Raw genomic sequence first — 115343 nt, 5'->3', positions numbered from 1 at the left:
AGGCGGCCTGGAAGGATGTTGCAGTGCCCAAGCCGTATCCGAAGGAGTTCCGCGAGGACGTCGTGCGAGTCGCGCGCAACCGCGAGCCCGGCGTCACGCTGGAACAGATCGCCGCCGACTTCGGCGTCCATCCGATCACGCTCTCGAAGTGGCTGCGCAGCGCCGGCACCGACGAGGGCGCCAGGCCCGCATCGGCGTCGGGTGAGTCGGCCGAGCTGCGCGAGGCCCACAAACGGATCCGGCTGCTGGAGCAGGAGAACGAAGTGCTGCGCAGGGCTGCGGCGTATCTGTCGCAGGCGAACCTGCCGGCAAAATGATGTACCCGCTCGTCCGCGAGCTGGCCGCCGCCGATGCCCCACGCAGGGTGCCGGTGGCGGTGACGTGCCGGGTGCTCGGGCTGGCCCGTCAGCCCTACTACCGGTGGCTGGCCTCTCCGGTGACGGACGCGGAGCTGACCGAGGCCCACCGGGCCAACGCCCTGCGCGACGCGCACCGCGACGATCCCGAGTTCGGTCACCGCTTCCTCCTCGACGAAGCCCGCGCGGCCGGTGAGACGATGGCCGAGCGGACCGCCTGGCGGATCTGCCGGGACAACGGCTGGTGGAGCGCCTTCGGCAAGCGAAGGGGCCGCGGCAAGAACGCCAAGGCCGGACCGCCGGTCCACGACGACCGGGTGCGCCGCAACTTCACTGCCGACGGGCCGAACCGGCTGTGGCTCACGGACATTACCGAGCACGCGACCGGCGAGGGCAAGCTGTATCTGTGCGCGGTCAAGGACGTGTACTCCGGCCGCATCGTGGGCTATTCCATCGACGCGCGGATGAAGTCCCGCCTCGCGGTGGCCGCGCTGGAGTCGGCCGTTGCCCGACGCTGCCCCGCTGCGGGGTGCATTGTGCACTCCGACCGAGGATCGCAATTCCGGTCCCGGAAGGTCGCTGCCGTACTCACTCGGCACGGCCTGGTCGGCTCGATGGGCCGGGTCGGGGCCGCCGGCGACAACGCTGCGATGGAGAGCTTCTTCGCCCTGCTGCAGAACAACGTTCTCGACCGCCGTACCTGGGCCACCCGGCAGGAGCTGCGGATCGCGATCGTCACCTGGATCGAGCGGACCTACCACCGACGCCGGCGCCAGAAGCGCCTGGGCCGATTGACCCCCGTCGAGTACGAGACCATCATGACCCCACCCGCAGCCCTAGCTGCATAAACCCCGCTGTCACCCGATCATGCAGCAGTCCCAACATCAGTTCACGCCAGTAGTCGAACCGGTCCGCAGCAGGTACGTCCTCGCTTCGGAACACCGCCTCGCGCACCATGGCCCCCGCTGTCCTCGTTGAGTTCTTGCCCCCACCTTCCCTGTATTGAAGCGACACGGCAGCAGTAATGCGCCATGGATGCGTGCGAGTTTGGTCAGCTGACTCCTGCCACGGAGACGCAACCGCCCGGCCCACACACCAAGGGACGGATCCTACTCTCCCCAGGTCCGTCACCCACGGTGAGGTTGCGTAACAGCTCCTCAACCTCCGAAGCATGCGGCACAGCAGCAACCTCCCGGCGTACGGGCCGCACTTCCTGCGCCAGGTCCAAACCTGCGGGTGCCGATGAATCATCCACGCAGGTTGGGAGCCTGATCACGGATCTTCGGTTCTCCTCGGACATTCGCCCAAGTGTCTTCACCTGCGCAGGGACCCGGCGGCATCATGGTCTGTCGTGCTGCTGCGCCCGGCCTACCTCGCCGCGACCAACGCCCTAGCATTCCTACGCCTCCTGCCGATAAGCGACAGACAGAAGGACGTCCAGATCCTCGTACTCCGGCACCAACTGCTGATCCTGCAGCGTCAGGTCGGCAAGCCGACCCTCACCGACAGCGACCGTGCCATCCTCGCCAGCCTGCTCCACCACCTCCCCAATGACAGACTCCGGCACCTTCTGCTGCTGGTCCGCCCCGATACAGTCTTGCGCTGACATCGCGACCTGCTCAAGCGGCGCCATGCCGCGACCGGCGTACCCAGGCGACGCGGACGCCCACGCACCATCCGATCGATACGCGCCCTGGTCCTGCGCCTGGCCAGGGAGAACACCTCATGGGGATACCGACGGATCCACGGCGAACTCACAGCGCTGGGAATCAAAGTCACCGCCTCCACGGTCTGGGAAATCCTCCGCGAGCCAGGCATCCCACCCTCACCCGAACGGCAGAGCACCACCTGGTCCGACTTTCCCCGCAGCCAGGCCAAGGCCCTTCTCGCCTGCGATCTATTCGAAGTCCACACTCTGACCGGAGCGCGCCTGTACGTCTTCGCCGTCATCGAGCACACCACCAGGCGCATGCGGATCCTCGGCGCCACCCCACACCCCACCGCAGAGTGGATGGTGCAGCTCGGACGCAACCTCCTCATGGACCTCGAAGACGCACGCAGCAAGGCGAAGTTCCTCATCCGCGACCGCGACTCGAAATTCACAGCCGCCTTCGACACCCTGATGACCGATGCCGGTCTCAAAGTCGTCACCACCGGCATTCGGATACCACGGATGAACTCACTCATAGAGCGCTGGATACAGACCTGCCGACGCGAGCTCCTGGACCGCACCCTGATCTGGAACCAGAGCCACCTCCTCCACGCGCTCCGCGAGTTCGAAACCCACTACAACGGGCATCGATCACACCGAGCCCTGGGCCAAGCCGCACCGCTCCGCCCACTCCCCCACCCGATCGACGCACCAGGGGAGAGCAGACACCTGGACGTCCGCCGACGAGACCGACTCGGCGGAACCCTCCATGAGTACCAACATGCCGCCTGACCAGCCTGGACGATTTATCGGCACTCGCACCCGCACGGCTGTCTCGTTACGGCGCTCCAGAACCGGATACAGCACTCACACCCTGGGAGTGCCCCATCTGCCGGCGGACGACAAGGGGCTTTACCGCCCCTTGACGCAGGCCGTCCACCGCGGCCGAAAGCCCCAGGAACGGACTGCCCGCGGAAACCTGCCCGGAGAGATCAGTAGCGGTTCGCCCTACCCCTGTCGCATGGGGAGCACGACACCGTGCTCCCACCACGAAAGGTGCTCGAGCGCCGACAAGGGGTCCTTATGCCTCTCGATGCAGAGGGCATCCGAATCGGTGGGGTGACGTCGGGGGCCTGTGGTTGACGACAGCGCGTGGGGGCGCAGTAACGCCGTAGGTCTACCTGATCGGATGACGGACGAATCGGGCACCGTTGACACGTCTGCGAGTTGGGAGCACGAGGGCTCCCAGAGGGCTCCCACTCGCTCCCTGCCCGGACATGGTTAAGGCCGCCTCCGCTACCCGCGGAAACGGCCTCCGACCTGCGATGATGCTGGTCGGGACGACAGAATTTGAACCTGCGACCCCTTGACCCCCAGTCAAGTGCCAACTCGACGCGCATCACCGTTCGGACCGCGCCTGGCGCTCGCCCCCTGGCCCCGCGGCCGCATCCACTTCGCGGCTGGTGTCCGGGCCAGGACCCCGGGGCCTTGCCGGGGTGGTGGCAGGAGCGAGCGTGGCCAGGAAATCGTCGAATGCTTGATTGGCTCGTGACATATCACCCGTGGCCTCGATGTCCATGATGAGACCGCGGATGACCGCGAGCACGAGGGTGCCGAGTTCGGGGCGGCCGATGCTTCGCATGCCGTCCTCGAGTGGTCGCAGCCAGTCTGTGGTGGCCTCGCGTCGAAAGCCCGGCCACAGCTGTTGCTCAGCGTTCTCGCGGAGCTTGCCGAACATGCTGAGGTACGGGCGGCCGACGGGGCCGGTCATGACTCGCCAAGCCCCTCGCAGAGTACTCAGATAGGGCTCGTCCGGTTGTGGGGAGACCAGTTCACCGAAAAGGTCGCGCTGGCGTCGCCGCGCCCGTCTCAGAGTTTCCCGCAGCAGCGCGTCCCGGGTCCCGAAGTGGTAGATCAGCATCCGGGTCGAGGTGCGTGACGCCGCCGCGAACGGCTCAAGGCGGTCGGGCAGCCCGTGCGTGAGCGCGTGGTCGACGCAGGCGTCGAGAATCCGGTCGCGAATCTCGGGCTGTTTGTGCCGTCCCATCGTCTTATTTTTTCACGTAACTGACGGTACGTCTACCATCGATTCAAGGTATCGGGAACCCGAATCAAGGAGGAAGAGATGCGTATTGTCTTTGTGCACGGGGCGTGCGTCCGCGACGGATCGTGGTGGTGGCACCTGGCCGCCGCGGCCCTGCAGGAGCGCGGCATCAGCAGCGTCGCCCCAGCGCTGCCGAGTTGCGGCGAGGGCGAGCGGCCGGCCGGACCGCGGGGCCCCGGGCTGTCCGAGGACGTCGCCGCGGTGCGCGCTGTCCTGACCGAGGGGGACGAGCCGACCGTGATCGTGGCGCACAGCTACGGCGGCATCGTCGCCGCCGAGGCGGCGGTGGGCGTCGAGACGGTGCGTCACCTGGCGTTGGTGTCGAGCTACCTGCCCGAGCCCGGCGAGTCGCTGTCGACGTTCGGCACCGATGCGCCGCCACCGTTCCTGGACTTCGACCCCGACGGCGGTACCTTCGGCGCCCGGCCCGAGCTGTTCGCCGAGACCTTCACCCAGGACTGCCCGCCGGACATCGCCCGCGAGGCAGCGGCACTTCTGGTCCGGCAGACGCTGGCCGTGACCCAGCAGCCCGTGCGGGCAGTGGCGTGGCACGACCTGCCCACGACGTATGTGGTGTGCACGGAGGACCGGGGCACGCCGGCGGCGGCGCAACGCGAATTCTCCCGCCGCGCGGACAAGGTCATCGAGGTGAAGGCGGGCCACCACCCGTTCCTGTCGCGGCCGGAGACCGTCGCCGACATCATCGCGAGCCTGTCGTAGCCGCGACAGCGGACCGGATTGCGGCCACCGCCATGCGCGAGCAGCCCGGTGGCCCGCTCCGAGCGGGAATCACGCGTGAGCACGGCGACAGTGGCGTCAGGTGATGCGGAAGGCGGCGGACGACTCCGCGCCCCATCGTGCCCGTGTCGCCAATGAACGGGTGTCTCACGGGCAGATCGCGCTATGGCACTCCGGTGCGAAGCCGATACAAGATCCCGTTGCCGGGGATCAGCGGTCTCGACTGGCCCAGACAAGGCCCTGACGCATAAGGCGCTCGACCGGTTCGGGGGTGAGATCCTCGAGGTAGTGGCCGAGTGCGCTGTAGAAGACGCGGCCACTGCCCCACTCTTTGGTCCACGCTTGCGGCATGCGCTGTCCGGCGAGCCATGGCATGTGTTCGCCATCGAAAACGGTCTCCAGGAGCACGTGGTTCCGCGGATCGACGTTCATGTAGTACTGCTCGCTCGCCGCGTCGAAGTCCTCGATGCCGTGGGTGACTGGGTGATCGTGGTCGACGACGTAGAGCGGATACGGGTGACGTACGCCCTCTCCGGCCGGGTGGTAGAAGACATCTGCGCCGAGCATCAAGTGGTACATGACGCTTCCCCGGAATGCGGCGCCGCCGCCGTGCCAGGAGACGAAGCCGGTGCCGGCTTCGACGGCGCCGAGGAGGGCGGCCTCCTGCGAGGGGGTCAGCGTCTCGCTGAGCAGCGCGTTGTTCCAGTTGTTGATGATGAGGTCGTACCCGGTCAGGTCTTGGTCGAGGACGAAGATGTCGTTTGACTCCGCCACGTCGAAGCCGAGCCCGTCGAGCATGGTCCGTGTCCACCGCGCGACCCCGTAGGGGTTGTGTCCGGGCCACCCTCCGTACAGGTAGAGAGCGCGCGTCATGTTTTCTCCTCCATGCGTTCGGCGGCGTTACCGCTCACGGCTGACCGTGGTTCGGTTCGAGACAGTGCTTGGTTCTCCTTTCGGATATCGTGGTGCTCTCCGGCTCCACCGCCGATTCGCCGGTAGACGGCGGGACGAGTCTTGCGCCACCGCAGGCCGACGAGGATGCCGATGACAATGACGGCGACGAGAAGTAGTTGCTGTCCGGTGGCAAGCCACTGTGACGCGTCGATCGACATTGAGTAGTAGGTCGATGTCAGCGTGATCAGAAGCATGAGTCCGGCGAGGGCGAGGATCGGAGCGATCACGGTGTTCCAGAGCCGCTCGGAGTGGCTGATGATCCGGAAGTAGCGGATGACGGAGATCGTGGTCAGCGTGAACAGGATCAGCAAGGCGAATGTGCCCAGTGCGAACATGGATGAGTACATCGCGACGGCGTCGAGTCCGCTGAGCAGGAATGGAAGCGTACACATCACGGTGGCGGTCGTGGCGAACGCGGACGCGTTCGCGGGAGAGCCGTGCCGCCCGTGCCCCTTGCCGAGGAAGGACGGCAGGATCCCATCACGTCCGAGCGAGTAGAGGTACCGCGACAGTGAGTTGTGGGTTGACAACGCGCCGGCGAAGACACTGGTGACGACCAGCGCGGTCATGACCTGTGTGAAGGTATTGCCCATGTAGTGGCGGAAGCCGCCGTTGAACAGGATCGTCGGGTTCGCCGCGCCGGCCGCGGCGACATGACTCGGTCCCCAAAAGGTCACGAGCGCCCAGGAAGTGAGGATGTAGAACCCGCCGAGGCTGCCGATCGCGAGATAGGTTGCCCGCGGAATGGTGCGTTCGGGCCGCTTGACCTCGTCGCGGTAGATCGCGGAGGACTCGAAGCCGAGGAAGCAGGTGATCGCGAACAGGGTGGCGACGCCGAGGTCGCCGGAGAGTACATGCGTCGGCTCGAAGGAGTCGATCTGGTATCCGTGTGGGCCGCCGGTGAAGAGGACGGGCGCGTTGAACAGCATGACCAGGACGACCTCCATGACCATGAAGATCGCCAGGACCTTGCCAGACAGTTCGACGTTGAAATGTCCGAGTGTGGTGACGATAACGCAGCAGATCGCACCCCAGAGCCACCACGGCGCGGTGGGTGCCCCGAAGGCACTGAGGACGTTTTTCACCGAGACGCCGAAGAACGCGTAGCTGCCCACCATGTAAACCAAGTAGGTAAACGCGGCGAGGAATCCGGTGCCGAGGCCGAGCGTTCGGGACAGCCCTGCGGTGATGTAGGTGTAGAAGGCACCTGGCTTTGGCAGATTTCGCGTCATCGTGGTGAATCCGACAGCGAACAGCAGGAAGATCATGCCGACGAAGGCATAGATCACCGGAGTGCCGATCCCATTGCCGCGTGTGATGCCCAGCGGCAGCACGCCGGTGACGTTACCGATGGGCGCCGACATGGCGAGCACGGTGAGCGCGAGCTGAAGCGTATTCATGGTGCCGCGCAGGCTGCCACCGGTGTCGTGGGCTGAATTGGGAAGGCCGACCGTGCCGGTGCCGGTCCCGGAGTCCGTGGTCGCGCTACGGGAGCGGAATTCGGTGCTCTTGGCGCTCATCATTTCCTTTCGAAGCCACGTTTGGAGAAGCTCCAAGCTAGAAGCCGCGGTGGTTGACGTACTCGTCGCGGGTGTCACCGTGGTAGGCGGGGACGGTGATGTCCCACCAGCCGGTCGGGTGCATCTCGGTCCACGGCAGCTCATGGGCGCTCATGGCCTCGATGACCACCGGACCGGAGGTCTCGAAGGCACGGCGCACGGCATCCTCCAGCTTCGCCGGGTCCTCGACCCGCTCGGCCGTGCAGCCGAGAGAGCGGGCGAACTCGGTGATGTTGGCGAAGTACGGCTTGCCGTCCTTGGTGGTCCAACCGCTGACGATCTGGCGCTCGCGCCCGAAGAGGCTGATCTGCAGGTCCTTGATCGCCTCCCAGCCTCCGTTGTTCAGCACGACCACCACCAGCGGCAGATCGAGCATGACCGCGGACGCCAACTCCGTGCCGGTCTGCAGGAAGCTGCCGTCACCGACCATCGCCAGGACGGGCTTGTCGGCTGCGCCGACCTGCGCTCCAATGGCGGCCGGGAGGCCGAAGCCGATGCCCGACATGCCGCCGGCCACGATGTTGGTGCGCGGCCCGTAGACGGGGAACTCGTTGAACGCCTGGTTGGCGGGGTTGCTGGAGTCGGTGACCAGGATGCCTTCGCGGGGGAAGGCCTTGCGGATCTCCACCATGGCACGGGAGTTGGTCATCGGCAGATAGTCGGTGGTCCGCATCGGGCGCAGGTGCTCCTCCCACTGCGCCTTCAGATGCCGCAGCTCGGCGAAATAAGCGGAGGACCGCCAGTCCGGGATCTCGCCCAGCTTCGCCAGTTCGCCCAGCAGAGAGCTCAGGCAGGACTTGGCGTCACCGACGATGCCCACCTCGGCCGGATAGTTGCGGCCGATCTCAAAGCCGTCGATGTCAATCTGCACCAGCTTGGTGTCCGGGATGTTGAAGGTGACACCCGGCTTGTACGAGGAGGTGACGCGGTCGCTGAAACGACAGCCGACCGCGAGAATCACATCGGCGGAGCGCGTCATGCCGTTACCCGGGATCGAGCCCAGGTCGCCGCAGGGCCACGCATACAGGTCGTGATCGGCGGGGAAAGCTCCCTTGCCCATGAAGGAGTGCGTCACCGGGGCGCCCAACCGCTCGGCGACAGCCAACAGTTCCTCACTCGCCTCAGAAGCGATCACACCGCCCCCGGCCAGAATGACCGGACGCTTCGCCCCCGCGAGCAGCCGCGCCGCCTCAGCGATCCGCTCGGGGTCACCTCCCGTACGACCGTGAGCGCGCCGCCGCCGCGTGACCTCGGGCTCGTATTCGCCGTACTCGGCCTGCAGATCCTGCGGGATGTCGAGCAGGACCGGGCCGCGCCGCCCCTCGTACATCGTGCTGAAAGCCTGCGCCAGCACAGTGGGCAGCTGGTCGACCCGGCTGGGCTGCCACCAGCGCTTGACCACCGGTTCGGCCATGCGCGGGAAGTTGTTGCCATGCGGCCGGTCGATCTCCTGCAGGACGCCACGGTTCTCCATGTAGGTGTGGACAGCGCCGGTGATCAGCAGGAACGGCTGGGAGTCGGCGAAGGCCGTGGTGAGGCCGGTGAGCGTGTTGGTGGCGCCCGGCCCGATGGACGTACAGCACACGGCGATCTTGCCTGTGGCGCGGTAATAGCCGTCCGCCATGTGCGCGGCGCCCTGCTCGTGCATCGCCGGGACGACCTCGATCTCATCAGCGCGATCGACGAACGCGTCGAGGAGCGCGGTATTGCCGTGACCGGGAATGGCGAAGACCTTCTCGACGCCTTCGCGGATGAGGAAGTCGACGACGATCTGGCCGCCGCTGTACTGGGGCATGTCTACCTCTCGGTCGTGTGCTGGGTGGAGACGGTCTCGGACGTGGTGGCGGTGGTGCCGGTGAGGTGATCCGCGACCCGGAGAGCGTTCGCAGCGATGGTCAGCGCCGGGTTCATCACCGGCAGCGACGGGAAGAAGGCGGAGTCGACGACGTAGAGGTTCTCGACGTCGTGGGAACGGCAGTTCGCGTCCAGCGCGGAAGTCGCCGGGTCGGCCCCCGCCCGGACAGTGCCCGCCTGGTGCGAGTTCACCTCGATTCCCGTGCGCTGGCTCAAGACCAGGGGATAGCCCATACGGCGCAAGAGCTTGCGCATCTCGCGCACCAGCACCTGATGTGCGCGGACGTTGTTGGGCACCCGGCGGACCTGGATGTCACCCCTCGGAGTCAGCGAGACCCGGTTCTCCGGATCCGGCAGATCCTCCGTGAACAGCCACCAGTCCATACTGCGGTGAGCGGCATAGCGCAGGGCCCACTTGGGGATCGCCGGCCGCTGCCCGGCCAACATCTCCGCCTGGAGCTTTCCGATCAGCTGGACGTGGCCCAACGGGAAGGGATGATCCGCGGTGCCCTTCGTGTAGAAGTCGTTCAAGTACAACGTCTTCTGGAACTCCGCGGTGTTCTTCCGGGTCGGATGAACGCCCACCATCACCGTGTTGTTGTGGACCATGTAGTGGCGGCCGACCACTCCGGAGGCGTTGCCCAGTCCCTGCGGGTGCCGGTCATTTGCCGAACGCAGCAGTAGGGCGGCCGAGTTGACGGCGCCACAGCAGACGACCACGGTCCCGGCATCAATGCTCGTCGACGAGGTGCGGTGGGTGACATCCACCCCGGTCGCACGGGTGCCGGTGGCGTCCGTCCGCACACGGTCGACATAGGCGTTGGTCAGCAACTCCACGGAACCGGAGGCCAGAGCGGGGCGAACACAGCACACGTCCGCGTCGGACTTCGCCAGCACCCGGCACGGAAAGCCGTCGCAGCTGGCGCAGCGGATACAGCCGCCACCGTCGCGCAGGTCGATGCCGAGCGGGATGTTCGAGGGTGTGAAGCCCATCCGCTTCAGCGCCTCGGCCGCCTCCTGGACGGAGGGTTCGTGGCCGATCGCCGGGAACGGGAACGGCTCGTCGCGCTCCAGCGTCGGGTCGTCGGAGTGGTCGCCGTGCACCCGGTACAGCTGCTCCGCGCGCAGGTAGTACGGCCGCAGGTCGTCGTACTGGAAAGGCCACTCCGGAGAGGTGCCATCCGCGTGCTCCGTCGCCCGGAAGTCTTCACGGCGAAAACGCACGAGAGAGGCTCCGTAGAGCTTGGTGTTGCCACCGACGTAGTAGTAGTTGCCGGGGGTGAACGCCTTTCCCGCAGCGTCATACCATTTCTCGGCGTTCTGGTACCGGTGCTTCATGAAGATGGCATCGGCGTCCCAGTTCTGCTTCTCCTGCGGCAGGAAATCACCACGCTCGATCAGCAGAACGCCGGCACCGGAGTCCTTCAAGGCGTACGCCATCGTGGCGCCGCCCATACCGGAACCGACGATCACGAAGTCGTAGCGCGACCTCTTCGGGCCATCGTCGGGAAAGGGTGAATTTCCGCTCATGGGTTTCGTCCCTCGATATGGATTCGGTCCTCGCGAAAAGACCTTTGCCTGCTGATGTGGGCGCGCGGGTCACCACCGCTCCTCCCCCGGGCGGCCGAGGTGAAGGCCGACACGGCCTACGGCCTTGCGTCGCCGAGGCGTACATCGTGATCGGTCCACGACAGGCTCGCACCGCCATGGCGCGCGGCGCGCAGGTCCCCGGAGCGGGCATGTCCCTCGAAGTTCTCCAGCCGGGATGCCCGGCCGCACAGCTCACCGAGCAGCGCACTGCTGCGCGGGTCCCGGATCTCCTGGTAAGTGACCGTCTTCAGGTACTTCCCGACCCACAGACCACCCGTGTACCGAGCGGCGCCCAGCGTCGGCAGAACGTGATTGGTGCCGATGACCTTGTCGCCGTAGGCGACGGACGTGTCCTGGCCGAGGAACAGCGCTCCGTAGTCCCGCATGCCCGCAAGGGCGTCACGCGGCTCGGCGGTGAAGATCTGCACGTGCTCGCTCGCATAGGTATCGGCCAGGGCGAATGCCTCTTCCTGGCTCTCCACCAGCAGCACCTCGCCGTGGTCACGCCATGCCGCCCCCGCGACCCTGCCAGTCGGCAGACCCGGCAGCAGCGCATCGACGTACTCGATGGCACGCCGGCCGACCTCATGGGACGTGGTGATGAGCACCGCCGGAGAGTCGGGGCCGTGCTCCGCCTGACTGAGCAGGTCGACGGCGATGGTGAACGGGTCCGCCGTCCCGTCGGCGACGATCAGCACCTCCGTCGGACCGGCGAACAGATCGATGCCGACCTCGCCGAAGAGTTGCCGCTTGGCCTCCGCGACGTACGCGTTGCCAGGGCCGGCCACCATGCTGACCGGGTCGATCGTCTCAGTGCCCAACGCGAGGGCGGCCACCGCCTGCACACCACCGAGCACGTAAATCTCCTCGGCGCCCGCCAAGTGCATGGCGGCAACACTGATGGGCGGCGGCGCACCCTCGTTGGGCGGAGTCGTGGCGGCCACCCGCTCCACACCGGCGACCTTCGCCGTGACGATGGTCATGTGCGCCGACGCCGTCAGCGGATACCGGCCGCCGGGGACATAGGCACCCGCCGCGCTCACGGGAATGTTGCGCTGCCCGAGGAAAACACCCGGAAGCGTCTCGATCTCGAAATCGTGCACGGAGTCACGCTGCGCCTGAGCGAAGTTCTGCACCTGTCGCTGCACAAACCGCAGGTCGTCAAGAACACTGGTGGGAACTCCGGAGACTATCGACCTGATCTCATCGGGACCAAGCCGGTAGGAGGCCCGGTCCCACGCGTCGAACTTCGTCGAGTACCGGCGGACAGCCTCGTCACCGTGGGCGCGCACGTCCGCGATGACCTCGGCCACAGTGTCGAAAACGACGGGACGACTGCTACGCACGTCGTTCTTGGACGTCGCGGATTTGAGTACGACGGGCACGCTGGATCTCCTAGCGAGGGTGTTCATGTGAATTTCCCGGCGCTCCCGGGCTGCCATTCGGCCACCGGTAACGCCGTCGACGGCCAGTCTCGCCCGCTCAAGGCGCCACACCACAGACACACAATGGGAATGAAATCCCGGATCTGCTGCACACCCTGGACAGTCGAGTTGGTCGGCCGGGGCTGTCCCAGGCCGTCGGCCACTGTCAGGCGTCGGCCTGGACCTCGATGAGCGCGCGACCGACGATCTTGCCTTCGCTCAGGAGCCGGTAGGCCAGGTCGGCTTCCTCGAGGGCGAAGCGCCGGCTGATCAGGGCTCCGGGATCGAGGAGTTTGTCCGCCACGAGCTGCCCGAGATGCGCCAGGTCCTGGCGAGGGCGCCCGCCGAAGGAACCGCAGACCTGGATCTTGCGGCGCACGAGCCGCGTGATCTCGATCTCCGCGGTCGTGCCGACCGGTGCGATCCCGACCATCACGCAGCGACCGCCGTCGGCGGCCATTTCCGTGGCCTGCCGGAAGGTGCCGGGCCTGCCGATCGCTTCGAGGACCAGGGCGGCTCCGCCCCCGGTGATGTCCCGGACCGCCTCCACCGGATCCACTGCCGCCGCGTTGACGACCGCGGTGGCCCCGAGGTGCACCGCGGTCCGCAACCGGTCGTCCGCCAGGTCGACCGCCACGATCTGGTCGGCTCCCAACGCCTTGGCCACCGCCACCGTGCTGAGGCCGACGCCTCCCGCACCCACGACGACCACGGACGATCCCGGCCGCAGCCCGCCGACATGTGCCAGGGCTCCATAGGCCGTGAGGAAGGCGCAACCGAGGATGGCCGAATCCTTCAGGTGCCCACCGGAGGGAATGGGCGCCGCGGCGAGCGCGGGCATCACCGCGTACTCGGCGAGACCTGCCATGGAATACATCCAGACCGGGTTTCCGTGGCCGTCGAACAGCCGGGTGGTGCCGTCATAGAGGGTCCCGTTCAAACGGTTGTGCGCGAAGAACGGCTCACACAATTCCTCCCGGCCGGAAGTACACATCGAGCACGTCCCGCACGGCATGACGAAGGCGCCCACAACACTCTGACCTGCGCTGATGTGCGCAACGCCGGCGCCGACCGCCTCGACCGTCCCGGAGACCTCATGCCCGAGTACGGCGGGAAAGGGAAAGGTCACCGAGCCGTCCCGCACATGGAGGTCGGTGTGGCAGACACCGCAGGCAGCGATGCGTACGAGGATCTCCCCCGGGCCCGGTCGCGGGTTACGGAGATCCACGATCTCGAAGGATCCGGACGGGGCCCGGACAACGGCGGCTCTCATCGTGCGTCCTCTCCAAAGACGGGGCCCACCGTGCGGCACCGCATCACGTTCTACGTGCCGACGAGCGGATTGGCGCCCGACGGAAGCGGAGTCCGGCGGGCGGCCAGGGCGCGGCGCCCCCGGCGCCGTCAGCCCATCCGGGCACACATGTGCGCCCCGTCGCGTTGATCACTCCTAGTGGCGATTCACCAGCATGGTGGGCCGCCGGCCCGTAAGTCAGACACAGCACGTGCAAGACTGCGCCGGCTGTATGCATAATTCGTGCAACGACTGAAGCAATCCGCCATTGAGGGCCTCATCGGCCCCGGCCCCATGTCCCGGCCCCATGCCCCGGCTCAGACCGACCGGGCAGTGCCGCGCATCTGTTTCCGGCCCCGGGCCCCGCCGTCCCGGGGCGCGTCCCACCGGTCCGCCTCCTCGCGGGCAACCTTCCCCCTTGGCTCCGAAGAGGTCAGTATGGCTCTGTCAGTAGCAGCCGCCCTGCAACTCGAAGTATTCGGCCGCACCACCGCCCGGGTATACGCGGGCGAGGAGAATCTCGACCATACGATCCGCTGGGTCCACCCAGTGGAGATCCCTGACATCGCCCAGTTCCTGACCGGTGGCGAGCTGCTCCTGACCGCCGGCCTGGGCGTCGGCCGGACCGCGAGTGAGCAGCGGCGCTACATCCGGGAGGTGAGTGCGGCCGGGGCTTCCGCGCTGGTCATCGAGCTCAGCGGCCGGGCTTTCACCGCCATGCCCCCGGCGCTGATCGACGAGGCCAGGCGGCTCGGTTTCCCGCTCGTCGGTCTGGCGGACGAACTGCCCTTCGTGGAGGTGTCCGCCCAGGTGCACGAGCTGATCGCGGATGAGAGGAACTCTGATCTCGTCGCGTTCGAGCGCCTCAACGCGGATTTCATCCATCTCCTCCTGGCCAGCCGAAGCCACGTATCCTTCGCCGAGGCACTCGCCCATCACATCGGCTCCCCGGTCGTGCTCGAGGACACCGATCACCAGGTCGTGGCCTACGCCGGCGGCACGGCCGAGACCGATCTCCTGATGAGGAACTGGGGACTGCACGCCAGGATGGCCCACCAGGCGGGCATCCCCGGGGGCCAGCACAACAAGTCCTCCATGGTCCAGTCCCACGACGAACCGGGCTGTACTCGGCGCATGATCGTCCTCCGCGGCGAGGCATGGGGCTGGATCCACGTCTTCCACGGCGCCGGCGAGCTGACCGGTGTCCATGCCTACGCCCTCGACCGCGCCGCCGACACGATCGCCATCGCCCTGCTCGGCGACCGGGAGAGCGGCGCACGGGCCTCACATCGGCAGAGCTCACTCATCAACCGGCTGCTGCTCGGAGACATCACCGGTGAGCAGTTCGTCGACCGGGCCCTGAGGATAGGTCGCGACCTGCGCGATCGGCCCCTCGCCGCCGTCGTGCTGTGCATCGCTGAAGGTCCCGGCCGTCGTAGCAGACATCGGGGAGCACGTCCTGGCCATCGCCGGCCTGACCAATCCGCTGTCCGCGCAACAGCTCACCGACCGACTCGACCGGGACGGAGTCCGCGCCGGTGTCAGTCGCAGCGTCCCGGCCACCCAGCTCGCGGACGCGACACGCCAGGCGCGTACGGCGGCTTCCGTCGCCGCCACGCGCGCGCAGCCCACCACGCTGCACTTCGACCGGCTCGGCGTCCTGCGTCTGCTTGTCTCGCTCACCGACGGCCTGGAGCTGCGGCGATACGTCGACGACGAGCTCGGACCGCTCCTGCGCCACGACGCGACCGAGTCCAATCCCCTGCTGCCGACCCTGCGGGCCTACCTGGCCGCGGACGGCAACAAGTCACGCGCGGCGGAAACCCTGTTCATCCAGCGCCGCACCCTTTACTACCGCATCGAGCGACTGAACAGCCTGCTCGGCAGGTCAGCGGACGACCCCGAGGTTCGCGGAGGGCTCTCACTCGCGCTGCGAGCACTGGATCTCATGGAATCCAGCCAGCCGCTTCAGCCACTCCAGCCCCCTGGCCCTCGCAAACCGATCATCTGAATTCATGATCCGACGATGGTGTCCACCGGACAAGGGGCCCCTGGGCACGATCGGCCCGCCTCGATGCCATCGAACGCACCCGCCAGGACCGAGGCCCGCACCATCTCGCAACCGGGCCTTGACACCCACACCCGACAATGAAGCCGCGCAGCTACCACTTTCCTCTCTCTGCTCTCGGGAGTTCCCGTGTCCGTTGAGGACTTCAACGCCGAAGCCTGGACCGTTTACGGCCAACGTCAGCTGAACCATGGGTACATGCCGCCGGTCCCCGAACGGCTGGAGTGGACCCCGTGGGAGGGGGTCGGTCCCGGTGCCGAGATCCTCGGTGACGTCACCGGCAAACGCGTCCTGGACATCGGCTCCGGCCCCGGCCACCACGCCGTACACCTGGCCCGAACACACGATGCGCGGGTCACCGCGATCGAACTGTCCCTCACCCAGCACCGACGCGCCATCAGCACACACGCAGGCACTCCCGGCGTCCACTTCGTACATGGCGACGTGATCGACCACCTCCGCACCGCACAGCCCTTCGACGCCGCGTACGCCATCGGCAGCCTCGCCTTCACCGACCCGCACCGCTCCCTGCCCGCGCTGCGGGACGGCCTGCGCCCCGGCGCCCCGCTGATCCTCTCGCTCCTCCACACCGACCTGCACGGCCACGGTCCATCCACGACCGTCGAGCCACGCGAGCAGCTGCTCAGGCTCCGCGACGATCCACCGCTGCCCACCCGGATGTGGGTCCTGGCACCGCGGCTGTGGGAGGACCTGCTCACCGAGCACGGCTTCCGAGTCGAGGCCATCGACCTTCTGCGCCCCTCCGACGAGGACAACCCCGTCGTGCAGCAGCTCATCCGCGCCCGCCGCCTCCCACACCGCCCCGCACGCATCTCCAGCCGCCCCCGCACCACCCGGCCGCCCGCGCCGCACGCCGCCATCGGCGTCGGCGCCATCGTCCTCAGCGACCAGGGCGTACTCCTCGGCCGCCACCGTCACGGCACCCTCGAACTACCGGGAGGAACCGTAGAAGCCGGGGAATCCCTGGAAGCGACCGTGATCCGTGAACTCGCCGAGGAAACCGGCCTGATCGCCCGACCCGACGACGTCACCCTCCTGGGCACACTCGTCGACCACGTCGGAGACGTGGTGCGGGTCACCGTCGGCGCCACCGTCAGCGCCTGGCAAGGCCGGCCGGTCACCCAGCCGGACGAGAGCGTCGGTGACTGGGCCTGGTACCCCCTGGACCAGCTGCCCGACGGCCTGTTCGTATGCAGCGCCCAGATCCTCACCGCCTGGCGCCCCGACCTGCCCATCGACCACACCCCAGCGCATTTCACTCCCTACGCCTGACGCACAGCACAGCACAGCCCGTCCCGCCCCGGGCGTCCTCAGACCAGGCGGGCCCTCAGCCACTGGTGGATGGCGAGCGCGGTGGTACGGGCGTGCTCCTCCAGCATGGTGAAGTGGTCCCCGTCCACGGTGACCTCGGCGTGCGGCAGGCTCCAGTCCGGGGCGGGTTCGGCGCCGGGCAGTGGGTCGCGGGCCCGTACGTACAGGGTGGGACAGGCGAGCGGCGCGGGTTTCCAGCCGCTGAAGAGCTCGAAGTATCCGGCCATGGCGGTGAGCCGGTCGGGGCCGGCAGAGGCGAATTCCGCCGCCCGGCGCAGCATGTCCGACGTCATCGCGGAGAGCGCCTGACCCCGGTCGCCTTGACCGGGGGGATAGGTGTCCACCAGGACGACGGCCGCCGGGGCGGCGCCCTCGGACTCCAGCCGCTCGGCCACGGCATGGGCCACCCAGCCACCGGCCGACCGCCCCAGCAGTACCAGGGGGCCTTCGGCCGCGGCCGCGCGGACGGCGATGGCCTGGGCGGTGACGAGAGCGTCCAGTGTGGCGGGCAGAGCCTCTCCGGGCTCGAACCCCGGGTGCCACACCGCGGAGACCGGCCGCAGGCCGCGCAGCCCGGCACCGAGGCGCGCGTACTCCTGCGGTCCGGACACGGCGCTGAGCGCGGGGCAGCAGACCAGCCGGGCCCCCGTGCCGCCCGCCGCGAGCATGACGGGTTCGCGCGTCGCGCCGGGCGCCCCGGTGCTGTCGAAGACCGGGCGCAGGCGCGCGGCGATGGTGAGGAGCGCCATGCCGTCCCAGCTCTGTCCCCGGGCACATGCGGCGCGGAAGAGCGCGCCCAGGGAGTCCGGAGCTCCCCCGGTGTGCGGTGCGTCGGCGGTCCGCACCCGGGCGTCCGGCGGAGCGCCCGCCTCCGGACCGCTCTCCGGACCGCCCTCCTGATTGTCCTCCGGACCAGCCTCCGGACCGCCCACCGCTCCGGCGTCCGCCGGTCGGCCCGGGGAGCCCGGAGGGCCGACGGCCTCCGGCCGTGCCGGGCCGTCGGACGTGGCGTCAGCAGGAGGTGCCTCGGCGACGTACCGCCGCGTCAGCTCGGTGGCGAGGGCGCGCGGCGTCGGGAAGTCGAACAGCAGCGTGGAGGGCAGTGCCAGCCCCATCCACGCCGCGAGCTCATTGCGCAATTCGACCGCGGCCAGGGAGTCCAGCCCCAGGTCCGCCAGCAGGGCGTCCTCATCGATCTCGGTGGCCTCCTCCGCGTGGCCGAGGACGCGGGCCGCCAGGGTCCGGACCTTCGTGAGCAGCACCCCGCCCCGCTCGCCGGGGGAAGCGGCCGCCAACGCCCGGCCCAGCCGGTCCCCGCCCCTGTCGCCCGCGTCGGCGGCGGGGGTTCGGAGCCGGTCCGCCGCCGTTTCGCCGCCGTGGAGAGCGGCTGGTTCGCCACCGTGGAGAGCGGCCGGGGCGAGGCGGGCCGCCACCACCACGGGTTCGTCACCGGCCACGGCGGCGTCGAAGAGGACCAGGCCCTCTTCCGGTCCGAGCGGGTCGAACCCGGAACGGGCCATCCGCTGCCGGTCCGCGTCGCCGAGGTGCGCCATCATGCCGTCGTCCTGCCGCCAGGGGCCCCAGGCGATCGACGTACCGGGCAGTCCGAGCCGACGGCGGTGCCGTGCCAGGGCGTCCAGCACGCAGTTGGCCGCGGCGTAGTTGGCCTGGCCCGCGGAGCCGAAGGTACCCGCCACCGAGGAGAACAGCGCGAACACGGCCAAGTCGTGACCGCGGGTCAGTTCGTGCAGAGCGAGAGCGGTGTCCGCCTTGGGGCGCAGCACCCGTCTCAGACGGTCGGTGGTGAGCGCCGTGACGACGCAGTCGTCCAGCACCCCCGCGGCGTGCACGACGCCGGTCAGCGGGTGGGCCGCCGGTACCGCGTCGAGCAGGGCGGCGAGCGCGGTCCGGTCCGCGACGTCACAGGCGTGAACGGTCACCTGGGCGCCCGCCTCACGCAGCTCCGCGACGAGTTCCCGGGCCCCCGGAGCGTCCGGCCCGCGCCGGCCCGCGAGCAGCAGATGACGGACGCCGTGGGCGGTGACCAGGTGCCGCGCCACCAGCATGCCCAGGGAACCGGTGCCGCCGGTGACCAGGACTGTGCCCTCCGGGTCGAGCGGCCGTCGCTTCCGCGGCTCCGGTGCCGCCCTGGCCAGTGGCACCAGCTTCGGCACATATGCCGTCCCCCGGCGTACGGCTGCCTCCGGTACCGAGGCGGCCAGCAGGGCGGGCAGGGCACTCCAGGAGTCGGGGTGTCCGTCCACGTCGATCAGGGCGAAGCGGCCCGGGTTTTCGCGCAGGGCCGAGCGGACCAGACCCCACACCGGTGTGTGCACTGGTACGGACGCTGTCTCGCCGGACCGGCCGTCACTCCCGCGACCGGCGGCACCGTCCGTGGGGAAACCGTCGTCGGCCGAAGTGACGGCACCGGACGTCACGAGGACGAGCCGGGAGCGGGACAGATGCGGTTCGGCGAGCCACTCCTGTACGAGCCCCAGCGCCCGGTCCGCTGCCCGCAGCAACCCGGCGGCCCGATCCTGCGCGCCGCCGGTCGGGTCAGGCGGTGGGCAGGGTGCCACGACGACGGCCGACGACGCGTCGCACGCCGCCGGGCCGCGATACACCGGGACGCCGGAACCCGGGGGCGCGAGGGCGTCCACCAGCCGTGTGCCCGCCGTGCCCAGAACCCCCCAGCGGGGCGGCGCCACGGGTGCGGGCGGCTCGGTCAGCGGCACCCAGTCAGTCCGGTGGAGAGCGCCGGTGACCGCCCCGTGGAGAGCACCGGTGACCGCCCCGTGGAGAGCGCCGGTGACCGCGTCCGCCGGGCTTGAGCCGGTACGCGGCAGGGGCCGGAGCGTCAGCGAACGGACCGTCGCCACCGGTGAGCCCGTCTCGTCGGTCAGCTCCACTCCGGCCTGCCCGTCGGGCCCGGGGGCCACCCGTACCCGCAAGCGCCGTACGCCGGTGGTGTGCACGCGCACTCCGCTGAAGGCGAACGGCAGGGACAACCCACCGACCGCCGCCGGGCCGACTGCCCCGGAACCGTCTCTGCCGAGCCCGTCCAGGGCCAGGGCGTGCAGCGCCGCGTCGAGCAGTGCGGGATGCAGGACGAACTGCGGGCCGTCCGCGTCCGGGCGCGGCTCCCGGGCCGCTTCGGGCAGCGCGACGTCGGCGTACAACTCCTCCCCGTGCCGCCAGGCGGCCCGCATGCCCCGGAAGGCGGGACCGTAACGCAGCCCGTTGGCGGCCAGTCGCTCATACGGTCCGTACCCCGGACCGTCGGCACTCAGAGGCACCGCCGCCTCCGGCGGCCAGGACGCGTGCGGCCGGGGCACGCCGCCGGTCCCGGCGGCGGCCGCTTCCCGGTCCGCGGGCGGCCGCGCCGGGGAAAGAGTGCCGACGGCGTTCCGGAGCCAGGGCTCATCACCCGCCGCGGTGTGCGGCCGGGAGTGGAAGAACACGGCCCGCCGTCCCGCGGCGTCCGCCCCCGCCACCTTCACCTGCAAGGCGACAGCACCGTCCGAGGGCAACGGCAGCGGCGCGGTCAGGACGAGCTCGTCCAGGACTGCCGCGCCCGCCAGCTCACCGGCGTGCAGGGCCATGTCGACGAAAGCGGTCGCCGGCAGCAAGGTCTCCCCAGCCACCACATGATCGGCAAGCCACGGCTGTTCGCGCGCCGAGAGCACCGCGCTCAGCAGCAACCCGTCGTCGTCGGCCGTGCGGGTGGACGACCGCAGGAACGGATGGGCGGGCTCGGCCGTCGGGGACCCGGGCGGATCCCCCGGGGCGGCCTCCAGCCAGTACCGGCGGCGCTGGAAGGCGTACGTGGGCAGTGCGACGCGCCGCCCGCCGCGCCCGGCGAAGACGGCCCGCCAGTCGACGGGCACGCCGTGGGCGTGCAGCGCGGCCAGCGTGTCGAGCAGGGCGTCCGCTTCCGGCCGCGTCCCGCGCAGAGTCGGCAGGACCAGCGGTGCCGGGCCCCGCTCGCCGCCGCCCGCCTCGCCCGCGTCCGGGTTGGCCGGGGCCGGGTTGGCCGGGGCCGGTCCGGACGCGGCGAGGCAATCCCGTACCAGGCCGGTGAGCACCCCGTCCGGCCCCAGTTCGACGTAGTGTGCCGCGCCTCGCTCGCCCAGGTGCGCCACCGAATCGGCGAAGCGGACCGGACGGCGGACATGGTCCACCCAGAACTCCGGTGTGCACAGCTCCTCGTCGGTGGCCGCCCGGCCCGCCACGGCGGTGAGCAGAGGCAGCCGCGGCGCGGCGAAGGACAGACGCCGGACCACGTCCGCGAAGTCGGCCAGCACGGGCTCCATCCGAGCGGAGTGGAAGGCATGGCCGACCCGCAGCGCCTTCACCGAACGGCCCCGCTTCCGGAAGTACGCGGCGGTCTCCCGCACCGCCGCCTCGTCGCCGGAGACGACCACCGAGGCGGGCCCGTTGACCGCGGCGATCTCCACCGCACACCCGGTCTCGGCGAGGTGGGCGGCAACCTCGTCCGCGCCGGCGGCCACAGCCGCCATCGCGCCGCCCGCGGGCAGCGCGTCCATCAGCCGGCCTCGGGCCGCCACCAGTGTGCACGCGTCCGCGAGGGACAACACCCCGGCGACATGGGCCGCCGTCACCTCCCCCACCGAGTGCCCGGCCACCGGACCGGGGCGTACCCCCCAGGCCTCGAACTGCCGGAACAGGGCCGTCTCCAGGGCGAAGAGCGCCGGCTGCGCGAACCGGGTCGTCTGCAGCAGCGCACCCGTCTCCGTACCGGGCCCGGCGAACATGACGTCCCGCAGGGGCACCGGCAGCAGCGGGTCGAGCAGGGCACAGCACTCGTCCAGCGAACGGGCGAAGGCCGGATGCGGATCCCGCGACTCGTACAGTTCACGGCCCATGCCGGGGCGCTGGCTGCCCTGGCCGGTGAACAGCAGGGCCGGCGGGCCGGAGTGGTGGGACGTGCCCGTGTGCACTCCGGGCGGGCCGTCGTCCTCCGCCACGGCCCGCAGTGAGCCGAGCAGTTCGGCACGGTCCCGGGCCACCACCACGGCCCGGTGCTCGAAGGCCGTACGCGTGGTGGCGAGCGAGTACCCGAGGTCCACCAGGGACGTATCGGGGGCGGCGACCACATGGTCGTACAGCCGTCGTGCCTGGGCCCGCAGCCCCGGCACGCTCCTGGCCGACACCGGAAAGGCCACGGCGGCCCGTCCGGGACAAGCCGCACCTTCCCGCGGAACACCGCCGCTCGCGGCCCCGCCGTCCGCCACGGCAGGCGGTGCGGCCTCCCCGTCGCCCGGAGGCTCTTCGAGCACCACATGGGCGTTGGTGCCACTGATGCCGAAGGAGGACACCCCCACCCGGCGCCGGCGGTTCACCGCAGGCCACTCCACCGCCCGGGTCAGCAGCACGATCCGCCCCGGCGACCAGTCGACACGGGGGGTCGGCTCGTCGGCGTGCAGCGTGCGCGGCAGCACGCCGTACCGCATCGCCTGCACCATTTTGATCACGCCGGCCACCCCGGCGGCGGCCTGGGCGTGACCGATGTTCGACTTCACCGAGCCCAGCCGGAGGGGATGCCGCCGCGCGTGGCGCCCGTACGTCGCGAAGAAGGCCTCCGCCTCGATGACGTCCCCCAGCCGGGTGCCGGTGCCGTGCGCCTCCACCGCGTCGATGTCCTCAGGGTTCAGCCCCGCGTCCGCGAGCGCCTGCCGGATCACCCGCTGCTGCGCCGGTCCGTGCGGCGCGGTCAGCCCGTTGCTCGCCCCGTCCTGGTTCACCGCGGAGCCGCGCACCACGGCCAGGACCGGAAGTCCGGCGCGACGCGCCTCGGACAACCGGCTCAGCAGCAGCATTCCGGCGCCCTCGGCCCACACCGTGCCGTCGGCGGACGCGCCGAACGCCTTGCAGCGGCCGTCCGGTGCCAGCGCCCGCTGACGGCTGAACTCCACGAACGACGAGGGCCCCGACATCACCGTGGCGCCGCCGGCCAACGCGAAGGCACACTCACCCCGGCGCAGCGCCTGGGCCGCCAGGTGCAGGGCCACCAGGGACGAGGAACACGCCGTGTCCACGGTGAGCGCCGGTCCTTCGAGGCCGAAGGTGTACGCGATACGACCCGAGGCGACGCTTCCGGCGTTGCCGAGGCCGAGGTACCCCTCGACATGTTCGGGCGTCCTGGTCAGGCGGCGGGCGTAGTCGCTGTACATCAGCCCGACGTACACCCCGGTCGGCGAGGAGCGCAGGGTGGCGGGAACGAGACCGGCGTGCTCGAAGGCCTCCCACGCCACTTCGAGCAGCAGCCGGTGCTGCGGGTCCATGGCCAGCGCCTCGCGGGGCGAGATGCCGAAGAAGCCGGGGTCGAAGCGGTCCGCACCGGAGAGGAAACCGCCCTCGCGCACATACGTCCGTCCGGGCCGCCCGGGGTCCGGGTCATACAGCGCCCGGGTGTCCCAGCCCCGGTCGGTGGGGAAGGGACCGATGGCGTCCCTCCCGTCGGCCACCAGCCGCCACAGTTCCTCGGGAGAAGCCACGTCTCCGGGATAGCGGCACGCCATCCCCACTATCACCACGGGATCGTCGTCCGACCGGGCCGCGCTCCGGTTCACGGGCCCGGCACCGGCCGGCCCGGCGGCGTTCCGTTCCCCGAGGTGGGCGGCGAGCGCGGCGGCCGTGGGAAAGTCGAAGGCGACGGCCTCGGAGAGCGGCAGGCCGGTCACCGCCGACAACCGCTCCCGCAGCACCGTCGCCGTCAGGGAGTCCATACCCAGGTCCCGCAGTGCCGTGTTCGGCTCCACCGCCTGAGGCGCACAGCCGAGCACGGCCGCCACCTCGCCGCGCACCAGAGCCGGCAGGTCCTCCGACGGCTTCCCGGCGGCCTCCGCGCCCAGCGCCCGCGCGGGCAAGCCGGCGAGGTCCCGCCGCAGGATCTTCCCGGAGACAGTACGGGGAATGTCCGCCACCTCGAACAGCTCGACCGGCACCTTGAAGCCGGACAGTTCCGCACGGCAGGCGGCCAGGACGCTCCCCCTGTCCAGTACGCCGCCACCGGGCCCGGCGACCAGATAGCCGACCGGCACCTCGCCGAAGGCGGGGTGCGGGCGTCCGGCCACGGCGGCGTCCGCCACCCCCGGAAGCCGCCGCAGCACCGCCTCCACTTCCGAGGGATGGATGTTCTCCCCGCCCCGGATGATCAGGTCACTCGCCCGGCCGGTGACCGCCAGTTCACCGGAGGCATCGATCCTGACCAGGTCACCCGTGCGGAACCAGCCGTCGCGCAGTACCTCCGCGGTGGCTTCCGGTCTGCCGTGGTAACCGGCCATGACCCCGGGCCCGCTGACCCACAGCTCGCCCTCGCCCGTGTCCCGGCCGTCGGGGCCCCCGCCGACCCGGACCCGGGTGCCGGGCAGCACCCGGCCGCACACCCCGGACGCCGTCGCCTCGCCCGGAGCCGCCATGGTGACCGGGCCCGCCTCCGTGCTGCCGTAGTGCTCCAGATAGGGGACACGGCAGATCGCCTCGAAGGACTCGCGGAACCCGGGCCCCGCCGCGGCACCGCCGCTGACACAACCCCGCAGCGCGGGGGCGCCGAGACCGATGCCGTCCTTGCCGCCCTCCTCGCCCCGGACCGCGTCGAGCAGCGCCGAATACGTGGTCGGGACCCCGCCGAGCAAGGTGAACGAACCGTCCCCACGACGCAGTTCACCGAGCACACCCGCCACCGAGAACCGGGGCAGCAGCACCGCGCTCGCCCCCACCGCGGTCACCCCGAGGAAGCACACCACCTGACTCATCGCGTGATGGAGGGGCAGCGGCCACAGCACGCGGTCCCGTCTCGACAGGCCCAGGACACCGACGAACCCCGTCGCGATCGGCGAGAGACGGTTGCGCTGGGTGGACAGGACGCCCTTGGGCACGCCGGAGGAGCCCGAGGTGTAGAGCAGCCAGGCCACTTCGTCCAGTGCGAGATCGTCCCGGGCCGGCATCCGCGGCTCCGTACCCGCCAACTCCTCGTACCGCAGAACACCGCCCGCCACCACGGCGGGCCGGCCCCCGGCTGCGCCGGCCTCGTCCACCGGCTCCTCGACGTCCGCGCACGAAGGCGAGCTCTCGGCCCCGTCCTCGTCGCCACCTTCGGCCACCACCACGGTCAGCCCGTGCCGGATCGACAGCGTTGGCCGCCGCGTCAGGCAGGCGCCGTCGGTGATGAGCAACCGTGCCCCGCTGTCGTCCAGCAAGCGGGTCAGCTCCTCCTCCGGGCTCCCGGGGTCCAGGGGCACACCCACGCCGCTCGCCCGGGTGACAGCGAGCAGGCTCTCGACCGTCTCGACACGGTTGCCGAGCAGTACGGCCACCCGGTCACCGCGCGCCAGGCCGAGGGCAGCCAGGTGACCGGCCAGCCGTGCGGTCCTCCGTTCCAGCTCCCGGTAGGTCACACGCCTGAGCCGGTCCTGGAAACAGACCTTGTCCCCGAGGCGACGGGCGTGGTCCCCGAGCAGTTCCGGCAGCGGTTTGACGATGTCGGCGTGCGTAGGCACCGAATGACCTCCTTGAGGCGACCCGTCGTTGAGGACGACGGCACGATCCACCCGGTTGCCTGCCAACGGGGACGCCCGGACCCGCGGCTGCGTGGAGCGTCGTGTTGCCGCGCTTTCACCGTCGGCTCTCGGCCCGGGACGGCCGATGAGGGTCGGTGCGTACATGCGCACGTATCCCTTGCAGGCCGAACAGGATGAGAAGCTCCACCACGCCGCCGTCGGCGCTGCCCAGCCAGTGGGGCAAGGACGTGTCGAACTCGGCCGCCTCACCGGGTGGCAGTGTCAGGTCGCGCTCGCCGATCACGAGTCGCAGGCGTCCGTTGAGCACGTAGAGCCATTCGAAGCCTTCGTGGGTCTGCGGGGTCGGTTCGAGTGGTTCCGGCTCGGCGGGGATGATCATCTTGAACGCGTGCACACCGCCCGGTCGCCGGGACAGGGGCACGAACGTCATGCCGAACCGCCTGATCGGCTTGAGGTGGATCCGGGGGTCGCCGGTGCGCGGGGCACCGACGAGGTCGTCCAGCGGAACGTCATGGATACGGGCCAGTGGGAGCAGCAGTTCCAGGGTCGGCCGGCGCTGCCCGCTCTCCAGCCGGGACAGGGTGCTCTCCGACACGCCGGTCCTCGCCGCGAGGTCGGCGAGGGTGATGCCGCGGTCACGACGCAGCGCACGAAGCCGCGGCCCCACCGCGTCGAGTACGTCGTCGTCCGTCTTGAGATCCATGAGGCCCACCTTGCCATTACCGCAAGATTTCGTGCCAGGTCGTGGTGGGCCTGGCAAGACTGAGCGCCTACCGACACAAGGAGTTCTGATGAGCACCACCGATGCGGTCGCGTTCTGGGACGGCGTCTACGCGGCCCGGCCTACGGTCGGCGACCCGCGGCCGAATGCCCGCCTCACCGAGACGGTGACGGGCCTGCCGCCCGGTGACGCGTTGGACCTCGGATGCGGTCACGGCGGCGACGCGCTGTGGCTCGCCGGTCAGGGGTGGCGGGTCACCGCCGTCGACATCTCGGCCGTGGCGGTCGAGCGGCTCGCCGCCCTCGCCCTCTCACACGGTCTGAGCGACCGCGTCACCACCGTGCGGCACGACGTGCACACATCTTTCCCGCCCAGCGAATTCGACCTGATCTGCGCCCACTACCTGCACACCCCCTTCGACCTGGACCGGGCAACCGTCCTGCGCTCGGCCGCGCACGCACTGCGGCCGGGCGGGCGGCTGCTGGTCGTCGATCACGGCTCGGCCGCGCCGTGGTCGTGGGACCAGGATCCCGATACCCGGTACCCGAGCCCGCAGGAGGTCGCCGCCGGTATCGATCTGGCCCCGGAGACATGGACGGTCGAGCGGGCCGACGCACCCCGCCGGATCGCGACCGGCCCCGGCGGGCAGACCGCCGAGGTCACCGATCACATCCTCCTCGTCCGCCGCACCGCCTGACGCGGTGGCCCGGCGCCCCCGGCGGAGGAAGGGGGCCACGGTGCTCAGCACCAGCGCCACAGCGGAACCGTTTCCACGCAAACGCATTGAACCACTTGGCCGTTCGGCCCGTGGCGAGTGGTGAGGGCGTGCCCCCGCACGTCTCCACCCGATCGGACCCGACTTCCAGAAGCTCCGCGGTTTGAGTGGCGCGCAGCTCTCCACGTTCGACGCAGGTGACCACAAGAGAGGTTTTCGCTATGGGAGAGGTCGCGCAAAACTGGCCGAACAAGGACACGTCCGGGGTACTCGCGGCGGACTCGCCCGTTACAAACCTCAAGGCCCCCACCGCGAAGACGCGATTATGGAGCGTGGAAGGCGACGGGGAAACTCCCCTGCCGGACGACACCTCGTGGGGCGCATCCCAGGCGATACCGGCCCTGGCGGACCTACGGGCCTGCATCGACGCCGTGTTGACGGAATTCCTGCGTGAGAAGGCGGCTGCCGCCGAGCGGGAGCACTTGCCTGCCTCATTCGTTCAGGCTGTGGCCGGCTTCCTGGCCGCCGGCGGAAAGCGACTGCGGCCGCTGCTGTGCGTCACCGGTTGGCACGCCGCTGTCGGCGAGCGGACCCCGCCAGCGGCCGTCATCCGTGTGGCGGCCGCGCTGGAGATGTTCCACGCCTTCGCTCTGATCCACGACGACGTCATGGATCAGAGCTCGATCCGTCGCGGAGAGCCGACCGTGCACCGCGCGCTGGCCGGTCAGCGCATCGCGTCGGGTGACAGTCCCGAGTCGGCCGAGTGGTTCGGGGTCGGTGCCGCTGTCCTGGTCGGCGATCTCGCGCTGACCTGGTCCGACGAACTCATCCACACCGCGGGGCTCACACCCGACGAGCTCACCGGTCTCCTGCCCCTGCTCGATGTGATGCGCTCGGAGATCATGTACGGGCAGTACCTGGATCTCGCCGCCACCGGTTCTCCCACCGACGACGTCGAGCGGGCCCTGACCATCGCGCGCTACAAGACCTCCAAGTACAGCATCGAGCGCCCCCTGCACATCGGCGCCGTCCTCGCCGGGGCCGACGACGACCTCCTTGACGCGCTGACCGCCTACGCGCTGCCGCTCGGCGAGGCGTTCCAGCTCCGCGACGATCTGCTTGGCGCATTCGGGGACCCCGCCGAGACCGGGAAGCCGCGAATGGACGACCTGCGCGACGGTAAACACACCGCGCTCGTCGCTCTCGCTCTGCGTACCGCTTCGGCGGACTCCGCTGACCTGCTGCGCGATCTGCTCGGCCGGGCGGACCTCACCGACGCTCAGGCCGAGCGGGTCCGGGCCGTTCTGATCGAGAGCGGTGCCCGGACCGGTATCGAGGACATGATCGCCCAGCACCGGGACAGCGTCGAAAAGCTGCTGTCCAACCCTGGTTCGATCCACCCGGGCGCCCTGCCCGTCCTGCGCTGCTTGGCGGAGTCCGCCACCCAGCGCAGCGTGTGACACAGGCCCGCATCCGTTACCACCTCCATCGTCGAAAGCAGGAGCCCATGACGGACATCGACACCGTACCGACCGCGCCGAGAGCGCTTCCTCTGCTCGGCCACAGCTTGCCTTTGCTCAGGAACCCGCAGGAGTTCCTGGGTTCTCTGTCGCCTGTCGGCGATCTCGTGCGTATCCGGGTGGGCCCCATCGGAATGGTCGTGGTCTGCGACGCGGACCTCACCCAGCAGGTTCTCCGCGACGACCGCACATTCGACAAGGGCGGGGTGCTCTTCGACCGCGTCCGCGAAGTCCTGGGCAACGGTCCGGGGTCCTGCCCGTACCAGGGGCACCGACGGCTGCGGCGGCTGCTTCAGCCCGCGTTCCACGGCGCCCGGCTGCCTGCTTACGCCGAGGTGATGAGCAGCCATGTCGAGGAAGTGGTGAACTCCTGGCACGACGGGCAGGTCGTGGACGTACCCGGCGAGATCATGAAGGCCACCAACAGGATCCTCATGACCGCCGCCTTCTCGGACACCTTGGCCGACGAGACGCTTCAGCAGATGATCAGCGATGTCGCGGTCGTCTTCGAAGGCTTCTACCGGCAGATGTTCATGCCGGCGTGGCTGACCCGGCTCCCGGTGCCGGGGAACCGCTCGTTCCTCAAGGCGAAGGAACGCCTCACCACGACAACCCATGAGATCATCACGCGTCGTCGTGAAAGCGGCGTCGACCACGGCGATCTGCTGTCCGCCCTGGTGTCCGCCCGTGATGCGGAAAGCAGCAACCAACGCCTCAGCGACGACGAGATCTCGGACGCGGTCATCTCGTTCCTGTTCGCCGGAGGTGAGTCGTCGGCGACCGTTGTCGCCTGGGCACTTCACGCTCTCGGGCAGAACCCGGAGGCGCAGCGCCGGTTGCATGAGGAGGTCGACGAGGTCCTCGCCGGACGGACGGCCACCTACGACGACGTGTCCCGGCTGGAATACACCGACCGCGTCATCAAGGAGACGCTGCGGCTGTACTCACCCGGTTGGTTCCTGACGAGGAAATCGACCGCGGACGCCAGCTTGGGGAAGCACCGGATTCCCGCCGGCACCACCATTGCCTACAGCCCCTACATCGTTCACCGCAGCGCTGAGCACTTCACTCGGCCCACCGCCTTCGACCCCGACAGGTGGGACCCGTCCAACGGCAATGAGCTGCCGCCCCGCGATGCCATGGTCCCGTTCGGCAGCGGGGCACGCAAATGCATCGGGGACAAGTTCGCCATCATCGAGGCGGTCATCACCCTGGCGACCATCGTCGCCCGGTGGAAGCTGGAACCGGTGCCGAATGTCAAGGTCAGGCCCGCCCTGGGAAGCGTGATGACTCCGCGCCGGCTCCCCATGCGCCTTGCCGCCCGGAATCTCATAGCTCACTGATATCCGCCGACACCGGCGACCGCGCAGGACGCGTGAGGAGTCCATCATCAACATGGGAAAAATCGGGATACAGCCGCGACTTGAGTCACTGGCACAATTACGGCACAGCCTGACGCAAGGGGAAGGGGCCACGGAAAGCCCACACTACGAGGAAGTGCGAAACAGCGACTTCTACCCCCGCGTCTTCGCGCACTGCCGTTTCCCCCGGAGTGAGGAGCCGAGGATCATCGCCGCGGACTATGTGCTCTGTGCGGCGCTGTGCTGGCCGGCCTGCGGCCGTGAGGCGTTATGGGATTTCTCGGCGATAAGTCTGCTCTTCGTCGAACGCGACGACGTCATCGACGCGGACGGTGACCACGATGTGCGCGGGATGCTCAAGGCATGCATCACGGACGCGGAGTCGGCCTTCACCACCACGAACGAAGAACGCTTCGGTCCGCTGATGAAGGTCATCTGGGATCGGCTGCGCGGCTACGTCCCACCCGGGCAGCTGGACCGCCTCACCAGGACGGTGGATGACTATTTCCACGGCTGTCTCGAGACCGCCGAACGGCGCACGGCCGCGGAAAGTTACGAGGATCTTGACGCATACCTGCGGGCGCGACGCCGCACCATCGGGCAGGCCATCGACCACATCCTCATCGAGATCAGCCTGGGTATCGACCTTTCCGCCGAATGCGAGAACCCACTTCTTCGGTCCCTCCACACATGTGACCTCGACCGGGTCATCCTCCTGCAGGATCTCCAGTCCTTGCACAAGGAGATCCTGGCCGGTGAGGGGGAGGAAAACGCCGTCAGCGTCATCGCCCGCAGCCGGAACATCACCACGATGGAGGCCGCTCAGCTGACGATCGACCGCTTCCAGGCCACCATGGACCGGCACGCCGAGCTGTCCGCCCAGCTGATCAAGGAAACCGGCAGCAGCACCATCTCCTCGTACGTGAACGGGATGAACCGATTCGTCGCCGGACTCATCGCCTGGAACGCGAGGTCCCCGCGGTACGGCGGACACAGCGCATGAGCTCACGCCCGCCGCCGGGCCGGACGGCCGCCTGCGATGCCTTCAGTCCAAGGCGCCCCGCTGCCGCAGATAGTTCTGCCCCGTGGTGGTCTTGAGCCACTCCGTGGCCATGGCCAGCAGAGCCGCGTCAGCGGGCACCGCCAGGCTCAGCCCCGTCGCGTGCTCGACGGCTTGGAGCCGGTTGCGCACCGTGTTGCGGTGCCGGTACGTACGGTCGGCGACTTCGGTGACGGAGCCGAGCGCGAGGTAGTGCCGCAGTGTCTCGATCAGGCCTTCGTGATCACGCACCGCCATCAGCGGAGCGAGCACATCGCGGGCCATGACACCGGTGAGCTCCTCGTCGCCCGACATGATCGCGCCGATCCAGTGGCGCCGGATGGGGCGCAGCCCGGGGACGGCATCGCTTCGGATCGCCGCGCGGGCCAGCCGTACGCCGCGAGGCGTACCCGCCAAGCCGTCGACGTCGACGGTTCCGCACCTCCAGGCCCCCAGCGGGGTGAGGTGGTCGTGAACGGCCCCGCTGGAGCGACGGCCTCGGTTGATCACTCCGAGCAGCTCGTCGCCGAGGTAACCGAAGTGACAGGGGAGGTTGGCCCGCCTCAGCGCCTGATGACAGTCGGCAAGGGATCGGTCACTGGTGGGGACTCCCTCGGCCACGAGGACCACCAGGGGGGCATCGACCGGAATGCCGAGCTTGGCCGAGGCATCGGCCACGACGGCGGTGTCCCGCTCGCCTTCCAGCACCAGGCGTTCGAAGGCGCGGCTGCGGACTTGCAGGCGATGACTCGTGAGATCGCGTTCCGCGCGGTGGTAGGCGTCGACGACCTCGACGCTGTTGGTGTCCGTCGCTTCCCAGACCAACAGCAGACCATCGAGGAACCCCGGGTCGCCGGCGAGGCCCCGTTTCCGGCCCTCCTCGACGAACGCCTCCCACAGCACCCGGAAGTCCAGCTGGAACGAATGCACCAGCGCCGGAAGAGGAAAGCCCTGCTCAGCGCGCTGGCGGCCGACATCTGAGGTGGCTCGGGCGACGTCCGGAGGGACAGCGTCTCCGGACAGCCGGGTCAAGGCGAGTTCGAGAGTCCGCCGCATACCGGCCAGCTTCACAGCGGGCTCCACAGGCATGTCCGCGTACGCCCGTTCCTGGCGGTCCAGACACGCCTGCGCATTCGTCGCCAGCTCCTCCAGACGCTCGGCGAGCAGCATCCGGGCGATCGAACGCACCGCCTCCGCGTGCCGCCCCGAAGGGTGCTCCTCTGAAATGGGCATGGTCCCCCTGGTCTCTGGCCCGGGATTGACCCCAGGACACCACTTCGACACATTTGAGCCATACGGCATCACGTCGAAATGTGGTGTCACGGGTGCGCAACCCGTCGGTAAACAGATGAGTGAAATTGTGCGTGTGCACATGGTAGGCCGGTCAAGGGTGGTCATCACATCCATTGAGCGGCGCTGTCCGGCGGTGCTCCACTGGGCTGCACTTCACCCAGGAGAGAGTTGGTGTTCACATGACCGCGCCCCCTCCGGCTCCCACAGCGGTCTCCGGACCGAGCCGGGCCGACCGGCCCCTCACCGGGCTCAAGCAGAACAGCATCGGTGCCGCCGGCATCGTGTTCTTCATCATCGCCGCCGCCGCGCCGCTCACCGTGGTGATCGCCCTGTTCCCCGTCATCGTGAACGCCGGGAACGGCATCGGCATCGCGGGGGCCTTTCTGGCCGTGGCGCTGGTGCTGCTGCTGTTCTCGGTCGGCTATGTCGCCATGAGCCGGCACGTCACGAACGCCGGCGCCTTCTACTCGTACGTCACCCTGGGGCTCGGCCGGCCCCTCGGCCTCGGCTCGGCGTCCCTCGCGATCTTCGGCTACAACGCGATCCAGCTCGGACTCTACGGCGGTATCGGCTACTACGCACACGAGTTGGTCCTCGATGAACTGCACATCGATCTGCCCTGGTGGGTCTTCGCCTTCATGGCGCTGGCCGCCTGTCTGGCCCTCGGCCTCAACCGCGTCCACGCGGGGGCGGTCTTCCTGGGCGTACTGCTGACCCTGGAAACCGCGGTCATCGGGGTGCTCGACGTCGCCATCCTCGTCAATTCCCGCACCCCCGTCAGCGACTTCTCCTTCGAGCCGTTCGCACCGTCGACCGTCTTCGCCGGCTCGGTGGGTGTGGCCCTGATGTTCGCGCACGCCTCGTTCATCGGCTTCGAGGGCAGTGCGATCTACGGCGAGGAGGCGCGCGATCCGAAGCGCACGGTCCCCCGAGCCACCTACATCGCGGTCGTCTTCATGGGTGTCTTCTACGCGATCACCGCCTGGCTCATGGTCAACTCCCTCGGCGTGGACAACGCGGTCCACGTGGCGAACAAGGAGTCCGGCGACCTGGTCTTCGCCGTCAGTGGCTCCGTCCTCGGCGGCTGGGCGACCCTGGCCTTCCGCGTCCTGATCATCAGCAGCATGTTCGCGGCGATCGTCACCTTCCACAACAACGTCGCCCGCTATCTCTTCTCCCTCGGCCGTCAGGGAGCCCTGCCGACGGCACTGGGCCGGTGCCACCCGACGAAGCACTCACCGTCGGCGGCCTGTGTCGTCCAGACCGTGATGGTCGGCCTGGTGGTCGCTCTCTTCGCCGCCTTCGGGCTCGACTCCTATACGGCCCTGTTCACCTGGATGACCGGCATCGGTGCCATGTCCATCATCCTGCTCCAGTTCATCGCCAGCGTCGCGGTCTTCGTCTTCTTCCGCCGCAGCACCCTCGACAAGCGCGTCTGGAACACAGTGACCGCACCACTGCTCGGCATCGCGGGCCTGCTGCCGATCCTGTACTACGCCCTGGACGGGGTGGACGTGCTGCTCGGTACGGACGGCTGGCTCGCCGTACTCCTCGTCGGACTCATGGTCCTGTCGCTGCTCGGCGGGACGGTATGGGGGCTCGGGGCCAGACGATGGAAACCCGCCATGTACGCGCGGCTGATGACTGAGGTCGGTGACCGCGACTGAGGCACGGCCGGTACCGCCTCCGTCAGGCATCGCATCAGCCCTCGGTGTGCACCGCGCACAAATCCACCGCCGAACTCACGGACTCCCGCCCATGGAGTCCCCGCCCGATCCGGCGTTGGATTCAGCCAAGCCCCTGATTCACTTCCGGACCCTGTCCCGTCCGGCCAGCCCACGAGAGTGAGACGCTTCGATGACTTCGGCCGCCCCATTCGACGCCGACCGGCAGTCCGACTCACCGGCCGTCCCCACCTTGCCGGTATCCGTCCTCGAGCGGGTGCTGGAGGGGCATTACGGCCTCACCGTCACAGGGCACGAGCCACTCGGCGGGGAGATAGACCAGAACTTCAAGGTCGTGGACGGTTCCGGGCACCCGCGCTTTGTCCGGGTGACCCACGCCGGACCCGACTCGGCCGAACTCCGCTGGCAGAACTCCCTGCTGCTGCACCTGGCCAGGACAGCCCCCGAGCTCCCGGTGCCGCAACTCGTGCCGACGACGTCGGGCGCGCTCCAGTCCGGTGTCGAACACGAGGGACAGGCGTACACGGTCCGGGTGATGACCTGGATGCCCGGCCTGGTGATGGCGGACATCGGCCACCACCCGCCCGGCCTGCTGCGAGAACTCGGCGTGATGGCCGGCCGACTGAGCCTGGGCCTGTCCGGCATGGATGGACCGGACAGCCTGGCCGAGCACGACTGGGACATGCGCCGCGCGTCCGAAGTGATCGACGGAGCGCTGCCTTCCGTGAGCGACCGGAACGACGTCACCGAGGTTCGGCGGATCATGTCCTGGTACGACGGCATCAGGCCCGCGCTGGCCACACTGCCGCACAGCGTGGTTCATCAGGACCTCAACGACGCCAACGTACTCGCCGACACCGATGAGACCGGCACGCTGCGCATCAGCGGCATCGTCGACGTCGGGGACGCCATGTTCAGTGTCCGGGCCACCGAGCTGGCGGTCGCGGCCGGATACGCGATGGTCCGCAAGGACGATCCGCTCGCCGCCGCCACCGAGGTGGTGGCCGGCTTCCAGTCGATACTGCCGCTCACCGCCGAGGAACTGGCGGTGGTGTATCCGCTGGCCGCCGCTCGTCTGTGCATGAACGCGGTCACCTGGAACCGGCGGATCGCGGAGTCGGGATCCGACTACGGGCGGACACGTATGCGGCACACCTGGCCGACCATCCGCAAGCTCGCGCGGATTCCACCAGAACTGGCCGAAGCGGCCTTCCGCGCGGCCTGCTCCCTGCCGACAGCCGAGGCGTCGCCCGCCGCCGAAGCCCTCGGGGCCGCCCTCACCGGGCTCTTCGCCGACGCCGTGCACATCGACGCACGCCCGGCCGCCGATCTCTACGACGAACTCGACTGGGACGACCGTGCCGCCGTCCGGGACGCCGTCGACACCCGCCGGGGCCACCGCCCCGGTGTCCTGGGCCACCTCGAACCCTCGTTGTTGTGGGCCGGACAGCGCGCTCCTGGCCCTCACGAGCCCGCCACCATACGCGTGGGCACGACCGTGCTGCTCGCCGCGGGCACCGAGCTCCTCTCCCCCGGCCACGGCGTCGTCGAATCCGCACCCACCGACGAACGGCCGCTCGTGCTGCGCCACGACGGCGACGACTCCGCGTCGTTCACGCTCTGGTGGCACCTCGACAGCCCCCGTCTCCCCGGCGAGACCGTCAAGGCCGGAGAGGCGGTCGGCACCGTGCGCGAAGGCGACGTCGAGCCCGGCCTGGGGGCCGGCGTACAGATCCAGATGCTCTCCTCGGCACACCTCGCCGCCTTCCCGCCGCCACGCCGCGTCGCCCCGTCCCAGCGGGCCGCCTGGCGCCGGCTGACATCGGACCCGACACCAGGACTCGGCCGGGTGCCGGAACCGGATCGGGAGCCGACCGTCGACGACGTGCTCGCCATCCGGTCCCGCCATATCGCCCGCTCCCAGCGCAACTACTACGCACGGCCGATGAACCTCGTCCGCGGACGCGATGTGTGGTTCTACGACGAGGACGGCCTGGGCTACCTCGACTCGCTGAACAACGTCACACACGTCGGTCACGCGGAACCCCGGGTCACCGCCGCGGCGCTGCGCCAGATGCGCAAGCTCAACACCAACAGCAGGTTCGTCTACCCCCAGATCGCCGGCTACGTGGAGAAGCTGACCGCCACCCTGCCCGACGCCCTGGAGGTCGTCTTCCTGGTCTGCTCGGGCAGCGAGGCGAACGACCTCGCCCTGCGCATCGCCCGCCAGGTGACCGGCCGCCGGCATGTGGTCAACATCGACGGCGCCTACCACGGCAACACCGGCGTCGTCACCGGCATCAGCCCCAACCGGTACAAGGGGCCCGGTGGTCAAGGCGCCCCTCCCACCACCCACGAGGTGGCCATCCCGGACCGCTACCGCGGCGCCTACGGATACGACGACCCGGACGCCGGTGGCAAGTACGCGCGCGACGCGGCCCGGGTGATCGAGCGCATCGACAGCGACGGACGGCGTCCGGCCGCCTTCATCGCCGAGTCGCTCATGGGATCGGCGGGCAACATCGTCTTCCCCGACGGCTACCTCGCCGGCGCGTTCGCCGCCGCGAGGCAGGCCGGTGCGCTGTGCATCTCCGACGAGGTGCAGGTCGGGGTGGGCCGCCTGGGCCCTTGGTGGGGCTTCGAACTGCAGGGAGTCGTCCCGGACATCGTGACGATGGGCAAGCCGCTGGGCAACGGCCATCCGCTGGCCGCCGTCGTGACCACCCGTGAGATCGCCGACGCCTTCGACACCGGCATGAAGTACTTCAACACCTTCGGCGGCAACCCGGTGTCCTGCGCCATCGGCGAGGCCGTACTGGACATCGTCGAGCGCGACGGGCTGCGGGCCCACGCCACCGAGGTCGGGGACTACTTCGCGCGGAGCCTGCGGCAGCTCCAGGAGACGCAGCCGCTCATCGGCGATGTCCGCGCCCGGGGGCTTTACCTCGGTGTGGAACTCGTCCGGGACCGTGCCACCAAGAAGCCGGCGACCGCGGAGGCGTTCCAGGTCACCGAGCTGATGAAGGAACGGGGCACCGTCGTCTTCCCGAACGGCGTGCATGACAACGTCCTCAAGATCAAACCCCCCATGACCTTCCGGCGCGAGCACGTGGACCTCTACGTCGAGGCGCTCGCGGAGGTTCTGTCCCTGCCCGGACTCTCCATGTCCGAAGCCGCCGTCGGCGCCGGGCCCGGCACCACGTTCCCCAAGAAGTGAGGACGCCGCTCTCATGACCACCACCGACCTGTCGATGTTCATCGCCGGAAACGCCGTCCCCGCCGTCTCCGGAAAGACCGAGGACGTGCTCAACCCGGCGACGGGCGAGACGATCGCCACCGTCCCTCTGGGCGGCAAGGAGGACGTCGACCGCGCCGTCGCCGCCGCGGACGCCGCCTTCTGGGGCTGGGCGGAGACCCCTCCGGCGGAACGCGCCCGGCCCCTGCTGCGCCTGGCCGACCGGGTGGAGGAGCACGCCGAGGAGATCGCCGCCCTGGAGTCGGCCAACGTCGGCAAGCCCCTGCACATCGCCCGGGAGGAAGTGGACTTCGCGGTCGACAACTTCCGATTCTTCGCCGGCGCCGCACGCGTCCTGGAGGGCAAGGCGGCCGGCGAGTACTCCCCCACCCACACCAGCTTCATCCGCCGCGACCCCCTGGGCGTCGTAGGCAGCGTGGCTCCGTGGAACTTCCCGCTGGTCATGGCCGTATGGAAGATCGGCCCCGCGCTGATGACGGGCAACACCCTGGTCCTGAAACCGAGCGAGCAGACCCCGCTGACCGCGCTCAGGCTCGCCGAGCTCGCGGCCGACCTCTTCCCCGAGGGTGTGCTCAACGTGGTCACCGGGCACGGCGACACCGTGGGCGCGGCCATCACCGGGCACCCCCGCGTACGGATGACCTCGCTGACCGGGGACACCTCCACGGGAAAGCGAGTCGCGGTCGCCGCGAGCGGCAACCTCAAGCGTCTGCATCTCGAGCTCGGGGGCAAGGCACCGGTCCTCGTCTTCGAGGACGCCGACATCGAACTCGCCGTCCGCAAGATCCGCGAGGGCGGCTACGGCAACTCCGGCCAGGACTGCATGGCCGCCTCCCGCGTCTACGTGGCCGAATCGATCCACGACGACTTCGCATCCGAACTGGCGAAGGCGGTCGCGGACATCAGGATGGGCGACCCACGGCTGCCCGCCACCGAGATGGGACCGGTGATCTCCCAGGCCCATCGGGACCGGGTCGCGGGCTTCGTCGACCGGGCCCTGGAGGAGGGACACGCCGAACTGGCGGTCGGCGGCCCGGCCGACGGCCCCGGCTTCTGGTACAGGCCCACGCTGCTCGTCGGCGCGCCGCAGCGTTCCGAGATCGTGCAGAGGGAGGTGTTCGGACCGGTCGTCACCACCACGCCCTTCGCCGACGAGGAGCAGGCGCTCGCCTGGGCCAACGACATCGAGTACGGGCTGGCCGCCTCCGTCTTCACCTCCAGTGTGTCGCGCTCCATGCGGGCGGCCCGCCGGCTTCAGTTCGGCACGGTGTGGATCAACGAACACCTGCCCATCGTCTCCGAGATGCCGCACGGCGGCTTCAAGCAGTCGGGGCACGGCAACGACATGTCGATGTACTCGCTGGAGGAATACACCGAGATCAAGCATGTGATGGTCAACCTCGTGGAGGGCTGACGGCCACCGGCCGCGCCGACCGTATCCGCTCCCCGTCCCTCTCATCCTCATCCAAGGAATCCGATGGCACAGCCCACCCCCGACGGCCGCGCTCTGGTCGTCAACATGTTCCGAATGCGCCCCGGCATCCCGCCGGACCGGTTCGCGGAGTTCTCGGCCACCGTCGACCAGCCCCTGTGCCTGGCCCACTCGGACATCGTCACGCGTTTCGACGCCTTCCGGGTCGCGGGCCCGACCGGGGAGGCGGTCGGCGCCGACATCGTCGAAGTGATGGAGCTCAGCGACTGGAACGCCTGGGTGCGGGTCCGCGACCACCATCCGTCGCTCCGCCCGGTGATGTCCGGATTCGACGAGCTCGTCGACCCGGCGTCCGTCCGCTCCTCGTTCGTCGTCCCGATCCTGAGGGGGCAGTAACCATGCCGCAGTCCTACGACGCCATCGTCATCGGAGCCGGTCACAACGGGCTGATCTCCGCCAACTACCTCGCCCGAGCGGGCAAGCGGGTGCTCGTCCTCGAAGCCCGTGACGTCGTCGGCGGTGCGTGCACGACCGAACGGCTCATCCCGGGATCCGAGTCCCGATGGTCCTCGTGCGCGTTCATCGCCGGCCTGCTCCGCCCCGAGATCATCAACGACCTCGACCTGGAACGCCACGGCCTCGAGATGTACCAGACCGAGGCCATGGAGGTCGTCATCTTCGAGGACGGCAGCCATATGTTCATGTGGAAGGACATCGACCGCACGCTCAAGGAGCTGGAGAAGTTCTCCAAGGCCGACGCCAGGTCGTTCCTCGACTTCGGTCTGCGTGTCAAGCAGTTCGCCTCGATCATCACCCCGTTCCTGATGCGGCCGCCGACAAGCCGTTCCGAGGTGCTGCGGGCCTTCGAGGAGGCGGGCTGCGAGGACCTGTTCGACGAGTTCGTGCTGTCCTCCACCAAGGATCTGCTCGACCGCTACTTCGAGTCCGAACACATCAAGGGCCTGTTCACCTTCTTCGGCATGATCTCGGTCTGGGGCGGACCGTCGACGCCGGGCACCGGATACGTCTACGGACACCATTCCGTCGGCGAGTTCAAGGGACACCTGGGCCAGTGGGGCCTGGTCAAGGGCGGCATGGGCGGCATCACCCAGGCCATGGCCCGCGCGGCCGAGGCACACGGCACCGAGGTACGGCTCAGCGCCCCCGTCGAGGAGGTGCTGGTCTCCGGCGGACGGGCCCGCGGTGTGCGGCTCGTCTCGGGTGCGGAGATCCTCGCACCGGTCGTCCTGTCCAATGCCGACCCCGCCCGCTCCATGCTGAAGCTCCTGCCCAAGGGCACTCTCAAGCCCTCGCTGGAGAAGGCGGTCGGCGCCTACGACAACCGGGGCTCGATGGCCCGGATCCACCTGCTCATCGACGAACTCCCCGAGTACGTGGGCTTCCCCGCCGGCAAGGGACCGCAGCACGAGGCGCAGCAGATCATGGGTGCCTCGGTCGAGAACTTCGAGCTGGCGTGGGAGGCACAGCGGCGAGGTGTCCTCCCCGAGGAGTACGTCATCGAGGCCATGATCCAGTCGACGACGGACCCCGGCCTGGCACCGGAGGGCCTGCACACCATGACGCTCGGCGTGCAGCAGTTGCCTTTCGAGCTGTCCGGCACCACCTGGGACAAGGCCAGGGACGAGTTCGCGGACGCGGTGCTGGAGAACCTGTACCGCTACGCGCCCAACCTGCGCGGACACATTCTGGACCGGGTCGTGATCACCCCGCTGGACCTCGACCGCGACTACGGTCTGACCGGCGGCAACATCTTCCACGGCGCGATGTTCCTGGAGCAGCTCTTCGGCAGCCGCCCCACGCCGGAACTCGCGGACTACCGCACACCGGTGAAGGGCTACTACTTGTGCGGCTCCGGAACCCATCCGGGCGGCGGCGTCATGGGGGCGAACGGCCACAACGCCGCGAAGGTCGTGCTCGACGACCTCGCGGGCCGTACGCCGGGCAAGGCGGCACCCGCCCGTACCGCCTCGCACCGCTCGGTGCCGGATGTCGTCATGGGCACGAGGCTCGGGCGTGAGGTCGGCTACCTGGCCGCGCGGCAGCCCGCGCTGCGCAAGGTGATCAAGCTCTTCACCCGCAGTGGCAACTGAGCCCACGGCATGTCACAGGCGTACAAGTTTCCCTGCCTCCAAAGGAGTCGTTCGTGACGATGCCTGATATGCGGCGCGGTGCGCAATGGGTGGATCGGCGCCCGGCACGCGGAAGTGGCGCCGTTGTCGCGGCCGCCAGGTCTCACTCCACCGATGCCGCGCTGAGGATGCTGGAGGCAGGGGGAAATGCCGTGGACGCGGCCGTGGCCTGCGGCCTGGTCGCCGGTGTCGTCGAACCCACCGAAACGACGCTGGGCGGGAGCGGGTTCATGCTCGTCCACGACCCGGCACGGGGCCGGGACTGGTCGATCGAGTTCCCGGCACGGGCACCCCAGGGCGCCAGGCCGGACATGTTCACCCTCGCCGGACGACAGGAAGGGACCCGCCTCGTCGCGGTGTCCGCGGTCATCGACGACGCCAATGTGGAAGGCCCACTCGCCTGTGGCGTACCGGCCACGGTGGCGGGGCTGCTGGCCGCCCACGAAGAGCTCGGGCGGCTGCCCCGCACCCAGGTCTTCGGGCCGGCCATCGAACTGGCCCACAACGGGTTCGTCGTCGACAGTTACCACGCCCTCCAGACCCTGGCCGCCCTCCCGGAACTGCGCGCCCACCCCGACGCCGCGCGAATCTTCCTCACCGAACAGGGTTTGCCCCCGGTGCCCGCCTACCACGGCCAGGCGTCGCTGGGTACCGGTCCCCTGCTACGGCAACAGGATCTCGGCTCGACACTGGAGCGCGTCGCCGACCAGGGCCGGGCCGGACTGTACGAAGGCCCTGTGGCCAGGGCCATCGGCGGCGCCTTCGCGGATCTGGGTGGAGTCCTGACCGAGCAGGACCTCGCCTCGTACCGCCCGGTCATCGGGGCGCCCCTGCGGTTGCGCTATCGCGACTGGGAGGTGCTGGCACCGGCCTCACCCTGCGGCGCGTGGACCGAGTTGCAGATCCTCGCCCTCCTCGAACACTTCGACCTCGGCCGTGCCGGCACGGACCGCTTGCACCTGATCGCCCAGGCCTCTCGCCGCGCGTTCGTCGACCGGTACCACTGGCTGGCCGACCCGGATTTCGTGCGCGTTCCCCTCCGGACGTTGCTGAGCGAGTCCTACACCGGTGCCCTCGCGGACCGCATCGGCGCGGACGAGATGACCCCCTGGACGGCCCCGGGCGGGGCTCCGCCGTGGGAGGAATTCGCCGGGCGCGCGGTGCACGACCCCTGGCCGCGGACCGGCGAACCGCCGTCTCATGCCGTCGCATCCGGCGGTGGCACGTTGAACCTGGATCACGGAACAACCCACTTCTCGGTCATCGACGCCGACGGAATGACGGTTTCCTGCACTCACACGGCGGCCAACGCCTTCGGCAACAAGATCGTCCCACCGGGTACCGGGTTGCTGTTCGACTCGGCGATGGCGTGGTTCAACGCCTCTCCTGGTGCCGCGAACTCCATCGCCCCGGGCAAACGCCCGCTGGCCAACATGGGCCCGCTCATCGCTCGCCGCATCGACGGTGAGCAGACCATCGCCCTGGGCGCGCCCGGCGGCAGGAGGATCATCAGCGCGGTCACCCAGGTGCTGTCCAACGTCGTCGACCGGGGCCTGGGGATACAGGAAGCGATCAGCGCGCCCCGCATCGACGCCGGCGGTACCGCGGTACTGGTCTCCGAGCGCGTCGACGACGCCGAACACGAGGCACTCTCGCTCCGGGGCTACACCACGGTGACCGTACCGGAGGAGCACGAGCCCTTCTCCTACGAACTCGCACGTCCGGTCGCCTGCGCCGCGGACCGGCACCAACGCACCGCCGCGGCGGATCCGTTCACGATCGCGAGCACCGCGGCGCTGTAGTCCACCGCGGGCTCCCCCGGCAGCAGTACGTCCGGGGGGAGGCAGCGCACACGGTGCCGCCGGATTCCGCTCATCCAAGCCCGACGCCCGGAGAGAACAATGCCAAACGCACAAGCACACGACGGCACACCGTTGAAACGCATCGCTTTCGCGAGCATGGTCGGCACGGTGATCGAGTGGTATGACTTCTTCCTCTTCGTGCTGTGCTCCTCGATCGTCTTTCCCCACATATTCTTTCCGCAGGGCGATCCCGCCAGCGCGACAATCGAGTCGTTCGCCGTTTTCGGCGTGGCCTATGTGGCTCGTCCTGTGGGCGCGGCGGTGTTCGGTCACTACGGTGACAAGCTGGGCCGGAAGACCAGCCTGACCGCAACCCTCGTACTCATGGGCGGCGCGACGCTGGGAATCGCTGCCCTGCCCACCTACGACTCCATCGGCCTCGCAGCACCCGTCATCCTCACTTTCCTCCGCCTGTGTCAGGGTTTTGGACTCGGCGGGGAATGGGGCGGGGCGGCGTTGCTGGCCGTCGAACACGCGCCCCCTGGGAAACGCGGCCTCTACGGATTGTTTCCCCAACTGGGCAACCCGATCGGGTTCTTCCTCTCCAACGCGGTTCTGCAACTGACCCTGCTCGCCGTGGGGCGCGATGGCTTCGAGCGAGGCGGTTGGCGGGTGGCCTTCCTCATCGGTGGTGCCTTCATCTTCATCGGGCTCTACGTTCGGCTGAGGATCATGGATTCTCCGGTCTTCACCGCCTCCAAGGCCCGCAGCGGAGGTCACGGCTCCTTCCCTCTCGGAGCGCTGTTGCGCAACCACTGGAAGGTGCTGGTGTGGAGCATCGTGATGCAAGCACCGTTCGCCGTCGGCTCCTACGGGTTGAACTCGTACTTCGGCACCTATGTCACGGATACCCTCGGCAAGCCCGCTTCCTGGGTGTTGGTCGCCGGTATGGTGGGCTCGCTGTTGAGCATCCCCACCTACATCGCCTTCAGCGTGCTGTCCGACAAGATCGGGCGGAAACCCGTGTACGCCATCGGTGGTTTCGGCTGGCTCATCCTGGCCCTGCCGTTCTACTGGCTCATTTCAACCGGGTCGCTGATCGGTGTCGTCGTCGCGGTGGCGCTTGGCTGGAGCATCTGCCACGCGGCCAGTTTCGCGGTGCAGTCCAGCTACCTCGCCGAGCTCTTCCCCACCGAAGTGCGCTACAGCGGTGCCTCGATGAGTTACCAGATGTCCTCGGTCATATTCGGTGCTCCGGCGGGAGCCATCGCCGCTTCCCTGTACGCGGATACCGGATCGATCTACAGCGTGTCGATCTACGTCATCATCGGCTGCGCGGTCGGCTTGATGGCCCTCACCCGGGTCCGGGAGACGTTCCGAACGTCCCTGGACGGCCCCCCGGAACCCGCCCGAGCATCCACCGCACCCCGGGCAACCCTGTAGCGCTCACGCGGAACGCGCGCGGCGGAAGCGGATCGCGGTGCCTCCACCGGCGACGAGTTTCAGCTTCAGTACGGTGGAGGCTCGCACCATCTCGGTCCGGACGTCGATCGGCAGCGGGTTGTCGTGCCAGCTGGTGTCCGCGGCGTCGCTGTAGATCTCGGCCCTGTACCGGCCCCGTCCCAGGAACCGCAGCGGCAGCCTCAGCGTCCGGTCGTGCTCGTCGGTGATGGCGCCGAGATACCAGGTGTGGCCCTTGCGGCGGGCGACCACCGTGTAGTCGCCGATCACGCAGTCCAGGAAGCGGGTCTCGTCCCAGCTGGCAGGCATGTCCTCGAGGTAGGCGAATCCGGGGTGGGAGTGGTAGTTCTCCGGGGTGTCGGCCAGCATCTGCAGCGGGCTGAAGAACACCGAGTACAGCGCGAGCTGTGCGGCCGAGGTCGTCTGTACGCGGGTCCCGAGTCCGGCCGGGTCCCAAGTCACGTTGAGCACGCCCGGGGTGTAGTCGGCCGGCCCGCCCATGAACCTGGTGAACGGAAGGATCGTGGCCTGCTCCGGCGGGTTGCCGAGCCGGCCCATGTAGTTGTGCTGCTCCATGCCGGCGACGCCCTCGCCGGTCATCATGTTCGGGTAGGTGCGCGCCAGCCCGGTCGGCTTGATTGCCTCATGCGCGATGATCATGATCTGGTGGCGGGCCGCCGTCTCGATGACACGCTGGTAGTGACGCACCGCTTCCTGGTCGAAGTGGCTGCGGTTCACCCCGCCCAGCACGAACTTGGTGGCGTAGCCGGTCTTGACCGAGTGGATGCCCAGTTCCGCGTATCGCGCGAAGATCGTTTCCAGGTGCTGCTCGTAGTAGTCGACGAAGCCGCGGGTCTCATTGTGCGCGGTGAACCCGACGCCGTTGGTCCGGGCGTAGCGCAGTACCTCGGCCAGGTCGAAGTCGGCCCGCGGCGTGAGGAAGTCCTGGCCGGTCCAGTTGCCGCCGGCGTTGGTGTTCCAGCCCTCGGCGAGTACGGAACTCGCGCCCGCCTCCCTGGCGAGGTCGATGTAGCGCTTGACCCGCTCAGTCGTGGCGCCGTGGCGCGGTCCCTCGGTCCAGGTCGTGTGTCGCCGCTGCAGTTCCCACCAGACACCGACGTACGTGCCGGGTGAGATCCACGACGTGTCCGTGAGCGCACACGGCTCGTTGAGGTTCTCGATCAGATGCGATTCGGCGAGATCGCCGGGTCGGCCGCCGATGACCAGCGTGCGCCATGGGGTGGAGAATTCGCCCCTGAGGTGGGCCTTCGCGCCGTCGGGAAGGCTGATCAGCTCGCTGGTGAAGGTGCCGGGCCGGTTACCGTCGGCGGCGAGGGTCATGCTCGGATAGTCGATCAGCGCCGCCTCGTGCACCACGATGTACTCACCACCCCGGGTGGCCAGCGACAGCGGGGTCTGGGCGGTTTTCACGTCCGCCAGCCTGGCCCGCCGGTAGTGCCGTTCATCAGCGTTCCAGTCCGTGCCCGCCTCCAGCGACCAACTCGTGGCGGTCGGTGGCAAGGAGAACTCGGTCCTCTCGGCGGTCACGGTGTAGCGGTCGAGTCCGGCTTGGGCCGGCAGGCGGTAGCGGAAGCCGAAGCCGTCGTCGAAGACCCGGACGATCAGGTCCAGCCGGAGCCCGGTCGCCGGTTGCACGGTCCGCAGTACGCACTCCCGCGCATGGTTGCGGACGAGCGCGTCGGGCCCCCACACCGGCCGCCAGCTCTCGTCTATGGTCCTGCGCCGCACGGATTCCAGCACCAGTCCGCCGGTGAGCGAGGGCCGGTCGGCCAGGTCGAGCCCCAGCCCGGAGGAGGGCACCAGGACCCTTCCGTGCCGTACGACCTGGTAGCGCAGCCGGCCGTCCGTCACCCGCACGGTGATCCGCAGCCGGCCGTTCGGCGAGCCGATCGTGACGTGGTCGGGCGGCGCGGCGGACGCGGTGGCGGGTGCGGCGAGCGCCCCGGTGAACACCACGCCGGCGGTGGCACCGACGACGGCACGGCGGTTGGGGACATTGGCCATGTCACGCTCCATCAAGGGTGGTCGGCGGCACGGCGGCCGGGTGCGCGTTGTTACAACGTTGTAACAAGCGCTTTCTACGGACGTCAACCCTTCTTGAGCGACAACCTTGAGCGACAACAACACGGATTGCCGTAAGTGCCGTTGACATTGGGGTAGTACGACGTGAAGGCTACTGCAGCGGTCGCCTTGAATCGTTTTAGTCCCTGGTGGTGGCAACCCGGCCGATGCCCATGGCGAGAGGTGCTCGACGTGTTCAGACGTAGCGGTTCCGCACCGGGCCAAAGCGCTCTCGCGCCCCTCGGACTTCGGGGAGGTGCGCGCACGGGTTGTCCACGCGAACGTGGCTTCCATCGGCGCCTTCACCTCCTCCAGCGAGGATCTCAACCGCATCTGGAAGAACAACCGCTGGAGCATTCTCAACAACTCCATGAGCACGCCCACCGATACCCCGGTCCGCGATGAGCGCACCCCTCCGGCCATGGACGTCCAGGCCTACCGGGACGCCGCGACGCGCGAATTCGGCATGGCGGGCTTCTACGCGAAGTATCTGCGGGATCTGCCGCCGGGCACGGCGCTGCCCTCCGACGACGTCAAGGCGCAGTACCCCGACATGGCGGGTGGTCAGGTCACCTTGGCCTGGACCCTGTACGAGCAGTACCGCGACCGGGACGCACTGGAGACGGCCTATCCGGACATGACTCACTGGTCAACACCGCCCTCTCCTACCAGCAGGCGCGGGCCGTGGCGAAGGCCGCGGACGTGCTCGGGCACCGGCGGGACGCGCGCCATTTCGAGTCCCTGGCGGGCCGCGTCAGAAACGCGTTCAACGCGCACTTCCTCAACGAAGCCGGTGATACGTACGGCAGCGGACGCCAGGTGACCAGCATCCTCCCGCTGGCGTTCGGGCTGGTGCCCGCCGACAAGGTCGCCGACGTCGGCGACCAGCTCGCCCGGACCATCATCGAACACGACGCCTGCCATGTGGACACCGGCATCTTCGGCACCCGCTACCTGGTCGACGCACTGGCCCGCATCGGGCGGATCGACTTGGCGATGACCATGCTCCACCAGCGCACCTATCCCGGCTTCGGCTTCCAGCTCGCCAAGGGGGCCACCACCACCTGGGAACAGTGGCTCTACCGCTCCTCGATGGAAACCCACGACCACGCGATGTTCGCCGGTATCAACAGCTCGCTGTACACCATCCTCTCGGGCATCCGGCCCACCGAGCCCGGGTACCGCGAGATCGCGGTCGAGCCACGGGTCCCCGGCTCCCTCGACCAGGTTTCCGCCTCGCAGGAGACGGTGCGCGGTCGCGTGGCAAGCAGCTGGCAGAAGACGGGGAGCACCCTGCGACTGACCGTCACCATCCCGGCCAACAGCCGCGCGGTGATACGTGTGCCCCTGACGCACCAGGATGACCGGGTCCAGGCCCCCGCCGAAGCGCGGAAGACGCAGGCGGCCGGCCAGGCGGTCTCGTACCGAGTCGGCTCCGGAACGTGGACGTTCACCGTGCAGGCCCGTTGACGTCCCGCGGTCGCTCAACGCCCTCCGGGCTCCGCACCGAGCCGTCGGCGATAGCGCAGGCCGGGCCGTCCACCGACGCCGGCCTCTCCCACGACGGTGAATCCATTGCGGCCGAGCACGGTCATGGAGGCCACGTTGTCGAGGGTGGTGTAGGCGGTGAGGGTGGAGAGCCGGTACGCCGTGGCGGCCAGGCGGCACACCTCTTCCACCGCGGCGGTCGCCATCCCCCGGCCCGCGGCCCGCTCGCCGATCCGGTAGCCCAGTTCGGCGTCCCCTTCCTCCACGTCCACGAGATTGACGCGGCCGACCAACTCCCCGTGGTCGTCCACGACGACATGGAAGTGACACACACCGGCGTCCTGCTCGGCGAGCCGGGCACGGTGCAGGGACGCGAACTCCTCGAAGTAGGCGTCCCCCCGGTCCGAGATCGACCGGGCGAAGTACTCCCGGTTCTCGTGCTCGAAGGCCAGCAGGGCGGGCGCGTGATCGGCCCGGAGCCGTTCCAACCTCAACATGCCTCATTCCATTCGTGCTCATGGAGTGCAATGGAGTGCATTCGCCATTCCGGTCATACCCCGTATAGCACTACCCGGAGAAAATGGCGCGGGTCCTCCGATCAGACCGCGGTGGCCGAGCGGCTGGGCATCGGCGAAGGACGCCGGACAGACACGGCTGTCGGGGCGGAAGGTACCGAGGAAGTCCGTGCGGAATGAGTGGATGCCGTCATGATGCCGTCCTTCTTCGGTGCGCTGCGGAAGGCGGCGGAGGTGTCCCGCGCCACCGAGTCCGGGCGGTGCCCCATGGGCCGGCCAGGACGCCCGCTGCCTGGGTGTGACACACCCGGGCAGCCGGTCGCGGCGTTTCGTAGCCTGGCGGCATGGGAGACAACGACCTGGGAGAATTCCTGCGAAGCCGCAGGTCAGGACTTCGGCCCGAAGAGGTCGGGATGGCGAGCCACGGCACCCGCCGCGTTCCCGGGCTGCGCCGTGAGGAGGTCGCGGTACTGGCCGGTGTCAACGCCGACTACTACACCCGCCTGGAACAGGGCCGGGAGCGCCACCCCTCCGCGCAGGTGCTCGACGCGCTCGGCCGCGCGCTGCGCCTCGACGGCGACGCCCGGGACCATCTGTTCCGGCTCGGCGGCACGGTGCCCGACGCCCCGGCCGTCCGCGTGTCCGACCGGGTCAGCCCCGGGTTGCGGCAGCTGATGGACGGCTATCCGCACACACCTGCCTTCGTGCTCAACCGGACCCTGGACATCCTCGCCGCCAACGCGCTGGCCGACGCCCTCCACTCGCCGTTCCACCCGGCAGACAACCTGGCCCGTATGGCGTTCGCGGACCCCGCGGGCCGCGCCTTCTACCAGGACTGGGACCGGGCGGCCCAGGCCATCGTCGCGAATCTGCGCCACGCGGCGGGCTATGAGCCGGACAATCCGCGTCTGCGCGGGCTCGTGGACACCCTCACCGAGGACAGCGCGGACTTCGCGCGCCTGTGGGACAGCCACACCGTGCGCGGCAAGACCCAGGAGGCCAAGCGGTTTCTGCATCCCGACGTCGGCCCCCTCACGCTCGGCTACCAGGCGTTCGACGTACGGGAGGCCCCGGGCCAGCAACTCGTCATCTACCACGCGGAGCCCGGAAGCGGCAGCGCGGAGGCGCTGCATCTGCTCGGCTCCATCCACGCGACACGCACCCGGCCCTCCCCCCGGGGCGCGGACCGCACCTGAGCTCAGGCGCCCTTCTCAAAGCTGTGAGGAGCCGGTCGGTCCCGGCCCCTCACGGCCGGTCAGTCGGGGCGCTCAGTCGCGCGCGAGCAGTTCGAGCGTGTCGATGACCCGGTTCGAGAAGCCCCACTCGTTGTCGTACCAGGCCACCACCTTGATGTGCGTTCCGTCGACGCGGGTGAGGGCGGCGTCGAAGATGGACGACGCCGGCCGTCGGGTGATGTCGCTGGAGACGAGCGGCTCGTCGGAGTAGTCGAGGATGCCCTTGAGCTTGCCGTCCGCGGCGGCGCGGTAGGCGGCGAGCACCTCGTCGCGGCTGACCTCCCGGGAGACCGCGGTGTTCAGCTCCACGATCGACCCCACCGGCACCGGTACGCGGATCGAGTCGCCCGACAGCTTGCCGTCGAGGTTCGGCAGCACCAGGCCGATGGCCTTGGCGGCCCCGGTGGTGGTGGGCACGATGTTCACCCCGGCGGCGCGGGCGCGGCGCAGGTCGCGGTGGGGGCCGTCCTGGAGGTTCTGCTCCTGGGTGTACGCGTGCACCGTGGTCATGAAGCCGTGCTCGATACCGGCCAGGTCGTCCAGTACGGCGGCCAGCGGGGCCAGCGCGTTCGTGGTGCACGAGGCGTTCGAGACGATCACGTGCTCGGCGGGGTCGTAGGCATCGGTGTTCACGCCGTAGGCGAGCGTGACATCGGCACCGGCGGAGGGGGCGCTCACCAGCACGCGCCGGGCACCGGCACGGATGTGCGCGCGGGCGGCGTCCGCCGCGGTGAAGCGGCCCGTGGACTCGAGCACGATGTCGACGCCGAGCTCGGCCCACGGCAGGTCGGCGGGCTCGCGCTCGGCGAGCACCTTGATGCGGCGGCCGTCGACGACGAGGTCGGTTCCGTCGACCTCGACGGAGCGGCCGAGGGGGCCGAGCGAGCTGTCGTACTTGAGCAGATGGGCGAGGGACTCGGGGGCGGTGAGGTCGTTGACGGCGACCACCTCGAGGTCGCTGTCGCGCTCGAGCAGGGCGCGGAGGGTGTTGCGTCCGATGCGGCCGAATCCATTGACGGCGATGCGGGTCATGGAGATTCCTTTCGTTTCCGCCCCCATCGTCGGCAATCCGGATCCCCGGCCGACAGCGGCATGAACGCCACCGCACGCAAGGATCTCGCCATAGCCATCCCGCCCTTCACGGCCCTGTTCTCCCGAAGCTACGGCGAAGTGGCAAGTAGCTCTCTGTAGCGGATCTGTAGTGTGCTTGTCAGCGTTTTGATCTTCTGGGCTCATCGGGGGCCGTGCTCGGCGAGGTTGGTCCGGTCATGATGATCGGAGGGAGCGCGGGGTGCAGCGGGAGTGGGAGCCGGAGGACCTGATCGAGGTCTGGACTCCGCTGGAGGAGGACCAGGAGCGGCTTCTGCCGCCGGACTTCGAGGACAACCGTGATGTGCACTACGACGCGATCCGCCAGCCGCAGGACCCGCAAGCGTTCATCGAAGCCCTTCAGAAGCGGCTGCGCGAGGCCCTGACCCGCTTCGACACGGCGCTGGAGCTGGGCACCACGGGCGGGGTGGACATCGTCCGTCGGCACGGTGAGCCGTGGATCACGGTCGCACCGCTGGGCAAGCAGGAGGAGCCGGACAACCTCGTCGTCCTGAAGGCGGAGATCGAACGCCGCTGGGGCACCATCGACCTGATCGACATCCTCAAGGAGGCCGAGTTTTCCACCGGCTTCACCGGCGAGTTCACCTCGGTCGCCACCAGGGAGGCGGTCCCGAAGGCGGTGCTGCGGCGCCGGCTGCTGCTGGTGCTGTTCGCGCTGGGGACGAACATGGGCATCAAGCGGGTCGCGGTCACAGGCAAGCACGGCGAGAGCGAGGCCGTCCTGCGCCGGGTGCGGCACCTGTTCGTCAACCGGACCAACCCGCTCGCGGCGCTGGTGCGGCTGGTCAACGCCACCTTCGCCGCCCGCGATGCGGCGTGGTGGGGCGAGGGCACCGCCTGCGCGAGCGACTCCAAGAAGTTCGGCTCCTGGTCCAGCAACTTCATGACCGAATGGCATCAGCGCTACCGCGGCCCCGGGGTGATGATCTACTGGCACGTCGACACGCACGGCGCCTCCATCGTCGGGTTCGCCTTCGCCCACATGCTCGGCTTCAACCTGCTGCCCAGGCTGAAGAACGTCGGCTCGGCGCGGCTGTACCGGCTGGCGGCCGGGGAGGACGAGAAGTGGCCGAACCTGGCGCCGGTGCTGTCGACCAAGACGATCGACTGGAACCTGATCCGCCAGCAGTACGACCAGATCGTGAAGTACACCACCGCCCTGCGCCTGGGCACCGCCGAGGCCGAGCAGGTCCTGCGGCGCTTCACCCGCGGCGGGCCCAAGCACCCCACCTACCGCGCGATCGAGGAGCTGGGGCGGGCGGTGCGCACGGCGTTCATATCAGTTACGTGGAATCTGACCGCAGCGGAGATCATCGCCCTGCGGTACGACCACGGGCTGAGGAGATGTGTTGGGCACGGTGGTGCTGGAGGAGAAGTGGCCGGTGCTCGGCAGGCACGAGCAGGCCGCCGGGTGGTTGCAGGTGTGGAGCGACCTGGGTCGGGCTCCCCGGACGATCGACGCCTACGCCCGGGGGCTGGCCGAGTACCTGGAGATGTGCGAGCGGGAGAATGTCGACCCGCTGACCGCGAACCGGGGCACACATCGCCGTCTATGTACGGGAGTTGACATCTCGGCCGAGCCGCCGGGGCGCGAATGTGGTCTTGATCGACTCGGGCTCGGGCCTGGCCAATGCCACGATTCAGCAGCGCCTGGTGCCCGTCCGGCTGTTCTACGACTTCCTCATGGAGGACGGTCAGCGCGACTCCAACCCGGTCGGCCGGGGCCGCTACACGCCTGGCCGCCGACACCGTGGCGGGCACGAGCGCGGCCTCGTTCCGAGGCTGACGAAGCTGCCGTGGATACCCACCGAGCAGCAGTGGCTGGACATCCTCGCGGTCGCCGCCGCGGAGCCGGTCCGCAACCGGGTCATGCTCGCTCTCGCCTACGACGCCGCACTGCGCCGCGAGGAGCTGTGCTCGCTGCGGACCGAGGACCTCGACCCGGCCCACCGAACCCTGCGGGTACGGGCTGAGACGACCAAGAACCGGCTGGAGCGCGTCGTCCCGTACTCCGCGCCGACCGGCGTCCTGCTGTCGGGCTACCTCGCACATCGGGCGACGATCAGCCGGGCCCGCGGACCGCTGTTCCTCTCGGAATCCCGGCGCGACCACGCCCAGCCGCTGAGCCTGTGGACCTGGTCGAAGGTCGTCCGCCGGATCGCGCTGGCCGCCGATGTCCCACGATTCTCCACGCACACGACGCGACACCTCTGCTTGACCGACCTGGCCCGGATGGGCTGGGAACTGCACGCCATCGCCACCTTCGCCGGCCACCGGCACACCGACTCCACACTCACCTACATCCACCTGTCGGGCCGGGACCTGGCCGACAAGCTCAGCCGCGGCATGGAACAGATCCACGGCTGGCGGGTGCAGATGCTGGCCCGCCTCGGCGAGCCGGCGACCGGAACGGTCGCGCTGTGACCGCGGCGATATCGGCGGCCGCTTCCGAGACGGCCACGGCCCCTTCCTGGCCTTGGCCCATTGACCTGGCCCGATACGACCGTCGGCCCGAGCTCACCGAACGCGAGCGTGCAGCACTGACCAGTCTGGGCTGGGAAGTCCGCCGACGCCGTGGCTATGCCCCGGACCGGGTCGAGTGGCGGGCGATCTCCCGTCTGCTCCGCCCGCTCGACGACGCACGAGCCGCGCTTCGGTGGTGCCCCGACACTCCCTCCCACCGCCGGGCCGTGACCGACGCCATCGGCCTCGTCCTGCGGCGCTGCCTGGAGGACGGCACGTCGTTTTGGGCGTGGTCGGCGGACGACTGGGTCCGCCTCATCGCCCCTGGCCACAAGGAGTTCGAGGATGCCTGGCCCGGGTGGATCGACGGCACGGTCCGGCCCTACGTGGCCGCGTTCGCCTACCTGCTCGGCGACTTCACCGACTTCCACCGAATCGGCGGGTTCATCCGCCGCTCGCTTGCCTGGCGCGTCTTCGGCCAGGAACAGGGGCGGCCGGCCGGAAGGGGCGCTGTCCGGCTGGAGGGCGCCATGCCAGGCGTCTGCAACCGGTTGCAGACCTCGGCGTTGATTTCTCTCTCTCGCGGTTTTGATACTGCCGGCTCCAGTCCCCGGTGCTGCGGCCCATGCCGCGTGCCCTTCTGCCCAGGCGGCCACCATGACCTCCTCCACACGACAGGCGGAACCACCCCGGTCCGGCGAGCGCCCCCGCTCCCGCCTCGACGCCTTCTTCCAGCTCACCCGGCACGGCACGTCGATACGGACCGAGTTCGTGGCCGGCATGACGATGTTCTTCGCCACCGGCTACCTCGTCGCTGTGGTCCCCGCTCTACTCGCCCGGGGCGGCATGCCCCGGGCCGAGGTCACCACCGCGGTGATCCTCGTCGTCGGCCTCGCCACCGCGCTCGGCATGGGCCTGTACGCCCGGCGGCCGTTCGTCGTCGGCCCCGGCATCGGCGGCGTCGCCCTGCTCGGCGTCACGATCTCCGCCGTCGAGGGCGTACCGTGGCAGACCGCTATGGGCATGGCCTTTCTCAGCGGCGCCCTCTTCCTGATCCTCACGCTGGCCGGGCTGCGCCGCCTGATCGCGGACGCCGTGCCGACGCCGCTGAAGGCCGCCATCGCCGCCGGCGTCGGCCTATTCATCGCCTATCTCGGCTTCCAGAACGCCCACTTCGTCGTCGCCAATCCCAAATCCAACGCCCTGTCCGTCGGCGATCTCGGCAGCAGCGGTGCGCTGCTGGCCCTCATCGGCCTGCTCCTCGCCCTGCTCCTCACCGCCCGCCGCGTCCCCGGGGCGCTGCTCATCGCGGTCGTCGCCACCACCCTCATCGGCATCCCGATGGGCGTCACCAAGGTTCCCGACCCCCTGTACTCCCTGCCGTCCGGCATCGGTGATCTGGTCCTCCGGGTCGATGTGGCGGGCGCGCTGAAGCCGGAGTACCTGCCGTACGTGCTGACCTTCCTGGTCTCCGAGTTCTTCTCCACCATGGGCACCGTCCTGGCCGTCTCCGGGCGCGCGGGGCTGCTGGACGCGAACGGCAATCTGCCGGACATCAACAAGCCGTTCGTGGTCGACTCGGCGAGCGCCACCGCCGGCACCCTGGTCGGCGTGCCGGCCATGACGGCGTACGTCGAGTCAGCGGCCGGGGCCGAGGCGGGCGGGCGCACCGGGCTGAGCGCGGTCTTCGCCGGGGCCGGGTTCCTGGCCTCCCTGGTGCTGGCGCCATTCGTGCTGATGATCCCCGCCGAGGCCACGGCGGGCGTGCTGATCGTCATCGGGCTGCAGATCTTCGGCGGAATCACCCGGGCCGACCTGGGCGATCTCACCACCTCCTTCCCGGCGCTGCTGACCGTGGTCGCCATGGTCTTCACGTTCAACATCGGCACCGGCATCGCCGCGGGCATCCTCGCCTACGCCGCCCTGAAGCTGCTCACCGGCCGGGTGCGGGAGCTACCGTGGCCGCTGGGCGCGCTGTGCCTGCCGCTCGTCTACTACTTCTGGAACCTGGCCCACTAAAGGCGGAGTCATTCGATGCCGAGCTACGAGGAATTCCTGCGCCGCCTGCCCAAGGCCGAGCTGCACTGCCACTTCGTCGGCGCCATCCCAGCCCATACGGCCTGGGAGATCGCCCGCCGCAACAGCATCCGGCTGCCCGCCGACAGTGCCGAGACGCTCTACGACTTCGCCGACTTCTACACCTTCCTCCAGGTGTACATGGCGGTCGCCGCCGCGCTGCGCACCCGCGAGGACTTCGCCGAGGCCGTCTACGCCACGCTCCGCGAGGGCCACGAGCGGGGCAACCTCCGGTACCGCGAGATGTTCTTCAACCCGACCGACCACTACCGCTCCGGGGCCACCTACCCCGGCATCGTCGACGGGCTGATCGACGGCATCCGCGCCGCAGAACAAGACTTCGGCGTCCGCTGCCGCCTCATCCCGTCCATCAACCGCATGGAGTCCCCTGCCGTCGCCTCCGCAATGCTGGACGACGTCCTGTCCCACCGTCGCGACGAGGTCATCGGCATCGGCCTCGACGCCGCCGAGCGCAGCGGCCCGCCCGAGCACTTCGCGGAGGTCTTCCAGCGGGCCGCGCGCGCGGGCCTGCGCCGCACCGCCCACACCTGCGAGGACAACCAGACCCTTACCGAGGGCCCGCCCCGCAACGCCGTCACCTGCCTGGACCGGCTCGGCTGCGACCGGCTCGACCACGGCTACAACCTGCTCGCCGACGAGACCGTCACCGCCCGGGTCCGGGACGAGCAAGTCCCGTTCACGGTTTGCGCGCACACCTCCAACAAACACCTCGTCGACCGCCGCCGGCACACCATCGCCGCCATGCTGGACGCCGGGCTCAACATCAGCCTGCACACCGACGACCCGGCCATGTTCGGCACCGACCCCGGGGAGACGTACGTCGCAGCCTGCACGGACCTGGGACTGGACGCCGACGCGGCCGTCCGGCTCGCCCTCGCCGCGGTCGACGCCGCCTGGCTCGACGACGGCGACCGGCGCACACTGCGGGCCTCCTTCCAGCAGCAGGCCGACGACCTGCGCGAGCAGCTGAGCGCCGGGCCCGGTCGGCCCGGCGCCCCCGGCCCACAGGACATGCCCGCGGCACGGTGATACTGGCCTCATGGCCACCACGCTGCGCCAGGTCGCCCGGGAGGCCGGGGTATCGCCGTCCACGGCCTCCCGGGCCTTGACCCGGCCCGACATGATCTCCCCCCAGACGGCGGCCCGGGTCCGGGCGGCCGCCGCCCGGCTGCGCTACGTCCCGAACCGCGCCGCCATCTCTCTCAACAGCGGCACCACCGGCACCCTCGGCCTGGTCGTCCACGCCCTGACCAATCCGCTGTACGCCCGCCTCGCCCGCGCCGTCCACCGACGGGCCGAGGCGGCGGGTCTGGGCCTGGAGATCGTGGACACCTTCGAGACCGACGAGCGGGAGGCCAGGCTCCTCGGGCAGTTGGTCGGCCGGGTGGACGGCGTCATCTCGGTGGCCTCTCGGCTGCCCGCCGCGGACCTGCTCACCATCGGCGCGCAAGTGCCGCTCGTCCTGATCAACCGCCGCTGCGGCGGGCTGTCCTCCGTCATCATCGACGTGCCCACAGGGATCGCCCGCTGCCTCGACCACCTTGCCGACCTCGGACACCGGCGGATCGTCTACGTCTCGGGACCGGTGCGCACCTGGTCCGACCATCAGCGGCGCCGCAGGGTCCAGGACCGGGCCCGGCTCTACGACCTGGAGATCGAGACCATCGGCCCCGCTCCACCCGTGTTCCACGCCGGAGTCGCCGCCGCCGACCGGGCCCGCACGTCTGGCGCCACCGCCCTCATCGCGTACAACAGTCTGATCGCGCTCGGCGCGCTCTACCGCCTGGCGGACCAGGGAATCTCCGTGCCGGGACAGATGAGCGTAGTCAGCGGCGACGATCTCGACACCGTCGGGGCCGCCGACCTCTCCGTCACCGCGCTCCACCTGCCGCTCGATGACGCCGCACGCGAGGCAGTCGCGCTGCTGCCCTCGGAGGGGGCAACCACGGAGCCAAAACTGGTGACACTACCGACCACATTGATCCCCCGCGGATCCAGCGGACGCGCTCCGGAGGTCGCGACTCACTGAGCCGTCACCTGGTTGCAGAGCGCCGTGTCGGCGAAACTCGCCGACTACGGCGCTCTCTCACATCAGGGCCCGCGGTTCGAGCTTGATCACGCGGTTCAGCGTTCCCGCAAACGATCCTTTGCGCGAGCAAGATCAATCGCGGGCCGCCGGGCCGCCGCCGGACCCGGATTCGTTCTCAGAACCCGTTCTCACTCAAAAGCAGGACGGACGTGTGACACACCCGCCGCTTCACCAAGGTGCCCCGGCTGAAGAAGGCGCTGCGGGTGCCGACTCCCGCCGACCGAGTCCCGGGCCGCCCGTGGCGGCCCGGCAACCCACCCCCGGCGCCGATCGACCCGGACCTGCCGAGCGCGGACATCCGCATCGGCTACGCACGCTGCTCGATCCTCGGGCAGGAACTCGACTCCCAGCTCGACGCGCTCGCCAAGCACGGCATCCCCCGCGACAAGATCTTCAGCGAGAAGATCAGCACCCGGGTGCGGGTCCGCCCGAAGTTCGAGGAGGCGCTGCGGACGGCGCGGGAGGTCAAGGCGCACGCCGACCACCTCACCGCCCACGGCCTGGTCCTGGAGATGCTCGCCGGGCCCCTGCCCGGCATCTACGACCCCACCGGTCCGGGGAAGCTGCTGTTCGCGTTCTTCGCGGCGCTGGCGGAGACCGAGCGGGAGAACATCCGCGAGTCGACGCTGGAGGGGCTCGACACCGCGGCCCGCAAGGGCAAGCACGGCGGCCGGCCACCGGTCATCACCGACGATATGCTGCACACCGTGCTCCGGCGCCGGGCGAGCGGCGAGTCCGTCGAGCAGATCCAGCGCGACCTGATCATCCCCACCGGCAAGCGCAAGGGACAGAACCCCTCCGTCGCGAGCATCTACCGGGCGCTCGCCGAGCACGCCAAGCGCGAGGCGTACCCCGAAGCCGTCGAGCAGGCCCACGCCGACTTCGCCGTAGCTTCGGGAGAACAGGGCCTTCACACGGACGGCGCTCGGAAGGGGTCTCAGGCCGAGAAGGTGTGGCGGTACTCCGTCGGGGAGGTGCCGAGAATGCGATGGAAGTGCAGACGCAGATTCGCGCCGGTGCCGAGCCCGACCCGGTCGGCGACCTGCTCCACGCTCAGATCGGTGCGTTCGAGCAGCTCACGGGCCAGGTCCACGCGCGCCCGAAGCACCCACTGCATCGGCGTGTAGCCGGTGTCCTCCGCGAACCGCCGGGAGAAGGTGCGCGCCGACACCCGCGCGTTGCGGGCGAGCGCTTCGAGCGTCAGTGGCTCGGCGAGGTGCGCCAGGGCCCACTCCCGCGTGCTCGCGAACAGGTCGCCGAGCGGCTCGGGCACACTCCGGGGAACGTACTGCGCCTGTCCCCCGCTGCGATACGGCGCCGCCACCAGCCGTCTCGCCACGTGGTTGGAGAGCCCGACGCCGTGGTCGCGCCGCACCAGGTGCAGACAGAGGTCGATGCCGGATGCCGCGCCCGCCGAGGTGAGCACGTCGCCCTCGTCCACGAACAGCACGTTCTCGTCCACCCGCACAAGCGGATGCCGCTCGGCGAGAGCCTTCGTGTAGTGCCAGTGGGTCGTCGCCCGTTTGCCGTCGAGCAGACCCGTGGCCGCCAGCGCGAACGCCCCGGTGGAGATGGCCGCGAGCCGGGTGCCGCGCTCGTGGGCGGCGATGAGGGCGCTGACGACGGCCGCCGGTGGTTCCGTGGTCGCCGGCTCCCGGTAGCCGGGGATGAAGACGGTGTCGGCGTGCTCGAACGCCTCGAGGCCCTCGGCCACGTGGTACGAGAGTCCTTCGCCACCGGTCACCGGTCCGGGCGCGGCGCCGCACACCCGCAGCTCGTAGGGCATGCTCGGGCGGTTGGAGAACACTTGCGCGGGGATACCGACGTCGAGTGGCTTCGCGCCGTCGAGCACGAGCACGACGACATGGTGGTTCTTCCGGCTCATCGGGCTCCTTCGGCTTCCCGCGATCGAACGGGCCCCCGCGCGCACCCGTGACCTCGATGACGACTACCGCGAGCATCCTGCCACTGGCTGCCGGGCCGTCCGGCCACCGAGCACCCAGCTGAGGTCGTGTTCGGCGTGTTCCCGCGACCGGGCACTGAGCTGGTCGCTGATCCACATCTTGGTGGGCCGCGGCACCCGCGGATCGGCGACAAGTGCCTCCAGATCCTGGCGCGTTGTCGCGTACGAGCGGCGGATCGCGCAGCTCACCAGCCCCAGGGCGTACCGCTCCGGAAAGACCACGCGATCGGCGTCGTCCTCCGGGCCACGCTCCTTGAGGTGCTCCCACAGTCTCCGGTACACGGCCGGGGAGCCGTGGTCGAAGATGCTGTCCATCGCGCCGCGGAGCGACTTGGCGAGGTGGTTCTCCGCGGCGCGGCCCTGTCGCGAGGCCACGGCCGCGCCGATGACACGGATCAGCAGCTCGGCGGCGGGTGCCGCGCCGTGCACGGCGCTGAGCCGCCGCACCAGCCGGCCGAGCCCGCTGATCAGTCCGGCGTCGGTCGGTGGGGCGAAGGCCAGGTCGAGGGCCGTGGTGAGGGCCGTGGGGGTGAGCGGGCCGGACTCGCAGGCGGCCTGGAGCAGGGCCTTGCGGGCGGCGTTCCGGGTGGCGGCCGACGCGTCGTCGAGGAGGGGGATGCCTCCCGCGGCGTCGAACACCAGCTCCGACAGGAAGGTGTGTGCCGTGGTGTACTGGGCGGGTTCGAGCGCCGCGATGGTTCCCACCAGCCCGAGGAAGGCCGCCCGGGTCTTCTGGTCGGAGAAGGTGCCGTACCGGGGCAGGAGTCCGGTCAGGCCGGGCGCGGGGAGGACACCGGTGGACACCGAGCATTCCCAGAGCGTGAGTGCCTGGCGCTGCCGCTTTCCGCTGTTGCCCTCGGCGATCTCGTCCGCGATCAGCCCGGTGAGGGCCGGTGCCGATGCCCGTAGCGCGGCCAGCACCCGCTCCTGGGCGAGCGGCGGCAGCGGACCCGTGCCCTTCTTGGCCCGGCCGGTGGTGACGGCCTCCAGAAGTACGGTGTCGGCGTCCATGAGCGACAGGTTCACCAGGAGGCCGATGTGGCGCTCGGTGTGGAGCCCGGCGTCCGTGATCGCCCGGTGCAGGGATTGGCGGACGAGGCTCCGGGCGGCGGCCGGGGCGGTCGTCGCCTTCTCGATCCTGCTCACGGCGGTGGGGTGACCGCCGAGCGCGGCCGGCAGGAGGAGCGTGGCCAGGCCGTCCCGGGACAGCCACAGTTCGGAGCCCGCGTCCCAGCCGGAGTGTTCCAGGACCTGCCGCACGCGGTGCGCGGGTACGTCCCGGTGGGCGAGGATCCGGCGGGCCACAAGCGCGAGCCGCTGCGAGGGGGTGACCGGCTGGTTCTCGGGGCAGGGCAGCGCCTTGAGCATGGCAGCGAGCCGGTGGACGAGACGTTCCGCGGCGGCGCAGTCGGCGCTGAGCAGCAGAGGGAAGACCATCCGGTGCTGGAGCGCGTGCGGCGCTCCCGGCCCGGTCATCGCCAGACAGCGGTCCAGGGTGGCCTCGATGGCCCAGTGGCCGTGCGGAAGAGTGGTCAGGACGGCTGTGGCGGCGATGAGTCCGGCGTTGCCCGCGGTGTCGTGGTCATCCGCCTCGAGGAGCGCCACCGCGGCGTCGAGGCGGCGCATCCAGGGGTGGGGTGCGGTGGCGGGACAGCCGTCGGGGGTGTCGGGGTCGCCGGCGTCGCCGATGGGGAGTCCGTGGTCACCGGGGCGTCCCTGGTCACCGGGGCGTCCCTGGTCACCCGGGAGTCCGTGGTCATGGGTCCAGGAGGCGGCCAGCACCCTGGCCAGGGCCGTTTGGAAGAGCTCGACGTCGTACGACTTCCGCGCGAGACGCACACGCTGGAGACGCTCCTGGACGGCGGTGGCCCACTCCACCGAGCCCAGTGTTTCCCAGTGCCGCGCCCAGAGGGTCATGACGCCGGACGCCAGCTCCGACAGCCCGCGGGTCAGGGCGAAGTCGAGCATTTCCATGAGGCCCGTCCGGGCTGACGCCACATCGACGTGTGACGTCAGCACGAGCAGCCGAGGCAGGACGTCGAGGCCCGCGACGGCCGTACGGCGCCCGGTCAGCTCCCGTACGCAACCCCAGTCGGCGAGCGCGGCATGGACCGCGAGCGAGTTCTGGGCGGCCAGCCGTTCCAGCGCTTCGAGTACGGCCTCCCGCAGACTGGGCTCCTGCCTCTCCCACAGCCCGTGGAGCTGCGGCAGGAGGGCGTCAACGTCCGTGTCCCGCACGGTCGGGGCCAGCACCGCGTACCGTCGCGCGACGCCATGCGGCGCCGTCGCGAGCAGGGGCTCGACGGGCACGCCCACGGCCGGGTTCCGGGCCGCGACGGCCACGGCGACGGTGTGCAGGATCATGGCGTCCTCGTGCGCCGCCATACGGAGCAGCGTGTCCCTTACCGGGCCGCGATACCGTTCGGACCCCGCGGCGAGCATGAGCAGCTGTTCCAGGATCGCCCCGACGAAGAAGTCACGGGGATGGGACCCGATCCACTCGCACAGCGACAGCAGCGCCCGCGCCCCGGTGAGGTGCAGCAGACCGCGCGCGGCCGCGTACTCGAACATGGTCTGGTGGAAGAAGTGGATGCCGTCCGAGGCTCCTCTGCCCAGCACGCCCCGGTCGATCAGCAGATCCAGGGACGACCGGATGCGGGCGGGCTCGTGCGGCCACGCGGGGCGGGGGCCGCCGTGCGGCGAGGTGAGCCGCTCGACCAGATCGTCGCGGGCCAGCTCGGTACGGCCGGCCGACATCAGCACGACGGCGATCGGACCGGTGATCGAGGAGAGGTCCTCCGGCGCCGTGGCGCTCTGGTTGCCGTGCTGGCGCCGGTCGGTGACGACCCGGTGGTCCCAGTAGCGGCGGTAGAGGCCGGTGGCGTCGATCTCGGCGCTGGGGAACGCCCCGTCGTCCCGGGCGAGTTCGAACAGCAGCCGCAGCTGGAGGGGGCTTCGGCACACCTCGCGCACCGGCAGTCCGCGGGCCACGGGCTCCATCAGCCTCCGCACCCGTGCCCCGTCGTCCCTGGGGACGGCGTCGGGGCAGTAGAGCGTGGCGTGCCCACGGATGGCGTGGGGGATCTCGCCGTCGTCGTAGGGGCCGAGCGACATCCGGAGGAAGCCGGTGCGCAGCCGGTTCGCCTCCTCCGGACGGGAGGTCAGCACCAGGCGGACACCGGCGGCGGCGAGATCCTCGCACAGGTCGAGCAGCGTCATCTCGTGGTGGTCGTCGTGCAGCAGCAGATCCGCGGTGTCGAGGAGCACGACGGGTGTGCGCCCCCGCGTCCGGGTGTGAGTGGCCCCGGACACGACGGTCGCGGGGCTCAGCATGGGCGTTGCGGAGGCGCCGCTCAGGGGGCGCAGCAGCCAGGCGGCGTTCACCAGGAAGACCTCGGCGTCCTCCAGAACGGTCAGGTCCCGGGCGAGGCCCCACAGCAGGCTGCTCTTCCCGTTCCCCGCCTCCCCGGTCACCAGGACCGCCTTCGGATCGTCGTCGTAGAGGGCCTCCACCACCCGGTCCTGGATGGCGCGCCGCACATACAGCCCGCCGCTGAGCTGCGGTGGGGAGCCGGTGTCACCGTCCGGCCGCGGGGAGTCCACGAGGTCCAGGTCGTCGGAGAACCTCCGCGCCCAGCGGCGGAGTTGGCGGTGTGCGGCCGGTCCGGTGTCCGGTGGGGTTCCCGCATCCGGGGGCGGCGGCGCCGGACCTTCCGGGGACCGTTCCGGTACCGGGCCCGTGGGCGTCACCGGCCCAGGTGGTGTGGCGGCTGGGCCGCCGCCGGGTGGCAGTTCACGGAGGACGGAGAAGGCGAAGGCGGCGGCGTGGCGCGCCGCACGGGACTGCCAGCCCTCGGCGTCCGCGTCGTACTTCTTGCCGTCGGCCCGGTCGCTGATTCCGCGGACGATCAGGGCGGGCAACGCGGCGTTGAGATGGGCGGCCTGCGCCACGCCCGCGCCCTCCATCTCGATGGCGGCGGCGTCCTGGTAGTTCCGGCGCAGTTGCCGTCTCAGGGGCGAGTCCGCCGAGTTGAGGACGACCTCACCGGCGGCCACGGGCTTGAGGTGTACGGCCGGGCGGGCGGCGCCGGGCGGGCGGTCCCGCAGCAGGTCGGTCCACGCACCGGACCTGCGGGCCATGCGGGCCAGCTGGTCGAGTTCCTGACGCACCGGCCAGACCCGCGGGCGGGAGTGGAACTCTCCGTCCTCGTCCTTGCCACCGTGGTACGCGTACACATGCGTGGCCATGACGACGTCCCCGAGCCGGACATCGCCCTTGAGGGCTCCCGCCACCCCGACGAACGCCACGGCGCGCGGGCCGAACATGGTGATCGCCCGTTCGGTCAGCACGGCCGCCCCCTGGTTGCCGTCCCCGAGTTCGGCAAGCGCCACCAGCCACGGCGTGCCGTCGAGCCGGCCGACCTCGAACAGGGTGCCCGCCGGGTGGAGTCGCGGCCGCGGATCGACCAGGTGCGCCCGGACCGCCTCGTACTCCACGTCCAGTGCGGTCAGCACGACGAGTGAGTCGCTGTGATGCCCGGTGCTCTCCACGTCTCCCCCCGGCCACGGTCGACCCTGGTGCGGCCCGCGGGCGAAATGCTACCGTCCGCGGTCTCCTGGGGCTGGGATCAGCGGGCGTACCGAACGCGCAACGGACGTACGAGCCGCCGTGACCATCGGTATCGCCGGGCGACGCCGGATGCTTGGATGCGCGGTATGGACCTCCCCCACACAAGCCCCTTTGTCCCGAGGCCGATGGCGGTGCCTCCGTTCGACCCCGAGCTGAGCGTCGCGCTGGAGTCCTTGGGCAACGGGCCGAGAGAGCCGGTCACTCCGGGAAATCTCGCCGCCCGGCAGAAGCGGGACGCCGCGACCCGGCCCAGGCCGACGGCCGATGACCTACGGGCCGATGGCCGTTTCGAGGTGGCGGAGCTGTCCGTCCCGGGGCTGCGGGACGGGCCCGATGTCACGCTGGTGAGCGCGCGGCCCGCCGGGCGCGAAGGGCCGCTGCCGCTGCTGTACTACATGCACGGCGGCGCGATGATCATGGGCAACGCATGGTCGGTGCTTCCGCGGATCCTTCGCGAGTGGGTCCTCCCGCTGGACATGGCCGTCATCTCGGTCGAGTACCGGCTGGCGCCGCAGACGCGGTACCCCGGACCGCTGGAGGACTGCTACGCGGGGCTCCTCTGGGCCGCCGGGCACGCGGCCGAACTGGGTATCGACGCGGACCGCGTCATCGTCGGCGGGAAGAGCGCGGGCGGCGGTCTCGCCGCGGCTCTCGCCCTGCTGATCCGTGACCGCGGCGGCCCCGGCATCCTCGGACAGCTCCTGCTGTGCCCGATGCTCGACGACCGCGGACACACCTTCTCCAGCCACCAGATGTCGGGCGTCGGCATGTGGGACCTCGTCTCGGGCGAGACCGCTTGGAAGGCGCTGCTGGGCGACCGCTACGGCCGGGCGGACGTGCCGCCCTACGCGGCGCCCGCCCGCGACACGGACCTCTCCGGTCTTCCTCCGGCGTTCATAGACGTGGGATCGGCGGAGATGTTCCGCGACGAGGACGTGGCGTACGCGAACGGGATCTGGCAGGCCGGCGGCCAGGCCGAACTGCACGTATGGCCCGGCGCGTACCACGGCTTCGACGGCATGGCACCGCAGGCGGCCATCAGCAAGGACGCACGCCGCGCCCGCACCCGCTGGCTCAGGCGCCTCCTCGCTCACTCCAGGGACGCCGAGCCGAGGCTCGCTGGATGAGCCGGGCGGGGCGGATTCCGCCACCGGTCTCGCCCCCATCCGGGCGTACGGCAGGTGAGGCGGTAAGGCCCGCCACGCGTACCCCCAGCCACCGGCTTCAGGCGGCCTCCGACCGCCGCTCGGACGACGCGGTCGCCGGCCGGGAGCCCGATTCCCGCGCCCCGCCGGGAAGCAACCGCAGACGACGCCGCTCGCGTGCGTGCGGCGGGGCCGGGGAGGACCCGGACAGCCAGTCCTCGACACGGTCCATGACCAGCAACATCAAAACCAGCGTGGGCAGCACTGAGACCGCTACAACGATCACGACGAAGGGCCCCTTCCTCAGCAGGCGACCCCGGCCGGGTGCCCACGGCAGCCCGGCGCGTCAACGGTGTTGTGTGGGAATGATGTGAAGGTCGAGCGCGGTGCCGGCCGCATGGACCCGGCCGCATGGGCCCGGCCGCATGGGCGAGCCCGAACCCGGGCCCCGGGGGCAAATTCGTTGGACATCGCGTACCCCAGCGGTGAAGGGTGACGGCATGAACCAGGAGGAGATCTGGGACGTCGACGCCGCGCAGCGCTATGACACGCCCGGCACGGGCATGTTCGCGCCCGAGATCCTGAGGCCGACGGTGCACCGCCTGGCCGAGCTCGCAGGCGGCGGAGCGGCACTCGAGTTCGCCATCGGCACCGGCCGGGTGGCCGTCCCGCTCGTCCGACGAGGGGTCCCCGTCACGGGTATCGAGCTGTCGCGTCCGATGGTCCAGCAACTGCGCACCAGGGCCGACGAAGCGACGATCCCGGTCATCGTGGGCGACATGGCGACGTCCGTGGCTCCCGGGGACTTCACGCTCGTCTATCTCGTCTACAACACCATCTCCAACCTGCTCACCCAGGCCGAGCAGGTCGAGTGTTTCCGCAACGCCGCCCGCCACCTCAGGCCGGGCGGCAGGTTCGTGATCGAGCTATGGGTGCCCGAGCTGCGCAAGCTCCCGCCGGGCCAGACGGCCACCGTCTGGCAAGCCGAGGCCGGTTACATCGGATTGGACACCTACGACGTACTGCGGCAGCACGTCGTCTCCCACCACTTCCGGTTCGACGACACCCGGCAGGCCCGGCTGACCCGCAGCCCGCACCGTTACATCTGGCCCGCCGAACTCGATCTGATGGCCCAGCTGGCGGGATTCGAGTTGGAGAGCAGGCACGCGGACTGGTCCGGCGCCGAATTCACCGCCGAGTCGCGCTCCCACGTCTCCGTCTACCGAATCCCGCCGAACCGGTAGCCGCGCCGGGCGGCTATGGGCGAGTGGCTATGGTCAGCATGTCGGAGTGGTGTGGTTCCCAGCCCAGTTGACGGCGGGTCCGTGGGGCCCGGCAGCGGCTGGACGACGCCATGATCAGGGCACCGAACTCCCCCCAGATCTCGGCCGCCTCCGCTTCGTCGACACCGCGGGTACCGCATCCCAGGTCGTCGGCCACCCGCTCCGCCAGCCACCGGTTCGGGGTCTCACCCGCCACGGCGTGGTAGAGCGCCCCTGAGGTTCCCTTGTCCAAGGCCAGGGTGAACAGGCGGGTGACATCGTCGATATGGACGTGGCTGTAGGTGTTCAGGCCCTCGCCGACGTAGCAAGCCGCGCCCGTGGCGGCCACCGACTGATAGACCATCGACAGATGTCCGTGGTCCCCGGGCCCCCAGATCAGTCCGGGGCGGATGACCATCGTGCGCATGTCGCGTGAGGCGGCGGCCAGCACCTTGTCCTCGGCGGCCTTGCGCGCGGCGGCCAGGGGTTCGACGGTGAACGGATCGTCTTCGGCGAAGCCGGCCTCGCTCCACGAGCCCGCGGTGCGCTGGAGAAACACACCGGTACCGGAGAGGAACACCAGTGTCTTTCCGCTGTCGGCCAGTGCCTGGATCAGGTCGTCGAGGGTCGCGGTCTCCTGGGCCGGGTCTGCCGCGGCCGCGTAGACGACGGTGTCGGCGAGGCGAGCCGCGGCGATCGTCTCGGGCAGCCGTGCCTCCAGGTCCCCCGCGACCGGGGTGATGCCGTCGGCCTTCAGAGCGGCGGCCGCGGCCTCGGTGCGGGCCAGGCCGGTGACAGTTTCCTTCAGCCCGGCAGCGTGCTGATCTCGCCGCCGTCGGCGAAGAGGATCGCGCCGTTGATGTAGCTGCTCGCGGGGCCGGCGAGGAAGGCGACGATCTCGGCGATCTCGCGCGGCTCACCCGCCCGGCCCCGGGCGTTGACCTGGTCCAGCACGGCCACTTGGGCTCCGAACATGGCGGAGGTGCCCTCGGTCTTCACCGGGCCGGGCGAGACGGTGTTGATCCGCACTCCGCTGCCGCCGAACTCGGTGGCCCAGTAGCGGGTGAGGATCTCGACACCGGCCTTGGAGGCCCCGTAGACGGCGCCGATCGGCGCGGGTGTTCTGGCCGCGCTGGAGCCGATCGTGATGACCGCGCCATGTCCCCGCGCGGCCATGGCCGGGGCGAGCGCGCCGACCAGGAGGAAGGGGGCTCGGGTATTGATCGCGACATGCCGGTCGAAGCTGCTGGCGTCGGTCTGTGCGGTCGGCGTAAAGACGTAGTGGCCCGCGCTGTTCACCAAGATGTCCACCTCGCCCGCCTCCGAGGCCAGCCGCAGGGTGTCCTCGGCATCGGTCAGGTCCGCGGCGATGAACCGGGCGGGTCCTCCCAGCTCCGCGATCTCCTTCACCAGGGACTCGCCGCGGGCGCGGTCCCTCCCGTGCAGGACGACCTCCGCACCCTGCTCGGCCAGACGCTGGGCCACGGCACGGCCGATGCCCGAGGTGGCTCCGGTCACCAGGGCGGTGCTGCCCTGCAGCGGGGTGCCGGCACTGACGCCACTGGCGATGCCGACGCTACTGGCACTCATGACGATCTCACTTTCTGTCCATGCAGGCGCAGGGGTTGCGCACGCAGCAGGGCGCCCTGCTGACCATGTGTTCGCGGTCTCGACAGAAACTATGCGCGACAGATGTTCTGTTCGCAAGAACATCTGTCGGGCCGCCGACATGCGGTACATTGCCGGTGTGAGTGCTTCACCTTCCGCCGCCAACGGCGGCGACGCCGCCGACACCGCCACGCGCGCCGCCACCCGCGAATCCGGGCTCGATTCGGATCTGGGGTGGGCCATCCGCATGGTCTCCTCGGCCTTCCGCCGAGTGGCCACCAGTTCCGTGGCGGACCTGCCGGGTGGGCCGCGGGGCTATCTGGTCCTGGTCGCCGTGGCGTCCGGCGAACCGCCGTCCCAACTCGCCCTGGCGCAGCAGGTGAACCTCGACCGCACCGTCATGACGTACCTGCTCGACGACCTCGAGACGCGGCAGCTGATCACCCGCAGGCCCGACCCCCGCGACCGGCGGGCGCGCCAAGTCCTGATCACCGAAGAGGGCCGCGCCCAGCTCGAACGCGCCCAGGACCGCCTCTCCGTCGCCGAGGCGCGTCTGCTCGCCGACCTCGACGAGCACGACGCCCGCCGGCTGCGCCTGCTCCTGACCCGCGTCGCCCGGACTGCTCAGCGCGAGGCGCTGGCTCCCGAGGCCGACTGCTGACGAAGCGCACGGCGCTTCGCCGCGTGCTGCTTTCGCCGCGCGTCACCGCGTGCTGCCGGCGCCGGGCGTCTACTGCCGTTCCGGATCGGCGGCCGCCGCAGAACCGTCGGCGGCCAGGGACTCCAAGGCGGGCAGCGCGGCGTGGAGCGTCTGCCGCTCCTCAGCGCTCAGCTCGTCGATTCGCGTGGCGAGCCGGGTGGCGGCTTCGTGGCGCACGGTACGGAGGAGTTCACGGCCGGTGTCGGTGAGGGTGATCAGGCTGGCGCGGCGGTCCTCGGGGTCGGGGGTGCGCTCGATCCAGCCGGAGGCGTCGAGCAGTTCGACCATGCGGGACGTGGTCGGCAGGGCGATGCCCAGCCGGGTCGCGAGGGTGCTGATGCGCATCGAGCCATGAGTGGCGAGCGCCCCCAGGGCCGCCTGGCGGCTGGGGGTGAGATCGCCGTGTCCGCCCCGGGCGCCCCGTAGGGCGGGGAGCAGATGCTGGAGGGCGGTACGGAGCCGTTCGGCCAGCTCCGCCGATTCCGGGGCGGCGGGACTCGGGGTTACGGATTCCGGGGTGACGGACCCGGGGGTGGTGGGGTCGAGCGCGGTCATCTCGGCTCCTCGGAGGGTGGTCCCGGCCCTTGGCCGGGTGACGATGATGGCGGCGGCGGGGGCGGTGCCCCGGACTCCGGCGGGGACACCTGCCGGGGCGCGGGCGCCGGGTGGTGCGACGTGTCCTCGGTGGCCTCCGCGCCCTCGGTGCCCTGCGTGCCCGCGCCGGCCGGGGTGGCCGGGGCGGCCGAGGTGGCCGAGGTGGCCGCGGTGGCCGAGGTGGCCGCCACCGCCGCCGGGGCACCGGCCCCCGCCTTCGCCCCGCCCCCGTGCACATACCGCCCGCCCCGCAGCAGCGATGCCACCGCGGCCACGAGACACGCCGCGATGGCGAAGTCGAACGCGGCGGACAGGCCCTGGGAGAACGGCGGGGAGATCAGCGCCGGGAAGAAGCCGCGCCCCGTGAGATAGGCGGCGTGGTGGGCGGGCAGATGGTCGAGCACCTGCTGCCCGAGCAGGGTTTTCACCGGGTTGTAGCCGAGCAGCGAGGCGAACAGCACCCCGACCGGCGGCAGGGCGGCGACCCTCGCCGCGTCGCCGGCCGGGACCCCCTCCGCGGTCAGGCCATGGGTCAGGGCACCGGGGAGCGAACCGGCGAGCCCGGCGATCATCAGGGAGAAGAAGATGCCGATGGACAGGACGGTGGCCGAGTTCTGGAAGGTGGTACTGATCCCGGCGCCGACCCCGCGCTGATCGGGCGGCAGGCTGTTCATGATGGCCGCCCGGTTCGGCGAGCTGAACAGCCCCATGGCGATCCCGTTGACCAGCAGGATCGCGGCGAACACCGGATAGCCGAAGTCCACCGGCAGCTCCTCCAGAGCCACGAAGGTGGCGGCGGCCAGCAGCATCCCGCCGGCGGCGAACGTACGGGCGCCGAACCGGTCGGAGGCCCAGCCGGAGAAGGGTCCCGCGATCAGGAACCCGATGGTCAGCGGCAGCATGTAGATGCCCGCCCAGAGCGGGGTCTCCTCGAAGCCGTAGCCGTGGCGGGGCAGCCAGATGCCCTGCAACCAGATGATCAGGATGAACATCAGGCCACCGCGGCCCAGCGCCGCCAGCAGACTGGCCACGTTCCCGGCGGTGAACGCGCGGATGCGGAACAGGTCCAGGTGGAACATGGGCTGCGCGACCCGGTTCTCGATCAGGCAGAACACACCCAGCACCGCCACTCCCCCGGAGATCGCGGCGATCACCCAGGGGTTGCTCCAGCCCATGGTGTGACCGGCGTAGGGCTGGATGCCGTAGGTGATACCGGACAGCACGGCGATCAGGCCGATGGCGAAGGTGAGATTGCCCCACCAGTCCAGCCGGGCCGGGGTGCGCACGCCGGTGTCCCGCAGCTTCAGATACGCCCAGACCGTGCCGAACAGCCCGATGGGGACGGAGACCAGGAACACCAGGTGCCAGTTGAGCGGGCCGAGCAGCCCGCCCAGGATCAGCCCGATGAAGGATCCGGCGATGCCCGCCACCTGGTTCAGCCCCAGGGCGAGACCGCGCTGATCGGCGGGGAAGGCGTCGGTGAGGATGGCATTGGAGTTGGCCATCAGCATGGCGCCGCCCACGCCCTGCAGCACTCGCATCCCGATCAGCCACAGCGCGCCGGACGTGCCGTGCATCCAGGTCACGGAGAGCAGCACGGAGAACACGGTGAAGACCGCGAACCCCAGGTTGTACATCCGCACCCGGCCGAATATGTCCCCCAGCCGGCCGAAGCTCACCACGAGCACGGCGGTGACCACCATGTAGCTCATGATCAGCCACAGCAGCAGGCTGGTGTTCCCCGGGCGCAGCGGATCCACTCCGATGCCACGGAAGATGTCCGGCAGCGCGATCAGCATGATCGAGATGTTGATCGTCGCGATCAGGACGCCCAGCGTGGTGTTGGACAGCGCGATCCACTTGTACCGCGGCCCCGGACCACTGTCGTCATGGGGCCGTACGGCCCTTTCGGCTCCGGCCGTACGCCGCTCGGTCGTCCGACCCACCGAGCATCACTCCCGTCGGGAGTTGGTTGCTTGACATCAACCAACCTAATCCCGATTCGTCCCAGCGCCAAGGGGGACCACAACGGCTCGGAGCGGCGCCGGCCACGAGGGCGCCGGGCCACTCGGGCCCCCACCCCTGTCCTGCCACCGGCGGTCCGCACGCCACCTGGCACCATGACTGGCATGCCTGCTTACGTGATCTCTGAGGTTGAGGTGCTGGACGAGGAACTGGCCGACACTTACCGGACGTTGGCGGAGGCTTCCATCCGCCGCTACGGCGGTCGCTATGTCGTCCGCGGTGCCGCGCCCGAAGCCATGGAGGGCAGCTGGCCCTCTTCTCAGCGGGTGGTCGTCGTCGAGTTCCCGGATGCGGATCGGGCCAGGGAGTGGTACGCGTCTTCCGAGTACGCGGACGCGCTCAAGGTCCGGAAGACAGCCCTGGAACGGCGGCTTCTTCTGGTTGAGGGGGTGGCTGAGTAGCGGTCGCTGTCGTCCGGCGGCGATGCGCGAGGCGCTCGCCACGGAGGAGTACCGAGCGGGCGCGACGTGGCCGGTCAGCCCGATGACGTTTCGATCAGCTCCAAAAGATTGCCTTCCGGATCGGCGATGTACGCGTAACGCATACCTTCGGTGACGCCGGGTGCGCGACAGGGCTGGAACCGGGCCGTTCGACGAATTCCACGCGCAGGCCCGCCGCATCACTCAGGACGGCGGTGCGCACCCCCGCCTCGGGCAGTTCCAGGCGCTCCTCCACCTGAGTGAGTCCGAAGGCATCGCCGTACCAGACTTCCTGCGCGCACTGCTTCACCCGGGCCGAGGCCGGCCGCCGGGCGGGAGTGAGCGTCGCGGCGCCGTACAAGCACTTCGCCGACCGGGAGACACTGCTGGCCGAGCTCGCCACGAAGGGATACCGCGAGCAACGGGACCGGTTCGCCGTGGCTGTGGGGGGCGGTGAGGACCCCGTGGAGCGACTGGCCTCGTTCGCGTCCGCCTACGTCCGCTTCGCCGCCGAGGAGTCCGCCCTCTTCGACATCACCTTCAACGCGGGTCTCGACAAGTCCAGATTCGCCGAAATCGCCCTGGCGGGCGACGAAGTGACCGGCCTTCTGCTGCCCGTGGCCCGCCAGTTGGCCCCTGACCCGGGCCACGCGTCCGACCCGGCACGCACAGGACGATACGCGTACAGGACCACCGGTCCCGTGCCATCCGCGGTACCCACTTATTTGTGGGTACTTGGCACCGGCGCACGGCCGGGCGAATCTGGTGGTGGGCGGTCGGAGGGCCGCCGGATCGGATGACACGGAGGTGGCGTTGCGTCAGGGTGCCGACTGGGCCTCGGCCAGCTTCTCCAGGCGACGGTGTCCCCAATCGGACAGGGGGACCAACGCCTCGGAGAGGTCGCGGCCGAACGCGGTGAGGGAGTACACGGTCTTCAGCGGCAGCACATCGTGGACTTCGCGGTGCACCAGCCCGTCCGTCTCCATCTCACGGAGCGCCTGAGTCAGAACCTTCTCGCTGAGACCCGGCAGCCGCCGGCGTAGCTCACCGGGGCGGTACGGGCCGGACTCCAGCGCCCAGAGCAGGGCGGTCTTCCACTTGCCGTCGATCACGGAGATCGCGGCGGTCACTCCGCAGACATTGGTGTCCTGAGCACGGCTGCGTGTCATCTTCGCTTTCTTTCCTTTGCGCTATGTACGCGTATATCCATATGGGGGTTGAGACATGTCCATGTACTCCGAACAGTCTGCCGTCACGGTGCTCGGTCTGGGGCCGATGGGCCGCGCCCTGGCCGGTGCGTTCCTGGACGCCGGGCTGCGGATCACGGTCTGGAACCGGACGCCGGGCAGGGATCGGGAGCTGATCGAGCGGGGCGCGGTTGGCGCGTCCTCGGCGGAAGAGGCCGTCGCCGCAAGCGCGTTGACCGTGGTGTGTGTGGTGAACTACGACGCGTCGGACGCGATCCTGCGGCGCGACGCGGTCACCGATGCGCTCAAGGGACGCACTGTGGTGAACCTGAGCGCGGACACTCCGGACCGGGCCCGGGACACCGCGGACTGGGCAGCCGGGCACGGCATCCGATACCTCGACGGTGCGATCATGACGCCGACCACCACCATGGGAACGCCTGCCTCGGTGTTCATCCACAGCGGCCCGGCGGAGCTCTACCAGGAACACCGGCCCGTGCTGGAGGCGCTGGCCGGTACCCACACCCACCTCGGCGAGGAGATCGGCCGGGCGGCGGCGTACGACATCGCACTGCTCGACATCTTCTGGACGGCGATGGCGGGCTATGCGCACGCCCTGGCGGTGGCGCGGGCGGAGGGGATCAGCGCCCGGGAGTTGGCGCCCTTCGCCAAGGGCATCGGCGCGATCCTTCCCCCGCTGTTCGAGGAGACCGCGGAGGAGATGGACCGCGGCACCTTCTCCGGTGAGGGCAACCCGATGACCTCGGGCGTATCGTCCATGGCCCATATCGTCCACACCTCCGAGGGGCACGGCATCGACGCGGGGGTGATGCGCGCGGCCGAGGGCATGACCCGCCGCGCCATCGGGCTGGGCCATGGCATGGACGGGTTCATCCGCGTGGCCGAGGTACTGGGTCGCCGCTGACCGCTTCGCGCCTTCGCCGGGCGCTTGTACCAGCCGTGCGGTGACGGCGAGCCCGGCCTGGTCCAGGAGTCCGGCGAGCCGATCCGGCGGCGGTCATCGCACGCTCGGTCACTCCTGTCGCAAACGGGTCGGCCGAAAGGGACGGCCGAAAGGGACGGCCGACCCGGCGATCGGTGGTGACGGCGACGAACTCGTCGGTGAGGACGAACTGATCAATCGTCAACACACTTGGGCGCCGGGGCCGGTGCGGCCGCCCTCACTCGTGCCCCGCACGCCGTGGCGTGCGGGGCACCGCCGCTGAACGGCCCGCGGCATGGCCCCCGGCGGCATGAGCTACGCGGTCACCTTGGCGAGGAACGCGGCCACGTTCGCGACGGTCCGCTCGATCTTCTGCTCCAGGGTGAGCGACTCCTGCGGGCGTGAGCCGGCGCCCGCGTCCTTCTTGCCCCGCACATACAGCGAGCAGGCGAGGTCGCTGCATATATAGGCGCCCACCGAGTTGCCCTGCTGCCTGGCCTTCCCCGCCTTCGGCGCCACCATCAGGGACACGCCACCCGTGTGGGCCGTCAGGCACATCGAGCACATACTGCGCCGCGCCTGCCAGGAGGCGGGCCCCGGGCAGCGCAGCGCCAGGGCGGTCGGGCGGCCGTCCAGCACGGTGACCAGGTAGGCGCGTCCGGGGCCTGCGGATCTCGCCAGCCGAGGTAGTCCAGGTCGTCCCAGGGCCGGTCGGCCAGGTCGCGCGGGATGGACAGGCGCTTGGCCTCGCCCTTGGTGCAGTTCACGAACGCGGCACGGATCTCTTGCTCAGTCATCGGCTTCATAAGCCGCACGCTAATTTGCCTAAAACCTTTAGGCAAACGCATAATCGGTTCTGGCCGAGGAGAGGCAGGGCATGGCACGGGTAGGACTGACCGCGGAGCGCCTGACCCAGGCGGGGGCGGAGCTGGCCGATGAGGTCGGCTTCGACCAGGTGACCGTCTCGGCGCTGGCCAGGCGGTTCGACGTCAAGGTCGCGAGTCTCTACTCGCACCTGAAGAACTCCCAGGACCTCAGGACCAGGATCGCCCTGCTCGCCCTGGAGGAGCTCGCCGACCGGGCAGCCGACGCCCTGGCGGGACGAGCCGGAAAGGACGCCCTCACCGCCTTCGCCAACGTCTACCGCGACTATGCCCGCGAACACCCCGGCCGCTACACCGCGGCCCGGCTCAGGCTCGACCCGGAGACGGCGGCCGCCAGCGCCGGTGTCAGGCACTCGCAGATGACCCGGGCGATTCTGCGCGGCTACGACCTCACCGAACCGGACCAGACGCATGCGGTCCGGCTGCTGGGCAGCGTCTTCCACGGCTACGTCAGCCTCGAGATGGCGGGCGGGTTCAGCCACAGCGCCCCGGACAGCCAGGAGAGCTGGTCGCGGGCCCTGGACGCCCTCGACGCCCTGCTGCGGAACTGGCCCGCGCCCTGACGAGACGCGTATCGCTCATCGCGTGTCCGCGCGATCCATGCATACATCCCTGATCAACAGGCTGGAACGATGCACACCACCGAGCACCACTGGATCACCACGCCCATCACCGCCGACATCCTGCGGGGCGCCCTCGACCTGGAGCGCACCGCGCACGGGCTGCTTCCGCACCGGCTGCCCGCCTGGGCCCGCGCCCAGTGCGCCGACGGGCAGCTCGCCATGGCGGAGGCCCAGCCGTCCGGCGTACGGCTGGTCTTCCGCACCCGGGCCACCGCCGTCGAACTGGACACGCTGCCCACCAAGCGGGTCTACGCGGGCGCCCCGCCCCGCCCGGACGGTGTGTACGACCTGCTGATCGACGGCCGTCCGACCGCCCAGTCCACGGTGGCCGGCGGCAACACCCTGGCCATCGACCTGGCCACCGGGACCGCCGAGAGCCACCCCGGCCCGGTCGGCACCCTCCGCTTCGCCGATCTCCCCGACGGCGTCAAGGACATCGAGATCTGGCTGCCGCACAACGAGACCACCGAGCTCGTCGCCCTGCGCACCGACGCCCCCGTCGAGCCCGTACCGGACCGGGGCCGCAGGGTGTGGCTGCACCACGGCAGTTCGATCAGCCACGGCTCCGACGCCGCGAGCCCCACCGCCATCTGGCCCGCGCTCGCCGCCTCCCTCGGCGGTGTGGAACTGATCAATCTGGGCCTGGGCGGCAGCGCCCTGCTCGACCCGTTCACCGCACGGACGATGCGGGACACTCCCGCCGACCTGATCAGCGTCAAGATCGGCATCAATCTGGTCAACGCCGACCTGATGCGGCTGCGCGCCTTCGGCCCGGCGGTGCACGGCTTCCTCGACACGATCCGCGAGGGGCATCCCACCACGCCCCTGCTGGTCGTCTCCTCCATCCTGTGCCCCATCCACGAGGACACCCCCGGCCCCGCGTCCTTCGACTTCAGCGCGCTCAGCGCCGGAAAGCTGCGGTTCCTGGCGACCGGCGACCCCGCCGAGCGCGCGGCCGGGAAGCTGACGCTGGGCGTCATCCGGGATGAGCTGTCCCGGATCGTCGAGCAGCGGGCGGCCGACGACCCCCACCTCCACTACCTCGACGGCCGCGACCTCTACGGCGAGGCCGACGCCGCCGAGCTGCCGCTGCCCGACGATATCCACCCGGACGCGGCCACCCACCGCCGTATCGGGGAACGCTTCGCCACGCTGGCCTTCGCCGCCGATGGTCCGTTCGCGGACCACGGCGCCTGACGCCGGGCTCCGTCCGGTACAACGGGAAGGAAGGAGCAGGAGCATCGGCGCCGGTGCGAGGGAGGGCCGCGATGACGCCCGATGTGTGGGTGCGGGTCAACAGCGCGACGTTCGGCGGCCGCATGGTGCGTGCCGACATCATCGAGCAGGTCAGATGGGACAGGAAGACCCCCCAGCACCTGATCCTGACCCTCCACAGCGGTGAAGAGGTCCGCCAGGACGTACGGGTCGGCGCGCCGGTCGACGACATGGACGACACCGAGGGCCCCGAGCTCGCCGAGCAGCTGGTGAGCGCGATCGCGCGGGCCTCGGACCGGCCCGGTGGCCAGATGCTGGAGCTGAGGCCCGATGAGCGCGCCGAAGGCGTGGGGTGGCTCCGGACGCCGCTGGTGGACAAGCCGTGGGCGGGGTGAGCCGGGGTCTCCCCGGGCGGCCCGCCCCCTGCGCCACCGCCGAGCCAGGCCCTACCCTTGGTGGCCGTGCACATCTGCTTTGTCTGCAGCGGGAACATCTGCCGGTCGCCGTCCGCCGCGCTGGTCTTCGCCGAGCATCTGCGCCGGGCGGGACTGGACGGCGCGGTACGGGTCAGCAGTGCCGGTATCGGCCCCTGGCACGCCGGTGAGCCCATCGACGAACGGGCCGGCGAGCTGCTGGCACGGCACGGCTACCCGGTCGGGCATGTCGCGGCCCAGTACGGTGCCGAGCACCGGGACGCCGAGCTGTTCCTGGCGATGGACCGCGGCCACGAGAAGGCGCTGCGCCGACTGGTCGACGATCCGTCCCGGGTCAGGATGTTGCGGTCCTTCGACCCGGATGCCACCGGTGACCTGGACGTGCCCGACCCGTACTACGGCGGCCCGGAGGGGTTCGACGAGGTGCTGGCCATGATCGAAGCCTCGGTGCCCGGCCTGCTGGCCCGGGTGCGCGAGCGCCTCGGTTCATGAGCGCCCGCGCCGAGGCGGGGACGGGCGAGGACCCCGGTGCCGCGGCGGCCCGCCTCACCGGCCGTCCGGCGACCCGGCGGCGGCCACTGTCCGCCATGCTCACCGAGGTCACCCTCGACGGCGGGCAGACGGTGATGGTCAAACGGGGGGACGGTCCCGGCGCGGTGGAGGCCGAGGCGGCGGGGCTGCGCTGGCTGGCCGACGCCGGTACGGTCCGCGTCCCCGCGGTGCACGGCCACGACCGCCACTGGCTGGTCACCGACCAGGTGCCGGCCGGCCGGCCGAGCGTCCGGGCGGCGGCCCGGTTCGGCCGCGACCTGGCCGCCCTGCACGCCGTCGGCGCGCCCGCGTTCGGCGCCCCGCCGCGCGACGGCCCCACGGACGCGTACATCGGCATGGCCCCGATGCGCAACGTCACGGGCACCGACTGGCCGCGCTGGTACGCCGAACACCGGGTGCTGCCCTATCTGCGGCGCGCCGTCGACGACGGCACGGTGCGCCACGGCGAGGCCGAGGCGATCGAACGCGCATGTGAGCGGCTGCCCGAGCTGACCGGACCCGCCGAGCCGCCCGCCCGGCTGCACGGCGACCTGTGGAACGGCAACGTCCTGTGGGGCGCCGATGGCCAGGCATGGCTGATCGACCCGGCCGCGCACGGTGGCCACCGGGAGACCGATCTGGCGATGCTCCACCTGTTCGGCTGCCCGCATCTCGATCAGGTGCTGGACGGCTACCAGGAGGTGGCGCCGCTCGCCGAGGGCTGGGCCGACCGCGTCGGACTGCACCAGCTCTTCCCGCTGCTGGTGCACACCGTGCTGTTCGGCCGCGGCTACGCCGGGCAGGCGGTCACGGTGGCCCGGACTGCCCTGGCTCGGTGACCTGCCGCAGTTCCTCGTACAGCCCTTCCAGGGCGGTGTGGTCGTCGTCCGTGCCGGTGGGCGGGGCGGCGAACCATCGCGCGTACTCGGCGATCTCGGAGAGGCGCCAGTCGAGCGCGAACAGCTCGACCATCGCCGGGTCGGGGCGCAGCCGGTCGCCCGCACCGGCCGCGAGCAGATCGGCGTAGTCCCGCTCGCGTGGCGCGAGGGCCAGCGACTCCCAGTCGACGAGCTTCAGCCCGCACGCGCCCACGACCTGGTTGTCGTTGTGCGGCTCGCCGTGGGTTGTCACCCACTGGTCCCGGCGGGAGTGGGCGAGGTCCGCGAGTTCGAGGTAGCGGTCCGTCCAGCGGATGATCGCGGCATCGTGTGCGGCGATCGCGGCCCTCGCCTCCTCAGCCAGCGGCCCGGACGTCCAGGGCCGCGCGGTCCGGGTCCGTAGCTCATCCGCGAACCCGCGGCCGACCTGCGGAGTCCAGTGCCGCAGACCGGGTGGCGGTGTGGCGCGGTGCAGCGCGGCCAGCGCGGCTTCGACCTCCCGGACGTGCGGCGGCCGGCTCGCCTCCTCCTCGGTGGGGCTGCGTCCCTCCAGCCACGGCGTCACGCTGAGCGCGCCCGCCTCGACGCCGATGGTGAACCGGTCTGAGGACCGGGCGGGCAACGGCGCGCACACCACGTCCACACCGGCCGCGGCGAGTGCCGCCGCCCCCGCGTAGGCGGCCTCCAGCGTCGCCTCGGTGTGCCGCGGCGCCAGCTGGTCCAGCGTCACGAACAGGGTCGTGCCGCCACCGGCCACCCGCCAGTGGTGTGCGCCGAAACCCCAGGGCAGATACGCGACCTCGGCGGCTTCCGGCAGCCAATGCGCGGCAATGGCACGCGCGATCGCTTCGTCGCTGATGAAGGATGGACGGGAGAGCACAGGGCCCGATCCTAGGGAGCGGGCGGGCCACCGTCACCGGGATATCCGGCGGCCCGTGCCGCCACCCTCGCGCACGGAAACCGATGCGTCTGGTGGCCCGTCTTGGGGGGCGGGATCACACGGATGGGAAGCCATGGTGGAGCAGGTGGACAGCGGTACGACGGCGCCGGTGCGGGCGGGGGTGGCCCGGCGGGCGGGGCGCCGGGTGGTGCGGTGGGCCCGGTGGGGTGACGCGACGGGGGACGCGCGGGGCGGGTCGCCCTGGACGCGGGGGCGGGTGCTCGCCGCACTGGCGGTGCTGACGGCCGGGCTGCTGGCGTTCCACCGGGTGGTGCCCAACTCCGTGGGCCACGTGGGCAGTTTGCTGGAGGAGTTTCTGCCGTGGCTCGGCGTGGTGGTCGTGGTGCTGCTCGGCCTGGCGCTGCTGCGCCGTTCGGCCCTCGCGCTGGTCGCGCTGCTGCTGCCGGTGGCGGCGTGGACGTACCTCTTCGGCGAACTGTTCCTGCCCGGGGCCGAGCCCGGCCCGCGTGACCTGGTGGTGGTGCAGCACAACGTCAGCGATGAGAACGCGGATCCGGAGGGTACGGCCCGCACCCTGGCCGGCGCCGAGCCCGATCTCATCGCGCTGGAGGAGCTGGTGCCCACGGCGCTGCCCGTCTACGAGCAGACCCTCGCCCCGGACTACCCGTACCACGCCGTCCGGGGCACCGTCGGCCTCTGGTCGAAGCATCCGCTCGCCGATGCCCGGCCGTTGGACATCAAACCCCGGGGGATCGCGGAGGGGTGGAATCGCGGACTGCGGACCACCGTCCGGACCCCGCACGGCGAGATCGCGGCGTATGTCGCACACCTGCCGTCGGTGCGCGTCCGGGCGAGTGGCCTCGCGTCCTCCTGGCGTGATGAGAGCGCCGGTCTGCTGGGCGAGGCCATCGCCGCCGAGAAGCGCGATCGGGTGATCCTGCTGGGCGATCTCAACGGCACGGTCGACGACCGTGGGCTGACCCCGCTGACCTCGCGGATGAACGTGGCGGAGCGGGGCTTCGCCTTCAGCTTCCCGGCGGGCTTCCCACTGGCCCGGATCGACCAGGTCATGGCCCGCTCGGCAACCGTCGGCGACATCCGCGCCCTGCCCGCCACCGGAAGCGACCATCTGCCGGTCGCCGCCCGGGTCGCCTGGGGGTGACCGGAGCCCGGTCCGGCCACGCGCCCGCCACCACATCGCGGGGCCTCCTCGGGAGCGGTCCCGGGACCCGCGGGTTAGAAATGCGGCGCACGCATTCCCGACCCAGGAGGTTCCACTGATGAGTACCGGTATGCGCTGGAGGACCGCGACGGCCGCGGTGACCACGACTCTGGCGGCCACGCTGGGACTCGGCCTGATGTCGCCGGTCGCGCAGGCCGCCGCCCACGGGCCCTGCTACGACGGGCGGTGCAAGGTCACCGTGTCGAGGCCCACGAGCATCAAGGTCGACAGCCACCGGTTCGGGTTCGGGAAGCTGCGGATCACCCACATCAGCTCCCGTTCCGTGAAGATGGCGGCCACCACTACCGGCGGCGCGCGCCTGAGCGGCAGCACCAGTCCGGGCGGCACCGTCAGGCTCAACAACCTGAGCATCGGGGTGCGGTCGGTCAGCGGCCACAAGGCCAAGCTGGTCCTGTCGTCCTGATCCCCTGACTCGTCGTCAACTCCGCACGGAATGGCACCCCGGCACATGCGTCTGCGCCGGGGTGCCATCCGTAGTACGGTTCCGTCGTCACGCGCCGCGAACCGGATTCCCGCGGAGCGCGTGGAGATCACCCAGCCCTCGATGAGCACCTCGCTCGCCAAGCCCCGCCGCCACTTCATTGGCCCCACGGGACGCCTACGCCATCCACGACGGCGCCCTCAACGACGTCGGTCACGCGATGCTCGGCGGGTTCCTGGGCGACAACGGCCCCGGCACAGGCGTCCGGTACCACGGGCTGGCCGCGGGCACCTCCGTCGACATCGGCTGAGTCCGCGCCGCCTTACAGCAGCGCCGTCTCACAGCAGCGCCGTCTCACAGCAGCGCCGTCTCACAGCAGCGCGTCGCACCGCCGCCTCGTCCTGCGGCCCTGGGAGCCGGGCGAGGACGAGGCACCGTTGTTCCAGCGGGCCACCGCGCACGGGCAGGACGCACACCCCCTCGGGGGCGGCCGGGGCGAGCGAGGCCCAGTGCGCCGGGTTCGCTGTCCCATCTCGCCCCGGTGCCGCACAGCCGGTTCGACGGCCTGGCGACGCTGGACGAGGTGGCCCGCGCGGTGGCCGACTGGCGTGACGCGGTGCGGGACGGCAGCGCCTTCAGCGGTCCCTGGCCCGCCTTCGTCAACACCCCCTCGAAGATCGGCCAAGTGGCCGCCGTACGCACCCTGGCGAAGCGGCGCCGCGAGGACGACCTGGCGCGCGACGTACTCATCGCCTCGGTGTGCCCGGGGATGATGAACACCCCCACCTCCCGGGCGTGGTGGGACGTCAGCGACGCGCCGACGCCCGACGAGGCCGCCGGGCCGCTGCTGGAGCTGGTGCTCGATCCGGTGAACCCGGAGCAGTACGGCGAGCTGGTGCGCGAGGGGCGGATCGTGCCCTGGCACCCGGCCGGTGCCCGGCCCCCGGCGCCGCCCGCCGGTATCCGACCCCCGGCCACGCCACGTCCCATCCGACTCCACCCCCTCATCCCACCCCATGTGACGGACGTCACGGTATGCGGGAGCCCTGTCTTCAGGTCATCATATGACCCGATCGCCGCTGACGGCCGGGGCCGCTCGCGCCCCGGACACCACAGCACAAGAAGCGGCGGCGCTCCCCCATACACACAGCAAGGACGAGGAGGGGCATGAGCGACCAGGACAGGCCGGCGCGGCCGCGCGTGGGCGTGGTGGGGCTCGGGGCCATGGGACTCGGCATGGCGCGCAGCCTGCGGACGGCGGGCTACGACGTCGGGGTCCACGATCTGCGGCCGGAGGTGGCCGAGGGCTTCGCCCGCGACGGCGGGACGGCGTACGCCTCCCCCGGCGACCTGGCGGCCGCGGTGGACGTCGTGGTCGGTGTCGTGGTCAACGCGGCGCAGGTGGAGTCGGTGCTGTTCGGTGCCGACGGGGCCGCCGACCGGCTCCGCCCGGGGGCCGTCTTCGTGATGTGCTCCACGGTCGACCCGGGCTGGTCGGCGGAGCTCGGGGGACGTCTGGCCGAGCGGGGTGCGCTCTACCTGGACGCCCCCATCTCCGGTGGCGCCGCGCGTGCGGCGGCCGGTGAGCTGACCATGATGACATCGGGCCCCGCCGCGGCGTACGCGGTCGCCGACCCGGTGCTCGATGCCATGAGCAGCACGGTCTACCGACTGGGCGAGCAGGCAGGCCTCGGCTCGAAGGTCAAGATCGTGAACCAGCTGCTCGCCGGTGTGCACATCGCCGCGGCGGCCGAGGCCATGGCGCTGGGTCTGAAGGCCGGTGTTCCGGCCGAGGCGCTCTACGAGGTCATCACGCACAGCGCGGGCAACTCGTGGATGTTCGAGAACCGGATGGCGCATGTGCTCGCCGGTGATTACGCGCCGCTCTCCGCGGTCGACATCTTCGTCAAGGACCTGGGGCTCGTCCTCGATGCCGCACGGCCGGAGAGGTTCCCGCTCCCCCTGGCCGCCACCGCTCACCAGATGTTCCTCCAGGCGTCGGCCTCCGGCCTGGGCGCCGAGGACGACAGCGCGGTCATCAAGATCTTCCCCGGGATCGAGCTGCCTCAGCCGGCGGGGGCCTGACATGGGCATCCGACTCGGCTGCGTCGCCGACGACTTCACCGGCGCCACCGACCTCGCCAACAACCTGGTGCGGGCGGGCATGCGCGTGGTCCAGCTGATCGACGTACCGCCGCCCGGCGCCGAGCGGCCGGTGGACGCGGACGCCGTGGTCATCGCGCTCAAGTCACGGACCGTTCCGGCCGCCGACGCCGTCGGCGCGTCGCTGCGGGCCCTCACCTGGCTGCGGTCCGCGGGCGCCGAGCAGATCTACTTCAAGTACTGCTCCACCTTCGACTCGACGCCCGCCGGCAATATCGGGCCGGTCACCGAGGCCCTGATGGACGCGCTCGGCACCGACTTCACCATCGCCACGCCCGCGTTCCCCGACAACGGGCGCACGGTCTTCAAGGGCCATCTCTTCGTCGGTGATGTGCTGCTCAGCGCGAGCGGTATGCGCGATCACCCGCTCACCCCGATGACCGACCCCAATCTGGTCTCGGTCCTCGGCGCGCAGACCACACGAGCGGTCGGCCTGATCGACCACACGGTGGTCGGCCGCGATGCCACGGCGGTCCGGGCCCGCATCGACGAACTGCGCGAGCAGGGTGCCGGAATCGCCATCGCCGACGCCGTCTCCAACGACGACCTGGTGCGCCTCGGCGCGGCGGTCCGGGGGATGCCCCTGGTGACCGCCGGGTCCGGCCTGGCCATCGGGCTGCCCGCGAACTGGGGGTTCACACCGTCCCACGCCGCCGCACAGCTGCCACCGCCGGGCGGCCACCGGGCCGTCATCTCCGGGTCGGTCTCCGCCGCCACCAACCAGCAGGTCCAGGAGTTCCTGCGCACCGGCCGTCCCGCGTTCAGCGTGGATCCGCTGCGGGTCGCGGCCGGTGAGGACGTGTCCGGCGAGGCGCTCGCCTTCGCCGAGGCGCGGCTGGCCGCCGGGCCCGTCCTCTTCTACTCCACCGAGACACCCGAGGCGGTCCGCACCGTCCAGACCCGGCTCGGCGCCGCCGAGGCAGGCGAGCTGGTGGAGCGGACCCTGGCCCGCGTGGCCGAGGGCCTGGTGCGGCGCGGTGTGCGTCAACTGGTCGTCGCGGGCGGCGAGACCTCGGGAGCGGTCGTCCGGGCGCTCGGCATCACCGGACTGCGCATCGGACCTCAGATCGACCCCGGTGTGCCCTGGTGCGCGGCGGCGCTGCCCGGCGGGGACACGCTCCACATCACGCTGAAGTCCGGCAACTTCGGTGGCCCCGGGTTCTTCACCGACTCCTTCGCCCTGCTCGACCGGGAGGTCTCATGACCGAGCTCCTCGACACCGCCGTGGACGAGGCACGCGACGAGATCGTCAGGGTGGGCACCAGCCTGTTCAACCGGGGCTATGTGCACGCCAGCGCCGGGAACATCAGCGCCCGGATCGGCGACGGCCATCTGATCACGCCCACCGACGCCGCCCTGGGCTTCCTCGAGCGCGACCGCCTCGCGCTGGTCGACGCCCAGGGTGAGCAGCGCGCGGGCGACCGCGCGAGCAAGACCCTGACGCTCCATCGGCGTATCTACGCGGCCGACCCCACGGCCCGGTTCATCGTCCACACCCACTCCACCCACCTGGTCGCGCTCACCCTGGCCGGGGTGTGGAGCCAGGACGACGTACTCCCGCCCCTCACGCCGTACTTCGTGATGAAGGTGGGACACGTTCCGCTCATCCCCTACCACCGGCCCGGCGACCCGCGCGTGGCCGACCTGGTGACCGCCCGGATCGCCGACCACCTGGCGAGCCACACGCCGATCAGGGCCGTTCTGCTCGACCGGCTCGGCCCCGTGGTCTGGGGCCCGAACGCGGCCGCCGCCCTCGCCGTCCTCGAAGAACTCGAGGAGACGGCACGTCTCTGGCTCCTGACCGACCGTCGACCGGGGCCTCTCACCACCGACGCGATCGACGAACTGAGGACCACGTTCGGCGCCGCTTGGTGACCTGTCGCTCCCCCGTCCCCGTTCCTCCCCCGTCCCCGTTCCTCTCCCATTCCCGTTCCTCTCCCGTCCCCTCCCTGTCCCCGTCGCAGAATCCCTGAGCCGCAAAAGGATTCCGTCATGCCCATACCCGCAGTGGCGGCCGAGACGCCCGCGCTTGCCCGCGAGAACACCGTCTACCGCAAGGTCGTACGCCGCATCGTCCCCTTCCTCGTCCTGTGCTACGTGGCCTCCTACCTGGACCGGGTCAACGTCGGCTTCGCGAAGCTCCAGATGTCCGATGACCTCGGGTTCAGCGAGGCGGCGTACGGCCTGGGTGCGGGCCTGTTCTTCATCGGGTACTTCATCCTGGAGGTGCCCTCGAACCTGATGCTGCAACGCGTCGGGGCCCGCGCCTGGATCGCCCGCATCATGATCAGCTGGGGCCTGGTCTCGGCGGCGTTCATGTTCGTCACCAACGAGGCGACCTTCTATGTACTGAGGTTTCTGCTCGGTGCCGCCGAGGCGGGGTTCTACCCCGGGGTGATCCTCTACTGCACCTACTGGTTCCCCTCGCACCGCCGGGCCCGGGTGATCGCGATGTTCATGTCGGCCATCCCGGTGGCGGGCATCTTCGGCAACCCGCTCTCCGGCTGGATCATGGACAGTTTCCAGGGTGTGAACGGGTGGCAGGGCTGGCAGTGGATGTTCCTGCTGGAGGCGGTCCCCGCACTCCTCGTCGGTGTCGTCACGCTCTTCTACCTGGACGACGGCGTGCAGGACGCGAAGTGGCTGACCGATGAGGAGAAGGCCGTCGTCGAACGGGCGGTCGCCGACGACAGCGCGCACCGGACGGTGCACGGCCGGGTCCGGGACGCCTTCAGTGAGCCCAGGGTGTGGCTGATGTGCCTCATCTACTTCTGCTTCGTGATGGGCCAGTACGCCCTGACCTTCTGGATGCCCACGTTCGTCGAGTCCACCGGCATCGAGGGCAACGTGGCGATCGGCGTGCTCAGCGCCGTGCCGTTCGTGGCCGCGCTCGTCGCGATGAACCTGTTCGGCCGCTCGGCGGACAAGCGCCGCGAGCGACGCTGGCACCTGGTCATCCCGAGCCTCATGGGCGCCGTCGGGTTCTCGCTGTCCGCCGTGTGGAACGGGTCGACCGCGCTGTCCCTGATCGCGCTGTCCGTCGCCGCCGCCGGGGTGCTGACCTGCGCTCCGCTGTTCTGGTCGCTCCCCACCGCGTTCCTGGGCGGCACCGCGGCCGCGGCGGGCCTCGCCATCATCAACTCGGTGGGCAACCTCGCCGGTTTCGTCAGCCCCTACATGATCGGCGCGCTCAAGGACACCACCGGCTCGGCGTCGATCCCGATGTACGTCCTGGCCTTCACCCTGGTCGTGGGCGCCGCCGCGGTGCTCACCACCAAGAAGCAGGTCGTCAACCGCTGACCGGGACGTCCCGGCCCGAACGCAGGAGCCAGCATGCCGAGGTTCGCCGCGAACCTGTCCATGATGTACACCGAACACGACTTCCTCGACCGCTTCGCCGCGGCGTCGGCGGACGGCTTCGAGGCCGTCGAGTACCTCTTCCCCTACGCGTACGACGCCACCGAGCTGCGCCGCAAGCTCGACGACCACGGCCTGAGGCAGGTGCTCTTCAACGCGCCCCCCGGCGCCTGGGAGTCCGGGGAGCGCGGGATCGCGGCGCTGCCCGGACGCGAGGCGGAGGTGCGCTCCGGGATCGGCCGGGCCCTGGAGTACGCGGCGGAGCTCGGCTGCCCGCGAGTGCATGTGATGGCCGGGCTGGTGGGACCGGGCGATCCGGCCAAGCACCGCGACACCTATCTGGCCAACCTCGCCTGGGCCGCGGAGCGGGCCGCCGCGGCGGGCGTCGACATCCTGATCGAGCCGATCAACGGCCGTGACATGCCCGGCTACTTCCTGCACCGGCAGTCCGAAGCGCACACCGTGGTAGGGGAGGTGGGGGCCCCGAACCTCAAGGTGCAGCTCGACCTCTACCACTGCCAGATCGTCGAGGGCGACCTCACCACGACCCTGCGCCGTGACCTGCCGACCGGCCGGGTCGGCCATCTGCAGATCGCGGGCGTGCCCGATCGTCATGAGCCCGACCGGGGCGAGCTGAACATCCGCCATCTGTTCGGCGTCATCGACGACCTGGGCTTCGACGGGTGGATCGGCTGTGAGTACATCCCCCGCGCCGGTACGAGCGAGGGGCTCGGCTGGCGCCACGACTACCGAGGAGACAACGCATGAGGATCGTCATCACGGGTGGCTTCGGCTTCCTGGGCCGGCGGGTCGCCGCCGCACTGCTCGCGTCACGGACGTTCCGCGGTGCGCCGATCGACCGGCTGGTGCTCGCCGACCGCGTGGTGCCCCCCGGTTCGGCGACGGACGACCCCCTCGTGGACATCGTCCGGGGCGATCTGGCCGACCGTCTTGACGAGGTGTTCGCGGAGCCGGTGGATGTGCTGATCCATCTCGCCTCCGCGGTCTCGGCCGAGTGCGAGGCCGACTTCGACCTTGGTATGAGCGCCAATGTGGACACCACACGCGCGGTGCTGGAGGCCGCGCGGGCCCAGTCGGCCGCGGGCGGTCCGGTGCCGCGGGTGGTGTTCTCCAGCAGCGTCGCCGTCTACGGTTCCGATCCCGCGCTGCCGCTGCCGCCGGTCGTCAGCGAGTCCGCCCTGCCCACACCCCGGTCGAGCTACGGGATCCAGAAGCTCGTCTGCGAGCAGTTGATCGCGGACTACACCCGCCGCGGTTTCCTGGACGGGCGCGTCGCCCGTCTGATGACCGTGTCGGTACGGCCGGGCAAGCCGAACGCGGCCGCCTCCGGCTTTCTGTCCGGCATCATCCGCGAGCCGCTCGCGGGCCTCCCGGCCACCTGCCCGGTCCACCCCGGGCTGAAGGTGGCCCTGGCCTCGCCACGGCGCACCGTCGAGGGGATCCTCCGCGTCGCGGAGGCCGAGCGCGGCGCCGGGCCGGGCCGGATCGACGGCGGGGTGCCGGTCAACCTTCCGGCGCTCACGGTCTCGGTCGCCGACATGCTGAGCACGTTGCGGCAGGTGGCCGGTGACGCCGTCGCCGACCTGGTGACGATCGCGCCCGACCCCGACGTCGAGGCCATCGTCGGCTCCTGGCCCGCCGTGTTCGACAACGCACGCGCCGCCGCGCTCGGGCTGGCCCCCGACCCGGATTTCGCCTCGGTGGTGCGCGCCTACGCCGAAGACCACGCCGACGCGGTCGTGGACGGTGCGCGCTCATAGGAGTGTCCGACGGATCTCGAGTGGTGCGCCGGACACACCGTAGCGGCCGGGGCGACCAAGACGGTGCCGATAAACTGAAGACCATGTTCTCCAAGGTGAGCGGTCCCGTGCGGCTCGCGGATCGGGTCGCGGCGATACTCTCGGAAGAGATCGAGTCCGGACGGCTGGCCGAGGGCGACAAGCTCCCGACCGAAGTGGAGCTGGTCAAGCAGCTGGGCGTCAGCCGGACCGTCGTACGCGAGGCCGTGTCCCGGCTGCGCAACGCGGGCCTGGTCGAACCCCGTCAGGGGCTCGGCGTGTTCGTGATGCCGCGCCGCACCCGGCCACTGGATCTGGAGGCGGAGACCGCCGAGGACACCAAGTCCAAGGTGCGGCAGATCGTGGAGGTGCGCCGCCCCATCGAGGGCGAGGCGGCGTACCTCGCGGCCACCCGGGCCGCCCCGGCCGATCTCGCCCGGATGCGTCGGGCCCTGGAGGCCATCGACACGGCGGTGGCGGCCGGTGGCGACGGCGTGGACGAGGATCTCGCCTTCCACCGCTCCGTCGCCGAATCGACCGGGAACCCGGTGATGCTCTCCACGCTGCGCTACCTCGGCGAGGTGCTGCGCGGCGGAATCCGCGTCACCCGTGCGAACGAGGCGCGCCGCGGCGACTTCCTCGAGGCGGTCCGGCACGAGCACCACGCCATCCTGGCCGCCATCGAGGCCCGCGACGCCGAGGCCGCCCGCGACGCGGCGCTGCTCCATCTGAGGCACGCGGCGTCCCGGCTGCAGGACGCGGACGACGGGTTCTGGACCGAGACCGAGAACCTCGAGGTGGATCTCGACGCCGCGCCCTGAGGCACGATGTGCGGCGCGCGGCGCTCAGCGGCTCCGGGGTGGCGTGGTGGGCTCGGCGGAACCGCCCGCCGCCGCGTCGGCGTAGCGGCGGGCCAGGTGTGCGAAGGCTTCTCTCAGCTCGGGCGGCCCGATGACCTCGATGTCGGCGTCGAACCTGCCGATGGTGGCGGCCAGTCCGGGCCATGACCACGCGCCCAGGACGAGTCGGCAGCGGTCCGGGCCGAGTTCCTCGACGACTCCGTCCCGGGTGTAGGTGGACACGACGGAGGCGGACAGGGCGAGGATGACCTCGCCTCGGCACGGCCAGCCGCCCGAGCCGTCGGAGCCCTGGAACCTGCTCGCGACGAAGGCTGCCACATCCCCTCCGGGCACATCGCGCGGGGTGAAGCGGGGGCCCGTTGGGGTGCGCGGGGTGATCCGGTCGACGCGGAAGGTGCGCCAGTCGTCGCGGTCGAGGTCCCAGGCGAGGAGATACCAGCGCCCGCCCCGGGTGACGAGGTGGTGTGGCTCCGCCCGGCGCGGCGGAGTGGCGGCGGGGTCGGCGGCGGAGGCACCCGGTGCGGACACGGGAGCGTAGTCGAAGCGCAGTACCTCGCGGGCGCGGACGGCCGCGCCGAGGGTCATGAGCACCTGCGGGCCGACCTGCGGGTTCGGCCGGGTACCCGCTCCGTCGGCGGCGGTGACCTGGAGGGCGTCGACGCGATGGCGCAGCCGTGCGGGCATCACCTGCCGGACGGTGCTCAGCGCACGGGCCGCCGCTTCCTCGATCCCCGCCCCGGTGGCGGTGGCGGTCTGGAGCGCCACGGTGAGGGCCACGGCCTGGTCGTCGTCGAACAGCAGCGGCGGCAGTTCCGTACCGGCGCCGAGCCGATAGCCCCCGTCGGGGCCCTTGGCGGCCACGATGGGGTAGCCGAGCTCGCGCAGACGGTCGACATCGCGGCGCACGGTGCGCGGGCTGACGTCCAGCCGCTCGGCCAGCAGCTGCCCCGGCCAGTCCCGGCGCGCCTGGAGCAGCGAGAGCAGTGAGAGCAGTCGCGCTGAGGTCTTCGGCATGACTCCCATTCTGCTCCGGGTAGCGGCCACAACCTGTCCGCTTCCGCTGCGACTGTTGTCTCCGTCAGAACAACCAGTACGACCAGAAGGACCCGATCACCGTGACCGCCACCACCATGCCCTCCTCCGAACTCCACAGCGAGCGGGCCGATCTGCTCGCCGAGCTCGCCACCGCGCGATCCGCCCTCACCAACACGGTGCGCGGGCTCGGCGACGAGCAGGCCGGCGAGCGTCCGACGGCCAGCGCGCTGTGCCTGGGCGGGCTGATCAAGCACGTCGCGGCCATCGAGGAAGGATGGCTGCGCTTCGTACTCGAAGGCCCTTCGGCGCTGCGTTTCGACCTGCCCGACGGTGTCACCTGGGCCGACCTCGCGGCCGGTACCGCACGTGAGATCCCGCAGTGGGCGATCGACAACCAGAACAACTTCCAGATGCTGCCCGGTGAGACGCTGGCCGGGATCCTCGAGCGCTATGAGGAGGTCGCCGCCCGGAGCGAGGAGATCATCACCGCCGTCCCCGACCTGTCGGCGACGCATCCGCTGCCGGAGGCGCCCTGGAACGAGCCGGGGGCGGAGCACAGCGTGCGCCGGGTGCTGATGCACGTCATCGCCGAGACCGCCCAGCACGCCGGGCACGCGGACATCATCCGCGAGTCGCTCGACGGGCAGAAGTCCGGCTGACCGCCGACCGGATCTCCTCTGAGCCGCGCCGGTGACGGCCGTCACCGGCGCGGCTCCGGACCCCAAGAGCCAAGGAACCGAAGGGAACGGCGCGACTGTGAAGACGCGTGAGCTGGGGCGGACCGGTATCCGGGTCAGCCCCTACTGCCTGGGCACGATGATGTTCGGCCAGGCGGGCAACCCCGATCACGACGACTGTGTCCGGATCATCCACCGGGCGCTGGACTCGGGGATCAACTTCATCGACACCGCCGATGTGTACGGACCCCACGGGGAGTCCGAGGACATCGTGGGCAAGGCGCTGAAGGGGCGGCGTGACGACATCGTGCTGGCCACCAAGGTCAACGGCACGATGGGTGAGGGCCCCAACCGTGGCGGCAGCTCCCGGCGCTGGATCATCGCCGAGGTCGAGCGGTCGCTGCGGCGTCTGGGGACCGACCACATCGACCTCTATCAGGTACACCATCCCGACCCGCACACCGATATCGAGGAGACGCTCTCCGCCCTGACCGATCTGGTGCGCAGCGGCAAGGTGCGCGCCATCGGGTCCTCCAACCTCCCGGCCTCGGAGATCGTCGAGGCGCAGTGGGTCGCCGACCGGCGCGGACTGCACCGCTTCCGCACCGAGCAGCCCCCGTACTCCATCCTCAACCGCGCCATCGAGCGGGAGGTCCTGCCGGTCTGCCAGCGCTACGGCATGGGCGTGCTGGTGTGGAGTCCGCTGGCGATGGGCCTGCTCACCGGCCGCTACCGCAAGGGCGGGCCCACGGTGCGGAACGCGCGGATGAGGTGGGTGCCCCGGCATCTGACCGACGAGCGCAAACTCGACGCCGTGGAGCGGCTCATCCCGCTGGCCGAGGAGGCCGGTCTGGCGCTGACCCATCTGGCGATGGCCTTCGCCATCACCCATCCCGGCGTCACCTCGGCCATCATCGGGCCACGCACCATGGAGCAGTTGGCGGATCTCCTGGCCGGGGCCGCGGTCACCCTCGATGACGAGGTCCTCGACCGGATCGACCGGATCGTGGCGGCCGGAACCGACATCGGCCCGCTCGATGTGTCCTACACCCCGCCGTCCGTCGAACGCCCGGCGCTACGGCGGCGATCGGCCGACGAGCGCGCCGCGGTGGCACGATGACCGTTCTCGGCAACCGGGCGCTGGGCCGTGCGGCGCTCGCCCGGCAGTTGCTGCTCGATCGCGCCGGCCTACCGGTCCGCGACGCCGTCGCGCATCTGTGTGGCCTGCAGGCGCAGGAACCGCAGGAGCCGTTCACCGGGCTCTGGTCACGGCTGCGCGCGTTCGACCCGGGCGCCCTCTCCGACCTGCTGACCGGGCGAAGCGTGGTGCGGACCCACCTCATGCGCCGCACCGTCCATCTCCTCACCGCCGATGACGTCGTGGCCTGGCGAGCCCGCCACGACGCCATGCTGCGTCAGCGGGTGCTCGGGACCTACCGCCGCGAGCTGGAGGGGATGGACCTCGACGAACTCGCCGCCGCGGGCTGGGCGGTGATGGCCGACGGCGAGCCCCGCTCGATGGCCGAGCTGGTGCGGACGCTGGCCGACCGCTGGCCCGCCCCGGCACCGCGGGCACTGGGCGAGATGCTGATCGCCGCCCTCGTCCCGGTGGCGCAGACGCCGCCGCGCGGGCTGTGGCGTTCCCGGGGAGGGGTGCGTAACGTCCTGCTCTCCTCCTGGCTGGGCCAACCCGTGGACCCGCCCGCCCCCGACGGCTCCGACCCGGTCGGGCAGGCGCTGGTACGGCGCTATCTGGCCGCCTTCGGCCCCGCGGCCTCGGCCGATCTGCGCGCCTGGTGCGGCCTCGCCGGGCTCCCGGCCGCGGTGGCGGCGATACGGGAGGAACTGGTCACCTTCCGCGATGAACGCGGCCGGGAGCTGTTCGACCTCCCCGACGCGCCACGGCCCGACCCCGACACCCCCGCGCCGGTGCGGTTCCTGCCCGCGTTCGACAACGCGATCCTCGGTTACCACGACCGCGGCCGGATCATCGACGACGCCCACCGCGGCCTGTCGGTCGCCGGGGAGCGCGTGGTGTTGGTGGACGGCCGTGTCGCCGCGACCTGGAGGGTCGACGCCGCCACCGTGGTCGTCACCCCGCTGGGCCGTCTCTCCTCGGCCGACCGTACCGCCGTCGGAGAGGAGGGCCGGGAACTGGCGTCGTTCCTCTCCGACGGCGAAAGCCACCGCGTACGCGTCGCCACGTCGTCAGGCTGAGCGATGCGAACCGGCCGCCTGAGTCATGGCGCGGGGTCCTGCTGGCGCAGCGGTGCGGTCTGGTCGCCGGGCGCGGGCCCGGCAGCCGGTACGGAACGGCCGCGGGGGCGGGCGAAGTGGCGCATCATCGGCACCTCGACACCGCGCCACAGCATCAGCGACACCGCCACACAGAACGCCGACACCACCACGGACAACAGCGCGGCGGTCACCGTGTCGAACGTCCGCCGGTCCAGCAGCACCCGGATCTCGTACAGCAGCGGGAAGTGGACCATGTACAGCGCGAACGACGCCTCGCCCAGCACCACCAGGCCGCGGCGCCCAAGCCGGCTCTCCCGCCCTTCGATATCGCGGGTGGCGATGGCCGGGATGAGGGCGGCCATCGGCAGACAGGTCGCGGCTCCCCACAGGTACTCCTCCGGCAGCTCCGTCCGCGCCGCGAACACTCCCGCCAGGGCGAGCAGCGGCCACCGCGGACGCAGCGTCGGCCAGCGGTCGAGCTGGACCGCCCGCGCGAGCACCAGTCCGAGGACGAACTCCAGCAGCCGCACCGGTGGGAAGAAGTAGATCAGCCACCAGCGCTCCGTCGAGAGCGGCGACCAACTCCCGGGAGCCGCCTCGTCGGTGACGGCCATCGCCACCAGCGGCATCGTCACCACCAGCGCCGCCACCAGGGCGATCACCGGCCGGAGCAGCCGTTCCGGCAGCGCGCGCACCGGCCGGATCAGCAGGGGGAAGAGGAGGTAGAAGAACGCCTCGCAGGAGATGGACCAGGTCACCGGATTGACGCTGCTGAAATCGGCCATGTCCGGCACCCAGGCGTGCACCAGCAGCAGATTCCGGACCGCCTCCCCCAGCCCCGGGTCCGGCACCGGAAGCAGCGCGGCGGTGCCCGTCGCCATGAGCAGGCCCAGCATCAGCGACCAGGTCACCACATGGTTGGGGAAGATCTTCACCAGCCGGCGGCGCCAGAACCGGACGGCGGTGTCGCCCGGAGAGGCGTTCCACGCCAGTACGAAACCGCTCAGCAGGAAGAACGAGGAGACCGCCGCCGCGCTCGCCATGGACGAGGCGTCGGCGGCCTCATAGACCCCCTGGTCCTCGAAGAATCTGCCCAGCGTCAGCACATGGCCCGCCAGCACCACACCGGCCAGCAGAAAGCGAAGCCCCGTCAACGACGGCAGCCGATCGCCACGCGGCAACACACCGGCCAAGGGAGACCCCTTCCCATACGAAGCAGGCACAGCACCCACGAGCCTGCCCGTCGCACCGCCCCGGCCCCAATACCGCCCCTACGGGAACATCCGGGCGAACACCACCACCCGCGGAGGGGCGCGTCAGCGCGCGCCGGGGAGCACGGGCGAGAGCCGGTAGGCGTTCTGGTGGGTGATCACATGACCGGCGGTGGGCGGCGGGAAGTGGGTGCCCAGCAGAAGGGTGCCGGTGTCGGCGAGGGCTCCGAAGAGCTTGTGGCGGGTGGCCTCGGACTGCTCGGGGGCGATGTCGACACACGAGCCGATGGCGGGGTGGGCGAGCTGAACGGGGTGGTGAACGCAGTCGCCCGTGATCAGCGCCCGCTCGTCGCGGCTGTCGAGCTGGAGGGCGATATGGCCGGGGGTGTGGCCGGGCGTGGGGATCAGCCGCAGTCCGTGGATGACCTCGGTGCCCTCGTCCGGGACGTCGACCAGGTCGAGCCGTCCCGCGTCCTCGACCGGGATCACGGAGTCGAGGAACATCTGGGTGCGCGGCTCGTCCATGTCGTAGGTCGCCCAGAACTCCCGCTCGGTGCGGGAGGTGAGGTAGCGCGCGTGGGGAAAGGTGGGCACCCACGCGCCGTCCACCTCGTGGGTGTTCCAGCCGACGTGGTCGGTGTGCAGATGGGTGAGGATCACCAGGTCGATGGATTCCCGGGCGAACCCGGCGGCGGCCAGGCGCTCCAGGTAGTCCGTCCGCAGACCGTGCCAGGCCGGGTTGGCCCGCGTCTTGCCGTTGCCGATGCCGGTGTCGACCAGGACCCGCGCCCCGCCCACCTCGAAGGCGAAGCTGTGGCTGGCGATGCGCAGGGTGCCGTCCTGGTCGGCGAAGTCGGGGCGCAGCCAGTCCTGTCGCGAGACCACGTCCGCGGTGGCGTCGGGCAGCAGCCACGGGCCGGTCCGCGGCGGCAGGAGCACCTCGTCGATGCGGTGGACGGCGATGTCGCCCACGGTCCAGAAGGGGATGTCGATGGCCTGGGGTGGCATGGCCTGGGGTGTGTGCATGGCCTGGGATGCGTGCATGACCCGCTCTCTCTAAACGCAATCTGTTTGCCTTAAGGCACCGTAGGCCTTACAGTCGACTAACGCAAACAGTTAGCTTTTGTCTCGATGAGACCTCGTTGAGGGAGACACCTTGTCCGCCGCAGAACTCACCCCTCCGGAGGCGGCCCGCTGGGCCGCACGCGCCGGGCTCCCGCTGCCGGCCGAGCGCCACGCCGCCGCGGCGGCCACCGCCAACCACATCCACGCCGTCGTCGCCGTCCTGCGCGAGCTGGACTTCGGCGACACCCCGCCCGCCCCCGCCTACCGCGCGGGAGAGGAGCGGCACGATGCGGCCGTATGAGCTGTCCCTCACCGAGGCCGCCGACGCGATCCGGACCGGGCGGCTGTCCCCCGTCGAGCTGGTGGACTCCGTCCTGGACCGCGTCGAGCGGTTGGAACCCCGGCTGAACGCCTACGCCACGGTGACGGCGGAGCGGGCGCGCCGGGCGGCGCGCGCGGCCGCGGACGACGCCGCGGCCGACCGCCTCCGCGGCCCGCTGCACGGCATCCCGATGGGCCTGAAGGACCTGATCGACGTCGCGGGTGTGGCCACCACCGCGAGCTCCCGGGTCCGCGCCGACCACCGCGCGCAGGCGGACAGCACGGTCGCCGCCCGCCTGGGCGCGTCCGGCGCCGTCCTGGTCGGCAAGACCCACACCCATGAGTTCGCCTACGGGCTGACCACCCCGCAGACCCGCAACGCCTGGGACACCGGCCGGGTCGCGGGAGGCTCCAGCGGCGGATCCGCCGTGGCCGTCGCCGCGGGCACCGCGACCTTCGCCCTGGGCACCGACACCGGCGGATCCATCCGCGTCCCCGCCGCGCTCAACGGGGTCGTCGGCCTCAAGCCCACGTACGGCCTCGTCCCCCGCCACGGCGTCACCTCCCTGTCGTGGTCGCTGGACCACGTCGGCCCCCTCACCCGCACCGTCGAGGACCAGGCCCTGGTCCTGGCGGTCCTCGCCGGGCACGACCCCCGCGACCCCGCCTCCCTGGCCGTCCCCCCGCGGGACTACCGGCCGGGCCCGGCCGGGGACCTGACGGGACTGCGCGTCGGCGTGCCGCGCAACTACTACTTCGAGCGCGTCGACGCGGAGGTGGAGGCCGCGGTCCGGCGGGCCGTCGACCGGCTCGAGGCCCTCGGCGCCCGCCTCGTCGAGGTCGAGATCCCGATGACCCGCTACATCCAGGCCACTCAGTGGGGCCTGATGGTGCCGGAGGCCACCGCCTACCACGAGCGCACCCTGCGCGCGGCACCCGAGCTGTACCAGGCGGATGTGCGCATCCTGCTGGAGGCGGGCGAGCTGATGCCCGCCGGGGACCATCTGCGCGCCCAGCGGTCCCGGACCCTGATGCGGCGGGAGTGGGCGCGCATGCTGGAGGACGTCGATGTGATCGCCGCCCCGGCGGTCCCGGCGACCGCGGTGCCGTCCGGCCAGGAGACGATCACCTGGCCGGACGGCACCGTCGAAGCCGTCTCCGACGCCTATGTGCGCCTCTCGGCCCCCGCCAACCTCACCGGAGTGCCGTCGCTGTCCCTCCCGGTCGGCCACGACACGGCCGGCCTGCCGATCGGCATGCAACTGCTCGGGCGGCCGCTCGGGGAAGGCGTGCTCCTGCGGGTCGGTCACGCCTACGAGCGGACGCGGCCCGCCCGCGAGCCGGCGGACGCGGCCTGACGCGTCCGCTGAGCAACCCCGGGACACATCGTTCCCTAGAAGCTAGAAATTTGCTTTAAGGTGGATGAATGAGCAGGCAGATGGTGCGCCCCGGGGGGCGCAGCGCCCGGGTCCAGGCAGCGGTGCACACCGCCGTGCGCGAACTCGAGGCGGAGCTGGGCCGCGACGGTCTGACCGTGCCGCTGATCGCCCAGCGCGCGGAGGTCACCCCCTCCACGATCTACCGCCGCTGGGGAGACCTCGCGCAACTGCTGTCGGACGTGGCGGTCGAGCGTCTGCGGCCCGACACCGCGCCGCAGGACCACGGCGGGCTGGCGTCCGATCTGACGGCCTGGGCCGAGCAGTTCCTCGACGAGATGGCCTCCCCGGCCGGACGCGCCTACATCCGCGACGCCCTGCTGGGCGACCCGGACGGCAGCAACGCCGGCCAGTGCTCGGCCTACGCCGCCGACCAGGTCGATGTCATCCTGACCCGCGCGGCCGGACGCGGGGAGGACACCCCCGGTGTCGAGACGGTCGTCGACCATGTCGTGGCACCTCTGATGTACCGCATCCTCTTCCGCCCCGCCGGGCTCGACGCCGCGCACGCCCGCGGACTCGTGGCGGGGCTCCTCGAAGGGGATGCCGCCGAGAAGTGAGACCGGCCGGTGAGCGCCGGGGGTGAGTCAGCCTCGCGGGGCCGGAGTGCGCAGGAAGTCCGAGAGCGCCTCCAGCAGCCGGTCCACGTCCTCGGTGCTGGTGTAGGGGGCCAGGCCGATGCGCAGTCCCCCGGTGTCGCCCAGGCCCAGCCTGCGGGATGCCTCCACCGCGTAGAACGAACCGGAGGGGGCGTCGACGCCACGGCCGGCGAGGTAGCGGTAGGCGTCGGTGGTGTCGTGGCCGTCGATGGTCAGCAGCACGGTCGGGGTGCGGTCCACGGCGCGGGAGTGGATGGTGAGCGGGTCCAGTGCGGCCAGGCCCTCGTCGATGCGCCCGCGCAGCGTGGCCTCGTGCTCCTCGAGGGCCGCGAACGACGACGCCAGCCGCTCCCTGCGGCTGCCTTCGGCGCCGGGGTCCAGGGTGGCGAGGAAGTCGACGGCTGCGCGGGTGCCTGCGAGGAATTCATAGGGCAGGGTGCCGAATTCGAAGCGCTCGGGAACGGCGTTCGTCGAGGGGAGCAGCTTGTCCGGGGTCAGGGTCTCCAGAAGCTCGGGGTTGCCTGCGAGGACACCGAGGTGGGGGCCGAGGAACTTGTAGGGGGAGCAGACGAAGAAGTCCGCTCCGAGCCGCCGGATGTCGACATGGGCGTGGGCGGCGTAGTGCACGCCGTCCACATGGAGCAGCGCCCCGGCCGCGTGCACCCGCCGGGAGATCTCCGGGATGTCCGGGCGGGTGCCGATCAGGTTCGAGGCGGCGGTGACCGCCACCAGCCGGGTGCGATCGCCGAGCTGGGCACTGATGTCATCGGGGGTCAGCTCGCCGGTTGCGGGGTCGAAGTCGGCCCAGCGCACGGTGGCCCCGGCGGCCTCGGCGGCCTGGACCCAGGGGCGGATGTTGGAGTCGTGGTCCAGCCGGGACACCACCATCTCGTCGCCCGGTGACCAGGTCTTGGCGAGGGTGCGGGAGAAGTCGTAGATGAGGGCGGTGGCGCTGCGCCCGAAGACGATCCCGGCCGGGTCGGCACCGAGCAGGTCAGCCATGGCCCGCCGGGCCGACTGGACGAGCGCCTCGGCGTTGCGCTCCCCCGCGGTGAGATGGCCGCGGTTGGCCAGGGGGTTGGCCAGCGCGTCGGAGACGGCCTCGATGACGGGGAGCGGGGTCTGGGTGCCTCCCGGGCCGTCGAAGTGGGCCGACCCGGCCTTCAGCGCGGGGAACTGCGCGCGGATGGCGGTGATGTCGTATGTCACGAGCGGCTCCTTGCAGAGTGCCTTGGCGAGCGGGTGACCAGGGCGATCTTAGGCAGGCATGGGTGCGGAACGGCAGGGGGCGAGGACGGCCGCCGCGCCGGGGCGAGAACGGCCGCCGCGCCAGGGAGAGGACGGGCCGCCGCGCCGGGGAGAGCTGTCCGGCGCCCGGACGGCCACCCTGATTGAATCTGTACGTAGCGGGATGAATCACCATCCTCTTCCGCCGCGCAGGACCGGGACGCAGAAGGCGGTGGCGCCGACGTGAGCAGCGACTCTCCTCCCCCGCCCGAGCGACCGGGAGGGCGGGGCGTACGCCCTCGGCGTGGCGTGACCGGCGGACCGGCGGGGCGGGCCTCGCGGGCGGTGGCGCGGGCCCGGCGCTCCGGCTCCGCGGCCCTGACGGCGGCGGTGCGCCGGGCGGGGGACGAGAACGGCCGGGTCCATCCCGGGCTGCGGCTGGCCGCCGCGTACGCATGGCGTCTGATGGTCATCGGGGTGGCCGTCTATCTGGCGTTCACAGTGCTGGGCCGGTTCGAGCTCGTCGCGATCGCGGTGTTCCTGGCACTGGTGGCCACCGCCGTGCTGCGCCCGCTGGCCGATCTGCTGGCGCGGGTGTGTCCCAGGCCGCTGGCGGTGACGCTGGCGGTGTTCGGCACGCTGTTCGCGGTGTTGGGGCTGCTGGCGCTGGTGGGGACCGCGGCGGCCGCGGAGGCGGGCCGGCTGGTGGGCGAGCTGCGCGGCGGGATCGGGCGGATCGAGCGGTGGCTGGAGGGGCCGCCGTTCCATGTGCGGCACGGTGTGCTGTCGGGGGCCCACGACAAGGTCACCGCCTTTGTCTCACGGCATCGCGCGACACTGATCAGCAGGGCGCTCAGCAGTGCGGGGCGGGTCGTGGAGGCGGGCACGGCGGTGTTCCTGGCCCTGTTCTGTTCGGTCTTCTTCATCCATTCCGGCGACCGGATGTGGCAGTGGTTCCGGGGCCAGCTCCCCGAGCGCGCCCGGTCCCCGTGGGACCGGGCGGCGCGGGCGGCGTGGACCACCTTCGCCGGGTACACCCGGGGCATCATCGTCGTCGCGGCCTCCAACGCGACGCTGGTCGGCATCGCCCTCTTCCTGCTGCGGGTGCCGCTGGCCCTGCCGCTGACGCTGCTGGTCTTCTTCGCGACGTTCGTTCCGCTGATCGGTTCGCCGATCGCGCTGGCGGTGGCGACGGTGGTGGCCCTGGCCGGGCGGGGTCCGGCCATCGCGGCCGTGGTGCTGTTGCTGATCGTGGCGGTCGGTCAGTTCGAGGGCCATGTCCTGCATCCGCTGGTGATGAGCTGGGCGGTGCGGCTCCATCCGGTGGTGGTGGCGATTTCGGTCATCGCCGGAAGCATCGTGGCGGGGGTGGTCGGGGCGGTGGTGGCCGTGCCCATGGTGTCCGTCGCCTGGTCGGTGACGCGGGCGCTGCGCGATACCGGAGGCCGGAACACGCCCCTATAAATTGCATCTCAGATTCGCATTAACGTAATCTGCCGCCATGCGGCTGACGAAGTCAACGGACCTGGCACTCCGCACGATCATGCGGCTGGCGGTCACCGGCGCCGAGCCCTGCACGGCCCGGCAGGTCGCCGGGGAGATGCAGGTGCCCTACAGCCATCTGGCCAAGGTGGCGGCCCGGCTGCAGCATCTGGGGCTGATCGAGACACGGCGCGGACGGGGCGGCGGGCTGACGCTCACCGCGACCGGGCGCACCGCCTCGGTCGGCCAGCTGGTCCGGGAGCTCGAGGGGGTCGGCGATGTCGCCGACTGCGAGGGGGATGTGCCGTGTCCGCTGCGGCAGGGCTGCCGGCTGCGGATGGCGCTGCGCCGGGCGCAGGAGGCGTTCCTCACCTCGCTCGATCCCCTCACGGTCGACGATCTGGTGGCGTCCCCGACGGGCCCGGTGCTGCTGGGGCTGGTCGGGCGCGCACCCGGGCTGTCCCCATGAGGCCGTCGTCCGGGTTACGGAGCCCGGATCCCGTCCCGCCGAGCCGTGCTGACACGGAGGTCACCATGCCCGGTTCACCCAGGCCGTTTAATGCGAATCTGAGATACCAGTTAGGCCCGCTCATGCTCTCCCAGAAGTCCGCCGAGACCGTCCGCGCCACGCTTCCCGCCGTCGGTGAGGCCATCGGCACCATCACCGAGCTGTTCTACCGGAACCTCTTCGAGGCCCACCCGGAACTGCTGCGGAATCTGTTCAACCGGGCCAACCAGGCCGCGGGCACCCAACGGCAGGCCCTCGCGGGCGCCATCGCCGCGTTCGCCACCGCCCTGGTGGAGCGGCCGGGCACCCGCCCCGACGCCCTGCTGAGCCGGATCGCGCACAAGCACGCCTCGCTCGGGGTGAGCGCCGCGCAGTATCCCGTGGTGCACCGTCATCTGTCCGCCGCCATCGCGGAGGTGCTCGGCGACGCGGCCACCGAGGAGGTGACCGCCGCCTGGGACGAGGTCTACTGGCTGATGGCCAACGCCCTGATCGAGATCGAGCGGCGGCTGTACGCGGAGCAGGGCGTGCTGGTCGGCGGGACCTGGCGACAGTGGGAGGTGGCCGAGCGGGTCCGGGAGACGGCGGATGTGGTCACCTTCCGGATCCGGCCGGCGGACGGCCGTCCCGCCCCGGCGTTCAAGGCGGGCCAGTATGTCTCGGTGCAGGTGGAACTGGCCGACGGGGCGCGGCAGATCCGCCAGTACAGCCTGACCAACGGCCCCGGCGCCACGGTGCGCTCCTTCTCCGTCAAGCGCGAGAACGCGGGCGAGGGCCCGGCCGGTGAGGTCTCCGGCCATCTCCACGACCATGTCCACGAGGGCGATGAGCTGACCGTCTCCGCGCCCTACGGCGACGTCGTGCTCGACGCCACGGACACACCGCTGCTGCTCGCCTCCGCCGGGATCGGCTGCACCCCGATGGTGGCCATGCTGGAGGAGCTGACGGCCGGCGGACACCAGGCCCCGGTCATCGCCGTCCACGCCGACCGCTCCCCCGCCGATCACGCGCTGCGCGCCGACCAGGAGCGGCTGGTCACCAAGCTGGCGCGGGGCACCGCCCACACGTGGTACGAGCGGCCCGGGGGCGAGTGGCCGGCCGATCGCACCGGCCGCGTCGACCTGTCCGGCATCGAGATCCCGGACGGCGTCCAGGCGTATCTGTGCGGGCCGATGCCCTTCATGCGGTCGGTGCGGACCCAACTGCTGGAGCGGGGTGTGCACCCCTCCGCGATCCACTACGAGGTCTTCGGACCCGATCTGTGGCTGACGCGGGACGACGGCGAGGGTCACTGACCCTCACCGGCGCCCGTCCGCCCGATGTTGGCCGGATGAACTCGAATGGCCCAGAGGCCGGTCGCTTTTGCCGGGGGGAACGTGGGACCGTACGGACACGGGTTCTGCCCATTCCATACGCAACCATAACGAATGGTCCGTCCGGTACCCCCACATCGACGAGGAACCATGGATCGCGAAAAGATCACTCTCAGCGGCGCTCAGGAGACCTTGCTCGCCACGCTGTACGGCAGGGCGGTGGACAGCCGTTCACCGGACTCCATCCTGCACGACCACGCGGCCCAGGCGGCCGTGGAGCGCGTGGCCTACGACTTCGGCAAAACGGGGATGACGGACACGACGGCGGTCGGCATCGCCCTGCGGGCGAAACAGCTCGACGACTGGGCCATGGAGTTCCTGGCCGAGCAGCAGAAGGCGACCGTGCTCCATCTCGCATGCGGACTCGACACCCGGGTGCAGCGCCTCGACCCGCCGTCGTCGGTGCGCTGGCTCGACATCGACTACCCCGAGGTGATCGATCTGCGCCGCCGGCTGCTTCCCGAGCCGTCGGGAAACTACGAGATGGTCGGCGCCTCGGTGACCGATGAGGCGTGGTTGCGCGAGGTGCCGGACGACCGGCCCACCGTGGTCGTCGCCGAGGGGCTGACGATGTATCTGCGCAAGGAGGAGGGCAGGCGGCTGATCCAGCGGATCACCGAGCGGTTCCCCGGCGGCCAGCTGCTCTTCGACGTCTACGGGCCGCTGGGCATCCGGCTCCAGAAGATGGTCCCCGCGGTGCGCAACGCGGGCGCCACCCTCCACTGGGGCCTGGACGACCCTCATGAGGTGGAGACCTGGCATCCGGGGCTGACCTGCCTCGACGCGGTGCGCAGCGTGGACATGCCGGGGGTGGAGAAGATGCCGGCCGCCGGCCGGATGAGCATGCGGGTGATGGCGCATCTGCCCGGCTTCCGTGATGTGGGCCGGATTCTGCGCTACCGCTTCTAGCCGCTCCGGCCCGGCGCCGGGTTGGTCCCGGCGCCGGGCGGGGCGGTCAGGTGACCGCTATTTGATGCCCACCAGCATGGAGTAGCCGTCCGTCAGCGGTTCGATCCGGCTGCCGCTGAATCCCGTCTCCGCCAGCCAGGTGCGGCCGTCCGCCGCCGTGTACTCGAAGCCGGACCGGGTCTCGATGAGCATGTTCAGGCTGGCCAGCAGGCCGAAGGTGTTCTCCTTGCGGTCGTCGTCGATGATGGCGTCGTAGACGAGGACCGCTCCCCCGTCGGGCAGTGCGTCGTATGCCTTCTTCAGCAGCAGCCGCTTCTCCTCCAGGCCCCAGCCGTGCAGGATCTGGCCCAGCACGATCACATCGGCGCCGGGCAGGTCATCGGCGAAGAAGTCGCCGCCGTGGAAGGTGAGCCGGTCCTCCAGGCCGAAGGACGCCACGTACTTCTCGAAGACGGGCCGCACCCGGGGCAGTTCGAAGACACCGCCGCTCATATGGGGGTGACGCTGGGCCACCGCCACCGGGACGCAGCCCACCGCTCCGCCGACGTCCAGCACGGTCCGGTAGTCGGCCCAGGGGAACCGCTGGGCTATCACCATCGCCTTGCCCATGCTGAGCCCGGTCATTCCGTGCAGAAATCGCTCGAGACCCTCCTGGTCGTGGTAAATGGCGTCGAACACGTCGCCGCCCTGCTTGTGCTCGTTCTGCGGCTTCCCGGTTTGCAGCGCCTCGGTGAGCGACCCCCAGAAGGGATACAGCCGGCTGTTGGCCATCTCCAGGATGCCGCCCGCATAGGTGGCCTTCTCACGGTCGAGAAAGGTGTCGGCGGACGGGCTGTTGCGGTACACGCCCTCGGAACGCTCCAGGAAACCGAGGGCCACCAGCGCGTCGAGGAAGTCGGCGGCGCCGCGCGGGTGCAGTCCGAGCACCCCGGCCAGGTCACCGCCGGTGCGGGGGCCTTCGGCGAGCCGGGAGAAGAGATCCAGTTCCACCGCGGTGAGCAGCACCTTCGACGCCATGAAGCCGAGCCCGACCTCAAGAATGGGCTCGGGGCTGATCTCGTGCCGCATAAGGCTCCCTCACTGTTCCCGGATATGCGCTCTCGCCGCACCTGACCGTATTTGGACCTCCTTACGCTACCGTCCCGTTGCCCCCTACACGGGTCGCCGCCGGACCACCTTCCGGGCCGGGGACCGGATCCTGCTGAAGGCCGGTGGCTCCTGGAAGGGCCAACTGTGGCCGAAGGGCTCGGGCGAGAGGAACCGTCCGATCGTCATCGGCGGCTATGGCGGGGACATCGGGCATCGAGGCGTACCGCGGGTGCGGATCCAGGACAACTTCACGCACGACAACGGCGATGGCATTCTGCTGTGCCAGCACCGCTGATCGGCACCGGCACCGTCATCCCGGACAACGGTGGCCGTGACTACCGTGGCGCCCCGCTCTACCGCGGCCGCCCCGATACCGGCGCTGTCGAGGGGCCGCCGGGCGGACGCGCTTGACCTTGCCGCAGCGGCAGGGTTTCTACTGGCCATATGCGCATCGGAGAAATCGCCGCGCTCGTCGGAGTCACCTCCCGGACCGTGCGGCACTACCACCACATCGGTCTGCTGCCCGAGCCCAAGCGGCGCGCCAACGGATACCGGGTCTACACCCTCCGGGACGCCGTTCTGCTGGCCCGGATCCGGCGGCTGACCGAGCTCGGGCTCGCCCTGGACGAGGTGCGGGACGTCCTCGCGGACGACGCCGGGCGTGAGCTGGCCGAGGTGCTGGGCGAGCTGGACGCCGATCTCGCCCGTCAGGAACACGAGATCCAGCAGCGCCGCAAGGTGCTGGCGGCGCTGCTGGACGGCCCGCTCACAGCGGACGCGCCGCTCTCCCCCGCGCTCGTCGAGCTCCTGAAGGTGGCGCCCGCCACCTCCTCGCCGACCGCCGCCAGGGACCGCGAGCACCTGATGCTGCTCGAGGGAGTGATCGGCGGGGACGCGCTGTACGCGGCGCTGCGGCCGCTGGCCGAGGACCCCGCCGTGCTCCCGCTGTACGAGCGGCTGGACGAACTGGAGGAGGCCACGGCGGACGATCCCCGGATCGCGCCGCTGGCCGAGGAGCTGTCCGCCGCCGTACCGGAGGAGGTGCTGGCGGCCATCCCGGACAGCGGCCCGACGGCGACCGGCTTCGAGCAGGCGCTGCTCGACGACTATTCGCCCGCCCAGGCCGAGGTGGTGCGCCGGGTGATGAAGCAGCTGACCGTCCGGCGGGGCGGGAGGGCGTCATGAGCCGGGTCATGACGTTCGTACGGCCCCCCGGGCGCCGGGACGCCGCCCGGACAGAGGTGGCGCCGGATCCGTCAGCGGCGCCGCAGTGACGGGTCGAGCAGCGCGGGCGGGGTGTCGTGCTTCTCGTGCGCGGCGAGGTCGGTGCCGGGGGCCACGATCGCGTCGATCGCGTCGAGCACATCGGCCGAGAGCACGGTGTCGGCGGCGGCGAGCTGCGTGCGCAGATGGTCCAGTGTGCGGGGGCCGATGAGCGCGCTGGTCACGGCGGGATGCGCGGTGACGAATCCGAGGGCGAGCTGGATCATGGTCAGACCGGCCTCGTCGGCGACCTTGGCCAGCCGCTCGACGGCGTCGAGCCTGGCCCGGTTGGAGGGGATGGTGACATCGAAGCGCTCCGGCATCATCGCCGAGCGGCTGGTGGTGATGGACCGGCCCGCACGGACGGCGCCCGACAGCCAGCCCGAGGCCAGCGGGCTCCACACCAGCACCCCGAGCCCGTACTCGTCGGTGACCGGCAGTACGTCGCGCTCGATTCCGCGCTGCAGGATCGAGTAGCTGGGCTGTTCGGTGACATAGCGGCTCAGGTGGTGCTCACGGGCGGCCCACTGGGCCTGGACGACTCGGTAGGCGGGGAAGGTCGAGGAACCGAAGTAGCGGATCTTCCCCGCGCGCTGGAGGTCGGTGAGCGCCGACAGCGTCTCCTCGTCGCTGGTGGCCGGGTCCCACCGGTGGATCTGGTAGAGATCGACATGGTCGACGCCGAGTCGGCGCAGGCTGTTGTCCAGCTCGGTGACCAGCCAGCGGCGTGAGCCGCCCCGGTGGTTGGGCTCGTCGCCCATGGGCATGCCCGCCTTCGTGGCCAGCACGATGCCGTCGCGGCGGCCGGCGATGGCCTTGCCGACCATCTCCTCCGACTCACCGGCGCTGTACATGTCGGCGGTGTCGATGAGGTTGATCCCGGCCTCGAGAGCGGCGTCGACGAGGGCGGTGGCCTCGCCCTGACCGGTGCGCCCGATCCTGCCGAAGTTCATCGCGCCGAGCGCGAGGGAGCTGACCTGCACACCGGTGCGGCCCAAGGTGCGGTACTGCATGACCGTGTTCCTCCACTGCGGGGAAGCGTGGTGGCATTGCGCGGCGGCAATGCGCGGTTTGGCCGCCGGGCCCCGCTCTGGCATCATAAGCAAACGGAACCTGGCTCCGGTAAAGATACGGAACGTTGTTCCGCTTGACAAGCCCGGCAGTGGAGGGAGCGGCGCGGTGAACGACGGCGACAAGGGCGCGGGACCCTCGGCCCGGTCCAAGCGGGCGGACGCCCGGCGCAATCAGGAGACCCTGCTCGACGCGGCCGCCTCGGTCTTCGTCGCCTCGGGCGTGGAAGCACCGGTGCGCGACATCGCGGCCAAGGCCGGTGTCGGGGTGGGCACGATCTACCGCCACTTCCCGACCCGGGCGGACCTGATCATCGCCGTCTACCGGCACCAGGTCGAGGCCTGCGCCGAGGCCGGTCCGGCCCTGCTGGCGAGCAGCGCGACCCCGCATGCCGCGCTGGGGCAGTGGATCAATCTCTTTGTCGACTTCCTGGTCACCAAGCACGGCCTCGCCGCCGTGCTGCGGTCCGACAACACGAGCTTCGACACGCTGCACTCGTACTTCATCGACCGCCTGCTGCCCGTGTGCACCCAGCTGCTCGACGCGGCGGCCGGCGCCGGGGAGATCCGACCCGGACTGAAGGCGTACGAGCTCATGCGCGGCGTCGGGAACCTCTGCATCGGCGCCGAGCACGACCCCGGCTACGACGCGCGCCGACTGGTCGCACTCCTCGTCGAGGGGCTGCGCCAACCCCGCTGACGGCGCCCGACGTCTGAGTACGTACCTGAGTATCCGGGCGGATGCGGAGCCGACCGCATCCGCCCATCCTTGTCCGCATGAGTGAGACACCGGTCAAGCAGCAGAGCACGGCCGCGTTCTACGGTCAGGCGATCGCGTCCTTCGCCGTCGCCATGGCCGCCACCGCCGTCGGCATCTTCCAGCTGAGCGCCAACGCCTGGGTGCGCGGCTTCCTCGCCATCTCCGTGCTCTACCTGGTGACCTCCGCCTTCACCCTGGCCAAGGTGATCCGGGACCGGCAGGAGGCCGGGCAGATCGTCAGCCGGGTCGATCAGGCGCGGGTGGAGCAGCTGCTCGCGAACCACGATCCCTTCGAGAAGCTGTAGCCTCACGATCCGTTCGCGAAGCTGCGGACCTGCCGCGCGCCACCCCGGCGCTACTCGTCGATGACGAGCCCCTTGGCCTCCAGTACCGCCGCCAGCCGGCTGACCTCGATCACGCTCTTCCCCGCGCGGTAGGCGGCGATATACGCGTCTTCCGCGTCGACGCGGGCCTGGGACCTGGCTATGACGTCCTTCAGGTCTTCGCGGCGCACCACCACGACCCCGTCGGCGTCCGCGCGCACCACGTCTCCCGGGCGGACGACCTCGCCGCCGATCAGGACGGGTTCGGCCATCGGGCCTACGGTCTCCTTGACCGTGCCCTTCATGCTGACGCTGTACGAGAACACCGGGAAACCCAGCTTCCGCAGCTCCTGTGTGTCGCGGACACCGGTGTCGGTGATGAGACCGCCCAGGCCCTTCGCCACACACGCGTTGGCCAGCACATCGCCGAAGGAGCCCGCCTCGGCGTACTGGCCCGCGGAGACCACGATGACATCGCCGGGGCGGGCGTGGGCGATGGCCACCTGGAGCATGATGTTGTCCCGTGGCGCGCAGCGCACGGTGAAGGCGGGGCCGCAGACCGACATGGTGGGATCGATCGGCTTGATGGTGGAGTCCAGGGCCCCGAGGCGGCCCTGGGCCTCGTGGACGGTGGCGGCGGAGTACCCGCTCAGCTGGTCGACGAGGGCGGGGTCGGGCCGGTCGAACCGGGTGGTGACGCGCAGCATGTGGCTCCTTGAGGTGTTCAGGAAAGGTCCGCACAGGCGCGGGCGATGCCCTCGCAGGCCGCGGTGAGGATGTCGTGGGAGGCCGCGAAGGAGACGCGGAAGTACCCCGGTGCGCCGTACGCGGCGCCGTGGATCACCGCCACCCGCCGTGACTCCAGCAGATGGGCGGCGAAGTCCTCACCGGTGCGAATCTCGTCGCCGGACGGGGTGCGCCTGCCGATGACTCCGGCGCAGTTGACGAAGGCGTAGAAGCCACCGCTGGGCGGGGTGCAGGAGAGACCGGGGGTGTCATTGATCCGTTTGACCACGTCGTCGCGGCGCCCGCGGTAGACGGACACGCAGTCGCGGACGAAGCTCTGATCGCCGGTGAGGGCGGCGGTGGCGGCGGCCTGGCTGATGGACGAGGGGCACGAGGAGATCTGGGACTGCAGGGTGTTGACGGCGCCGACGAGTTCGGCGTTGCCCGCGCCGTATCCGATCCGCCAGCCGGTCATCGCATAGGTCTTGGAGACGCCGTTGGTGAGGAAGACCCGGTCGGCCAGGCGCGGTTCGACGCCCGCCATGCTGGGGACGCGGCCCGGCCCGTACCAGATCTCGTCATAGATCTCGTCGGTGAGCACCTGGACGTGTGGGTGGTCGAGCAGCACCTCGGCGAGCGCGCGCAGTTCCCCGGCGGTGTAGGCGGCGCCCGTAGGGTTGCCCGGGGAGTTGAGGACGACCCAGCGGGTGCGGTCGGTGAGGGCCGGGGCGAGCCGCTCGGGGGTCAGCTTGAACCCGTCCGCCTCCGGGCAGTCCACGATGACCGGTGTGCCGTCGTTGGCGAGCACCATGTCCGGGTAGGACACCCAGTACGGGGCGGGGATGACGACCTCGTCACCCGCGTCCAGGGTAGCCATCAGGGCGAGGAAGATGACCTGCTTCCCGCCGCCGCCGACCACGATCCGGTCTCCGGGACAGTCCAGTCCGTGGCGCAGCCGGAGCCGGTCCGCGATGGCGGCCCGCAGCTGCGGGGTGCCGTTGACGGGGGTGTACTTGGTGGCGCCCTGCCGCATCGCCTCGATCGCGGCGTCCTTCACATGGTCGGGGGTGTCGAAGTCGGGCTCGCCCACGGTGAGGTCGAGGATGTCCAGGCCCTGGGCCTTCAGCTCCCGGACCCGCTGGGCGGCCGCCGTGCTCGGTGAGGGCTTGACGCGGCTCACGCGCTGCGCGGTGCTCATTCAGTCCGTCCTCCGCTCGAAGTTGAGGCCACCGGGCACCTGGAAGGTGGGCAGGATCTCCACATGGCCGATGTTCACGTGGCGCGGTGATCCGACCGCGTACTCGATGGCGTCGGCGATGTCCTCCGGCTTCAGCGACTCGTAGCCGTCGTAGTACTGCCGCCGCGCCTCCTCCATGTCGCCCAGCAGCCGGCCGAAGATCTCCGTTTCCACCCGCCCGGGGCAGATCTCGGTGACCCGGATGCGGCGGCCGTACGCGTCGACCCGGAGCTGGCGGGAGAGGGTGTGCACGGCCGATTTGGTGGCGTGGTAGATGGTGTTTCCGCCGAAGTTGTAGACGGCGGCGATGGAGCTGATGTTCACGATGTGTCCGAGGTCGCGTGCGACCATCCCGGGCATGACCAGCCGTACCAGGTGCAGAACGGCTTGGACGTTGACCGCTATCTGCTCGTCGATGGCGAACTCGTCGGCGGTGAGGATGTTTCCGGAGCGCGATACCCCGGCGTTGTTGACGAGCAGGTCGACGTCGACGCCGTGCAGTTCCCCGGTGAGCGCGGAGGTGTCCGTGATGTCGACGGCGTGGGGAACGCAACCGGTCCGCCGGGCGAGGTCGTCCAGCCGCCCGGCGTCGCGGGCGAGCGCGTGGACCTCGAGGCCCTGCTTGGCCAGCCGTTCGACGACCACCGCCCCGATACCGGTTGAGGCGCCGGTCACCAGTGCGGTCTTGTAGTCGGAAAAGGGCATATGTCCTGCACTCCTTGGAGATGGGGATGGTTCGGGTGAGGGAGCGGCGGGCGGGTGGTCCGGGTCGTGGAGCGGCCCGGCGTTACGCGTCGCGCAGCGGCAGATGGGCCCTGTCCGACACCCGGGAGACGGCGATGAGCGTGCCGAGGGCGGTGATGACCGCGTAGAAGGCGGGCATGGTGACGTTGCCGGTACGGCTGATGAGGAAGGCCATCAGCAGGGGCGCGGTGCCCCCGAACAGGGCCGAGGAGATGTTGTAGCCCAGACCGTAGGCGGAGTAGCGCACCCGGGTGGGGAAGAGTTCGACGAGCAGGATGTGGATGACGCCGGTGTGGCCCGCGAAGATGGCGGCCATGACGCATGCGCCGATGACGGCCAGCGCCACATTGCCCGTGCCGATGAGCAGGTAACAGGGCACACCCGCGATGGCCATGGCGATGGCGGCGGCCATGAGTACCTTCTTCCGCCCGATCCGGTCGGAGAGCGCGCCCATGAACGGGATGGCGAGGGAGATGGTCACCAGGCTGGCCGCGGTGACCAGCAGACTCTGCACCTTGCCGAAGTGCAGCTCACCGCTCATGAAGGTCGGCATATAGCTGAACAGCACGTAGTAGCCGGATCCGTTCATGAGCGGGATGAACAGGGCGAGCACCATCGCGCGGCGGTGCTCGGCGGAGGCGAACGCCTCCTTGAGCGGGTTCTTGGACAGCCCGCCCTCCTCCCTCAGCCGGGTGAAGTTCGGCGTGTCGCTGATGCGCTTGCGGATGTAGAGCCCGGCGATGCCCAGCGGAATGGCCAGCAGGAACGGAATGCGCCAGCCGTAGGACTCCATGGCGTCCGCCCCGAGGCCGCTGGTCATGCCCGCCGCGATCAGCGTGCCGGTCAGCAGGGAGAGGAACGAGGCGATCTGCGCGTAGCTGGTGTACAGGCCGCGTTTGCCCTCGGGGGCGTGCTCCGCGAGGAAGGTCATCGCGCCCGATGCCTCGCCACCGACGGAGAAGCCCTGGAGCACCCGCAGCAGGATCAGCAGCGCGGGGGCGGCCACACCGATGCCCGCGTACGTCGGCAGCAGGCCGATCGCCGCCGTCGCCACGCTGATCAGCATGATGACGAAGACGAGCATCCGCTGCCGGCCCATGCGGTCACCGAGGTGGCCGCAGATGATGCCGCCGAGGGGGCGGAAGAAGAACGAGACGGCGTATCCGAGGAAGACGAGCTGCACCTGTACCGCGTTGGTGGCGTCCGGGAAGAAGACGGCGCCCAACGTGCCCGCCATGAAACCGAAGATGCCGTTGTCGTAGAGCTCGGCGAAGATGCCGACACACCCGGCGAGCGTCACCTTCCTCGCGGTTCTGGGATCGACGGCATGGGAGGCCGGCTGAGCGGCGACGGCGGTCATGATGTCTCTTTTCTGCTGGCGGGGCAGGGCTGGTGGGGACGGATCACGCACAGCTGGGAGGGGACGGGCCAGAAGAAGGTGTCAGGGGGTGGCGGGGATGCGGAGGGCGTCGAAGGCCGTGCGCACACGGGACTTGAGCGCGTGGATGGCGTGGCGCTGGGCTCGGTGGGCGCTCACGGCGTCGGCGACCGTACGGCGCCGGAACCGGATGGACTGGCCGGGTCTGGCCTGCCCGAGCGCGGACAGACCCGTGGCCGTCACCACCGCGAGCACCGGGTATCCGGCGGTGACACCGCGGCCGCGGTGCAGGACGAGCAGTTCGTCGCCCGCGGGCACCTCGACCGCGCCGACGGGCACCCCCCGGGAGAGCGGTTCGCCGCTCGTCGTCCGCCGTGGCACATCACCGCTCAGGCGCAGCCCGATGTGGTTGCTCCGCGGGGTCACGGTGAACGCCGACCGGAACAGCCGCTCGGCGGTGTCGCCGAATTCCTCCAGGTCGGGACCGTCGGTCACATCGATGGTCCAGGAGTCGCCGAAGTGCGCCACGGGCGCGTTCAGCCGGAACAGCGGTATCCGGAACACCGGGTGGTCGATCGGCGGGCAGTGCGTACGCAAGGCCAGCTCATCGTCGCCGCGCAGGGTCTGCGCGAAGCCCAGGATGGTGTCGGGGGCGCAGCTGCCGAGCAGGGACGGGGTCTCCACCGAGCCGAGAACGGCCAGGTAGACCCGCAGGCCCAGCCGGATGCCGGTGACGGCGATGGTCTCCCCGGCGGGTACCGAAACCGGCTCCCACTGGTCGCGCCGGACGCCGCCCACGGTCAACTCGGCGGGCGCGCCGGTCACCGCGATCAGCACATCCGTGGAGGGGGTACAGCTGAAGTCCAGTGCGGTGATTTCGATCAGCGGCGCGCCCTCGTCGTTTCCGGCCAGCACATTGGCCACGCGGGCGGAGTGCTGGTCGAGTGCTCCGTTGACCGGCAGTCCGTAGCGGGAGTGGCCGAAGCGGCCGAGGTCCTGCACGGTGGCGAGCCCCGCGCGGTGAACTGTCAGGGTGTCAGCCATGGGCGGCCGCCAGGGGGGTGCCCGCGTGCTCGTCCCACCGCGCCGGGTCGATCGGCACGAACTGGAAGGTGTCACCGGGCCGGTACGGGGCCAGTGGCTCGGCGTCGAGGTCGAGGACGCGCAGCGGTGTACGGCCCAGCAGTGGCCAGCCGCCGGGCGAGGGCATGGGCGAGACGACGGCCTGCCGCCCGGCCACCGCGATCGAGCCGGGCACGACGCTGATGCGTGGCGAGGCCAGCCGTGGGACGGGCCTCGGGAAGGCGGGGCCGTCCATCATCGGGGCCGCCGCCGGGGCTCCGAGGCAGCGTACGGTGAGCGGGGCCGCGGAGTGCAACGCCACCACCTCATGCTCGGTCAGCCCCAACTGCTCGGCGACCAGGGGCAGATCGGGGCCGTGGTCACCGCCGTACACCACCGGCACCACGAAGCGCCGGGAGCGTGTCGCCGGAAAGGAGCGCTCGCCGAGCCGGTCGGCCTCGTGGCGCAGGGCACGCCGTACCGTCGTGTGATCGGTGTGGAAGCAGTCGAACTCGATCAGCAGCGAGTCGTAGGTGGGCACGATGCCGTACACCCCGCCGGGCCGGGCCGCCTCGAACGCGTCGGCCAGGGCGTGCACGGTGTGCCAGGCGCGGGCGGTGTCCCCGTCCACGGCCTTGACCACGATGGCCGAGTCACCGCAGTCCGCGATCACGATGTCGCCGCCCATCTCAGGCGCTCACACCGGTCGTGGCGTCGCCGGGCCTGGCGTCGCTGGCCGTGGCGCCCGCCTTGGCGTCCAGGACGTCGGCCAGCGGGGCGATCCGCACGCCGTCGGCGAGGAGTTCGCCGCGTATCCGGTGTGCGAGCGTGATGGCCCCGGGGGTGTCGCCGTGCAGCAGCACGGTGTCGCACTCGACCGGGAGGTCACGCCCGCCGACGGTGCGCACCACCCCTTCGGTGACCATCCGGACGGTCCGCTCGGCGATCTCGCCCGGGTCGTGGATCACCGCACCGGGTTCGCTCCTGGGCACCAGCGTGCCGTCGTCGCGGTAGGCCCGGTCGGCGATCCCGACGATGCCGACCCGCAGGCCACGGGCGCGCGCGGCATCGGCGAGGGCGCCGTCCTGAGCCAGGACGATCAGCGACCGGCCGAGCGACTCGACGGCGTCGGCCACCGCCTCCGCGTAGTCCGGCCGGGTCGCCACCAGATTGCCGAGGCGGCCGTGCGGCGCGATATGGCGCACCTGGGTGTGGTGCGCGGTGGCGAACGCCCGCAGGGCCCCGATCTGGTACAGCGTGTCGGTCCGGACCTCGTCCGGGGTCAGCTCCATCGCCCGGCGGCCGAAGCCGACGAGATCGGGAAAGCTGGGGTGTGCGCCCACGGCGACACCGCGCCGGACACAGTGGCGGACGGTCGCGTCCATGATCCGCGGGTCTCCCGCGTGGAATCCGCATGCGATATTGGCCGATGTCAGCACGTCCAGCAGCGCTTCGTCGTCCCCCATGGTGTAGGCGCCGAACCCCTCGCCCAGATCTGCCACGAGATCGACCATGTGCTTCATGACGTCCTCCAGACAATGGAAGAAAAAGGCGACATCGCCGCTTCTTCGTTTTCGGCTCCGTAAACCGGCTGGTCAGCGTCCGCTCCCGACTCGCGTTCACGGCGTTGACCGGGTCGTCGGCATTTCCGCGGTCGCCGCGGAATGGCACGGTTTCCCGCGGTCGAGTGGCCCCGGAATCCGTGTTTCGGTGAACCTAATCCCGCTGTCGGGTGGCGGCAAATACGCGTTCGATCTGACGTAATCGCCGCTGGATATGACCTGGCCCACACGCGCCACCGTCCGACGGACGCCGTGGGCCTACCATGAGACTCCGCTGAGGCTGGAGGCCCATCCATGGACACCAGGCGTCTGTACTCGTTCGTGAAGATCGTCGACGCCGGGAGCATCACGCGCGCGGCCGACATCCTGCATATCGCCCAGCCCGCGCTCAGCCAGCAACTCTCCATGCTGGAAGCCCAGTTCAAACAGCAACTGCTGATCCGCAGCAAACGCGGGGTGGCGCCCACCGAAGCGGGCCGGGCGCTGTACCGGCACGCGCAGCTCATCCTGCGCCAGGTCGATCTGGCACATGCGGCGGTCGATGTCTCGGGACGGACCCCGGCCGGCAGTGTCTCGGTGGGCCTGGCCCCGTACAGCATGGGCGCGGCGCTCGCGCTTCCGCTGCTCAGGAGCGTGCGCGAGCGCTACCCCGACATCCTGCTGCACATCAACGAGAACTTCGGCGGGGTCATCAGCGAAGCGATCATGACCGGCCGGATGGACATGGCCTTCATCTACGGGGCCGGTCCGCTCCGGGGGGTGCAGTTCGAGCCGCTGCGCACCGAGGATCTGTTTCTGATCGCCGCCCCGGGCGCGGACATTCCGGGCGGGGAGGGTGAGGTGGCGCTGAAGGAACTGGTCGACGTCGGTCTGCTGCTGCCCAGCCGCATTCACACCATCCGCCAGGTGGTGGAAGCCGCGTTCCAGCAGGCGTCGCTCCAGCCCCGGGTGATCGGTGAGCTCGAATCGGTCCTGACCCTGGTCAGCGCCGTGGGCGCGGATCTCGGGGCGACGGTGCTGCCCTGGTCGGCGGCGCGCGCCATCCTCGATGTGCGGAACCTGGAGGTACGGCGGATCGTCGAGCCGGCCATCCAGGTCAAGCTCTCCCTCTGCACCTCCGACCATCAGCCGCTGTCGGAGCCCGCCCATGCCGTGCACGACCTGTTCCACGAGCTGATCACCGACTTCGGCTAGGCCGTGTTTTAGAACTCGCTGACCTGCCTGGTTGGCCGTCCGGGGAAGTCGCGGGCGGCCATCCAGATCGTGAGGTCGCGGGCGATGTCGC

General features: G+C 70.5%; 93 protein-coding genes, 1 tRNA gene and 7 pseudogenes. 63 read left to right on the top strand and 38 right to left on the bottom strand.

Annotated features, from left to right (window positions below; translation table 11 throughout):
- Positions 1-23: 23 nt before the first annotated feature.
- Both J2Z30_RS42530 and J2Z30_RS42525 read left to right on the top strand, forming a co-directional pair.
- Positions 24-1204, top strand: a protein-coding gene (locus J2Z30_RS42530; RefSeq protein WP_107073445.1) for an IS3 family transposase whose coding sequence is annotated in 2 segments (ribosomal slippage) — positions 24-308 and positions 311-1204 — 1179 coding nt in all. Because the reading frame shifts where the segments join, the coding sequence is not laid out codon by codon here.
- Positions 1205-1707: 503 nt separating this feature from the next.
- A pseudogene (locus J2Z30_RS42525) lies at positions 1708-2799 on the top strand (integrase core domain-containing protein).
- A 540-nt stretch (positions 2800-3339) separates the two neighbouring features.
- Here J2Z30_RS42525 and J2Z30_RS42520 read toward each other — a convergent pair.
- Together J2Z30_RS42520 and J2Z30_RS42515 are read right to left on the bottom strand one after the other, a co-directional pair.
- Positions 3340-3439 (bottom strand) — tRNA-Pro (locus J2Z30_RS42520).
- A complete protein-coding gene (locus tag J2Z30_RS42515) occupies positions 3407-4054 on the bottom strand; it encodes a TetR/AcrR family transcriptional regulator (protein WP_078957177.1) in 648 nt (215 codons plus the stop codon). Before J2Z30_RS42515 ends, J2Z30_RS42520 begins: the two co-directional genes overlap by 33 nt.
- A 78-nt stretch (positions 4055-4132) precedes the next feature.
- Here J2Z30_RS42515 and J2Z30_RS42510 point away from each other — a divergent pair, with 78 nt between their 5' ends.
- Positions 4133-4831, top strand: a complete 699-nt coding sequence (locus J2Z30_RS42510) for an alpha/beta hydrolase (protein WP_044580272.1) — start codon at positions 4133-4135, stop codon at positions 4829-4831.
- A 228-nt stretch (positions 4832-5059) separates the two neighbouring features.
- On the opposite strand, the gene J2Z30_RS42505 is transcribed toward J2Z30_RS42510, so the two are convergent.
- From J2Z30_RS42505 to J2Z30_RS42480, 6 genes are all read right to left on the bottom strand, one after another.
- Positions 5060-5722, bottom strand: coding sequence for a ThuA domain-containing protein (locus tag J2Z30_RS42505; RefSeq protein ID WP_044580271.1), 663 nt, complete (start codon positions 5720-5722; stop codon positions 5060-5062).
- The gene (locus J2Z30_RS42500) at positions 5719-7323 is read right to left on the bottom strand and encodes an APC family permease (protein ID WP_052701877.1); all 1605 of its coding nucleotides are present in this window, start codon (positions 7321-7323) and stop codon (positions 5719-5721) included. The genes J2Z30_RS42505 and J2Z30_RS42500 overlap by 4 nt, the downstream gene beginning before the upstream one ends.
- A gap of 37 nt (positions 7324-7360) precedes the next feature.
- Positions 7361-9157, bottom strand: coding sequence for a thiamine pyrophosphate-binding protein (locus J2Z30_RS42495; protein ID WP_044580270.1), 1797 nt, complete (start codon positions 9155-9157; stop codon positions 7361-7363).
- A gap of 2 nt (positions 9158-9159) precedes the next feature.
- Complete coding sequence (locus tag J2Z30_RS42490) at positions 9160-10746, bottom strand: GMC family oxidoreductase (RefSeq protein WP_044580269.1); 1587 nt, start codon at positions 10744-10746, stop codon at positions 9160-9162.
- Between the two features lie 116 nt (positions 10747-10862).
- Positions 10863-12191 (bottom strand): histidinol dehydrogenase, encoded by a 1329-nt coding sequence (hisD, locus tag J2Z30_RS42485; RefSeq protein ID WP_308280242.1) that lies wholly within the window; start codon positions 12189-12191, stop codon positions 10863-10865.
- A gap of 205 nt (positions 12192-12396) precedes the next feature.
- Entirely contained in the window at positions 12397-13503 is a 1107-nt protein-coding gene (locus J2Z30_RS42480) for a zinc-binding dehydrogenase (RefSeq protein WP_044580267.1), read from the bottom strand.
- 312 nt (positions 13504-13815) lie between these two features.
- Here J2Z30_RS42480 and J2Z30_RS51935 point away from each other — a divergent pair.
- Positions 13816-14286 (top strand): annotated as a pseudogene (locus J2Z30_RS51935) (PucR family transcriptional regulator ligand-binding domain-containing protein); the annotation flags it as partial.
- 534 nt (positions 14287-14820) lie between these two features.
- Here the strand turns inward: J2Z30_RS51935 and J2Z30_RS42470 are convergent.
- Complete coding sequence (locus J2Z30_RS42470) at positions 14821-14967, bottom strand: hypothetical protein (RefSeq protein WP_209469073.1); 147 nt, start codon at positions 14965-14967, stop codon at positions 14821-14823.
- On the opposite strand from J2Z30_RS42470, the pseudogene J2Z30_RS51930 reads away from it, so the two are divergent.
- Together J2Z30_RS51930 and J2Z30_RS42460 are read left to right on the top strand one after the other, a co-directional pair.
- Positions 14906-15400, top strand: a pseudogene (locus J2Z30_RS51930) (PucR family transcriptional regulator); the annotation flags it as partial. The gene J2Z30_RS42470 and the pseudogene J2Z30_RS51930 sit on opposite strands and share 62 nt — an antisense overlap.
- A gap of 318 nt (positions 15401-15718) precedes the next feature.
- On the top strand, positions 15719-16882 hold the full coding sequence (locus J2Z30_RS42460) for a bifunctional class I SAM-dependent methyltransferase/NUDIX hydrolase (RefSeq protein ID WP_044580265.1): 1164 nt from the start codon (positions 15719-15721) through the stop codon (positions 16880-16882).
- Between the two features lie 38 nt (positions 16883-16920).
- On the opposite strand, the gene J2Z30_RS42455 is transcribed toward J2Z30_RS42460, so the two are convergent.
- Positions 16921-25443, bottom strand: coding sequence for a type I polyketide synthase (locus tag J2Z30_RS42455; protein WP_052701875.1), 8523 nt, complete (start codon positions 25441-25443; stop codon positions 16921-16923).
- Positions 25444-25558: 115 nt separating this feature from the next.
- The gene (locus J2Z30_RS42450; protein ID WP_044580264.1) at positions 25559-26167 is read right to left on the bottom strand and encodes a helix-turn-helix domain-containing protein; all 609 of its coding nucleotides are present in this window, start codon (positions 26165-26167) and stop codon (positions 25559-25561) included.
- An 88-nt stretch (positions 26168-26255) separates the two neighbouring features.
- Here J2Z30_RS42450 and J2Z30_RS42445 point away from each other — a divergent pair, with 88 nt between their 5' ends.
- The 4 genes from J2Z30_RS42445 (at position 26256) to J2Z30_RS42430 (ending at position 30784) form a co-directional block, all read left to right on the top strand.
- Positions 26256-26882, top strand: coding sequence for an SAM-dependent methyltransferase (locus J2Z30_RS42445; protein ID WP_044580263.1), 627 nt, complete (start codon positions 26256-26258; stop codon positions 26880-26882).
- A gap of 239 nt (positions 26883-27121) precedes the next feature.
- Entirely contained in the window at positions 27122-28360 is a 1239-nt protein-coding gene (locus J2Z30_RS42440; protein ID WP_078957174.1) for a polyprenyl synthetase family protein, read from the top strand.
- Between the two features lie 47 nt (positions 28361-28407).
- On the top strand, positions 28408-29763 hold the full coding sequence (locus tag J2Z30_RS42435; RefSeq protein ID WP_044580262.1) for a cytochrome P450: 1356 nt from the start codon (positions 28408-28410) through the stop codon (positions 29761-29763).
- 154 nt (positions 29764-29917) lie between these two features.
- Complete coding sequence (locus tag J2Z30_RS42430) at positions 29918-30784, top strand: terpene synthase family protein (protein ID WP_044580261.1); 867 nt, start codon at positions 29918-29920, stop codon at positions 30782-30784.
- A 42-nt stretch (positions 30785-30826) separates the two neighbouring features.
- Here the strand turns inward: J2Z30_RS42430 and J2Z30_RS42425 are convergent, their stop codons facing one another.
- Positions 30827-32053: a PucR family transcriptional regulator gene (locus J2Z30_RS42425; protein WP_209469065.1), complete on the bottom strand. Its 1227-nt coding sequence runs from the start codon at positions 32051-32053 to the stop codon at positions 30827-30829.
- A 239-nt stretch (positions 32054-32292) separates the two neighbouring features.
- Here J2Z30_RS42425 and J2Z30_RS42420 point away from each other — a divergent pair, with 239 nt between their 5' ends.
- The 7 genes from J2Z30_RS42420 to J2Z30_RS42390 all read left to right on the top strand — a co-directional run bounded on the left by J2Z30_RS42420 (position 32293) and on the right by J2Z30_RS42390 (position 43881).
- Positions 32293-33780: an APC family permease gene (locus J2Z30_RS42420; RefSeq protein WP_052701872.1), complete on the top strand. Its 1488-nt coding sequence runs from the start codon at positions 32293-32295 to the stop codon at positions 33778-33780.
- A gap of 190 nt (positions 33781-33970) precedes the next feature.
- Entirely contained in the window at positions 33971-37015 is a 3045-nt protein-coding gene (locus J2Z30_RS42415) for an aminotransferase class III-fold pyridoxal phosphate-dependent enzyme (RefSeq protein WP_044580259.1), read from the top strand.
- A 13-nt stretch (positions 37016-37028) separates the two neighbouring features.
- On the top strand, positions 37029-38468 hold the full coding sequence (locus J2Z30_RS42410; RefSeq protein WP_107073443.1) for a gamma-aminobutyraldehyde dehydrogenase: 1440 nt from the start codon (positions 37029-37031) through the stop codon (positions 38466-38468).
- Between the two features lie 63 nt (positions 38469-38531).
- Positions 38532-38882, top strand: a complete 351-nt coding sequence (locus tag J2Z30_RS42405) for a RedY/HapK family protein (protein WP_052701871.1) — start codon at positions 38532-38534, stop codon at positions 38880-38882.
- 2 nt (positions 38883-38884) lie between these two features.
- Positions 38885-40597, top strand: coding sequence for a phytoene desaturase family protein (locus J2Z30_RS42400; RefSeq protein ID WP_044582497.1), 1713 nt, complete (start codon positions 38885-38887; stop codon positions 40595-40597).
- 59 nt (positions 40598-40656) lie between these two features.
- A complete protein-coding gene (locus J2Z30_RS42395) occupies positions 40657-42438 on the top strand; it encodes a gamma-glutamyltransferase family protein (protein WP_078957172.1) in 1782 nt (593 codons plus the stop codon).
- A gap of 99 nt (positions 42439-42537) precedes the next feature.
- The gene (locus J2Z30_RS42390) at positions 42538-43881 is read left to right on the top strand and encodes an MFS transporter (protein WP_044580257.1); all 1344 of its coding nucleotides are present in this window, start codon (positions 42538-42540) and stop codon (positions 43879-43881) included.
- A 3-nt stretch (positions 43882-43884) separates the two neighbouring features.
- Here the strand turns inward: J2Z30_RS42390 and J2Z30_RS42385 are convergent, their stop codons facing one another.
- A complete protein-coding gene (locus J2Z30_RS42385) occupies positions 43885-45924 on the bottom strand; it encodes a glycoside hydrolase family 97 protein (RefSeq protein ID WP_044580256.1) in 2040 nt (679 codons plus the stop codon).
- Between the two features lie 313 nt (positions 45925-46237).
- Between J2Z30_RS42385 and J2Z30_RS50305 the strand changes: the two are divergent.
- Both J2Z30_RS50305 and J2Z30_RS50300 read left to right on the top strand, forming a co-directional pair.
- Positions 46238-47067, top strand: a pseudogene (locus J2Z30_RS50305) (alpha-L-rhamnosidase-related protein); the annotation flags it as partial.
- Positions 47068-47073: 6 nt separating this feature from the next.
- Positions 47074-47451 carry an alpha-L-rhamnosidase C-terminal domain-containing protein gene (locus J2Z30_RS50300; protein ID WP_308280252.1) on the top strand — a complete coding sequence of 126 codons (378 nt, stop codon included), beginning with the start codon at positions 47074-47076 and terminating at the stop codon, positions 47449-47451.
- Positions 47452-47465: 14 nt separating this feature from the next.
- Here J2Z30_RS50300 and J2Z30_RS42370 read toward each other — a convergent pair whose 3' ends face one another.
- Positions 47466-47966 carry a GNAT family N-acetyltransferase gene (locus tag J2Z30_RS42370; protein WP_044580253.1) on the bottom strand — a complete coding sequence of 167 codons (501 nt, stop codon included), beginning with the start codon at positions 47964-47966 and terminating at the stop codon, positions 47466-47468.
- A 362-nt stretch (positions 47967-48328) separates the two neighbouring features.
- Here J2Z30_RS42370 and J2Z30_RS42365 point away from each other — a divergent pair, with 362 nt between their 5' ends.
- Positions 48329-49180, top strand: coding sequence for a helix-turn-helix transcriptional regulator (locus J2Z30_RS42365; RefSeq protein ID WP_044580252.1), 852 nt, complete (start codon positions 48329-48331; stop codon positions 49178-49180).
- Positions 49181-49252: 72 nt separating this feature from the next.
- On the opposite strand, the gene gap is transcribed toward J2Z30_RS42365, so the two are convergent.
- A complete protein-coding gene (gap, locus tag J2Z30_RS42360; protein ID WP_044580251.1) occupies positions 49253-50251 on the bottom strand; it encodes a type I glyceraldehyde-3-phosphate dehydrogenase in 999 nt (332 codons plus the stop codon).
- A 316-nt stretch (positions 50252-50567) separates the two neighbouring features.
- Between gap and J2Z30_RS50295 the strand changes: the two are divergent.
- The 6 genes and pseudogenes from J2Z30_RS50295 to J2Z30_RS50290 form a co-directional block, all read left to right on the top strand.
- A pseudogene (locus J2Z30_RS50295) lies at positions 50568-51608 on the top strand (Tn3 family transposase); the annotation flags it as partial.
- Between the two features lie 317 nt (positions 51609-51925).
- Complete coding sequence (locus J2Z30_RS42350) at positions 51926-52753, top strand: tyrosine-type recombinase/integrase (RefSeq protein WP_308280240.1); 828 nt, start codon at positions 51926-51928, stop codon at positions 52751-52753.
- Positions 52754-53449: 696 nt separating this feature from the next.
- Positions 53450-54811: an NCS2 family permease gene (locus J2Z30_RS42345; protein ID WP_044580250.1), complete on the top strand. Its 1362-nt coding sequence runs from the start codon at positions 53450-53452 to the stop codon at positions 54809-54811.
- 15 nt (positions 54812-54826) lie between these two features.
- Positions 54827-55918, top strand: a complete 1092-nt coding sequence (gene add, locus J2Z30_RS42340) for an adenosine deaminase (RefSeq protein WP_044580248.1) — start codon at positions 54827-54829, stop codon at positions 55916-55918.
- A 10-nt stretch (positions 55919-55928) separates the two neighbouring features.
- Positions 55929-56918, top strand: coding sequence for a LacI family DNA-binding transcriptional regulator (locus tag J2Z30_RS42335; RefSeq protein WP_044580247.1), 990 nt, complete (start codon positions 55929-55931; stop codon positions 56916-56918).
- A gap of 236 nt (positions 56919-57154) precedes the next feature.
- A pseudogene (locus J2Z30_RS50290) lies at positions 57155-57583 on the top strand (recombinase family protein); the annotation flags it as partial.
- Between the two features lie 332 nt (positions 57584-57915).
- Here the strand turns inward: J2Z30_RS50290 and J2Z30_RS42325 are convergent.
- Both J2Z30_RS42325 and J2Z30_RS50285 read right to left on the bottom strand, forming a co-directional pair.
- Positions 57916-58863 carry a GlxA family transcriptional regulator gene (locus J2Z30_RS42325; protein ID WP_044580242.1) on the bottom strand — a complete coding sequence of 316 codons (948 nt, stop codon included), beginning with the start codon at positions 58861-58863 and terminating at the stop codon, positions 57916-57918.
- A gap of 63 nt (positions 58864-58926) precedes the next feature.
- On the bottom strand, positions 58927-63492 hold the full coding sequence (locus tag J2Z30_RS50285) for a phosphorylase family protein (protein WP_052701867.1): 4566 nt from the start codon (positions 63490-63492) through the stop codon (positions 58927-58929).
- 204 nt (positions 63493-63696) lie between these two features.
- Between J2Z30_RS50285 and J2Z30_RS42315 the strand changes: the two genes are divergently transcribed.
- On the top strand, positions 63697-64698 hold the full coding sequence (locus tag J2Z30_RS42315; protein WP_107073442.1) for an alpha/beta hydrolase fold domain-containing protein: 1002 nt from the start codon (positions 63697-63699) through the stop codon (positions 64696-64698).
- Positions 64699-64795: 97 nt separating this feature from the next.
- Here J2Z30_RS42315 and J2Z30_RS42310 read toward each other — a convergent pair whose 3' ends face one another.
- On the bottom strand, positions 64796-65002 hold the full coding sequence (locus J2Z30_RS42310; protein WP_044580240.1) for a hypothetical protein: 207 nt from the start codon (positions 65000-65002) through the stop codon (positions 64796-64798).
- A 214-nt stretch (positions 65003-65216) separates the two neighbouring features.
- Here J2Z30_RS42310 and J2Z30_RS42305 point away from each other — a divergent pair, with 214 nt between their 5' ends.
- A complete protein-coding gene (locus J2Z30_RS42305; protein ID WP_044582494.1) occupies positions 65217-65960 on the top strand; it encodes a class I SAM-dependent methyltransferase in 744 nt (247 codons plus the stop codon).
- A gap of 13 nt (positions 65961-65973) precedes the next feature.
- Here the strand turns inward: J2Z30_RS42305 and J2Z30_RS42300 are convergent, their stop codons facing one another.
- Together J2Z30_RS42300 and J2Z30_RS42295 are read right to left on the bottom strand one after the other, a co-directional pair.
- Positions 65974-66720 (bottom strand): NAD-dependent epimerase/dehydratase family protein, encoded by a 747-nt coding sequence (locus tag J2Z30_RS42300; protein ID WP_308280251.1) that lies wholly within the window; start codon positions 66718-66720, stop codon positions 65974-65976.
- A 62-nt stretch (positions 66721-66782) separates the two neighbouring features.
- Positions 66783-67568 (bottom strand): SDR family NAD(P)-dependent oxidoreductase, encoded by a 786-nt coding sequence (locus tag J2Z30_RS42295; RefSeq protein WP_044580237.1) that lies wholly within the window; start codon positions 67566-67568, stop codon positions 66783-66785.
- Positions 67569-67725: 157 nt separating this feature from the next.
- Here J2Z30_RS42295 and J2Z30_RS42290 point away from each other — a divergent pair, with 157 nt between their 5' ends.
- On the top strand, positions 67726-68247 hold the full coding sequence (locus J2Z30_RS42290) for a MarR family winged helix-turn-helix transcriptional regulator (protein ID WP_308280239.1): 522 nt from the start codon (positions 67726-67728) through the stop codon (positions 68245-68247).
- A gap of 69 nt (positions 68248-68316) precedes the next feature.
- Here J2Z30_RS42290 and J2Z30_RS42285 read toward each other — a convergent pair whose 3' ends face one another.
- On the bottom strand, positions 68317-68841 hold the full coding sequence (locus J2Z30_RS42285; protein ID WP_044582493.1) for a MarR family winged helix-turn-helix transcriptional regulator: 525 nt from the start codon (positions 68839-68841) through the stop codon (positions 68317-68319).
- Entirely contained in the window at positions 68838-70826 is a 1989-nt protein-coding gene (locus tag J2Z30_RS42280) for an MFS transporter (protein WP_107073441.1), read from the bottom strand. Before J2Z30_RS42280 ends, J2Z30_RS42285 begins: the two co-directional genes overlap by 4 nt.
- 183 nt (positions 70827-71009) lie before the next feature.
- Here J2Z30_RS42280 and J2Z30_RS42275 point away from each other — a divergent pair, with 183 nt between their 5' ends.
- Complete coding sequence (locus J2Z30_RS42275; RefSeq protein ID WP_044580234.1) at positions 71010-71306, top strand: DUF1330 domain-containing protein; 297 nt, start codon at positions 71010-71012, stop codon at positions 71304-71306.
- Between the two features lie 278 nt (positions 71307-71584).
- Positions 71585-72124 carry a TetR/AcrR family transcriptional regulator gene (locus J2Z30_RS42270; protein ID WP_209469063.1) on the top strand — a complete coding sequence of 180 codons (540 nt, stop codon included), beginning with the start codon at positions 71585-71587 and terminating at the stop codon, positions 72122-72124.
- Positions 72125-72142: 18 nt separating this feature from the next.
- Here J2Z30_RS42270 and J2Z30_RS42265 read toward each other — a convergent pair whose 3' ends face one another.
- Positions 72143-72493 carry a winged helix-turn-helix transcriptional regulator gene (locus J2Z30_RS42265; protein ID WP_044580233.1) on the bottom strand — a complete coding sequence of 117 codons (351 nt, stop codon included), beginning with the start codon at positions 72491-72493 and terminating at the stop codon, positions 72143-72145.
- Between the two features lie 55 nt (positions 72494-72548).
- On the opposite strand from J2Z30_RS42265, the gene J2Z30_RS42260 reads away from it, so the two are divergent.
- The gene (locus tag J2Z30_RS42260) at positions 72549-73436 is read left to right on the top strand and encodes an NAD(P)-dependent oxidoreductase (RefSeq protein WP_044580232.1); all 888 of its coding nucleotides are present in this window, start codon (positions 72549-72551) and stop codon (positions 73434-73436) included.
- A gap of 333 nt (positions 73437-73769) precedes the next feature.
- Here the strand turns inward: J2Z30_RS42260 and J2Z30_RS42255 are convergent.
- Positions 73770-74260, bottom strand: a pseudogene (locus J2Z30_RS42255) (FBP domain-containing protein).
- A 71-nt stretch (positions 74261-74331) separates the two neighbouring features.
- Between J2Z30_RS42255 and J2Z30_RS42250 the strand changes: the two are divergent.
- From J2Z30_RS42250 to J2Z30_RS42230, 5 genes are all read left to right on the top strand, one after another.
- A complete protein-coding gene (locus J2Z30_RS42250; RefSeq protein WP_044580231.1) occupies positions 74332-74901 on the top strand; it encodes a TetR/AcrR family transcriptional regulator in 570 nt (189 codons plus the stop codon).
- 69 nt (positions 74902-74970) lie between these two features.
- On the top strand, positions 74971-76158 hold the full coding sequence (locus J2Z30_RS42245; protein WP_044580230.1) for a GDSL-type esterase/lipase family protein: 1188 nt from the start codon (positions 74971-74973) through the stop codon (positions 76156-76158).
- A 71-nt stretch (positions 76159-76229) separates the two neighbouring features.
- Entirely contained in the window at positions 76230-76571 is a 342-nt protein-coding gene (locus tag J2Z30_RS42240; RefSeq protein ID WP_044580229.1) for a hypothetical protein, read from the top strand.
- 66 nt (positions 76572-76637) lie between these two features.
- Positions 76638-77102: a low molecular weight protein-tyrosine-phosphatase gene (locus tag J2Z30_RS42235; RefSeq protein ID WP_044582491.1), complete on the top strand. Its 465-nt coding sequence runs from the start codon at positions 76638-76640 to the stop codon at positions 77100-77102.
- Complete coding sequence (locus J2Z30_RS42230; protein WP_044580228.1) at positions 77099-77980, top strand: fructosamine kinase family protein; 882 nt, start codon at positions 77099-77101, stop codon at positions 77978-77980. Before J2Z30_RS42235 ends, J2Z30_RS42230 begins: the two co-directional genes overlap by 4 nt.
- Here the strand turns inward: J2Z30_RS42230 and J2Z30_RS42225 are convergent.
- Positions 77949-78899, bottom strand: a complete 951-nt coding sequence (locus tag J2Z30_RS42225; RefSeq protein ID WP_044580227.1) for an aminoglycoside phosphotransferase — start codon at positions 78897-78899, stop codon at positions 77949-77951. The two genes, J2Z30_RS42230 and J2Z30_RS42225, sit on opposite strands and share 32 nt — an antisense overlap.
- 133 nt (positions 78900-79032) lie before the next feature.
- Between J2Z30_RS42225 and J2Z30_RS42220 the strand changes: the two genes are divergently transcribed.
- From J2Z30_RS42220 to J2Z30_RS42170, 11 genes are all read left to right on the top strand, one after another.
- Positions 79033-80082, top strand: a complete 1050-nt coding sequence (locus J2Z30_RS42220; RefSeq protein WP_209469062.1) for an endonuclease/exonuclease/phosphatase family protein — start codon at positions 79033-79035, stop codon at positions 80080-80082.
- A gap of 118 nt (positions 80083-80200) precedes the next feature.
- Complete coding sequence (locus J2Z30_RS42215) at positions 80201-80566, top strand: hypothetical protein (RefSeq protein ID WP_044580226.1); 366 nt, start codon at positions 80201-80203, stop codon at positions 80564-80566.
- A gap of 178 nt (positions 80567-80744) precedes the next feature.
- Positions 80745-80894 (top strand): hypothetical protein, encoded by a 150-nt coding sequence (locus tag J2Z30_RS42210; RefSeq protein ID WP_245389061.1) that lies wholly within the window; start codon positions 80745-80747, stop codon positions 80892-80894.
- 231 nt (positions 80895-81125) lie between these two features.
- Entirely contained in the window at positions 81126-81755 is a 630-nt protein-coding gene (locus J2Z30_RS42205; RefSeq protein ID WP_052701865.1) for a Rossmann-fold NAD(P)-binding domain-containing protein, read from the top strand.
- Positions 81752-82669: an L-threonate dehydrogenase gene (gene ltnD / locus J2Z30_RS42200; RefSeq protein ID WP_044580225.1), complete on the top strand. Its 918-nt coding sequence runs from the start codon at positions 81752-81754 to the stop codon at positions 82667-82669. Before J2Z30_RS42205 ends, ltnD begins: the two co-directional genes overlap by 4 nt.
- Before the next feature lies 1 nt (position 82670).
- A complete protein-coding gene (otnK, locus tag J2Z30_RS42195) occupies positions 82671-83951 on the top strand; it encodes a 3-oxo-tetronate kinase (protein ID WP_044580224.1) in 1281 nt (426 codons plus the stop codon).
- Positions 83948-84622: a class II aldolase/adducin family protein gene (locus tag J2Z30_RS42190; RefSeq protein ID WP_044580223.1), complete on the top strand. Its 675-nt coding sequence runs from the start codon at positions 83948-83950 to the stop codon at positions 84620-84622. The genes otnK and J2Z30_RS42190 overlap by 4 nt, the downstream gene beginning before the upstream one ends.
- Positions 84623-84739: 117 nt before the next feature.
- Positions 84740-86047, top strand: coding sequence for an MFS transporter (locus tag J2Z30_RS42185; RefSeq protein WP_044580222.1), 1308 nt, complete (start codon positions 84740-84742; stop codon positions 86045-86047).
- Positions 86048-86080: 33 nt separating this feature from the next.
- On the top strand, positions 86081-86872 hold the full coding sequence (gene otnI, locus J2Z30_RS42180) for a 2-oxo-tetronate isomerase (protein ID WP_044580221.1): 792 nt from the start codon (positions 86081-86083) through the stop codon (positions 86870-86872).
- Entirely contained in the window at positions 86869-87885 is a 1017-nt protein-coding gene (gene denD, locus J2Z30_RS42175) for a D-erythronate dehydrogenase (protein WP_044580220.1), read from the top strand. Before otnI ends, denD begins: the two co-directional genes overlap by 4 nt.
- An 83-nt stretch (positions 87886-87968) precedes the next feature.
- The gene (locus J2Z30_RS42170) at positions 87969-88724 is read left to right on the top strand and encodes a FadR/GntR family transcriptional regulator (protein ID WP_044580219.1); all 756 of its coding nucleotides are present in this window, start codon (positions 87969-87971) and stop codon (positions 88722-88724) included.
- Positions 88725-88748: 24 nt separating this feature from the next.
- Here the strand turns inward: J2Z30_RS42170 and J2Z30_RS42165 are convergent, their stop codons facing one another.
- Positions 88749-89777 carry a helix-turn-helix transcriptional regulator gene (locus J2Z30_RS42165; RefSeq protein WP_209469061.1) on the bottom strand — a complete coding sequence of 343 codons (1029 nt, stop codon included), beginning with the start codon at positions 89775-89777 and terminating at the stop codon, positions 88749-88751.
- A gap of 116 nt (positions 89778-89893) precedes the next feature.
- Between J2Z30_RS42165 and J2Z30_RS42160 the strand changes: the two genes are divergently transcribed.
- From J2Z30_RS42160 to J2Z30_RS42150, 3 genes are all read left to right on the top strand, one after another.
- Complete coding sequence (locus J2Z30_RS42160) at positions 89894-90457, top strand: DinB family protein (protein ID WP_044582488.1); 564 nt, start codon at positions 89894-89896, stop codon at positions 90455-90457.
- 97 nt (positions 90458-90554) lie between these two features.
- Positions 90555-91595, top strand: coding sequence for an aldo/keto reductase (locus tag J2Z30_RS42155; RefSeq protein WP_044582487.1), 1041 nt, complete (start codon positions 90555-90557; stop codon positions 91593-91595).
- Entirely contained in the window at positions 91592-92692 is a 1101-nt protein-coding gene (locus J2Z30_RS42150; RefSeq protein ID WP_044580217.1) for a winged helix DNA-binding domain-containing protein, read from the top strand. Before J2Z30_RS42155 ends, J2Z30_RS42150 begins: the two co-directional genes overlap by 4 nt.
- Positions 92693-92715: 23 nt before the next feature.
- Here the strand turns inward: J2Z30_RS42150 and J2Z30_RS42145 are convergent, their stop codons facing one another.
- Entirely contained in the window at positions 92716-93897 is a 1182-nt protein-coding gene (locus J2Z30_RS42145) for an acyltransferase family protein (protein WP_308280249.1), read from the bottom strand.
- 132 nt (positions 93898-94029) lie between these two features.
- The gene (locus tag J2Z30_RS42140) at positions 94030-94950 is read right to left on the bottom strand and encodes an MBL fold metallo-hydrolase (protein WP_044582486.1); all 921 of its coding nucleotides are present in this window, start codon (positions 94948-94950) and stop codon (positions 94030-94032) included.
- Between the two features lie 130 nt (positions 94951-95080).
- On the opposite strand from J2Z30_RS42140, the gene J2Z30_RS42135 reads away from it, so the two are divergent.
- From J2Z30_RS42135 to J2Z30_RS42125, 3 genes are all read left to right on the top strand, one after another.
- Positions 95081-95290 carry a hypothetical protein gene (locus J2Z30_RS42135; RefSeq protein WP_044580215.1) on the top strand — a complete coding sequence of 70 codons (210 nt, stop codon included), beginning with the start codon at positions 95081-95083 and terminating at the stop codon, positions 95288-95290.
- A complete protein-coding gene (locus J2Z30_RS42130; protein ID WP_044580214.1) occupies positions 95277-96668 on the top strand; it encodes an Asp-tRNA(Asn)/Glu-tRNA(Gln) amidotransferase GatCAB subunit A in 1392 nt (463 codons plus the stop codon). The genes J2Z30_RS42135 and J2Z30_RS42130 overlap by 14 nt, the downstream gene beginning before the upstream one ends.
- 68 nt (positions 96669-96736) lie before the next feature.
- On the top strand, positions 96737-97306 hold the full coding sequence (locus J2Z30_RS42125; protein ID WP_044580213.1) for a TetR-like C-terminal domain-containing protein: 570 nt from the start codon (positions 96737-96739) through the stop codon (positions 97304-97306).
- A 27-nt stretch (positions 97307-97333) separates the two neighbouring features.
- Here J2Z30_RS42125 and J2Z30_RS42120 read toward each other — a convergent pair whose 3' ends face one another.
- Positions 97334-98554 carry a cysteine desulfurase-like protein gene (locus J2Z30_RS42120; protein WP_044580212.1) on the bottom strand — a complete coding sequence of 407 codons (1221 nt, stop codon included), beginning with the start codon at positions 98552-98554 and terminating at the stop codon, positions 97334-97336.
- A 363-nt stretch (positions 98555-98917) separates the two neighbouring features.
- Between J2Z30_RS42120 and J2Z30_RS42115 the strand changes: the two genes are divergently transcribed.
- The 4 genes from J2Z30_RS42115 (at position 98918) to J2Z30_RS42100 (ending at position 102844) form a co-directional block, all read left to right on the top strand.
- A complete protein-coding gene (locus tag J2Z30_RS42115) occupies positions 98918-100036 on the top strand; it encodes an AI-2E family transporter (protein WP_044582485.1) in 1119 nt (372 codons plus the stop codon).
- 37 nt (positions 100037-100073) lie between these two features.
- Complete coding sequence (locus J2Z30_RS42110) at positions 100074-100523, top strand: RrF2 family transcriptional regulator (protein WP_044580211.1); 450 nt, start codon at positions 100074-100076, stop codon at positions 100521-100523.
- Positions 100524-100645: 122 nt separating this feature from the next.
- Entirely contained in the window at positions 100646-101857 is a 1212-nt protein-coding gene (locus J2Z30_RS42105) for a globin domain-containing protein (RefSeq protein WP_044580210.1), read from the top strand.
- Between the two features lie 168 nt (positions 101858-102025).
- Positions 102026-102844 (top strand): class I SAM-dependent methyltransferase, encoded by an 819-nt coding sequence (locus J2Z30_RS42100; protein ID WP_044580209.1) that lies wholly within the window; start codon positions 102026-102028, stop codon positions 102842-102844.
- A 57-nt stretch (positions 102845-102901) separates the two neighbouring features.
- On the opposite strand, the gene J2Z30_RS42095 is transcribed toward J2Z30_RS42100, so the two are convergent.
- Positions 102902-103912 (bottom strand): methyltransferase, encoded by a 1011-nt coding sequence (locus J2Z30_RS42095; RefSeq protein ID WP_044580208.1) that lies wholly within the window; start codon positions 103910-103912, stop codon positions 102902-102904.
- 300 nt (positions 103913-104212) lie between these two features.
- Between J2Z30_RS42095 and J2Z30_RS51165 the strand changes: the two genes are divergently transcribed.
- Positions 104213-104344: a hypothetical protein gene (locus tag J2Z30_RS51165; protein ID WP_281062814.1), complete on the top strand. Its 132-nt coding sequence runs from the start codon at positions 104213-104215 to the stop codon at positions 104342-104344.
- Between the two features lie 33 nt (positions 104345-104377).
- Complete coding sequence (locus J2Z30_RS42090) at positions 104378-105118, top strand: MerR family transcriptional regulator (RefSeq protein WP_044580207.1); 741 nt, start codon at positions 104378-104380, stop codon at positions 105116-105118.
- 71 nt (positions 105119-105189) lie between these two features.
- Here the strand turns inward: J2Z30_RS42090 and J2Z30_RS42085 are convergent, their stop codons facing one another.
- Entirely contained in the window at positions 105190-106209 is a 1020-nt protein-coding gene (locus J2Z30_RS42085) for an aldo/keto reductase (protein WP_044580206.1), read from the bottom strand.
- Positions 106210-106375: 166 nt separating this feature from the next.
- On the opposite strand from J2Z30_RS42085, the gene J2Z30_RS42080 reads away from it, so the two are divergent.
- Positions 106376-106966: a TetR/AcrR family transcriptional regulator gene (locus J2Z30_RS42080; protein WP_044580205.1), complete on the top strand. Its 591-nt coding sequence runs from the start codon at positions 106376-106378 to the stop codon at positions 106964-106966.
- A gap of 77 nt (positions 106967-107043) precedes the next feature.
- On the top strand, positions 107044-107331 hold the full coding sequence (locus tag J2Z30_RS42075) for a YiaA/YiaB family inner membrane protein (RefSeq protein WP_044580204.1): 288 nt from the start codon (positions 107044-107046) through the stop codon (positions 107329-107331).
- A gap of 50 nt (positions 107332-107381) precedes the next feature.
- On the opposite strand, the gene J2Z30_RS42070 is transcribed toward J2Z30_RS42075, so the two are convergent.
- From J2Z30_RS42070 to J2Z30_RS42040, 7 genes are all read right to left on the bottom strand, one after another.
- Entirely contained in the window at positions 107382-108056 is a 675-nt protein-coding gene (locus J2Z30_RS42070) for a 4-carboxy-4-hydroxy-2-oxoadipate aldolase/oxaloacetate decarboxylase (protein WP_044580203.1), read from the bottom strand.
- 17 nt (positions 108057-108073) lie between these two features.
- Positions 108074-109273 (bottom strand): aspartate transaminase, encoded by a 1200-nt coding sequence (locus tag J2Z30_RS42065; protein WP_044580202.1) that lies wholly within the window; start codon positions 109271-109273, stop codon positions 108074-108076.
- The gene (locus J2Z30_RS42060; RefSeq protein ID WP_044580201.1) at positions 109274-110017 is read right to left on the bottom strand and encodes an SDR family oxidoreductase; all 744 of its coding nucleotides are present in this window, start codon (positions 110015-110017) and stop codon (positions 109274-109276) included.
- A gap of 82 nt (positions 110018-110099) precedes the next feature.
- Complete coding sequence (locus J2Z30_RS42055; RefSeq protein WP_044580200.1) at positions 110100-111416, bottom strand: MFS transporter; 1317 nt, start codon at positions 111414-111416, stop codon at positions 110100-110102.
- An 81-nt stretch (positions 111417-111497) separates the two neighbouring features.
- Positions 111498-112478, bottom strand: a complete 981-nt coding sequence (locus tag J2Z30_RS42050; protein ID WP_044580199.1) for a 5-oxoprolinase subunit C family protein — start codon at positions 112476-112478, stop codon at positions 111498-111500.
- On the bottom strand, positions 112471-113184 hold the full coding sequence (locus J2Z30_RS42045) for a 5-oxoprolinase subunit B family protein (RefSeq protein ID WP_044580198.1): 714 nt from the start codon (positions 113182-113184) through the stop codon (positions 112471-112473). The genes J2Z30_RS42050 and J2Z30_RS42045 overlap by 8 nt, the downstream gene beginning before the upstream one ends.
- A 1-nt stretch (position 113185) precedes the next feature.
- The gene (locus J2Z30_RS42040; protein ID WP_044580197.1) at positions 113186-114019 is read right to left on the bottom strand and encodes a LamB/YcsF family protein; all 834 of its coding nucleotides are present in this window, start codon (positions 114017-114019) and stop codon (positions 113186-113188) included.
- 333 nt (positions 114020-114352) lie between these two features.
- Between J2Z30_RS42040 and nac the strand changes: the two genes are divergently transcribed.
- The gene (gene nac / locus J2Z30_RS42035) at positions 114353-115252 is read left to right on the top strand and encodes a nitrogen assimilation transcriptional regulator NAC (protein ID WP_078957165.1); all 900 of its coding nucleotides are present in this window, start codon (positions 114353-114355) and stop codon (positions 115250-115252) included.
- Positions 115253-115343 lie beyond the last annotated feature (91 nt).

Origin of the sequence: Streptomyces iranensis, from assembly GCF_017874715.1 — a bacterium.
Lineage (GTDB): Bacteria > Actinomycetota > Actinomycetes > Streptomycetales > Streptomycetaceae > Streptomyces > Streptomyces iranensis.
The sequence above is the reverse complement of the archived record's forward strand: the minus strand, read 5'-3'. Positions and strand labels throughout refer to the sequence as shown.

What these genes read in the sequence shown, in the direction of transcription:
- J2Z30_RS42515 (WP_078957177.1), bottom strand. Translation starts at nt 4,054, where the DNA reads ATGGGACGGCACAAACAGCCCGAGATTCGCGACCGGATTCTCGACGCC.
- J2Z30_RS42510 (WP_044580272.1), top strand. Translation starts at nt 4,133, where the DNA reads ATGCGTATTGTCTTTGTGCACGGGGCGTGCGTCCGCGACGGATCGTGG.
- J2Z30_RS42505 (WP_044580271.1), bottom strand. Translation starts at nt 5,722, where the DNA reads ATGACGCGCGCTCTCTACCTGTACGGAGGGTGGCCCGGACACAACCCC.
- J2Z30_RS42500 (WP_052701877.1), bottom strand. Translation starts at nt 7,323, where the DNA reads ATGAGCGCCAAGAGCACCGAATTCCGCTCCCGTAGCGCGACCACGGAC.
- J2Z30_RS42495 (WP_044580270.1), bottom strand. Translation starts at nt 9,157, where the DNA reads ATGCCCCAGTACAGCGGCGGCCAGATCGTCGTCGACTTCCTCATCCGC.
- J2Z30_RS42490 (WP_044580269.1), bottom strand. Translation starts at nt 10,746, where the DNA reads ATGAGCGGAAATTCACCCTTTCCCGACGATGGCCCGAAGAGGTCGCGC.
- J2Z30_RS42480 (WP_044580267.1), bottom strand. Translation starts at nt 13,503, where the DNA reads ATGAGAGCCGCCGTTGTCCGGGCCCCGTCCGGATCCTTCGAGATCGTG.
- J2Z30_RS42470 (WP_209469073.1), bottom strand. Translation starts at nt 14,967, where the DNA reads ATGTCTGCTACGACGGCCGGGACCTTCAGCGATGCACAGCACGACGGC.
- J2Z30_RS42450 (WP_044580264.1), bottom strand. Translation starts at nt 26,167, where the DNA reads ATGGATCTCAAGACGGACGACGACGTACTCGACGCGGTGGGGCCGCGG.
- J2Z30_RS42445 (WP_044580263.1), top strand. Translation starts at nt 26,256, where the DNA reads ATGAGCACCACCGATGCGGTCGCGTTCTGGGACGGCGTCTACGCGGCC.
- J2Z30_RS42440 (WP_078957174.1), top strand. Translation starts at nt 27,122, where the DNA reads ATGGGAGAGGTCGCGCAAAACTGGCCGAACAAGGACACGTCCGGGGTA.
- J2Z30_RS42435 (WP_044580262.1), top strand. Translation starts at nt 28,408, where the DNA reads ATGACGGACATCGACACCGTACCGACCGCGCCGAGAGCGCTTCCTCTG.
- J2Z30_RS42425 (WP_209469065.1), bottom strand. Translation starts at nt 32,053, where the DNA reads ATGCCCATTTCAGAGGAGCACCCTTCGGGGCGGCACGCGGAGGCGGTG.
- J2Z30_RS42420 (WP_052701872.1), top strand. Translation starts at nt 32,293, where the DNA reads ATGACCGCGCCCCCTCCGGCTCCCACAGCGGTCTCCGGACCGAGCCGG.
- J2Z30_RS42415 (WP_044580259.1), top strand. Translation starts at nt 33,971, where the DNA reads ATGACTTCGGCCGCCCCATTCGACGCCGACCGGCAGTCCGACTCACCG.
- J2Z30_RS42410 (WP_107073443.1), top strand. Translation starts at nt 37,029, where the DNA reads ATGACCACCACCGACCTGTCGATGTTCATCGCCGGAAACGCCGTCCCC.
- J2Z30_RS42405 (WP_052701871.1), top strand. Translation starts at nt 38,532, where the DNA reads ATGGCACAGCCCACCCCCGACGGCCGCGCTCTGGTCGTCAACATGTTC.
- J2Z30_RS42400 (WP_044582497.1), top strand. Translation starts at nt 38,885, where the DNA reads ATGCCGCAGTCCTACGACGCCATCGTCATCGGAGCCGGTCACAACGGG.
- J2Z30_RS42395 (WP_078957172.1), top strand. Translation starts at nt 40,657, where the DNA reads ATGCCTGATATGCGGCGCGGTGCGCAATGGGTGGATCGGCGCCCGGCA.
- J2Z30_RS42390 (WP_044580257.1), top strand. Translation starts at nt 42,538, where the DNA reads ATGCCAAACGCACAAGCACACGACGGCACACCGTTGAAACGCATCGCT.
- J2Z30_RS42385 (WP_044580256.1), bottom strand. Translation starts at nt 45,924, where the DNA reads ATGGCCAATGTCCCCAACCGCCGTGCCGTCGTCGGTGCCACCGCCGGC.
- J2Z30_RS50300 (WP_308280252.1), top strand. Translation starts at nt 47,074, where the DNA reads ATGGAAACCCACGACCACGCGATGTTCGCCGGTATCAACAGCTCGCTG.
- J2Z30_RS42370 (WP_044580253.1), bottom strand. Translation starts at nt 47,966, where the DNA reads ATGTTGAGGTTGGAACGGCTCCGGGCCGATCACGCGCCCGCCCTGCTG.
- J2Z30_RS42365 (WP_044580252.1), top strand. Translation starts at nt 48,329, where the DNA reads ATGGGAGACAACGACCTGGGAGAATTCCTGCGAAGCCGCAGGTCAGGA.
- gap (WP_044580251.1), bottom strand. Translation starts at nt 50,251, where the DNA reads ATGACCCGCATCGCCGTCAATGGATTCGGCCGCATCGGACGCAACACC.
- J2Z30_RS42345 (WP_044580250.1), top strand. Translation starts at nt 53,450, where the DNA reads ATGACCTCCTCCACACGACAGGCGGAACCACCCCGGTCCGGCGAGCGC.
- add (WP_044580248.1), top strand. Translation starts at nt 54,827, where the DNA reads ATGCCGAGCTACGAGGAATTCCTGCGCCGCCTGCCCAAGGCCGAGCTG.
- J2Z30_RS42335 (WP_044580247.1), top strand. Translation starts at nt 55,929, where the DNA reads ATGGCCACCACGCTGCGCCAGGTCGCCCGGGAGGCCGGGGTATCGCCG.
- J2Z30_RS42325 (WP_044580242.1), bottom strand. Translation starts at nt 58,863, where the DNA reads ATGAGCCGGAAGAACCACCATGTCGTCGTGCTCGTGCTCGACGGCGCG.
- J2Z30_RS42315 (WP_107073442.1), top strand. Translation starts at nt 63,697, where the DNA reads ATGGCGGTGCCTCCGTTCGACCCCGAGCTGAGCGTCGCGCTGGAGTCC.
- J2Z30_RS42305 (WP_044582494.1), top strand. Translation starts at nt 65,217, where the DNA reads ATGAACCAGGAGGAGATCTGGGACGTCGACGCCGCGCAGCGCTATGAC.
- J2Z30_RS42295 (WP_044580237.1), bottom strand. Translation starts at nt 67,568, where the DNA reads ATGAGTGCCAGTAGCGTCGGCATCGCCAGTGGCGTCAGTGCCGGCACC.
- J2Z30_RS42285 (WP_044582493.1), bottom strand. Translation starts at nt 68,841, where the DNA reads ATGACCGCGCTCGACCCCACCACCCCCGGGTCCGTCACCCCGGAATCC.
- J2Z30_RS42275 (WP_044580234.1), top strand. Translation starts at nt 71,010, where the DNA reads ATGCCTGCTTACGTGATCTCTGAGGTTGAGGTGCTGGACGAGGAACTG.
- J2Z30_RS42265 (WP_044580233.1), bottom strand. Translation starts at nt 72,493, where the DNA reads ATGACACGCAGCCGTGCTCAGGACACCAATGTCTGCGGAGTGACCGCC.
- J2Z30_RS42260 (WP_044580232.1), top strand. Translation starts at nt 72,549, where the DNA reads ATGTCCATGTACTCCGAACAGTCTGCCGTCACGGTGCTCGGTCTGGGG.
- J2Z30_RS42250 (WP_044580231.1), top strand. Translation starts at nt 74,332, where the DNA reads ATGGCACGGGTAGGACTGACCGCGGAGCGCCTGACCCAGGCGGGGGCG.
- J2Z30_RS42245 (WP_044580230.1), top strand. Translation starts at nt 74,971, where the DNA reads ATGCACACCACCGAGCACCACTGGATCACCACGCCCATCACCGCCGAC.
- J2Z30_RS42240 (WP_044580229.1), top strand. Translation starts at nt 76,230, where the DNA reads ATGACGCCCGATGTGTGGGTGCGGGTCAACAGCGCGACGTTCGGCGGC.
- J2Z30_RS42230 (WP_044580228.1), top strand. Translation starts at nt 77,099, where the DNA reads ATGAGCGCCCGCGCCGAGGCGGGGACGGGCGAGGACCCCGGTGCCGCG.
- J2Z30_RS42220 (WP_209469062.1), top strand. Translation starts at nt 79,033, where the DNA reads ATGGTGGAGCAGGTGGACAGCGGTACGACGGCGCCGGTGCGGGCGGGG.
- J2Z30_RS42215 (WP_044580226.1), top strand. Translation starts at nt 80,201, where the DNA reads ATGAGTACCGGTATGCGCTGGAGGACCGCGACGGCCGCGGTGACCACG.
- ltnD (WP_044580225.1), top strand. Translation starts at nt 81,752, where the DNA reads ATGAGCGACCAGGACAGGCCGGCGCGGCCGCGCGTGGGCGTGGTGGGG.
- otnK (WP_044580224.1), top strand. Translation starts at nt 82,671, where the DNA reads ATGGGCATCCGACTCGGCTGCGTCGCCGACGACTTCACCGGCGCCACC.
- J2Z30_RS42190 (WP_044580223.1), top strand. Translation starts at nt 83,948, where the DNA reads ATGACCGAGCTCCTCGACACCGCCGTGGACGAGGCACGCGACGAGATC.
- J2Z30_RS42185 (WP_044580222.1), top strand. Translation starts at nt 84,740, where the DNA reads ATGCCCATACCCGCAGTGGCGGCCGAGACGCCCGCGCTTGCCCGCGAG.
- otnI (WP_044580221.1), top strand. Translation starts at nt 86,081, where the DNA reads ATGCCGAGGTTCGCCGCGAACCTGTCCATGATGTACACCGAACACGAC.
- denD (WP_044580220.1), top strand. Translation starts at nt 86,869, where the DNA reads ATGAGGATCGTCATCACGGGTGGCTTCGGCTTCCTGGGCCGGCGGGTC.
- J2Z30_RS42170 (WP_044580219.1), top strand. Translation starts at nt 87,969, where the DNA reads ATGTTCTCCAAGGTGAGCGGTCCCGTGCGGCTCGCGGATCGGGTCGCG.
- J2Z30_RS42165 (WP_209469061.1), bottom strand. Translation starts at nt 89,777, where the DNA reads ATGCCGAAGACCTCAGCGCGACTGCTCTCACTGCTCTCGCTGCTCCAG.
- J2Z30_RS42160 (WP_044582488.1), top strand. Translation starts at nt 89,894, where the DNA reads ATGCCCTCCTCCGAACTCCACAGCGAGCGGGCCGATCTGCTCGCCGAG.
- J2Z30_RS42150 (WP_044580217.1), top strand. Translation starts at nt 91,592, where the DNA reads ATGACCGTTCTCGGCAACCGGGCGCTGGGCCGTGCGGCGCTCGCCCGG.
- J2Z30_RS42140 (WP_044582486.1), bottom strand. Translation starts at nt 94,950, where the DNA reads ATGCACACACCCCAGGCCATGCCACCCCAGGCCATCGACATCCCCTTC.
- J2Z30_RS42130 (WP_044580214.1), top strand. Translation starts at nt 95,277, where the DNA reads ATGCGGCCGTATGAGCTGTCCCTCACCGAGGCCGCCGACGCGATCCGG.
- J2Z30_RS42125 (WP_044580213.1), top strand. Translation starts at nt 96,737, where the DNA reads ATGAGCAGGCAGATGGTGCGCCCCGGGGGGCGCAGCGCCCGGGTCCAG.
- J2Z30_RS42110 (WP_044580211.1), top strand. Translation starts at nt 100,074, where the DNA reads ATGCGGCTGACGAAGTCAACGGACCTGGCACTCCGCACGATCATGCGG.
- J2Z30_RS42105 (WP_044580210.1), top strand. Translation starts at nt 100,646, where the DNA reads ATGCTCTCCCAGAAGTCCGCCGAGACCGTCCGCGCCACGCTTCCCGCC.
- J2Z30_RS42100 (WP_044580209.1), top strand. Translation starts at nt 102,026, where the DNA reads ATGGATCGCGAAAAGATCACTCTCAGCGGCGCTCAGGAGACCTTGCTC.
- J2Z30_RS42095 (WP_044580208.1), bottom strand. Translation starts at nt 103,912, where the DNA reads ATGCGGCACGAGATCAGCCCCGAGCCCATTCTTGAGGTCGGGCTCGGC.
- J2Z30_RS42090 (WP_044580207.1), top strand. Translation starts at nt 104,378, where the DNA reads ATGCGCATCGGAGAAATCGCCGCGCTCGTCGGAGTCACCTCCCGGACC.
- J2Z30_RS42085 (WP_044580206.1), bottom strand. Translation starts at nt 106,209, where the DNA reads ATGCAGTACCGCACCTTGGGCCGCACCGGTGTGCAGGTCAGCTCCCTC.
- J2Z30_RS42075 (WP_044580204.1), top strand. Translation starts at nt 107,044, where the DNA reads ATGAGTGAGACACCGGTCAAGCAGCAGAGCACGGCCGCGTTCTACGGT.
- J2Z30_RS42070 (WP_044580203.1), bottom strand. Translation starts at nt 108,056, where the DNA reads ATGCTGCGCGTCACCACCCGGTTCGACCGGCCCGACCCCGCCCTCGTC.
- J2Z30_RS42065 (WP_044580202.1), bottom strand. Translation starts at nt 109,273, where the DNA reads ATGAGCACCGCGCAGCGCGTGAGCCGCGTCAAGCCCTCACCGAGCACG.
- J2Z30_RS42060 (WP_044580201.1), bottom strand. Translation starts at nt 110,017, where the DNA reads ATGCCCTTTTCCGACTACAAGACCGCACTGGTGACCGGCGCCTCAACC.
- J2Z30_RS42055 (WP_044580200.1), bottom strand. Translation starts at nt 111,416, where the DNA reads ATGACCGCCGTCGCCGCTCAGCCGGCCTCCCATGCCGTCGATCCCAGA.
- J2Z30_RS42050 (WP_044580199.1), bottom strand. Translation starts at nt 112,478, where the DNA reads ATGGCTGACACCCTGACAGTTCACCGCGCGGGGCTCGCCACCGTGCAG.
- J2Z30_RS42045 (WP_044580198.1), bottom strand. Translation starts at nt 113,184, where the DNA reads ATGGGCGGCGACATCGTGATCGCGGACTGCGGTGACTCGGCCATCGTG.
- J2Z30_RS42040 (WP_044580197.1), bottom strand. Translation starts at nt 114,019, where the DNA reads ATGAAGCACATGGTCGATCTCGTGGCAGATCTGGGCGAGGGGTTCGGC.
- nac (WP_078957165.1), top strand. Translation starts at nt 114,353, where the DNA reads ATGGACACCAGGCGTCTGTACTCGTTCGTGAAGATCGTCGACGCCGGG.